At 39.2% G+C, this 83,659-nt stretch carries 84 protein-coding genes (1 of these 84 cut by a window edge); 45 read left to right on the top strand and 39 right to left on the bottom strand.

The features are described from left to right. The 12 genes from infA to B4Z90_RS06560 form a co-directional block, all read left to right on the top strand. Positions 1 to 148, top strand: partial view of a translation initiation factor IF-1 gene (infA, locus tag B4Z90_RS06505; protein WP_002997456.1) — the 3' portion only. 71 nt of this gene lie to the left of the window's left edge; 148 of the gene's 219 nt are visible here — the last part of the coding sequence; its start codon lies beyond the left edge, outside the window; the stop codon is at positions 146 to 148. A gap of 45 nt (positions 149 to 193) precedes the next feature. Further along, the gene (gene ykgO / locus B4Z90_RS06510) at positions 194 to 310 is read left to right on the top strand and encodes a type B 50S ribosomal protein L36 (protein ID WP_013665024.1); all 117 of its coding nucleotides are present in this window, start codon (positions 194 to 196) and stop codon (positions 308 to 310) included. A 30-nt stretch (positions 311 to 340) separates the two neighbouring features. Further along, on the top strand, positions 341 to 718 hold the full coding sequence (gene rpsM, locus B4Z90_RS06515; RefSeq protein WP_112373918.1) for a 30S ribosomal protein S13: 378 nt from the start codon (positions 341 to 343) through the stop codon (positions 716 to 718). A 10-nt stretch (positions 719 to 728) separates the two neighbouring features. Then, the gene (rpsK, locus tag B4Z90_RS06520) at positions 729 to 1,118 is read left to right on the top strand and encodes a 30S ribosomal protein S11 (RefSeq protein WP_046674885.1); all 390 of its coding nucleotides are present in this window, start codon (positions 729 to 731) and stop codon (positions 1,116 to 1,118) included. Between the two features lie 60 nt (positions 1,119 to 1,178). After that, the gene (rpsD, locus tag B4Z90_RS06525) at positions 1,179 to 1,787 is read left to right on the top strand and encodes a 30S ribosomal protein S4 (protein ID WP_046674886.1); all 609 of its coding nucleotides are present in this window, start codon (positions 1,179 to 1,181) and stop codon (positions 1,785 to 1,787) included. Positions 1,788 to 1,883: 96 nt separating this feature from the next. Next, on the top strand, positions 1,884 to 2,876 hold the full coding sequence (locus B4Z90_RS06530; RefSeq protein ID WP_046674887.1) for a DNA-directed RNA polymerase subunit alpha: 993 nt from the start codon (positions 1,884 to 1,886) through the stop codon (positions 2,874 to 2,876). 108 nt (positions 2,877 to 2,984) lie between these two features. Then, a complete protein-coding gene (gene rplQ, locus B4Z90_RS06535; RefSeq protein WP_070570394.1) occupies positions 2,985 to 3,488 on the top strand; it encodes a 50S ribosomal protein L17 in 504 nt (167 codons plus the stop codon). A 157-nt stretch (positions 3,489 to 3,645) separates the two neighbouring features. Further along, the gene (locus tag B4Z90_RS06540; protein WP_115047043.1) at positions 3,646 to 4,791 is read left to right on the top strand and encodes an aspartate aminotransferase family protein; all 1,146 of its coding nucleotides are present in this window, start codon (positions 3,646 to 3,648) and stop codon (positions 4,789 to 4,791) included. A 138-nt stretch (positions 4,792 to 4,929) separates the two neighbouring features. Further along, positions 4,930 to 5,892 carry an acetylornithine carbamoyltransferase gene (locus B4Z90_RS06545; RefSeq protein WP_286770646.1) on the top strand — a complete coding sequence of 321 codons (963 nt, stop codon included), beginning with the start codon at positions 4,930 to 4,932 and terminating at the stop codon, positions 5,890 to 5,892. 51 nt (positions 5,893 to 5,943) lie between these two features. Continuing rightward, complete coding sequence (argB, locus tag B4Z90_RS06550) at positions 5,944 to 6,741, top strand: acetylglutamate kinase (RefSeq protein ID WP_115047047.1); 798 nt, start codon at positions 5,944 to 5,946, stop codon at positions 6,739 to 6,741. A 27-nt stretch (positions 6,742 to 6,768) separates the two neighbouring features. Continuing rightward, complete coding sequence (gene proC, locus B4Z90_RS06555; protein WP_286754814.1) at positions 6,769 to 7,575, top strand: pyrroline-5-carboxylate reductase; 807 nt, start codon at positions 6,769 to 6,771, stop codon at positions 7,573 to 7,575. Continuing rightward, positions 7,565 to 8,629: a M20 family metallo-hydrolase gene (locus tag B4Z90_RS06560; RefSeq protein ID WP_286767382.1), complete on the top strand. Its 1,065-nt coding sequence runs from the start codon at positions 7,565 to 7,567 to the stop codon at positions 8,627 to 8,629. Before proC ends, B4Z90_RS06560 begins: the two co-directional genes overlap by 11 nt. Positions 8,630 to 8,664: 35 nt before the next feature. Here the strand turns inward: B4Z90_RS06560 and B4Z90_RS06565 are convergent, their stop codons facing one another. Beyond that, positions 8,665 to 9,138, bottom strand: a complete 474-nt coding sequence (locus tag B4Z90_RS06565; protein WP_046674894.1) for an Lrp/AsnC ligand binding domain-containing protein — start codon at positions 9,136 to 9,138, stop codon at positions 8,665 to 8,667. 388 nt (positions 9,139 to 9,526) lie between these two features. On the opposite strand from B4Z90_RS06565, the gene B4Z90_RS06570 reads away from it, so the two are divergent. Beyond that, positions 9,527 to 10,573 (top strand): hypothetical protein, encoded by a 1,047-nt coding sequence (locus B4Z90_RS06570; RefSeq protein ID WP_046674895.1) that lies wholly within the window; start codon positions 9,527 to 9,529, stop codon positions 10,571 to 10,573. Here the strand turns inward: B4Z90_RS06570 and ruvC are convergent, their stop codons facing one another. After that, complete coding sequence (gene ruvC / locus B4Z90_RS06575; protein WP_046674896.1) at positions 10,574 to 11,140, bottom strand: crossover junction endodeoxyribonuclease RuvC; 567 nt, start codon at positions 11,138 to 11,140, stop codon at positions 10,574 to 10,576. A 100-nt stretch (positions 11,141 to 11,240) separates the two neighbouring features. Here ruvC and B4Z90_RS06580 point away from each other — a divergent pair, with 100 nt between their 5' ends. Together B4Z90_RS06580 and B4Z90_RS06585 are read left to right on the top strand one after the other, a co-directional pair. Next, positions 11,241 to 12,215, top strand: a complete 975-nt coding sequence (locus B4Z90_RS06580) for a lysylphosphatidylglycerol synthase domain-containing protein (RefSeq protein ID WP_070570381.1) — start codon at positions 11,241 to 11,243, stop codon at positions 12,213 to 12,215. After that, a complete protein-coding gene (locus B4Z90_RS06585; protein WP_070570379.1) occupies positions 12,199 to 13,329 on the top strand; it encodes a glycosyltransferase family 2 protein in 1,131 nt (376 codons plus the stop codon). Before B4Z90_RS06580 ends, B4Z90_RS06585 begins: the two co-directional genes overlap by 17 nt. 1 nt (position 13,330) lies before the next feature. On the opposite strand, the gene B4Z90_RS06590 is transcribed toward B4Z90_RS06585, so the two are convergent. Then, the gene (locus tag B4Z90_RS06590; protein WP_286801606.1) at positions 13,331 to 14,071 is read right to left on the bottom strand and encodes a lysophospholipid acyltransferase family protein; all 741 of its coding nucleotides are present in this window, start codon (positions 14,069 to 14,071) and stop codon (positions 13,331 to 13,333) included. A gap of 123 nt (positions 14,072 to 14,194) precedes the next feature. On the opposite strand from B4Z90_RS06590, the gene B4Z90_RS06595 reads away from it, so the two are divergent. Genes B4Z90_RS06595 through B4Z90_RS06610 form a run of 4 tightly spaced genes read left to right on the top strand, consistent with a single transcriptional unit; the run spans position 14,195 to position 16,991 of the window. Further along, positions 14,195 to 14,494, top strand: coding sequence for a DUF2089 family protein (locus B4Z90_RS06595; RefSeq protein ID WP_112373913.1), 300 nt, complete (start codon positions 14,195 to 14,197; stop codon positions 14,492 to 14,494). A 42-nt stretch (positions 14,495 to 14,536) separates the two neighbouring features. Then, complete coding sequence (locus tag B4Z90_RS06600; protein WP_139145106.1) at positions 14,537 to 15,031, top strand: hypothetical protein; 495 nt, start codon at positions 14,537 to 14,539, stop codon at positions 15,029 to 15,031. Then, positions 15,021 to 15,605 (top strand): hypothetical protein, encoded by a 585-nt coding sequence (locus B4Z90_RS06605; protein WP_070570371.1) that lies wholly within the window; start codon positions 15,021 to 15,023, stop codon positions 15,603 to 15,605. The genes B4Z90_RS06600 and B4Z90_RS06605 overlap by 11 nt, the downstream gene beginning before the upstream one ends. Positions 15,606 to 15,617: 12 nt before the next feature. Then, complete coding sequence (locus B4Z90_RS06610) at positions 15,618 to 16,991, top strand: alpha/beta hydrolase family protein (protein ID WP_286801607.1); 1,374 nt, start codon at positions 15,618 to 15,620, stop codon at positions 16,989 to 16,991. A gap of 175 nt (positions 16,992 to 17,166) precedes the next feature. Here B4Z90_RS06610 and B4Z90_RS06615 read toward each other — a convergent pair whose 3' ends face one another. The 3 genes from B4Z90_RS06615 to B4Z90_RS06625 form a co-directional block, all read right to left on the bottom strand. Further along, a complete protein-coding gene (locus B4Z90_RS06615) occupies positions 17,167 to 17,874 on the bottom strand; it encodes an SDR family NAD(P)-dependent oxidoreductase (RefSeq protein WP_286801608.1) in 708 nt (235 codons plus the stop codon). Between the two features lie 2 nt (positions 17,875 to 17,876). Next, positions 17,877 to 18,791, bottom strand: coding sequence for a lysylphosphatidylglycerol synthase transmembrane domain-containing protein (locus B4Z90_RS06620; RefSeq protein ID WP_070570365.1), 915 nt, complete (start codon positions 18,789 to 18,791; stop codon positions 17,877 to 17,879). Positions 18,792 to 18,878: 87 nt separating this feature from the next. Next, positions 18,879 to 19,211: a hypothetical protein gene (locus tag B4Z90_RS06625; RefSeq protein WP_046674904.1), complete on the bottom strand. Its 333-nt coding sequence runs from the start codon at positions 19,209 to 19,211 to the stop codon at positions 18,879 to 18,881. Between the two features lie 54 nt (positions 19,212 to 19,265). On the opposite strand from B4Z90_RS06625, the gene B4Z90_RS06630 reads away from it, so the two are divergent. The 3 genes from B4Z90_RS06630 (at position 19,266) to B4Z90_RS06640 (ending at position 22,260) form a co-directional block, all read left to right on the top strand. Further along, positions 19,266 to 19,820, top strand: coding sequence for a lipocalin family protein (locus tag B4Z90_RS06630; protein WP_046674905.1), 555 nt, complete (start codon positions 19,266 to 19,268; stop codon positions 19,818 to 19,820). A gap of 262 nt (positions 19,821 to 20,082) precedes the next feature. Then, positions 20,083 to 21,234, top strand: coding sequence for a GDP-mannose 4,6-dehydratase (gmd, locus tag B4Z90_RS06635; protein ID WP_046674906.1), 1,152 nt, complete (start codon positions 20,083 to 20,085; stop codon positions 21,232 to 21,234). Positions 21,235 to 21,333: 99 nt separating this feature from the next. Beyond that, on the top strand, positions 21,334 to 22,260 hold the full coding sequence (locus B4Z90_RS06640) for a hypothetical protein (protein WP_112373909.1): 927 nt from the start codon (positions 21,334 to 21,336) through the stop codon (positions 22,258 to 22,260). Between the two features lie 297 nt (positions 22,261 to 22,557). On the opposite strand, the gene B4Z90_RS06645 is transcribed toward B4Z90_RS06640, so the two are convergent. The 5 genes from B4Z90_RS06645 to B4Z90_RS06665 all read right to left on the bottom strand — a co-directional run bounded on the left by B4Z90_RS06645 (position 22,558) and on the right by B4Z90_RS06665 (position 30,793). Next, positions 22,558 to 26,304: a HAMP domain-containing sensor histidine kinase gene (locus B4Z90_RS06645; protein ID WP_286801609.1), complete on the bottom strand. Its 3,747-nt coding sequence runs from the start codon at positions 26,302 to 26,304 to the stop codon at positions 22,558 to 22,560. A gap of 170 nt (positions 26,305 to 26,474) precedes the next feature. Then, positions 26,475 to 27,248: a succinate dehydrogenase/fumarate reductase iron-sulfur subunit gene (locus tag B4Z90_RS06650; RefSeq protein ID WP_175441957.1), complete on the bottom strand. Its 774-nt coding sequence runs from the start codon at positions 27,246 to 27,248 to the stop codon at positions 26,475 to 26,477. A 14-nt stretch (positions 27,249 to 27,262) separates the two neighbouring features. Then, positions 27,263 to 29,197, bottom strand: coding sequence for a fumarate reductase/succinate dehydrogenase flavoprotein subunit (locus B4Z90_RS06655; RefSeq protein WP_286801610.1), 1,935 nt, complete (start codon positions 29,195 to 29,197; stop codon positions 27,263 to 27,265). 57 nt (positions 29,198 to 29,254) lie between these two features. Then, on the bottom strand, positions 29,255 to 30,025 hold the full coding sequence (locus B4Z90_RS06660) for a succinate dehydrogenase cytochrome b subunit (protein ID WP_112373907.1): 771 nt from the start codon (positions 30,023 to 30,025) through the stop codon (positions 29,255 to 29,257). 171 nt (positions 30,026 to 30,196) lie between these two features. Beyond that, positions 30,197 to 30,793 carry a porin family protein gene (locus B4Z90_RS06665; protein WP_286801611.1) on the bottom strand — a complete coding sequence of 199 codons (597 nt, stop codon included), beginning with the start codon at positions 30,791 to 30,793 and terminating at the stop codon, positions 30,197 to 30,199. Positions 30,794 to 30,880: 87 nt separating this feature from the next. On the opposite strand from B4Z90_RS06665, the gene B4Z90_RS06670 reads away from it, so the two are divergent. The 6 genes from B4Z90_RS06670 to pruA all read left to right on the top strand — a co-directional run bounded on the left by B4Z90_RS06670 (position 30,881) and on the right by pruA (position 35,219). Further along, entirely contained in the window at positions 30,881 to 31,090 is a 210-nt protein-coding gene (locus B4Z90_RS06670) for a hypothetical protein (RefSeq protein WP_112373906.1), read from the top strand. After that, on the top strand, positions 31,087 to 31,428 hold the full coding sequence (locus B4Z90_RS06675) for a tRNA-binding protein (protein ID WP_112373905.1): 342 nt from the start codon (positions 31,087 to 31,089) through the stop codon (positions 31,426 to 31,428). The genes B4Z90_RS06670 and B4Z90_RS06675 overlap by 4 nt, the downstream gene beginning before the upstream one ends. 9 nt (positions 31,429 to 31,437) lie before the next feature. Further along, positions 31,438 to 31,905 carry a nucleoside deaminase gene (locus B4Z90_RS06680; protein WP_286754821.1) on the top strand — a complete coding sequence of 156 codons (468 nt, stop codon included), beginning with the start codon at positions 31,438 to 31,440 and terminating at the stop codon, positions 31,903 to 31,905. Between the two features lie 101 nt (positions 31,906 to 32,006). After that, a complete protein-coding gene (locus B4Z90_RS06685) occupies positions 32,007 to 32,615 on the top strand; it encodes a superoxide dismutase (RefSeq protein ID WP_070561962.1) in 609 nt (202 codons plus the stop codon). Between the two features lie 150 nt (positions 32,616 to 32,765). Next, a complete protein-coding gene (gene msrA, locus B4Z90_RS06690) occupies positions 32,766 to 33,413 on the top strand; it encodes a peptide-methionine (S)-S-oxide reductase MsrA (RefSeq protein WP_070561964.1) in 648 nt (215 codons plus the stop codon). Between the two features lie 168 nt (positions 33,414 to 33,581). Continuing rightward, positions 33,582 to 35,219, top strand: a complete 1,638-nt coding sequence (gene pruA / locus B4Z90_RS06695; RefSeq protein ID WP_286801613.1) for an L-glutamate gamma-semialdehyde dehydrogenase — start codon at positions 33,582 to 33,584, stop codon at positions 35,217 to 35,219. A 58-nt stretch (positions 35,220 to 35,277) separates the two neighbouring features. On the opposite strand, the gene B4Z90_RS06700 is transcribed toward pruA, so the two are convergent. The 6 genes from B4Z90_RS06700 to B4Z90_RS06725 all read right to left on the bottom strand — a co-directional run bounded on the left by B4Z90_RS06700 (position 35,278) and on the right by B4Z90_RS06725 (position 41,273). After that, positions 35,278 to 36,459: a metallophosphoesterase family protein gene (locus B4Z90_RS06700; RefSeq protein WP_286801614.1), complete on the bottom strand. Its 1,182-nt coding sequence runs from the start codon at positions 36,457 to 36,459 to the stop codon at positions 35,278 to 35,280. Between the two features lie 19 nt (positions 36,460 to 36,478). Beyond that, positions 36,479 to 37,246 carry an endonuclease/exonuclease/phosphatase family protein gene (locus tag B4Z90_RS06705; protein ID WP_286710089.1) on the bottom strand — a complete coding sequence of 256 codons (768 nt, stop codon included), beginning with the start codon at positions 37,244 to 37,246 and terminating at the stop codon, positions 36,479 to 36,481. A 191-nt stretch (positions 37,247 to 37,437) separates the two neighbouring features. After that, positions 37,438 to 38,463 (bottom strand): recombinase RecA, encoded by a 1,026-nt coding sequence (recA, locus tag B4Z90_RS06710; protein ID WP_070561972.1) that lies wholly within the window; start codon positions 38,461 to 38,463, stop codon positions 37,438 to 37,440. Between the two features lie 67 nt (positions 38,464 to 38,530). Next, positions 38,531 to 39,208 carry an endonuclease III gene (gene nth / locus B4Z90_RS06715; RefSeq protein WP_286801625.1) on the bottom strand — a complete coding sequence of 226 codons (678 nt, stop codon included), beginning with the start codon at positions 39,206 to 39,208 and terminating at the stop codon, positions 38,531 to 38,533. Positions 39,209 to 39,375: 167 nt separating this feature from the next. Continuing rightward, complete coding sequence (locus B4Z90_RS06720) at positions 39,376 to 39,567, bottom strand: hypothetical protein (protein ID WP_139144906.1); 192 nt, start codon at positions 39,565 to 39,567, stop codon at positions 39,376 to 39,378. Between the two features lie 80 nt (positions 39,568 to 39,647). Further along, positions 39,648 to 41,273, bottom strand: a complete 1,626-nt coding sequence (locus B4Z90_RS06725) for a S8 family serine peptidase (RefSeq protein WP_286754825.1) — start codon at positions 41,271 to 41,273, stop codon at positions 39,648 to 39,650. Between the two features lie 368 nt (positions 41,274 to 41,641). On the opposite strand from B4Z90_RS06725, the gene B4Z90_RS06730 reads away from it, so the two are divergent. Further along, entirely contained in the window at positions 41,642 to 43,684 is a 2,043-nt protein-coding gene (locus B4Z90_RS06730; protein WP_286777440.1) for a S9 family peptidase, read from the top strand. A gap of 43 nt (positions 43,685 to 43,727) precedes the next feature. Here B4Z90_RS06730 and B4Z90_RS06735 read toward each other — a convergent pair whose 3' ends face one another. Continuing rightward, on the bottom strand, positions 43,728 to 43,991 hold the full coding sequence (locus B4Z90_RS06735) for a hypothetical protein (RefSeq protein ID WP_046674987.1): 264 nt from the start codon (positions 43,989 to 43,991) through the stop codon (positions 43,728 to 43,730). A gap of 575 nt (positions 43,992 to 44,566) precedes the next feature. On the opposite strand from B4Z90_RS06735, the gene B4Z90_RS06740 reads away from it, so the two are divergent. From B4Z90_RS06740 to argC, 3 genes are all read left to right on the top strand, one after another. Beyond that, positions 44,567 to 45,283: a GNAT family N-acetyltransferase gene (locus B4Z90_RS06740; RefSeq protein ID WP_070561978.1), complete on the top strand. Its 717-nt coding sequence runs from the start codon at positions 44,567 to 44,569 to the stop codon at positions 45,281 to 45,283. Between the two features lie 161 nt (positions 45,284 to 45,444). Beyond that, positions 45,445 to 46,629, top strand: coding sequence for an argininosuccinate synthase (gene argG, locus B4Z90_RS06745; protein ID WP_070561980.1), 1,185 nt, complete (start codon positions 45,445 to 45,447; stop codon positions 46,627 to 46,629). A 102-nt stretch (positions 46,630 to 46,731) separates the two neighbouring features. Continuing rightward, positions 46,732 to 47,745 (top strand): N-acetyl-gamma-glutamyl-phosphate reductase, encoded by a 1,014-nt coding sequence (gene argC, locus B4Z90_RS06750; protein ID WP_139144907.1) that lies wholly within the window; start codon positions 46,732 to 46,734, stop codon positions 47,743 to 47,745. Between the two features lie 273 nt (positions 47,746 to 48,018). On the opposite strand, the gene B4Z90_RS06755 is transcribed toward argC, so the two are convergent. From B4Z90_RS06755 to B4Z90_RS06770, 4 genes are all read right to left on the bottom strand, one after another. After that, entirely contained in the window at positions 48,019 to 48,705 is a 687-nt protein-coding gene (locus tag B4Z90_RS06755) for a hypothetical protein (RefSeq protein WP_286777439.1), read from the bottom strand. A 10-nt stretch (positions 48,706 to 48,715) separates the two neighbouring features. Next, complete coding sequence (locus tag B4Z90_RS06760) at positions 48,716 to 49,438, bottom strand: intradiol ring-cleavage dioxygenase (RefSeq protein ID WP_070561986.1); 723 nt, start codon at positions 49,436 to 49,438, stop codon at positions 48,716 to 48,718. A gap of 75 nt (positions 49,439 to 49,513) precedes the next feature. Further along, complete coding sequence (locus tag B4Z90_RS06765; RefSeq protein WP_286770656.1) at positions 49,514 to 50,203, bottom strand: LytR/AlgR family response regulator transcription factor; 690 nt, start codon at positions 50,201 to 50,203, stop codon at positions 49,514 to 49,516. Positions 50,204 to 50,265: 62 nt separating this feature from the next. Beyond that, positions 50,266 to 51,420: a sensor histidine kinase gene (locus B4Z90_RS06770; protein ID WP_286801616.1), complete on the bottom strand. Its 1,155-nt coding sequence runs from the start codon at positions 51,418 to 51,420 to the stop codon at positions 50,266 to 50,268. A gap of 428 nt (positions 51,421 to 51,848) precedes the next feature. Here B4Z90_RS06770 and B4Z90_RS06775 point away from each other — a divergent pair, with 428 nt between their 5' ends. Further along, a complete protein-coding gene (locus tag B4Z90_RS06775; protein ID WP_286770658.1) occupies positions 51,849 to 53,141 on the top strand; it encodes a DUF3472 domain-containing protein in 1,293 nt (430 codons plus the stop codon). 105 nt (positions 53,142 to 53,246) lie between these two features. Here the strand turns inward: B4Z90_RS06775 and B4Z90_RS06780 are convergent, their stop codons facing one another. Then, on the bottom strand, positions 53,247 to 54,083 hold the full coding sequence (locus B4Z90_RS06780; protein WP_286710088.1) for a hypothetical protein: 837 nt from the start codon (positions 54,081 to 54,083) through the stop codon (positions 53,247 to 53,249). 273 nt (positions 54,084 to 54,356) lie between these two features. Between B4Z90_RS06780 and B4Z90_RS06785 the strand changes: the two genes are divergently transcribed. Genes B4Z90_RS06785 through B4Z90_RS06800 form a run of 4 tightly spaced genes read left to right on the top strand, consistent with a single transcriptional unit; the run spans position 54,357 to position 56,683 of the window. Further along, positions 54,357 to 54,872, top strand: a complete 516-nt coding sequence (locus tag B4Z90_RS06785; protein WP_286710087.1) for an RNA polymerase sigma factor — start codon at positions 54,357 to 54,359, stop codon at positions 54,870 to 54,872. Between the two features lie 41 nt (positions 54,873 to 54,913). Beyond that, positions 54,914 to 55,603: a hypothetical protein gene (locus B4Z90_RS06790; protein ID WP_286710086.1), complete on the top strand. Its 690-nt coding sequence runs from the start codon at positions 54,914 to 54,916 to the stop codon at positions 55,601 to 55,603. Between the two features lie 6 nt (positions 55,604 to 55,609). Beyond that, entirely contained in the window at positions 55,610 to 56,131 is a 522-nt protein-coding gene (locus B4Z90_RS06795) for a DUF4252 domain-containing protein (RefSeq protein WP_046674926.1), read from the top strand. Positions 56,132 to 56,137: 6 nt separating this feature from the next. Then, positions 56,138 to 56,683 (top strand): DUF4252 domain-containing protein, encoded by a 546-nt coding sequence (locus tag B4Z90_RS06800; protein WP_083295802.1) that lies wholly within the window; start codon positions 56,138 to 56,140, stop codon positions 56,681 to 56,683. Positions 56,684 to 56,774: 91 nt separating this feature from the next. Here the strand turns inward: B4Z90_RS06800 and hemL are convergent, their stop codons facing one another. From hemL to B4Z90_RS06830, 6 genes are all read right to left on the bottom strand, one after another. Then, positions 56,775 to 58,085, bottom strand: a complete 1,311-nt coding sequence (hemL, locus tag B4Z90_RS06805) for a glutamate-1-semialdehyde 2,1-aminomutase (protein WP_286801618.1) — start codon at positions 58,083 to 58,085, stop codon at positions 56,775 to 56,777. An 87-nt stretch (positions 58,086 to 58,172) separates the two neighbouring features. Further along, positions 58,173 to 58,565, bottom strand: coding sequence for a hypothetical protein (locus tag B4Z90_RS06810; protein ID WP_286770660.1), 393 nt, complete (start codon positions 58,563 to 58,565; stop codon positions 58,173 to 58,175). 141 nt (positions 58,566 to 58,706) lie between these two features. Further along, positions 58,707 to 59,675 (bottom strand): porphobilinogen synthase, encoded by a 969-nt coding sequence (gene hemB / locus B4Z90_RS06815; RefSeq protein WP_286777438.1) that lies wholly within the window; start codon positions 59,673 to 59,675, stop codon positions 58,707 to 58,709. A 90-nt stretch (positions 59,676 to 59,765) separates the two neighbouring features. Then, on the bottom strand, positions 59,766 to 61,352 hold the full coding sequence (gene hemC / locus B4Z90_RS06820) for a hydroxymethylbilane synthase (RefSeq protein WP_286777437.1): 1,587 nt from the start codon (positions 61,350 to 61,352) through the stop codon (positions 59,766 to 59,768). A 352-nt stretch (positions 61,353 to 61,704) separates the two neighbouring features. After that, entirely contained in the window at positions 61,705 to 62,946 is a 1,242-nt protein-coding gene (gene hemA / locus B4Z90_RS06825; protein WP_070562003.1) for a glutamyl-tRNA reductase, read from the bottom strand. 219 nt (positions 62,947 to 63,165) lie between these two features. Next, positions 63,166 to 64,005, bottom strand: coding sequence for a hypothetical protein (locus B4Z90_RS06830; RefSeq protein WP_286767314.1), 840 nt, complete (start codon positions 64,003 to 64,005; stop codon positions 63,166 to 63,168). A gap of 221 nt (positions 64,006 to 64,226) precedes the next feature. Here B4Z90_RS06830 and B4Z90_RS06835 point away from each other — a divergent pair, with 221 nt between their 5' ends. Next, a complete protein-coding gene (locus B4Z90_RS06835; RefSeq protein ID WP_070562007.1) occupies positions 64,227 to 64,625 on the top strand; it encodes a hypothetical protein in 399 nt (132 codons plus the stop codon). Positions 64,626 to 64,675: 50 nt separating this feature from the next. Here B4Z90_RS06835 and B4Z90_RS06840 read toward each other — a convergent pair whose 3' ends face one another. Genes B4Z90_RS06840 through rbfA form a run of 4 tightly spaced genes read right to left on the bottom strand, consistent with a single transcriptional unit; the run spans position 64,676 to position 67,458 of the window. Continuing rightward, positions 64,676 to 65,326 carry a hypothetical protein gene (locus tag B4Z90_RS06840; RefSeq protein ID WP_070562009.1) on the bottom strand — a complete coding sequence of 217 codons (651 nt, stop codon included), beginning with the start codon at positions 65,324 to 65,326 and terminating at the stop codon, positions 64,676 to 64,678. Between the two features lie 2 nt (positions 65,327 to 65,328). Continuing rightward, complete coding sequence (locus B4Z90_RS06845) at positions 65,329 to 66,417, bottom strand: aminotransferase class V-fold PLP-dependent enzyme (RefSeq protein ID WP_286777436.1); 1,089 nt, start codon at positions 66,415 to 66,417, stop codon at positions 65,329 to 65,331. Further along, a complete protein-coding gene (gene aat / locus B4Z90_RS06850; protein WP_286727370.1) occupies positions 66,410 to 67,057 on the bottom strand; it encodes a leucyl/phenylalanyl-tRNA--protein transferase in 648 nt (215 codons plus the stop codon). The genes B4Z90_RS06845 and aat overlap by 8 nt, the downstream gene beginning before the upstream one ends. 29 nt (positions 67,058 to 67,086) lie before the next feature. Continuing rightward, complete coding sequence (rbfA, locus tag B4Z90_RS06855) at positions 67,087 to 67,458, bottom strand: 30S ribosome-binding factor RbfA (RefSeq protein WP_070562015.1); 372 nt, start codon at positions 67,456 to 67,458, stop codon at positions 67,087 to 67,089. A 583-nt stretch (positions 67,459 to 68,041) separates the two neighbouring features. Here rbfA and argH point away from each other — a divergent pair. Further along, positions 68,042 to 69,373 carry an argininosuccinate lyase gene (argH, locus tag B4Z90_RS06860; RefSeq protein ID WP_070562017.1) on the top strand — a complete coding sequence of 444 codons (1,332 nt, stop codon included), beginning with the start codon at positions 68,042 to 68,044 and terminating at the stop codon, positions 69,371 to 69,373. An 84-nt stretch (positions 69,374 to 69,457) separates the two neighbouring features. Here argH and B4Z90_RS06865 read toward each other — a convergent pair whose 3' ends face one another. After that, positions 69,458 to 70,516 (bottom strand): aldose epimerase family protein, encoded by a 1,059-nt coding sequence (locus tag B4Z90_RS06865; protein WP_070562019.1) that lies wholly within the window; start codon positions 70,514 to 70,516, stop codon positions 69,458 to 69,460. Positions 70,517 to 70,766: 250 nt separating this feature from the next. Between B4Z90_RS06865 and B4Z90_RS06870 the strand changes: the two genes are divergently transcribed. Both B4Z90_RS06870 and B4Z90_RS06875 read left to right on the top strand, forming a co-directional pair. Continuing rightward, complete coding sequence (locus B4Z90_RS06870; protein ID WP_286727371.1) at positions 70,767 to 72,125, top strand: deoxyguanosinetriphosphate triphosphohydrolase; 1,359 nt, start codon at positions 70,767 to 70,769, stop codon at positions 72,123 to 72,125. A 111-nt stretch (positions 72,126 to 72,236) separates the two neighbouring features. Next, positions 72,237 to 74,348 carry a type IA DNA topoisomerase gene (locus B4Z90_RS06875; RefSeq protein WP_070562023.1) on the top strand — a complete coding sequence of 704 codons (2,112 nt, stop codon included), beginning with the start codon at positions 72,237 to 72,239 and terminating at the stop codon, positions 74,346 to 74,348. A gap of 32 nt (positions 74,349 to 74,380) precedes the next feature. On the opposite strand, the gene B4Z90_RS06880 is transcribed toward B4Z90_RS06875, so the two are convergent. Next, complete coding sequence (locus B4Z90_RS06880) at positions 74,381 to 75,298, bottom strand: TIGR01777 family oxidoreductase (RefSeq protein WP_236560105.1); 918 nt, start codon at positions 75,296 to 75,298, stop codon at positions 74,381 to 74,383. 4 nt (positions 75,299 to 75,302) lie between these two features. Beyond that, complete coding sequence (locus tag B4Z90_RS06885) at positions 75,303 to 75,809, bottom strand: GbsR/MarR family transcriptional regulator (RefSeq protein WP_201303460.1); 507 nt, start codon at positions 75,807 to 75,809, stop codon at positions 75,303 to 75,305. Positions 75,810 to 76,032: 223 nt separating this feature from the next. Here B4Z90_RS06885 and B4Z90_RS06890 point away from each other — a divergent pair, with 223 nt between their 5' ends. From B4Z90_RS06890 to B4Z90_RS06900, 3 genes are all read left to right on the top strand, one after another. Next, positions 76,033 to 77,016 carry a hypothetical protein gene (locus B4Z90_RS06890; RefSeq protein WP_115047073.1) on the top strand — a complete coding sequence of 328 codons (984 nt, stop codon included), beginning with the start codon at positions 76,033 to 76,035 and terminating at the stop codon, positions 77,014 to 77,016. A gap of 114 nt (positions 77,017 to 77,130) precedes the next feature. After that, on the top strand, positions 77,131 to 77,535 hold the full coding sequence (locus B4Z90_RS06895; protein WP_070562031.1) for an energy transducer TonB: 405 nt from the start codon (positions 77,131 to 77,133) through the stop codon (positions 77,533 to 77,535). Between the two features lie 77 nt (positions 77,536 to 77,612). Then, positions 77,613 to 78,380: a suppressor of fused domain protein gene (locus B4Z90_RS06900; protein WP_070562050.1), complete on the top strand. Its 768-nt coding sequence runs from the start codon at positions 77,613 to 77,615 to the stop codon at positions 78,378 to 78,380. A 59-nt stretch (positions 78,381 to 78,439) separates the two neighbouring features. Here the strand turns inward: B4Z90_RS06900 and lat are convergent, their stop codons facing one another. Continuing rightward, entirely contained in the window at positions 78,440 to 79,729 is a 1,290-nt protein-coding gene (lat, locus tag B4Z90_RS06905; RefSeq protein ID WP_070562033.1) for an L-lysine 6-transaminase, read from the bottom strand. A 19-nt stretch (positions 79,730 to 79,748) separates the two neighbouring features. Further along, positions 79,749 to 81,278, bottom strand: a complete 1,530-nt coding sequence (locus B4Z90_RS06910; protein WP_286801620.1) for an aldehyde dehydrogenase family protein — start codon at positions 81,276 to 81,278, stop codon at positions 79,749 to 79,751. A gap of 125 nt (positions 81,279 to 81,403) precedes the next feature. On the opposite strand from B4Z90_RS06910, the gene B4Z90_RS06915 reads away from it, so the two are divergent. Then, positions 81,404 to 82,576 carry an acyl-CoA dehydrogenase family protein gene (locus B4Z90_RS06915; protein WP_286754845.1) on the top strand — a complete coding sequence of 391 codons (1,173 nt, stop codon included), beginning with the start codon at positions 81,404 to 81,406 and terminating at the stop codon, positions 82,574 to 82,576. A gap of 882 nt (positions 82,577 to 83,458) precedes the next feature. On the opposite strand, the gene B4Z90_RS06920 is transcribed toward B4Z90_RS06915, so the two are convergent. Next, on the bottom strand, positions 83,459 to 83,659 hold a 201-nt coding region (locus B4Z90_RS06920; protein WP_286801623.1), incomplete at its 5' end, for a hypothetical protein.

Raw genomic sequence — 83,659 nt, forward strand, 5'->3', positions numbered from 1 at the left:
AGAGTTGGAAAATGGACATGAAATCATTGCCCATATTTCTGGTAAAATGCGCATGCACTATATCAAAATTTTACCTGGTGATAAAGTTAAATTGGAAATGTCTCCGTATGATTTGACTAAAGGAAGGATTACTTATCGCTATAAATAGTCGTAAGCCCTTGTATTAGTGCAAGCTTTTGAAAAAATAAATATCATGAAAGTAAGAGCATCAATAAAAAAACGTAGCGCGGACTGTAAGATCATCCGTCGTAAAGGTAAAGTTTTTGTAATCAACAAAAAGAACCCAAAGTTTAAACAACGTCAGGGTTAATTCATTAAAAAAATAATAGCTTAATATTATATGGCAAGGATAGCAGGTATTGATTTACCTAAAAACAAAAGAGGTGTGATCGGCCTTACCTATATTTTTGGTATCGGTCGTACAAGAGCTGAATATATCTTGGAAAAAGCTGGTATCAGCGAAGATGTGAAGGTACAAGAGTGGAATGATGATCAATTGGCAGCAATTCGTACCATCATTAACGACGAATTGAAAGTTGAAGGTGCATTGCGTTCTGAAATTCAATTAAACATCAAACGTTTAATGGATATCGGTTGTTACCGTGGATTGCGTCACCGTAAACACTTACCAGTTCGTGGTCAACGTACTAAAAACAACTCACGTACTCGTAAAGGTAAACGTAAGACAGTTGCAAACAAGAAAAAAGCTACTAAATAATAAATAAGAAATGGCTAAAACTAAAAAAGCTGCAAAAAAGCGTATCGTTGTTATCGAACCTGTAGGTCAGGCTCACATTAACGCAACGTTTAACAATATCATTGTAACTTTGACGAATAATCAAGGTCAAACTATTTCTTGGTCTAGTGCTGGTAAAATGGGTTTCCGTGGTTCTAAAAAGAACACGCCATATGCTGCTGGTCAGGCTGCACAAGACTGTGGAAAAGTTGCTCACGATTTGGGTTTACGTAAAGTTGAAGTGTTTGTTAAAGGACCTGGTGCTGGTCGTGAATCGGCAATCAGAACATTGCAAACAGTAGGAATCGATGTGACTACTATCAAAGATATCACTCCACTTCCTCACAACGGTTGTCGTCCTCCAAAACGCAGAAGAGTTTAATTAATTTAAAGATAAGATTCATCGGCTATAGGCTGATAGATACTTTAATTGTAAAAGAAAATGGCTAGATATACAGGACCTAAGTCCAAAATTGCCCGTAAATTTAGAGAGCCGATCTTCGGCCCAGATAAAGCGTTAGAAAAGAAAAATTACCCTCCTGGACAACATGGAGCTTCTAAACGCAGAGGTAAACAATCTGAATATGCTATTCAGTTGTTAGAAAAACAAAAAGCAAAATACACTTACGGTGTATTGGAGCGTCAGTTCTCAAACTTATTTGTTAAAGCTGCCTCTAAACAAGGTATTACAGGTGAGATCTTCTTGAAATTGTTAGAAGCTCGCTTGGATAACGTAGTTTACCGCTTAGGTATCGCTACTTCTCGTGCCGCTGCTCGTCAGTTGGTATCCCACAAACACGTTACTGTTAACGGCGAAGTTGTTAACATTCCATCATATAGCTTGCGTCCAGGTGACGTTGTAGCAGTTCGTGAACGTTCTCAAACACTTGAAGCCATCACAAATTCAGTTGCAGGTCGTACTGTAAATAAATTTTCTTGGTTAGAGTGGAATGCGAAAGAATTAACAGGTACTTTCTTAAGCTATCCAGAAAGAGCTGACATTCCTGAAAACATTAAAGAGAACTTAATCGTTGAGTTATACTCTAAATAATAAATAAAATAGAAGAATGCATAGTCCAATTTTTGGGGTATGCATCTTCTATTGTATTACAATTATTATTACAAATAAAACATTAAAAGAAAATAAATGGCAATTTTAGCATTTCAAAGACCGGATAAAGTTATCATGCAAAAATCTACGGATTTTGATGGTACGTTTGAATTTCGTCCATTGGAGCCTGGTTTTGGTGTAACCATTGGTAATGCTTTGCGCCGTATTCTATTGTCCTCTTTAGAAGGATATGCAATTACGTCGATAAGGTTTTCTGGCGTTTCGCACGAATTTTCAACGATCAAAGGTGTTGTTGAAGACGTAACTGAAATTATCTTGAACTTGAAACAAATTCGTTTCAAAAAAACAGGTGAGATTGGCGACAACGAAAAGGTATTTGTAGTAATCAATGGTCAAGAACAATTCTTAGCTGGTGATATCACAAAATTCTCTAATAACTTTACGGTCTTGAACCCAGACATGGTAATCTGTAACATGGATAATTCAGTGACAATTGAATTGGAATTGAGTATTGCCAAAGGTCGTGGATACGTAAATGCTGATGAGAATAAAGTTGTGGATGCTCCAGTAGGTGTTATCGCAATCGATTCGATCTTTACTCCGATCAAGAATGTTAAATATACCATTGAGAATTACCGTGTAGAGCAAAAAACTGACTACGAGAAATTGTTGTTGGATATCTCTACTGATGGCTCAATTCACCCCGAAGAAGCTTTGAAAGAAGCTGCTAAGATCTTAATTCAACACTTTATTCTATTCTCTGATGAGAATATGCTTCTTGAGTCTCAAACGAAAGAAGAAACTAAAGTTGTTGATGAAGAAATCTTACATATGCGTAAGATTCTGAAAACAGAATTAGTAGATCTTGATCTTTCAGTTCGTGCATTGAACTGTTTGAAGGCAGCAGATATTCGCACATTGGCTGAGTTAGTAACTTATGACGTGGCTGATATGTTGAAATTCAGAAACTTCGGTAAAAAATCGTTAAGTGAAATCCAAGAATTGGTTAAATCAAAAGGTTTATCATTCGGAATGAACTTGGCGAAATACAAATTAGACGAAGAATAATAATTTATTAAGCGACCACTAGTCGTAATTCCTTTTGGCTGTCTGAATAGGTGATTTTCACCTATTTGAACTATACAAAAACGGTACGGTTAGTATAATAAAATCAAAATGAGACACGGAAAAAAAGTAAATCACTTAGGCCGTACGGATAGCCATAGAAAAGCAATGTTGGCTAACATGGCGACATCATTAATCCTACACAAACGTATTACAACTACTTTGGCTAAAGCTAAAGCGTTACGTACGTATGTTGAGCCTTTGATTACTAAATCTAAAAACGACACAACACACTCTCGTCGTACAGTATTCGCTTATTTGAAAGATAAAGACGCAGTTTCTATCTTATTCCGCGAAATTTCTGAAAAAGTAGCTAACCGTCCAGGTGGTTACACGCGTATCATCAAAATGGAAAACCGTTTAGGTGATAACGCAGAAATGGCTTTCATCGAGCTAGTTGATTACAACGAAATCTACGGTAAAAAAGCTGCTGCTGCTGAGAAAAAAGCGACTCGTCGTCGTGGTGGTGCTAAAAAAGCTGCTACTGCCGAAACTGAAGCTCCTGCAGAAGTTAAAGCCGAAGTAGAAGGTGAAGAAAAAGTAGACGGAGAATAGTATTCTGCTGATCTAACATAAAAAAGTCCTCTTTTTAAGAGGACTTTTTTTATTTTATGACCATTCCTACCGTTATAACTAATATATTTGTATTGCTAAAATCTGATAGCTTTTTCTATTACAAGCTATTTCGTTTATCAATCTATAATTCATTAAGATGAAACCATTTGATGTTTATCCCATTAATCCCATTAACATAGTAAAAGCTAATGGATCAACGGTGTGGGATGCCGAAGGAAATGCTTACTTGGACTTGTATGGTGGCCACGCTGTGATATCGATCGGACACACGCACCCACATTATGTACAACGTATAACAGAGCAATTGAACCGCATTGCGTTCTATTCTAATTCTGTTGAAATTCCAATTCAGCGTGAACTTGCCCGATTGTTGGGGGAAGTGTCGGGAAAGGTTGATTATGATTTATTTCTTTGTAATTCGGGCGCAGAAGCGAATGAAAATGCATTGAAATTAGCTTCCTTTTATAACAAAAGAAAGAAGGTTATTGCATTTTCAAAAGCATTTCATGGACGCACATCATTAGCTGTTGCTGCAACAGACAATCCGAGTATCGTGGCTCCTGTAAACGAGACGGACAATATTGTTTTTCTTCCTTTTAATGATGAAGAGGCTTTAACCAGCGCTTTCGCATCTTATGGTGAGGAAATTTCATCCGTTATTGTAGAGAGTATTCAGGGAGTTGGCGGTATTCGGGAGGCTTCAGTTTCTTTTCTTCGTTTGATTCGGTCTCTTTGTGATCAATATAATGCAGTTTTCATTGCAGACGAAGTACAATGTGGCTACGGCAGGACGGGCTTATTCTACGCCCAGGATTATTCCGGCGTCGAAGCTGATATTTATACCATGGCAAAAGGTATGGGCAATGGGTTTCCAATCGGAGCAATAAGTATATCGCCTAAATTTAAAGCTACTTACGGCAGTTTGGGTACTACCTTCGGGGGGAATCATCTTGCATGCGCGGCAGCTTTGGCTGTTTTGGAGGTCATCCAACAAGATCAGCTTATGGAAAATGCTGCACAAGTCGGCACCTATCTTATCAATGAATTGAAGCAAATAGAGGAAATTATTGAAGTTAGAGGTAGGGGATTAATGATCGGTATCGAACTTCCAGCATCGTTGGGTCATGTGAAGAAGGATCTCTTGTTAAAGAACCGTATCTTTACGGGAGAGGCTAAGCCATTTGTGATTCGCTTATTACCTGCCCTGAATATGACTAAAGAGCATGCGGATCAGTTTTTATCTGCATTAAAGGAGCATGTAAAGGCCGTAACGGTTGCGTAAACCCCTAAATGCTGTCAAATTGGCCAATGGCTGTTTCAGCTTGTGGAAATTTGATTGCACTGTATTAGTTAAAATATATACTGAGTGTGACGCGCTTATTTATTGCCGTTGAAGATGCACTCGAATAAATAGATATAGATGAAAAAGTTTTTCTCTGTTAAGGATGTTTCCAGTGTAGCGGACGTTGTTCAAGAAGCGTTAAATTTGAAAGCTGCACCATATGACAATCAGGATCTTGGTCAACACAAAACGCTGGGACTTGTATTTTTGAATCCCAGTTTACGTACACGTTTGAGCACACAAAAAGCGGCGATGAATTTGGGCATGAATGTGATGGTTATGAATATGGATAAAGATGGTTGGGCTCTTGAAACACAGGATGGTGTTGTGATGAACGGGACAACTGTTGAACATATTCGTGAAGCCGCTGCTGTTATGGGCGAGTATTGTGATATTTTGGGACTTCGTTCCTTTCCAAAATTGAAAGATCGCGAAGAGGATTATAGTGAAGACTTATTCAACAAATTCATTAAATACTGTGGTGTTCCTGTTGTTTCCTTAGAAAGTGCAACGCGGCATCCGCTACAGAGTTTGACGGATATGATTACCATCACTGAGTATAAAAAGACCGAGAAACCAAAAGTGGTTTTGGCTTGGGCTCCGCATGTTAAGGCATTACCTCAAGCGGTACCTAATTCTTTTGCAGAATGGATGTGTAAAGCGCAAGAAGAGGGATTGGTTGATTTTACGATAGCTCAACCTATGGGCTATGAGTTAAGTGAAGAATTTACAGCCGGTGCAACCATATCTAATGATCTTGAAGAAAGTTTAAAGAATGCTGATTTTGTCTATGTGAAAAACTGGTCTTCTTATCAGGAATATGGCGAGGTATATGGTGTTGATGAAGATTGGATGATGGATAATAAGAAGCTGAAGCTGACAAATGATGCCAAAGTTATGCATTGCTTGCCAGTACGAAGAGATCTCGAATTATCTTCAGAAATTTTGGATGGGCCAAACTCACTCGTGATTAAAGAGGCCAGCAACCGTGTTTGGGCTGCTCAGGTTGTTTTGAAACGTATGTTAGAGGATTTGGTATAGTACAATCCTATTGATTTTTGAAAAACTATTTTTATTGGGAAAAGTTGCGTAATGGCTAATAGTGTATTAAATATTATTAAAATTGGCGGGAATATTATTGATGATGAACGCCAATTGGATTCTTTTTTAGAAAAGTTCTCCGCATTATCAGGGAAAAAGATTCTTGTACATGGTGGAGGTAAAATTGCAACTCGTTTGGCTAGTGAACTGGGCATCGAAGCCCAAATGGTAGAAGGGCGGCGTGTGACAAATGAGGAAATGTTACGCGTTGTAACAATGGTATACGCCGGATTGACAAACAAGACAATCGTTGCGAAGTTGCAAAATTTGAAATGTGATGCTGTCGGATTAACCGGAGCTGATGGGGATGTCATTAAAGCGATAAAGCGTCCTGTAAAAGATATCGATTATGGTTTTGTAGGTGATTTGTTACATGACTCTGTAAATACCTTGGCCATCAAAAAGTTTTTGGAAGCGGGTTTTGTTCCTGTGTTTTCAGCTATTACACATAATGGCCTTGGACAATTGCTCAATACCAACGCGGATACAATAGCTTCTTCATTGGCGGTGTCTTTGGCTTCATTATATGAAACTTCTTTGGTTTATTGTTTCGAGAAGAACGGCGTTTTACGGGATGTAACAGATGAGAATTCGGTAATCCCAACGATTAAGTCAGAAGAGTTTGAACATCTTAAGGAATCCGGCGTAGTGAACGACGGGATGATCCCTAAGTTGCAAAATGCATTCAATGCTATAAATAAAGGTGTTCAAGAGGTCTATATTGGAAATGCTAATAATTTGCATTTGTTTCAACAAGGACAATTTGGCACTTGCTTGACATTAAAATAAAAATCTAACCTAAACCCAACGATCGCTATGAAAAAGGTCACCATTATCGGAAGCGGTAATATCGGTCTTTCTTTGGCAAAAGGACTTGTAAAAAGTGAATTTGCCCATGCTGCCGATATTACCTTGACGAGGAGAAATTTGAATGCACTGGCCGAAGAAGCGCGCCAAGGCTTCTCAATAAGTAATGATAATAAACTCGCTGTAAAGGGGGCTGATATTGTTGTTTTCGCAATCCTACCTCAACAACTAAAAAAGGTATTGGTGGAAGTGGCTCCTGTAATTGAAAAGACCAATCAGATTTTTGTCTCTATTGTGTCGGGAGTTTCTTGTGCCGATTTAAAAGCAGAGTTGGGGGCAGATGCCACAGTGATACGAGCAATGCCTAATACGGCAATTGCAATAGCGCAATCAATGACGTGTATCGCCAGCGACAATGCTTCAGACGACAGTTTGAAGGAGGTTGAGAAAATGTTTGAAACTGTTGGTTCAGTCGTTGTTATTAATGAGGACCTAATGACATCGGCGACGGCATTGTGTGCTTGCGGTATTGCATTTTTCCTACGTGCGATCCGTGCTGCTTCACAAGGTGGAGTTGAAATCGGATTTCATGCGCATGATGCATTAAAGATGGCGGTTCAAACTGCAAAAGGCGCTGCTGATTTGTTATTGCACACCAATGCTCATCCAGAAGGAGAGATTGATAAGGTAACATCACCGAAGGGCTGTACAATAGCGGGATTGAACGAAATGGAACATAATGGTTTTAGTTCTGCTTTTATAAAAGGAATTAAACTATCTGCGGATAAAGCAGGAGGACTATACCATGAAGGATAAGCAGGGCTTATTTGAAGATGCTCTGGCCCTTTTAAAACAATTAATTGGACTATCGTCTTTAAGTAAAGAGGAAGAGTTCACAGCGGATTTAATTGTTCGCTTCTTTCAGGAGCGTGATATCAAAACACATCGAAAAGGCAATAATGTCTGGGTATATAACGCTCATTATGATAGCACCAGACCTACGATATTACTCAACTCCCATCACGATACAGTAAAACCAAATACAGGTTATACAAGAGATCCTTTGGCGGCGACTGTAGAGGAAGGTAAATTGTACGGATTGGGGAGCAACGATGCCGGAGGCTGTTTGGTATCATTGATAGCTACATTTTTGTATTTTTACCAGCAGACGGACTTGAAGTATAACTTCTGTCTTGTCGCTAGTGCCGAAGAAGAGATCTCAGGTAAGAACGGTGTAGAATCTGTTTTGGATGATATCGGTTCAATTGATTTTGCAATTGTGGGTGAACCTACCTTATTGGATTTGGCAATTGCAGAAAAGGGACTGATGGTGTTGGATTGTACAGCATTAGGGACAGCTGGACATGCCGCACGTAATGAGGGCGATAATGCAATCTACAAAGCGATTAGGGATATTGAATGGTTTCAAAATTATACGTTTGAAAGGACTTCGTCAACCTTAGGCCCGATTAAGATGTCGGTGACAGTAATTCAGGCGGGATCACAACATAATGTGGTACCGGCTACTTGTAACTTTGTTGTCGATGTCAGAACCACAGATGCTTATTCGAATGAAGAGACGTTGGATATTATCAAGTTTCATGTCAAATCAGAGGTCACAGCGAGATCAACGCGTCTGAAGTCTTCTTCCATTCCTGAAACGCATCCAATTGTCAAAGCAGGTGTTACACTGGGGCGTGCCGTCTATGGATCGCCGACGATGAGCGATCAGGCTCTTATTCCTGTCCCTTCTCTGAAGTTGGGACCTGGTGATAGCGCAAGGTCGCATATGGCGGATGAGTTTATCTATATCGATGAAATTAGAGCAGGGATCGATCTCTATATCGAAATGTTAGAACAGATAGTATAAAAAAAGCTTCCATTTTTATGGAAGCTTTTTTTATACTAGACTAAGCTGATTTGACGTTTGATACTCTCTTCGAGAGAGATGATCGTCTCGGTACGTTGAATCCCAGGTACGGATTGAATATCTTCATTCAATACTTTTCTGAGGTGAACTGTATCTCTACAGATGATTTTTGCAAAAATACTGTATTGGCCAGTACAATAATGTAATTCGACCACTTCTTTGATTTCTTTCAATTTATCTACCGCATCTGCATATTGTGAACCTTTTTCAAGATAGATACCCAAAAAGGCCGTGATATCAAATCCGACTTTTTGAGGATTGATAATTAGATTTGACCCTCTAATGATACCTAGTTCTTCCATCTTCTTCATTCTAACGTGAATTGTACCACCTGATACAATTAGCTTTTTTGCTATTTCTGTATAAGGAATAGAGGCATCGTTCATTAGAATAGACAAGATTTGGATATCCAAATTGTCTAGATCATAGTTTGCATATTGATTTTCCATTAACAATGGTTTTTGTGTTCATTAATTGGCCGTTGCATCAAAATCGGACCAATAGCTAAAATAATTAAATTTATTTCAAAATTACTAAGAATTTTCGGTTTATAGATGTAAATTTAATAAAAAATACTTATTCATATTGATAATGTTATATGTTTTTGATTGAAAGTGATTATAATTGTTTCATGGTGATCTTATTATAGGTTAAGTGATTGTTTTCATGTTTGATATCAGGATTATGATAAATTAATTTAGTATTGCCTTTTTAAGAAGTAGGAAATGCAGTTGGCCTATTAACAATCTAATCAGTTCGTATTTAGCGGTTGTTAGGTTAAAAATGTAGCCAACCGTGTGATGTTTGAATAAACGAAAAATCAAATACGGAATAGCGATGGAAGAAGTTCAAGATGTAAAGATTTCGAAAAAGAAGCCGATTTTTGAAGTAGGGGAAGGACTTCATAAATACCTTAAGCTGTATCAGCGAGATGAAAAATTGCCTATAGGATATAAGGATCTACTGAATTTTACGGAGACAGTACCTGTTATGGATAAATTTGGCAACGATACTTTTTGGGAGACTCCACTGTATCCACAATATCTCATTGACCAATTATATGACGGGTTGAAGGTGATTTATGCTAAATTGAAAGCATCAGGTAATACGCGAATCGTCCAGCATAAATATATTGATCGTGTCGAGTACTGCGGCTTTGGCAATACGAAACCCTTTCGTATTCGTATCGTGAACCGTTTAAATGATGTGTATGATTATTTTTACATCAAGCAGGCCGATGCATCAAGAATATATGGACTGGAGTTGGAAGAAATATTGTCGCCCAATCAGGTGAATTATATGGTAGACCATGATACCTTGGTTGAGGAACATATTGTTGGAATTCCGGGAGACACTTTTTCGAAAACACGTATGTTCTCGCCTGATTATAATCTGACCCGGATTTCCAAAGAATTTGTCAAGTTTAATGAGCGATGTATTATTACGTTGTTGGGGGATATGCGGGCATACAATTTCGTGATGCAGATTACACCAGATTTTGATGATTTCCAGTTTCGAATTCGGGCAATAGATTTTGACCAGCAGTTTTATGAAGGAAATCCGAAGGTATATATGCCGCAATTTTTTAAGGAGAATCTTCCCTATGTCAAACTGGCGATGGAACATCTCAATGAAAAAACAGTACTGCAATACCAACAAGAGGAGCGTTCCTCTATTGTGCATAGAGTTCGAAGCGAAAGACATCGGATCGCTGATCTGAGGGATGCCTCGCAAACGCAGGTGCTCTCGACCCAGGAGAATATCAAACAGTTACGTGAGGGCTATGCTGAATTTTATCAGAACAACTCCTACCTCAAGTGTAAAACGATGACGGATATTGTGGAATTGAATGTGAAGAATGTGATTCGTCAGGTGCAAATGTGATTACTTGATTCGATCCTTGTTATCTTTGATAAAGGCGGACCATCCCGTGTACGACTTACTGTTGCCTGATACTGCATTTTTCTGAAACGAGTGGCAGACAGCAATTGCCAATCCGTCGGTGGCATCTAAAAATTGTGGTGTTTCCTCAAATTTTAATAGATTTTTTAGCATAGCGGAAACCTGCTCCTTTGTCGCATTTCCATTTCCTGTAACGGATTGTTTTATCTTTCTTGGAGAATATTCAAAGATCGGAATATCTTGCGCCAGCGCCGCCGCCATAGCAACACCTTGAGCTCGCCCTAGTTTGAGCATGACCTGTATGTTTTTGCCATAAAATGGTGATTCAAGGGCTACGCAGTCGGGATTATATTCCTGCATTAAAGCCGAAGTTTTTTTGAAAATACGTTGTAGTTTTAGAGCATGATCGTCTAAATGTCCCATTTTGATGACCCCCATTGAGATCAAGGATATGTTATTGCCAACTTCTTTGATGATGCCATATCCCAGTACAACGGTACCGGGGTCGATCCCTAAAATTATTCTTTCTTTCGCCTTTTCCTTCTGCATATACAATATTACAAATTTTGCGTTTTATTCGCGGATTGCATTCGACAAAACTTAATCATTTGGCTAAAATTTAGTAACATTGCTCTCTAATTATCGAAAGTTGACTGGAAGACAAAAAAAATACATCAGTCTTTTATTGAAGATGCTGGTTTTCGCCCTGGCGACCTGGTATATTGCCGTGAAAGTATCTGATAAAAGTAATATTGCGAAGTTTAAAACCCTAGTAGCAGGTTTAGAACAACATTCTGTTGTTTGGACCCTGGTTTTGATCGTGGTGTTAATGCTTGTAAATTGGTTGCTTGAAGTCGTTAAATGGCAGTATCTTGCCTCTAAACTGGAACGTATTTCATTTTGGCAGGCCTTCCAATCCGTTTTTTGCGGACTTACCTGGGCTATTTTTACTCCCAATAGGATTGGAGAGTATGGTGGACGCGTTCTTTTTTTACAGCCTCAACATCGGGCAAAAGGAGCCGTGGCGATGGGCGTTGGATTATTTGCACAATTGGTGCTCACAAGCGTTGCGGGATCATTAAGTATCGCTTGGTTTATCTGTAAATTTCTCTCAACTCCTTTAACCGTACAATTTGGTGTATGGCTACTTGCAATTATTTATGCCGGAGGATTTGTCATCTTATATTTCAATGTAAAATGGATCGATTTATTGGTCGGCAAAATTAAGTTTTTGAAACGGATTAAGCCTTTCTTTGAAGTATTGGAACACTATTCAATGCGCGAGCTCCGTATTGTTCTTTTAAATTCTTTGGCGCGATTTGTCATTTTTACTTCTCAGTATATCATCTTGATGAAGCTAACGCTACCTGAGTTACCGCTTTTATCCATGGTTCTGATGATTTTTATCCTATTTTTTGTGCAGGCAGCGCTACCTACATTGGATATTTTTGATTTCAGTGTTAGGAGTTTCGTTGCAAGCAATCTATATAGTTATATTACCACACAGGAAATTGCTGTAATGGCTATTGTTTCCTGTATTTGGTTCGTCAATTTGATTCTTCCAGCTATATTTGGTTCTATTTTTGTTTTTAAGATAAATTTTTTCGGTGATACAAATTCTTAACTATTTATTGATCATTTTTGCCTGCGTATACGTAATTCTAGTTTTATGGATGCGCAGAGGCTGGTTCTTGCTTTCGGAGCCTAACAATACTGTTAGGCCAACAATGACTGTATCTGTCATTATCGCAGCGCGGAATGAGGAGTTAAATATTAGGCGCACCATTGAATCGATACTAGGGCAAAATTATCCTAGAGAGCTCCTGGAGTTAATTATTATCGATGACCATTCGGACGATAGTACGTCTTTGATTGTGAAAGAATATGAAGAAAAAGGTGTCAAGCTGATTCAATTGAACGAAAATGGCCGTTTGAATTCCTACAAGAAATTAGCAATTTCAAGAGCGATAGATTGCTGTCATGGCGAAATTATTATCACTACAGATGCTGACTGCCGCATGGGGTCGAACTGGCTAAAGACAGTTATCAGTTCATTTGAGAAAGAAGGTGCCTATCTACAATCTTCTCCAGTAGTGTATTCAGAAGAAAAGAGTTTTTTTGAACGACTGCAGACCCTGGAATTTTTGTATTTGATAGGTTTGGGCGCTGCAGGTATTGGTAATAAAAAACCAACGACCTGTAATGGAGCGAATTTGGCCTATCGAAAGGATATTTTTAAACAAATGGGCGGATTTAAAGGGATTGATGAGCTTGCATCCGGAGATGATGAACTTTTTTTACATAAGGTAGCAGAACAATATCCCGATCGTATAATCTTTTGTAAATCACAAGATGCCGTTGTTTATACAGATGCAAAACCAGATTTGAAATCATTCATTAGTCAGCGTAGACGCTGGGCTTCAAAAAGTACCAAATATAAAAATAAAGGTGTCATCGCATTGGGGATTTCCATTTGGTTTTTCAACTTATTGATATTGGTTGCTGCAGTTCTTGCGCTCTGTGGTGTGAAATTTGTTGCTTGGGTAGTACTGTTCGCGTTGTTATTGAAGATGACTGTCGAATTTCTTTTTATTCAACCTTTAACCAGGTTCGCAAGCAGAAATGAACTCTTATGGTATCTTCCTTTATTAAGCCTGGCTCATATCCTTTATCTAGCTTATATCGGCATATTGGGTAATGTTGGGAAGTATGACTGGAAAGGAAGGCAGGTCAAGTAGCTTACTGCAATTTTTCTACCTTTAGTTTTATAGCTTCCTCAGCTAATTTAACGATCTCTTCAATATTCTTGCCCTCCGTATCCAAAGGATTTAGAACCTCCCAGGTCATATGAAGAAATGGGGTTAATGGATACATCCCATATTGTACCATTTCATATGATCCTGTGATGGCGATAGGAACAACGAGTGCGCTCGGATTCTTCTTTAGTAATGTGGCAATTCCGCCAACATGAAAGGCCTTCATTTTTCCGGTTTTCGATCTTGTTCCCTCTGGAAAAATAAACGCGGACCAGTTTTTGGTTTTCATATTATTGGCAAGCTTCAATATCTCAGCAATAGACTGTTTGGGGTCATTGCGATCTATATTTGCGGCACCACCATGTTTTAAGTTAAAGGAGATGCTAGGTATACCGCTGGCAAGTTCAATTTTAGAAATAAATTTTCCATGAAACCTGCGTAAAAAATAGATCATTGGCGGAATATCAAAGGTGCTTTGGTGATTGGCTACAAAGACTATGGGTTGCCCTGTTGGAATATTTTTATTGTCGATAAACGTCACCCGATTGAATAGGGTGTAATAGCAGGCAACGAGACAGGCATTTAATATATCCACACTCTTTTTGTGTGCATTATATCCACCCAGCTTTAAACATAACCACTGTATAGGGTGGAAGATAATCAAGGATAAACCAAAACAAAACCAAAATATTATAGATAGGAAATAGCCTAAAAACTTCTTCATAAATGTTATTTAATGATACAAATATATCATTAAGCAGTGGTTTTTAAAAAATATTGATTTTATAGTGTTTTGTTTTAATATTATTAATGTTATATTTAATAATATTAATATAGTTATTATTTAATGAAAAAAATACCGGTTGATTGCCCTTGTTGTGAAGCGAAGTTAAAAGTCGCTAAATTGGTGTGTGACTCCTGTGAAACCGAAGTTGTTGGAAAGTTTTCATTACCCGTGTTAATGCAACTTACTGTTGAGGAGCAAGAATTTGTTCTGAATTTTTTGATACACTCAGGAAGTTTAAAGGAAATGGCAAACCAAATGGGAAAATCCTATCCGACAGTTCGTAATATCCTGGATGATCTGATTCAAAAAGTGAAAGCTCTTATGAATAAAAATAGTGTTGGCAGAAATAGAAATATTTAGTGGCGAGGGAAATCGAATGATTGATGAACAAAGAATGATGTCATGATGAAAAATAATACGCTTTTTACCGAAAGCCAATCTTTTTTTAGCTGGTTATTATGTTTGATCCTTTTAACGGTCAGTGTAGCCAGTTTTTCTGTGCACTGGCATGATATCTTGCAGTTGGATTTTGTTCCATTATTTCAATTACCAGGATTTTGGATCAATTTGGTATTGTGGGGGTTATTTGGCATACTACGATTAAAAACTATTATTCGTGAAGATGGAATTGAAGTCTATTTTTTCCCATTTAATTTCTATCGTAAAAGGACGCTTTGGGCAGATATCCGTGCTATTCAGGTACGAAACTATAACCCGATCGGTGAGTTTGGTGGATGGGGATTGAGGAGGGGGGTGAGAGGTCTGGCTTTTTCAGCTCGTGGTAATATGGGGTTGCAACTTACATTGGAAACTGGTAAGATATTACTTATTGGAACCCAAAATCCGGCTGCGATTGAACAGCTGAACTTATCTCAATTCTTAAAAAATGAAAGTTAAACAGATTTTTCAGAATCCATTTGCGGAATTCCCAGAGTGGAAGTTATTCTTTGCTGGTGTTATCGGATTTTTGTTATCAAGCTATGTTATTTATTTATCGGGCCAGCAGTTCAATGGTTTTATGCATTTCTATCAACCGGATAGGGTGATTTCGATATGGGCTGTATTGGGCGTTCATGCCTGTATGGTTTTGGCTCCTTTTACACTTCTTTACGGTACTGGGATGTTATTGAACAGAAAGACCAGAATCATCGATGTCATAAATGTCGTTCTGATTATACCATTTCCGCTCTATCTTGCCTTATTTTTAGGGAAATTGTTAAACCAGGACAAATTTACGGATGAAGTCTTAAAGGCAGTGCAAAGCGACGATCATACATTGGTTGGAGTTGATAAAACGGAGATGCTCTTGTTTGGCATGTTTGGAATCATCAGTTTGTTATTGCTATGCTATCAGTTCTATTTATTGGTTAAGGGTATGAATGTAGCCGTTAATAATAAGAAGATTGGAATCAGTATGGTATTTGTGGCATTATATTTTATATTGGATTTATGCATACAGTTTAATTTCTAGTAAAAAACGACAATGAGAAAAATTTTATACCTATTTATCATTTGTTTTCATTTTTCATGTACCCATGCGCAGACATTTGATGGCTCATGGAAGGGCGAGGTTGAGGTTTCAGGGCAGAAGCTGCTACTGGTATTCAATATTCAAAAAGATAGTGCAGGGAAGTGGAATGGTACCTTTGAGAGTCCGATGCAAACAGCGCAGAAATTTCCAATCAATCAAATACGTATTCAACACGATTCCATTTGGATGGATGTTAAGAATATAGGTCTTCTGTATGCGGGCTTTTTGGATCGGGATAAAGATGTTATGAAAGGGGTGATGAAACAAGGCCCCTTTGAATCTGCTATGATTTTAGTACGAAGCGAGAATGAACAGAGTGGGCTTTCTCGTAAGCAGGATGTTTTTCCTCCTTATAGCTATACGGAAGAGGAAGTTTCGTTTAAAAATAGTGCCGGCAATGCAGTTCTTACGGGCTCTCTGACTTATCCTAAAAATGGTGGACCATTCCCCGCATTGGTGTTGGTCAACGGTAGCGGTCAGCAGAATAGGGATTCTGAAGTGTTTGGTCACAGGCCATTTAAGGTGCTTGCAGATCATCTTACCAAAAACGGTTTTGCTGTATTACGTTACGATGATCGAGGGGTAGGCGGCTCTAAAGGAGAAGTGAATTTAGCGACAACAATTGATTTTGCCTCTGATGCCAATGCTGCAGTTGATTTTCTCAGCAAAAAAGCTATAGTAGATGTGGATAAAATCGGAATGATCGGGCATAGTGAGGGAGCCCTAATTGCCGAAATAGTGGCATCCGAGAACAGTAAGGTAAAGTATATTGCACTTTTGTCTGGCCCAGTGATCAAAGGAGATTCTTTACTGATCTTACAGAGTTATGCTTTAGGAAAAGCGGGCGGATTATCTGAAGCAGCATTACAGATCAATAAAGCAAATAATCGAAGATTGTATACTATTCTATTGGAAGATGCGCCACCAAAGGCATTGGCCGAATCGTTGGAAAAAGAACTTATTCAGCAAAATAACGGTAATCCCCTGACTGCTGATATGAAAATTAAACTCAGTCCAATGATGAGCCCCTGGTTTAGAACGTTTCTTCGTATCGATCCGGCTTATTATCTGAAGCAGCTAAAAATACCGGTTTTTGCTTCATTTGGCGGAAAGGACGTCCAAGTTCCTGCAAATGAAAACATTTATTGTCTCCAACACCTGCACTTAAAGACTACTGACCTCACCATTAAGGATTATCCCAATTTGAATCACCTTTTTCAGCATGCGCAAACTGGAAAAATCGAAGAATATTTTGAAAACTCAGAGAGTTTTAATGAACAATTGATGGATGACCTTACAAAATGGCTTAAATTGAAGACAAATTGATTTAATAAACTGAAGGCCGCGAGTTTTAGTATTTCTTTCCGGATCAAATAGGGGTAAAAGATCAGGGCCATTTAATGTTCTATTAAATGGCCCTGACTATATTACACCAACCTGACTATATTACACCAACCTGACTATATTAGATCAAGGGATATTTTTTTGAAGGGCTTTCCAATTAAGGTGTTGTATTGGCTACAGGAAGTATTTTCCCATTGAAATAGTGATGTCCATTTTGAGCGAACTCTGCAATATAGCGTCCCATTTCAAAGGCTAAAGTACCCGCTTCAACACCCGGAAAAGCAGCCTCGAACATTTCGGTCTGAGCAGATCCTAAGGCTAGACAGTTCACTTTGATTCCTTTTTCCTTAAACTCCTCCGCTAAGCATTCTGTAAGCACTGCTAATGCGGCTTTGCTGGTTGAATATGCCGAAAGTCCGGGAAACTTCAATGATCCCTGAAATCCCCCCATACTGCCAATATTGACAATATGTGAGCCTGATGGCATCATGGGAACAACGTTTTGTATCATATTTACATGTCCCAATACATTGGTTTGTAGCATTTCAGCAAAATCCTTTCCATCAGTTTCCATAAATGGCTTATTGATGAGTGCTCCAGCATTGTTTATCAAGATATCAACCTTATCAAATTTTGATTGGATGAAGGGAACAAGTGTAGTATAGTCATCGTAGACAATATCAAATTGAGCCGGGTATAAGGTGCCGCCATCATAGTTGAGCTGACCTGCAATTTCATGAAGTTTTCTCAGTTTGTCTGCTGATCTAGCCAAAGCAATGACTTTGTTGTCCTTTTTAGAGGTCAAATCCAACACCGCTTCAAATCCAACACCACTGCTTGCACCTGTAATAATAATATTTGCCATGTTTATTCTTCTAGTTTTTGACTTTGTTCAACTTCTTCTGCGGAAGGTAATTTGTCCTCTCCAATTGCTTGCGGATGAAAGATAAAATAAATTCCTGAAAGCGCGACGAGAGCGGAAATAATATAAAATAACAAGGTGATTAAAACCGCATTGTGTGAGTCGACGTGGAATATGCCCGCTCCCCACATGATCACAAGCTCACGCATCCCTAAACCACCCACTGAAAACGGAATGATCGAAACAAGAGAAGATGCAAGGAATAAAAATAGGTAAGGAGAAAATTTGCCGCTAAATCCTAGTGCATAAAGGATAAGAATTGCTGCAATAACTTGCATGGATTGCACACCGATTGCTTTTAAATGGGCTATTAAAAATGTAGCCTTGTATTCTTTAAAGAACTTGGTTACGATAAAGTAATAGAGAACGCTCCCTATTATAAATAGAATAACGGTCAGATAGTTTGGAATTCCGAGTTGTGGCATATAAGTAACTAGCGCTGCAATGATGAGGCACAGTGCCCATAATCCACTTAATCTATCTAAAAATAAGGCCGTAAATAATTTTCGTCCTTTAATATTGAATCGTTTCCTGAGGAAGAATATTTTATAACCATCTCCGCCAACACCGCCTGGTAAAATGAGGTTGTAAAATAGGCCAAGTTGATACAGTTTTAAATTATATTTTTCCGTAACATCTAAACCGATTGCCTTTAAAAAAGTCAATAAGCGCGAAGAAGAAATAAAAATTGAGATACTATAAGCAACTAAAGCAAAGAATAGATAGAGAGGATTGGAGTTGATGACGGCTTCTTTCAGATCCTTTAGCGATACCTTGCTAAATACCCAGTATAAGGCTCCTACAGTAACGACAATCTTTGCTATATTTTTGGCTATTTTGAGCCCCTTTTTTTTATCCATATAAATTATACATCCAATCTTGTTCGGCTGTAATTAGCGTTTTGGAGAATCCAAAGTTAGAAACTTTGGCGAATTGTGCAATTGGGCTTAAGCAATCGTTGGGTAAATTCTTGAATACAATAATATCAAATATAAAATACCAAAGATAGTAGCAAGAGAAAATAGCCAATTTAGGTCAATTCTGTTATATTTGTGCTTGAGCACAGCGATCATTAATCCAATGATGAAGCAAAATAACAAGATAGGAGCTATGAGTGCTATCTTGTTCGTAAAAGCAAGGCTGATTTGATTCAATTTGCTTTTTGCTTCCTGTCCTAAAAAAAGCGGATAAGAAGCAAAGGCCAATAAAATGATAAATAACCTTAACAGCGTTTTTGCGATTATTTTGCTTATGGTATGATTTTTGGCTGTAATCTTCATGATTTGTGGATTAATTTACCCCAAAAATACAATTTGAAATTAAAATTTATACATATGAATCGATTCGTTTTATCATTAGCAACTGTTTTTGCTACGGTGACCTTATTTTCTTGTGGAGCACAAAAGCAAGGTACATCAACTGGAAATCCTTCTTCCAATACGAGTGCAGCTTCTGGTCCTAGCGCTTCGGATTGGAAATCCGCGGTAAAAGGAACGTGGACATTGAATACAATCGATAGAGAGAATTTACCTTCTTCATTCACGATCAAAAGTGTATTTGAAGAGGCTCCGGCAGAATGTTTCGTAGGTAGTACATGGAATTTTATTGGAAATGGGAAAGGATCAATTACATTTAATGCGCAAGGAACTTTATGTGCTCCAGGAGCATCACGTGAGATTTTTTGGTCTATCTATAACCCTGGAAAAGGCTTAGGAGAGCCTCAGTTTCAATTTAAAAAGATTTATGCGGGCGATAAGGCGAAAAATGTCACAACAGGTTACCGCTTAGATTTATCTTATTCTGATGGGAATAAATTAGTTATGCGTATGCCATTGACTGTTGCGAATGGAGAAGCCTATCTAGTTTTTAACTTTACGCGCTCAAACTAAACGTAAACGATAAAAAAAGAATAACAGAAAGCTATAGGAATTCCTATGGCTTTTTTTGTTTAAAATTTAATACTTTTACACTCCCAATTCATTATGATTTATTTGAGCTGTAGACGGATGAGTTTACGAATACGGTGACCGGCAAGTATTGAATGATAATCTTGTGCGTAGCTAAATTAATCGCGGATAAACTAATTGTATGTATGGATATGGGATAAATATCTAACGATTTCGTCAGGTATTGCTTAATCTAGAGAGAAACATGGCTGAACAAAACACGAAAACTGCTTTAATAACAGGTATAACAGGACAAGATGGTGCCTATCTAGCAGAATTCCTATTGAAGAAAGGATACAAAGTACACGGTTTAAAACGCCGCAGCTCTTTATTCAATACTGATCGTATTGACCATCTTTATCAAGATCCTCATCTCGACAATCGAAATTTCACATTGCATTTTGGTGATTTGACGGATTCAACCAATTTGATTCGTATTATACAAGAAACACAGCCTGACGAGATTTACAATCTTGCGGCACAATCTCACGTAAAGGTTAGTTTTGATACGCCAGAATATACTGCTAATGCAGATGGTATCGGTACATTGCGGATTCTTGAGGCGGTCAGATTATTGGGAATGATCGAAAAAACCCGTATTTATCAGGCTTCCACTTCCGAATTGTATGGATTGGTGCAAGCGGTTCCACAAAGTGAAACAACACCCTTTTATCCACGAAGTCCGTATGCTGTAGCAAAAATGTACGGTTATTGGATTACTGTAAATTACCGTGAAGCTTATAAGATGTATGCCTGTAATGGTATTTTATTTAATCACGAGAGCCCTGTAAGAGGAGAAACTTTTGTGACACGTAAAATTACCAGGGCTGTGGCAAAAATCGCGCTAGGGCTGCAAGATAAATTATATCTTGGTAATCTGTCCGCACAACGTGACTGGGGGCATGCCAAAGATTATGTAGAAGCAATGTGGTTGATTCTACAACAAGAAACCGCAGAAGATTTTGTGATTGCTACAGGTGTGACAACAACTGTTAGGGATTTTGTTCGCATGGCTTTTGCAGAATTGGGAATTGAAATTGAGTTCAGTGGCAAGGGAGAGCAGGAGAAGGGGGTAATTATCGATATTGACGAGGAACGCTTAGCTCAGTTAAATATTGATAAGTCGCTGATTAAATTCGGTCAGACTGTTGTCAAAGTTGATCCGGCATATTATAGGCCAACTGAAGTCGATTTACTTATTGGTGATCCGACAAAAGCAAATACAAAACTTGGATGGACGCCAAAATATGATCTTCAGATGTTGGTAACAGACATGGTACAATCCGATCTTCATCTGATGAGAAAGGAAGAATACTTAAAACAAGGCGGATTTGAAACCTTGAATTATTTTGAATAATTCATAATTGGTAAAAAAAAATAAAACTGGAATAATTTTTGTTTAAACATTCAATAGTATAAATTTATAGATTTATACCTATGAAAATGACAGTATATTATGATAAATTCAGAAGTTGTTTCGAGTAAGAAAGAAGAAGAAAAGAAGAAAGATTCTTCGAAGATTTACTTCTTTATCATTGCGATAGCAGCATTACTTGCAACAAACATATATTTTTATGTCAAGTTTAAGACCAATGGTGAAAAGGTCTATACACTTACAGTAGAAAAAGAAAATCTGCAGGTACAAATCGATCGTATTGAAGCTGAATTGGATAAAATTGATGTAGAAAATGTCCAATTGACGCCAGAGATGACTGTGCAGAAGGATGATTCTAGGGCGGAGATCGCAGTACTTCGTAAAAAGCTTGAAAATAAAAGTATTACTCCAAAAGATATTGATGATGCACAGCACAAGATCAATCAGCTTAAGAAGCAGGTGGATACTTATCGTGTAAATGTGCAACGGCTGATTCAGGAAAATCAAATTTTATCGAAGCAAAACTCCAATTTGAGCGAATCTGTAGTTGAAAAAGAAAAACAAATTACTTCTTTAGTTACATCAAATTCGGACCTGAAAGAGAAAGTTGCAACTGCTTCAGCATTGAAGGTTTCAAGTATCAGTATAAATGGACTTGAAGTCAAAAAGAATGGAAAGGAAGTCGTAGAAGAACGTGCTAAAAAAATCGATAAGTTAAAAATCAACTTTACCGTTGCTGATAATCCGTTAGCTAAAAGTGGAGAACGTGATATATATGTCAGAATTATCGATCCACAGGGAAATCTGGTCGTGCAAGGTGATAATATTTTCTATGTACATGGAGAGAAATTGCAATATACCTTTAAACACAATATTTTATTTACCAACAAAGGTGAAGATTATATCGTCTATTGGGCAGCAGAAGAGGGGTTCTCAAAAGGGGCCTATACGGTTTTGCTATATGAAGATAATGCAATCATGGGACGATCTACGGTTGTGTTACGTTAAAAATAAATGAACTATTAAACAAAAAAGCTCTTNNAAGAGCTTTTTTGTTTAATAGTACGCTGTTTGTGTTAGGCTGATCCTTGGAACGTCGTAAGAATAGGACTATTCCCATTTATCGTTCAGTTTTATGTAATCAATGTTTGAGATATAAGGAGCCTAACTGAACGCCCTAGTTTTATTTACATTACTTGAATGTGGTAGCCTCTTATTTATGTACTTGGAACGGCTCATCTTATTATTTAGATGCTTTGGGTGCAGTATCCTATCCGCTTTCTTGGATGTCTGATTACAGTTGATTTAAGATTCTATCTGTTGCAAAGGAAGCAGTATATGAAACGTTGTACCTTCGCCTTCTACAGTCTCAAAATAGATTTGCCCGTTACAGGCTTCAATTGTCTTTTTGACAAGAACTAGTCCTAAACCGTTTCCGGAACTCTTTGTCGTGAAATTAATCTGGAAAATTTTATCCTGCATCTCTTTGGGAATCCCATAACCGTTGTCTTTGATATCTATCTTGACAAATTTGTCTGAGTAGCGTTCAATGGAAATCTCGATCTTCATGTTTTTTCGTCCATAACCGCCCTCAATCGCATTTTTTATCAAATTATTGAAGGTTCTTAATAGCTCATTACCATCTGCTTTAACGATAAGGGTTCTGTGATCCGCATTGTTAATGAGACGAATACTTACATTTGGTGTATTGTTGTACAAGGAAATGGACTTTGTTACTTTCTCTACAATATTGATGTTTTCCATTACCGTATTTGGGAATTTTGCAAAATGTGAAAATTCTGAGGCAATATGCGTCAATGCATCGATTTGTTCGATGAATGAAGTGGAGAATTTATTGAAGCGATCCGGAAATTTAGGGTCCTCGTCTTTGTAAGATCTACGGAGTTGCTGAATGCCTAATTTCATTGGTGTCAACGGATTTTTGATTTCATGGGCAATCTGTTGAGCCATCTCACGCCAAGTTGATTCTCGCTCGGTATCTTTGATCTTATTAGCATAGTCCTCCAGCTTTATGATCATAAGATTATATTCTTTGATCAATGTACCTATTTCATCATTTCGTTGCCAAAACAGAGGCTCGTTGGGCTGCCCCAGGCGTAGTTGTGAAATCTTCTTACTGATGATGCTCAATGGATTGGTGACACTGTTGGCCACAAACGTCGCATAAAATCCAAAGCCTATAATAATCAGCGAATAAATGTTCACTATGGTATTTAAAAGAAGATTCTTATTGATATTTTCTTCCTTCTGAAGTGAGAAGTTTGGTATACCTATATAAGCCAGTGTATTATAGTTTTTATCCCTGATGGTGGCGTAGCTGGTCTCAAATTGGAAAGTGCCAATACGCTCATCTTCAATTGTCTCCGATTTTTTTAAGATGGAAAGATTTTTCAGTGCAGCCGGATTAATGAAAGTAGAGAAAAGCTCCAGATCGTAGATTCTACGCTGCGAACTGTAAAGTAACCTGCCTGATTTGGAATAAAGATTGAAGTCTTTGGAAATTGTTTCGGATAATGTCTTGAGAATACTAATCAGCTGCGTTTCGGTGGATGTTTCATCTGTGTAGGTCAACATATTTTCCATCCGTTTACCCAGCTCGATAATAAAGCGCTCTTTACTTGCTTTATTGTTATTATAAAGCTGCTTGTTGATACTTATATATGAAATTACCGCTGAAATAAGAATAGCCAGAATTACCGATGAGATGATGGAAGTCTGAATACGTGTAGAGTACTGTATTTTATTTACTATTTTGTAGAACTGATACTTTAAATTACGGAAAGTTAGCTTGGTATTTTTAAGAAAGATATAGAGTGATTTTATGAAATGGAAAAGCATGAAAATCATAAAAAATACCAAGAACAGAAATGAAGTCGTCGCTAGATAATCCCAAAAAGAAGGTTTTTGTTTACTGATAACGTATGTAGAGAATTTATTGGCAACATAAGCCATATGTAGGTATGCATCTCGGTCGAGTACTTGAATATATTCCCCTGGAACACCTTTCAGCCCCCTCAAATTGTTCTCGTAAGTATATTTCCCAAACTGTGTTATTAAGGAGCCGCCTTTATAGAGGGCTATCGAATAATCTCCTTTATTATAATATTGCGAATTGTTAATCCGCATATCGGTAAGGATTTCGGGATAGGGAACCGTATAGCTAAAATCTTTATTGGAAAGATTGACGATAACATTGACAATTCTATTTTGGTCAATGGTGACAGGGATGATGGAGAAGTATTCATGCGTACCTAATTCCGCACTGGAACGGTAAAAGTTCTGCGTGACTTTTATCGACTTGTTGATTACTTTTTCTCGATATTCATTGATCTTATTCTGACTGGCTGGATTGAGCGGAATATTATTCTGATCATAATAATATGCTTTGAACTCATATTTGGAAAGATAGCCACTAAAGTACTTTTTCTTGATGAAATCGTTGATCCCCTCAGTATTGGTATAGGGGAGACTGATATTAAATAGGTGTTTTAATTCTTGATCGTTTGCTAGGCTACTTTCAATATCGGAGAACAATGAAACAGCATTGACATCATCTTCTGATTGTAGGTTACTCAATAAGATCTTCATGTCAATTAAGTTCCGTTCCTGATAGAAACGAGCGTGCGTGATTGCACTTATGATTGCCCAAAGTATCAGTACGGCGATATAATTTGTTAATATATGTCGGTCGAAATACTTCTCGCCAAATGATTTAATCAGGATGATCAGTGCAAGTAACAAATTGACCAGGCTATTTTTCTCAATATAAAAGGAAATGATCAGGATGACAAAAATGACACATGCCAGTTGAATGTTGAGTAGCTGCGTCGGTTTTAACTCTAATTTTTTAAGAAAAAATAGGACAAGATCAATGTAGATGCTCAAGGCCAAAATACCCATGCCAACAATGCCTAAATCTACCCAACTTAGGAAATGTAAATCGACAAGTTTTGTGAAATCAAAATAGATGTTGTTAGAGTGCGTAATCAGGGTACCAGCGATGTCATACAATAGACCGAACGACAGGTATATACTTAGAATAAATCCGATTGCGATAGGAATTCTGAAGAACCGGATGTTCTTTATCTTGTCGAAATTGAGCTCTTTGCGAATTGAATAGATAAATAGAATCAACCATAACACCAATATGGTGGTGGACATCACGGACCATATATTGGGGAAGAAGCGATTGTAAGCGTAATTGCGCGAATCGAAAATTGAAAATGTCGCGTTTTCGGACAGCAGATTCCATTTAAGATCGGCAAATTTGACGAGGCTAAATACCGATAATAGCAGTAATGCAGACCACCAGGCCCTTCCTGTCTTGGCCATATGTAGGCAGAGACTATTGAAGAAGATCAGTAATGCGATCCAGGCAAGTAGCCAACAGAAGAATTGCAAAATCGTATAGGCATTTTCATGCTCTCCGTCTTTTAGCTTAACAGAGAATAGATAAGACCCTTCATTGCTATAGATATTTTTAATGGTGACCGTGTCTGTATAGGAGGCAATGTCGATATTTCGAGAGTCGAAGAAGTTCCTCCGCAATGAGCTATTTAAATAGGGGTTGTTGTTATTTGTATAGCCTTTTACAATAATATAGGCGAGTATACTGATATTGCCAATTGTTTTTTTTCGAACAACGTAAGAACGGTTATCATCCTGAATAAAATTGGATTTTTCCGGAAATCCCTGATCTGTAATTGGCACAAATAAATGCGTGCTCCACATCTTCGGTTCATGGTCCTTAAAGAGAAATAAATAAACCTTCTCATTGGTTTTGAACTTTTCAAATGCCTGATAAACTGCTATTGGGTACTGATCGTAGTTTTTAAATGTTTTGAGCAGGAGTGAATCATTAAAAATTCGGTCGACTTTTTTCTCTTGTTGAGCGATATAATCATTGAGTGATTTTGTATCAATGTCCAGTATTTCCTTATTGGTAACAGATTCTTTAATGGTGATAGCTGTTCCTATAAAGCATAAAGTCAAGATAAGTAGGAGTAATCGAATTTTTATACCAGAATTCACGTTCGTCAATTTACATTATTGTAAATATAAAAAAAAGTCCTTGCTTTCTTAGGGCAAGGACTTTTATATTATTTTCTGAATAGCCTATTTTAATTGGCTAGAAAGAATCTTCAATCGGTTTCTTAAGCTTTGTTAACGCTATCGAAAACACGAAGGATTTTAATTGCTTATTAAGCGTGCGGTTCTTCTTGTCTGAAGATTTTAGCAGTCAAGTACTCACGGTTTAAGCGAGCAATGTTTGTTAATTTGATTCCTACAGGACATTCTGCTTCGCAAGCACCTGTATTGGTACAGTTACCGAAACCTTCAGCATCCATTTGATCTACCATTGCCTGTGCACGTTCGTAACGCTCAGTTTGGCCTTGAGGTAATAAGGCAAATTGAGATACTTTTGCAGACACAAATAACATTGCAGAAGCATTTTTGCATGCTGCAACACAAGCACCACAACCGATACATGTAGCCGATTCAAATGCTTCGTCAGCGATACGTTTAGGAATCGGAATAACATTGGCATCAGGAACACCACCTGTATTAACATTTACATATCCACCAGCTTGTTGAATGCGGTCAAAAGCCGTACGGTCTGTTGCAAGGTCTTTCAATACAGGGAATGCAGCAGCTCTCCAAGGTTCAATCACGATAGTCTGTCCATCGTGGAAGCTACGCATGTGCAATTGACATGTTGTTGTACCTTCTTTAGGACCGTGAGGGCGACCGTTGATGACTAATGAACACATCCCGCAGATACCTTCACGACAGTCGTGATCGAAATATATAGGATCTTCTCCTTTACGAGTCAATTCTTCATTGACAATATCAAGCATCTCTAAGAAAGACATATCATCAGCGATATCGTTTGCCTGATAAGTTACAAATTGACCTTTATCTTTATCATTTTTTTGACGCCAAACTTTCAGCGTTAAATTCATATGTTGTGCCATGATAATTTTCCTTCTTATTTATAACTTCTTTGTGTTAACTGAACGTTCTCGAATACCAAGTCTTCCTTGTGTAATTCCTCAGGTACATTGTCTCCTTTGTATTCCCAAGCAGATACATAGGCGAATTCATCATCGTTACGTTTTGCTTCACCTTCTTCAGTTTGGCTTTCTAAACGGAAGTGACCACCACAAGACTCCGCGCGTTGCAATGCATCGACTACCATTAACTCACCTAATTCTAAGAAGTCAGCTACGCGACCAGCTTTTTCTAAAGAAAGATTTAATTCTTCATTCTCTCCAAGGACTCTAACGTTTGTCCAGAATTCTTTTTTCAACTCTTGGATCAAACCTTGTGCTTTCTTTAAGCCTTCAGCAGTACGAGCCATACCACAGTATTCCCACATGATGAGACCTAGTTTTTTGTGGATATCATCAACCGTTTCAGTACCGTTTAAAGACAACAATTTGTTGATTTTGTCTTCAACTTCCTTACGTGTAGATTCGAATGCCGGATGGTTGTGATCTACTGGTGCGAATGAACCTAATTTAGCTAAGTAATCACCCACAGTGTAAGGAATTACGAAATAACCATCGGCAAGACCTTGCATCAATGCCGAAGCACCTAAGCGGTTTGCGCCGTGGTCAGAGAAGTTACACTCACCCAATGCATACAAACCTGGGATTGTAGTCATCAAGTTGTAATCAACCCATACGCCACCCATTGTATAGTGAACAGCTGGATAGATACGCATTGGTTGTTTGTAAGGGTTCTCGTCCGTGATTTGGTAGTACATGTCAAATAAGTTACCATATTTAGCACGTACAGCATCTTCGCCTAGACGACCGATAGCTTCTTTAAAATCCAAGAATACCGCAAAACCAGTTTTACCAACACCACGACCATCATCAACAGCTTCTTTTGCATTACGAGATGCCACGTCACGTGGTACCAAGTTACCGAATGAAGGATATTTACGCTCCAAGAAATAATCTCTGTCGTCTTCTTTGATGTCATTGGCTTTGATCTCACCTTTACGCAATCTTTCAGCCATTTCTTGAGTTTTAGGAACCCATACACGGCCGTCATTACGTAGAGACTCTGACATCAATGTCAATTTAGATTGGTGATCACCTGTTACCGGGATACAAGTTGGGTGAATTTGCGTATAACAAGGGTTTGCAAAGTAAGCACCACGTTTGTGCGCTCTCCAAGCTGCTGTAACGTTACATCCCATTGCATTTGTCGACAAGAAGAATACGTTACCGTAACCACCAGTACACATCAATACTGCATGTGCAGCATGCGTTTCGATTTTACCTGAAACCAAGTCACGAGTGACGATACCTTTAGCATGACCATCGATCATAACTAAGTCTAACATCTCATGACGCGTATACGATTTTACTTTCCCTTTTTTGATTTGACGGTTTAACGCTGAATAAGCGCCCAACAACAATTGTTGTCCCGTTTGACCACGTGCATAGAACGTACGGCTAACTTGCGCACCACCGAAAGAACGGTTGTCTAATAGACCTCCGTATTCACGCGCAAAAGGAACACCTTGAGCAACACATTGGTCAATGATGTTGACAGATACCTCAGCCAAACGGTAAACGTTTGCCTCACGTGAGCGGTAGTCACCACCTTTGATTGTATCGTAGAATAAACGGAAAACAGAGTCACCGTCATTTTGGTAGCTCTTTGCTGCATTGATACCACCTTGTGCTGCAATAGAGTGCGCACGACGAGGTGAATCTTGATAACAGAATGTAATTACATTATATCCTAATTCAGCTAAAGACGCTGCTGCAGATGCACCAGCAAGACCTGTACCAACAACAATAACGGTAAATTTACGTTTGTTAGCAGGGTTAACCAACTTAAGATTAAATTTATGATTTGACCACTTTTGGGCTAATGGGCCCGCTGGTACTTTTGAATCTAACATATCTCTTAATTTTATATTAATGAATAGAGCTGCTGCTCTATCTTAAAAGATTCTGAATTATTTAAAGAAGAAAAACAATGGCATTAATACAAAGCCAATTGGGATTAAAACTCCAAATACCCAAACACCTATTACTCTGATGATTCCAATATATCTTCTGTGGTTAAAACCTAAAGTTTGGAATGCAGATTGGAAACCATGAATTAAGTGGAATGCCAATGCTGCCATCGCAATAACATACAATGCGACCAATGCAATATTTTGGAATGCAAAGTCAACTTGCTTGTACAAATCTCTCGCTTTTAAGATTTGAACATTGTTTTCTACCGTTTCTTGGTAGTCGTGGAATTCAGAAGCTTGAAGTTCTCTCGCTGTGGTTTGTCCAGTTGCCAAATCAGTACGGTATTCGATGTACGGCACTTCATCATTGTGAAACTTCCACCAAAAATTAGACATGTGCGTAGCTAAGAATACTAAAATGACAGTACCTAAGATACCCATGTTGCGTGAATTCCACTTGCTGTTTGCTTGACCATCATATTTGGCATAACCAATAGGACGAGCGGCCTTGTTTTTCATCGACAATGTAATAGCGTAGATGACGTGAACAATGACCGAAGCATACAATAAGTAAGAAACAACTTTGATTGGTGTAAAGTGAGTCATAAAATAGGCGTACTTGTTGAACGCTAGACCCGCATCATCTTTAAATAATTGCAAGTTACCAACCAAGTGAACAACTAGGAATAAACATAGGAAGATTCCTGTTAAGCTCATGATTAGCTTCTTCCCAATCGAAGAACTGAAAACTGGCTTTGATTTACTCATTATCCTTGTAATTTAATTTGAATTAGGCAAATCTACTATTTGCTATTAAATATGATACCATTTTGACAAGAAAAAGCAATAATTTAGAACGGTTCTAAAGTCTATACAATTAAAAAGTCCGTTTTGAATAAAAACGGACTTTTCAATTGCATATAAACAAGGTTGGACGAACTATAGAATACTGAATAATCTATAGCCTAACCCGATACTCCACATATTGATTTTTGGATTTGCCTGACTCTCGTTATTTACTTTGTTTAAGCCCATTTCGTATCTAACATCGACACGTAAACTTGAAATGTCAGCTCCTACGCCAAATGCCCAAGCTGTACCACTTTTTTTGTAGTTATTGGGATTCAATTGGTCGATGACTTTATCTTGCTTATCATCTACTTTAAACGAAAATATTGGGCCAGTTTGAATTCTCGCGCCAATCGGACCTAAGCCAAAACGTTTGCCCAATAATACTGGAACATCAACTGTTGTAAATTTAACATCTGTAGATTCCCCATTTTCAGCTTTCACTGTTGTGTTTTTACCTGTTAAGTACACCTCAGGTTGAATATGGAATCCCAAAACACCAACACGTCCATAAAGACCAGCTTGGTAGCCTGCTTTCGTGTCGGAATTGAAATATTTGCCATCGCTTTTAAGTTTGGAGAAGTTCAAACCTCCTTTTACACCCACCTCAAAACCCGGCAAAAGCTGCGCCTGTGCCGTTGCTATGCTACCACAAATCAAAAGTAATGCTGGTAAAATCTTTTTCATAATCTTTTATTTATGTATATATTGTATCTTTAAACAAACTTTTACAGTTCAGTAAAGATATACAAATTTTATACCTAAATCTGAGTTATGCTGAAAATTAACGAAGAACAGTGGCAAGTAGCCAAAGAAAAACTCCGTCGCAAGTACAACCACTTAAGTGATGAAGATTTAGCTTTTAAAGCTGGAGAGGAGGATAAACTGATTGATCGATTGTCTTCTCGTTTGGGCCGTAAACCTTCCTATGTTTTATTTACGATAGGTAAAGAGATCCAGGATATTAGTAGCAACCGATTATGAGTGATGCCATTAGTTGGACCGATTTTGAGAAAGTGGATTTACGGGTAGGAACTATTTTAGAAGTAAAGGACTTTCCGAAAGCTAAAAAGCCAGCCTATCAATTGAAACTTGATTTTGGAGATGAAATTGGTATTTTACAAAGTAGTGCCCAGATTACAGTACACTATAACAAAGAAGAGTTGATTGGAAAGCAAGTGGTCGCAGTTGTGAACTTTCCCAAAAAGCAGATCGCTAATTTCTTTTCGGAGTGTCTCGTGACCGGATTTGCCGACGAAAATGGCGATATTATTTTGACATCCGTCGACAAAAAATTACCAAATGGATCTAAACTTAGTTAAGTTTGTACCATGACATTTATAGATTTTGAAGGAACACAACTCATCGATAGTGACGAGTCGTTCATGCGTATGGCATTGAACGAAGCTAAGGTTGCATACGAAGAGGGGGAGGTACCTATTGGAGCAGTTATTGTTCATCGAGGACGTGTTATAGGGAAAGGTCATAATTTGACGCAGCGATTGAATGATGTGACAGCTCATGCTGAGATGCAGGCTTTTACAGCAGCTGCTAATTACCTTGGAGGCAAATACCTGGATGAATGTACATTATACGTTACCATAGAACCTTGTATTATGTGTGCCGGAGCGGCCTATTGGACACATATTGGTAAAATAGTCTATGGCGCCAAAGATGAAAAGCGTGGCTATTCTCATTTTCACGATAAAATATTACATCCCAAAACAGTCATTACACATGGTATTTTGCAGGAAGAATGTGCTGATTTGGTAAAATCATTTTTTCGTCAAAAACGGTAAGGAAATAATGGATTTAGTGTAACACATAAAAACATAACCGTGTATATTGTGTTATATTTGTATGTATAAACGAAGTAATAAACATTTAAATTAAAATAGATATGGCATTTGAATTAGAAGCGTTACCATACGCAGCCGACGCATTGGAACCACATATTGACAAAACTACAATGGAAATCCACCATGACAGACACCATCAGGCATATGTGGATAACTTAAATAAAGCAATCGCAGGTACAGACGCTGAGAACTTATCGTTATTGGATATCATTAAAAATGTAAGTAAATATTCTGCAGCAGTACGTAACAACGGTGGTGGTCATTACAATCACTCTTTGTTTTGGAAAGTTTTAGGCCCAAATGCTGGTGGAGCTCCAACAGGTGAATTAGCCGAAGCAATCAATGCAACATTTGGTTCATTTGATGAGTTGAAAAAGCAACTTCAAGCAGCTGGTGCAACTCGTTTTGGTTCAGGATGGGCGTGGTTAATCGTTGGTGCTGATGGTAAATTAGCCGTAACTTCTACACCAAACCAAGACAATCCTTTGATGGATGTTGCTGAAGTAAAAGGAAATCCTATTTTAGGTATCGATGTTTGGGAGCACGCTTATTACTTGAAATTCCAAAATAAGCGTCCGGCGTATTTAGAAGAAATTTTTAATGTTATCAATTGGGATGCCGTAGCACAAAACTATGCTGCAGCAAAATAATTGAACATTTGATAGAACCATAGAAAAGCGACAATACTAATTTATTGTCGCTTTTCTATTTTATAAACAAAACCTCAGTTGTATTTGTTTATAAGACCATAGTAGAACACTACAGTATAATAGTTAACTCCACGATCATACCCGCTACTGATGAAAAATATTTTAATGCTATTAGCAGCACTTTTTATTTTAGGCTCCTGCCAGGGACAGCAGGCAAAAAAAACTGATTTCTCGAAGTTACCGGCAAAAAATACGGCAAGTTTGGATACAGCGACATTTGCGGCAGGTTGTTTTTGGTGTACTGAGGCACAATTCAAAGAGTTAAAGGGGGTTGTACATGTTGTTTCAGGATATACTGGCGGATGGGTAGCAAATCCAAGTTATACGCAGGTTTGTACAGGGAGCACAGGGCATGCGGAAGCAACCAATATTATTTTTGATCCAAAAGTGATCAGCTACGACAAACTATTGGAGGCCTTCTTTGTCGCACATGATCCAACAGAGCTCAATCGCCAGGGGAATGATATCGGCACCCAATATCGCTCGGCTATTTTTGTGCACGATAAAGAGCAGCTTGACAAGACGCAGTATTATCTTTCGGCGTTAGAAAAAGAGCATGTTTTCAATAAACCTATTGTAACCGAAGTAGTTCCGGCAACAGTCTTTTATCCTGCAGAAGACTATCATCAAGATTATTACAGATTAAATGGGAAAGAACCATACTGCCAATTGGTGATTAAACCGAAATTGGAAAAATTTAAACGTATCTTTTCCAAGGTGCTCAAAGAGGGACAGTAACTTTGGGTATTCATAAAATTTGAGGTAATTTTACTTCTATTAACGCTATTTAGTATCATGCTAACAAGTTGAAACCATGGTTTCTCATGCAAATAATGGAACGAACAAACTTGATAGCTTCATGATTCATTGATAGCATTTTTTGGATGAATAATTAATAATTGTAATATGTCTAAAGGATTTTTTACAGTTCCTGTTCCTACCAATGAACCGGTGTATACTTACGCTGTCGGAACGAAAGAACGTAAATTGTTGAAAGCAGCAATTGATGAGGCACGTTCGAAACAAATCGATATCCCAATGTATATTGGTGGTAAAGAAATCACTACTTCTAAAAAAGTAAACCTAGCTCCTCCACATGACCACCAACATATTTTAGGTCAATACAATCAAGGCGATAAATCTCACGTAACAGATGCAATCAATGCTGCTTTGGCGGCAAAAAAGGATTGGGAAAATCTTACTTGGGAGGATCGTGCTGCAATCTTTTTAAAAGCTGCTGAATTAATTTCGGGAAAATACCGTTATGAGTTGAATGCTGCTACAATGTTGGGGCAATCGAAGAACCCCTATCAGGCAGAAATTGATTCGGCATGTGAGATTGTGGATTTCTTGCGTTTCAATGTACAGTACATGAGCGAAATCTATAAGCAACAACCTCCTATATCAGGTAAAGGTGTTTGGAACCGTGTAGAACAACGTCCTCTTGAAGGTTTTGTATTTGCATTGACTCCATTTAATTTTACAGCTATTGCGGGTAATTTACCGTCGTGTGTTGCAATGATGGGTAATGTTGTTGTATGGAAACCATCCAATACCCAAATCTATTCAGCAAATGTATTGATGAAAATTTTCCGTGAAGCTGGTCTTCCGGATGGTGTAATCAACTTGGTGTATGTTTCAGGTCCTGATGCAGGTGATGTGATTTTCCAACACCCAGATTTCGCAGGTATCCATTTCACTGGCTCAACAGGAGTATTCCAAGACATTTGGAAAACGATCGGTAACAATATCTACCGTTATAAAACATATCCACGTATTGTTGGTGAGACTGGTGGTAAGGATTTTATCGTTGTACACCCTTCGGCTGATTTGAAGGTTGCGAATACAGCTTTAGTTCGTGGTGCTTTTGAATACCAAGGCCAGAAATGTTCTGCTGCCTCACGTGCATATATTCCTAAATCATTGTGGCCAGCATTGAAAGAATCTATGACGAATGACGTAAAATCTTTTACAATCGGCGGAACAGAGGATTTCACGAACTTTTTCAATGCTGTCATTGATGAGAAGTCGTTTGATAAATTAGCGAAGTATATCGACAGAGCTAAAGAATCTAATGAAGCAGAAATTGTAGTTGGTGGTACATACGATAAATCTAAAGGATATTTCATCCATCCAACAATCATTGAGGCTTCAAAACCAGATTACGAGACCATGGTTGAGGAATTGTTCGGACCTGTGCTGACGGTATATGTTTACGAGGATGCTAAGTTTGAAGAAACGTTAGCTATTGTTGATACAACATCTATTTATGCCTTGACAGGATCAATCATTGCGCAAGATCGTTATGCCATTAATTTAGCAACAGATAAATTGAGACATGCTGCGGGTAACTTCTATGTGAATGATAAGTGTACAGGTGCTGTCGTAGGTCAACAACCGTTTGGTGGTGCTAGAGGTTCGGGTACAAACGACAAAGCAGGATCAATGATCAATTTGCTTCGTTGGGTATCTCCTCGTACAATTAAAGAGACGTTTAATCCAGATACAGATTATAGATATCCTTTCTTGGAAAAGGGAGAATAAAGAAGCTAGCATAACAGCTTTGTTAAAATAGAAAAAGGCGCTTATAAAGCGCCTTTTTCTATTTTTTAAATAATCCCAATTCTGTTCCGTCGTCTCTAGTCATCCGAATATTCAATGACTTGTTGTTCCCGGCCACATCGATGATGGTTCTTTTCCCCGCTTTTGGACCACCACCTATAAAGACAGGGTAATTGTGGTCTTTATCTGCTGAATAGTATCCATATTGATGGGTGTGGCCCGAGATCATGGCATCAATTTTATATTTCTGAAACAAGGGATGGAAACATGCTCTGTTATCCAGGGTGCCATGCCAGTCGTCCGAATGAAAAATTGGAATATGGCTAATGACAACAGTATGTTGAGCACGCTTTCTTTCTTTGGATTGGAGGACCTGTTTCAGCCATTGAGCCTGTTCTTTTCTGTAGTTATCGTAATCGACTGTTCCGGCGTATACCTCATGATTGTCAGGCTTGTCTTCGCCACTGTCTAGCATGATCCAAAAAATAGGCCCTCTTTTAAAGGCTTGGTAATACTTGTTGTCCGGATAACCAAAATATCGTTTGAAATTACGTGCGAAAGATCCCCTTGTCTCATGGTTTCCTCGATTCATGATGAATGGTTTGCTTGTCGCAAAAAATTCAATTGGCTTTAGCAATTTCTCTGTGATATCTTGCTGATTGGTGACATAATGAAATGAGTCTCCATTTATCACAAAGAAATCGTAAGGCGCGATATCCTGATTTGGGATAAGGTCATGATAACTGCTCTTTTCCTCATGTACATCGTTATATACAAGACAGCGAATCTGCTCTTGATCGCTCTTGGCTAATTTAGCCTCAAAAATAGGTGTTTCTATTTCTTGGCCATATACAATTTTATAAGGATCGAATTTTTGGACTTCCTTCGCCTTGATGCGATAGCGAAATGAGCGCGGCGCGTCCTCAATTGTAAAATGAAAAAAGTCAGTATTGGCGTTGATCATCCCATCTTCGGATTGGTAGATTTTTTTATGGACATTTCCTGCGTTATCGAGAATCTCGAGCCAAGCAAAAGCCTCTTTGCTCAAAATTGTAAAAATACTGACGCCTGTTTCCGTTTGATTCTGTAGATAGGCAGGTACGAGAAAACTGAACTCGCCTTCTGCCTCATTTGCTTCTTTTTCTTGCGCGACGCTTATATTCGGTAATGTAATCCCAGCCAGCGCCAGGACTTCTAAAAATCTTCTTCTGTTAAAATTCATATTTAAAGGTCACAAGTGGTTATTTAATATTTATCTCGACATATAATGGACGATGATCACTAGCGTATTTCTCGTCCAAAATTCGATGGTTAGAAAACCTTGCGGCAACTGTTTTATTGATCATGATATAATCAATTTCAGTAGTGGGTTTATCTTGAGGAAACGTAAATCCATTGGCAATACTGCTTTTTGTGAATATTTTGCTAAGTTCAATAATCGCTGGATCATTGGGCTCGGAGTTCAAATCACCGACAAGGATGGTGGGTAACTTTTCGTTTTTGAAGCGATTGGTGATAAATTTTGCCTGTTCGATTTTGTTTTTGTCTTTCAGGTCAAGGTGTGTATTCGCAAATAAGAGTTTCTTTTTGTGAATAGTGACTTCGATTACAGATAAACTACGTGTTTCGCTTTCCACAGGTGAGGGTAGAAGGTGTTTTTCTACACGTTCAATCGGATTTTTTGACAATATGGCGGTGCCATATTCACCTTTATCCAAGTCTATTCCTTTGGAAAATATATAGTGCATGCCTGTTAATTCGGCTAATTTCTTGGCTTGATTTTCAAAATATGATCTACCGAGATTAACATCGATTTCCTGAAGACCTACAATGTCAGCTTTGGAATTTTTAATAATCTTGGCAACCGTGTCAAGATTGATAATAGATTCTTTTTCAGTGGGTGGGTTTCCATGATGGATATTGAACGAGAGTACGCGTATTGTTTGTGCATGTAGATGGAATACTGAGCTTAGCAGTATTAGAAGGAATAGAATTAGTTTACGATTCATTGTTTATATTAAGTTTAGCATTTGGATGTCAGGCGTTTTTAATTCGCCTTTCTAAAATTAATAAAATCTATGAGTACAAATTGAAAACTTTGGACATGTAACAAAATAATCATCTAAGCACTTGAACTTTCGCAAAAAAATAGCCATCCTAAACAGGATGGCTACCTACATTATACTAATTTTTACAGGAACTAGTCTTCGTTTTCCTCGGTGTTAAGCATTGGATCTTCTCCTGTCACTTCAGCGCGGATTTTAGCTTCAAGTTCGTCCATTAAATCTGGATTGTCGAATAATAAGGCTTTAACAGCGTCTCGACCTTGTCCTAATTTGGTCTCACCATAGCTAAACCAGGAGCCTGCTTTTTTAATAATACCATATTCAACACCTAGATCAATGATTTCACCTACTTTAGAGATACCTTCACCAAAGATGATATCAAATTCCGCTATGCGGAACGGAGGGGCTACTTTATTTTTTACAATCTTCACTTTTACGCGGTTACCCGATACTTCATCAGAATCTTTGATTTGTGATGTACGACGGATATCTAAACGTACAGAAGCGTAAAATTTTAAGGCATTACCACCAGTTGTTGTTTCTGGGTTACCAAACATGACACCAATTTTTTCACGCAATTGGTTGATGAAAATACAACAACAGTTTGTTTTTGAAATTGTACCTGTTAACTTACGTAAAGCCTGAGACATCAAACGAGCTTGAAGCCCCATTTTAGAATCGCCCATTTCGCCTTCGATCTCGCCTTTTGGTACCAAAGCCGCAACGGAGTCAATGACAATAACGTCGATTGCACCAGAACGGATTAGGTTATCAGCAATTTCTAAACCTTGCTCACCATTATCCGGTTGAGAAATCAATAAATTTTCTACATCTACGCCTAATTTTTGAGCGTAATATTTATCAAAAGCATGTTCAGCATCAATGATTGCTGCAATACCGCCTTTTTTTTGTGCCTCTGCAACAATGTGAGTTGCTAAGGTAGTTTTACCCGAAGATTCAGGTCCGTATATTTCAATGATACGGCCTTTTGGTACACCGCCAATGCCTAAGGCGATATCCAAGCCTAGAGATCCTGTAGAAATAGCTTCGATCGGCTCAACAGCAGTATCCCCTAACTTCATAATTGAACCTTTTCCAAAGTTCTTCTCCAATTTATCTAACGTCAGCTGTAAAGCCTTTAGTTTATCTGTGTTGCTCATATTTTTAGTATATATTTCTCAAAATTAAAAATTAAAAATCATAAACCAAATATTTTCACTAAAAAAATTAGCTTTTTGTTTCTGATATAGCTGAAACACTTTTTATATGGTGATTTTTTTCAAAGTATTTGCACATATAAGTAATAGGGCATTTCTCACACATTGGTCTTCGGGCCAGACATATGTAACGTCCGTGTAAGATCAGCCAATGATGAGCAATGGCAATTGTATCTTTGGGTAGATTTTTTACCAACTGTTTTTCTACAGCCAATGGCGTTGTCGCACGATAGGTTAGCCCAAGACGATTTGCAACACGAAAAACATGGGTATCTACGGCCATCGCCGGATTATGATAAACAACAGATGAAATGACATTAGCAGTTTTTCGACCTACACCCGGAAGTTTCACAAGATCCTCAATTTTTTCGGGTACAATGTTGTTGAACTTTTCAATCAGTAGTTGAGCCATTCCAACAAGGTGTTTGGCCTTGTTATTTGGATAGCTTACGGATCGTATATAGCTAAACACCTCGTCTACACTAGAAGCTGCCAAACTGTGTGCATCAGGGTAGCGTTCAAACAATTTGGGCGTGACTTGGTTGATCCTTTTATCTGTACATTGTGCAGATAAAATAACAGCCACCAGTAATTCAAACGGATTACTATAGTTGAGTTCTGTCTGTGCGTCAGGACTATTTTTGGAGAAATAATCTACGAAAGCCTTGTATCGTTCTTGTTTTAACATCGGTTCAAAACTAGCCAAAATTTCCATCAAAAAAGAAATTTTGAAACCTACTACATGGTGAATACTCTGATTTTAATGTGCAAAACGGAAGGGAAGTCTCAACTGTTTTGGATCATAGATAAATCAAGACGATATTAAGGTTAAAAAATAAGGCCTAATCTCCCAGATTAGGCCTTTCTTTTTTCCAGTTGTTTCGAATATGCCAGGATATTCTCTACACTTCTTTTGCTTGGATGAAGCAACATTTTTGGTAATTGAAGTTTCAATTCATTTTCTATGTCCTCGTCTGTCATTACCTTCTCGTTTTGGGTTAGCAAATTTTGAACTTCGTTTTCTGATTGGGTAAAGTTTTCTACCATAAGCATCTGTTGTTTTGTCTCTGTAAGTTAAATAATTAAACGGACAAAAGATAGTTTTGGTATAAAAAACGAGAAAATATTTATTTTTTCTTTTTGTTGGTATATTCTTCTGCTTTTATAATGGCGTTATAAGCATTGACGATTCCTCCGGTGACCGAGATGTCCGCTAATCGAACCGTTTTGGTGGCATCTTCACCAACCTTTATCTGTACCAGTTGGTTCGGCTTTTCCACCGATTCCATAATAATCTGTTTGGTTTCCACCGCGCTCAAATTGGGATAATAAGATCGAATCATTGCCGCCAGACCAGCGACAACGGGCGCAGCCATACTCGTGCCCTGTTCTTCTTTATACTTGGAATCTGGTACCGTTGAGTTGATGTGGACGCCAGGAGCAAAAACGTCGACCGTTTTTTTGCCATAATTGGAAAAATCGGCTAATAGTTCATTGTCCAAATGAAGACCGGTTGCGCCTACGGTGATCCATGCATTGGCAACTCCGGTGGTATCACCTTTTCCATCCGTATAATACTTCATTGGAAAATTAGGTTCTATATCGTTATCTTCACTGTCATTTCCTGCGGCATGAACCATCAATACATCTTTGGATTCAGCATATCTGATGGCATCGTCTACGGCCTGCTTATTATGGGCATAACTTTTCCCAAAGCTCATGTTCAGTACTTTGGCTCCGTTGTCTGCAGCGTAGCGAATAGCATTTGCGACGTCTTTGTCACGCTCATCACCATCAGGGACGAGTCTAACCGTGAGTATTTTAACGTTATCCGCTACTCCATTGATACCGATATTATTATTGCGTTTTGCACCGATAATTCCTGCGACATGGCTGCCATGTAATGCATCTGGTCCCTTTACGTCCGCGTTGCCATAATGGCGCTCTGAAGCATCTTCATAATTATCGCCAACAATAGGTCGAGAATCGTATGCTTTGTTTAAATGATAATCAACTTGATTGTTGAAATATTTTGCACCTTCGGTGATATCATCAAAAAATTTGGCAAAGCCGCCGTTGTGGATTTCATCCTTTGCATAGCCCAGTGCGATGCGTTGCGTATTTGTGGTCGCTTTGAAATTGTCTATGTCCTCCTGTGTGATATCCTCGGGCTTTTTACCTATTTCACGTACCACAGCGTCTATGTTGCGTTTGAGCGCATCGTACGAAAATTGACCCATTTTAGCTTCTTCTAGCTTGTTTTTATATTTGGCAAGCATTTTTTGATAACTAGCGAAAGCTTTTCGACCAGCTTCATTGAGTTCTGTTGCCGCTGTGATGTTTGCAAACTTTTCGTCCAGTATCCTAAGCTGTCTTGTCAGTTCAAGGTTGTCAAACTGAACATCTTCTCCATTGGCGTTTCCAATAAAGTTCCAGCCATATTTATCATTGATATAGCCATTGCCATCATTATCTATACCATTTGCAAGACTATCCTTCACATTGATCCACACGACATCTTTGAGGTCCTCGTGATAAACATCCACACCTCCATCCAATACGCCAACGATGACTGGAGTGGATTTTCTCCCTTTCAATAAAGTTTTATACGTTTTTTCGGTACTGATTCCCATCACCCCATCCGTTTTATAGTCCAAATTAAACCAATTTGCTGGAATGGTATCCGATTGTCCGAAAGAGATAAGTGGCAATGAGCCTAAAGCAATTAGATATAGTGATTTTTTTAAATTCATATGTAAATAATTCTTAATGAAGTGTCTGCTTTCAATGATTGCCATGAACGCATTCCACCTGGTTATTCTCTCCTGTGTGTTTTAATTTTTTTTCAAGAGCGTGCCTGCTCATTTATTCCTAACTATAGCAGAATAGCAAAGATAATGCTAATGCTTCTTCTGAACTGTTAATTTTTATTAAAAGTATTTATAATCCATATCTCTTATTAAACTGTTGACGAAATATCTTAAATTCAAATCTTTCTAGGAGGCTCCTGTTTTATGGGATGGTCCGGACAGCAGAATGAGAAAGCGTTTATATTAAATAGCGAATAAGAAAGCGAATGCAACAAAATAAAAAAATAGTTTGGCCTAATGTAATGGCCCCAATGGCAGCAGTTTACCCTCATGTAAGAAACATACATGATGATGCTGTGCGAGATGATTATTATTGGATGATTGATTACTTTAAAAAAGGAGAAAAAGCTCAAGAAGTTATTGACTATCTGGAAAAGGAAAACGATTACACCAGTTTGATGCTTCAGGATACAGTAGACCTACAGGAGGATCTTTTTCACGAATTGAAGTCCCGTATTAAGGAAAAAGACGAGTCGGTACCTTATTTCAAAAATGGCTACTACTATTATAGCCGTACGGAAGAGGGGAAACAGTATTTTAAATTCTGTCGGAAAAAGGGTACGCTTGAGGGCGAAGAAGAAGTGCTATTGGATGTAGATCAGCTTGCCCAAGGGCATGCATATTATACGGCAAAGGGATTTTCGGTTAGTCCGGATAATCGTTTGCTTGCCTTTAGTGTGGATACCGTATCCCGGAGGGAATATACCATATTTATCAAAAATATTGAGACCGGAGAAATTTATCACGACCAGATAAAGAATACAGAGGGGGCAGCGATATGGGGAAATGATAACCTGACGTTGTTTTATACGGCTAAAAATCCTATAACTTTACTTAGCGAGAGGATTATGCGACATACATTGGGCAGCGATACAAAAGCGGATGTGGCCGTGTATGAAGAGAAAGATAATACAAATTATATTGCTGTCGGGAAATCCAAAAATGGAAAATATATCATCATCAATTCTGAAGGGACATTGTCTTCAGAAATTTGGATATTGAATGCTGATTTACCGCAGTCGGAATTTCGCGTTTTTCAGCCAAGGATACACAATGTTCTCTATTCGGTCATTGCATTGGACGATCGCTTTTTAATTCTGACCAATGATGAGGCCATCAATTTTCAAATCATGCAATGTCCCTTAGATCGTACAGAGCGCGGTAACTGGCAGACATTCATCGATCATCGACCGGATGTATTGGTCAGCGATATTAAAGAGTTTAAGGGTTTTCTAGCTATTGCTGAACGAAAAAACGGATTGACTCAATTGGCAATTTATAATTTAAATAGTCAGCAACAGCACTATTTGGATTTTGGAGAAGTTACCTACACGGTATATCCGGCTATTAATGTTGAATACAACAGCGATAAGTTGCGATATGGCTATACTTCTTTAGTGACACCAAGCTCAGTCTATGAATATGACATGGCTAAGCAGGAGAAAGTATTGTTAAAGCAACAGGAGATTTTGGGTGGATATGACCAAGCTGCATATATCAGCGAGCGTGTTTTTGCAACGGTAAGAGATGGTATTCAGGTGCCGATCTCTATTGTTTATAAAAAAGGAACCAAACTTGATGGTTCAGCTCCATTGTTGCAATATGCCTATGGATCTTACGGGGCATCGATGGACCCCACTTTTTCGAGCAATCGACTGAGTTTGTTGGATCGTGGATTTATCTACGCTTTGGCACATATCAGAGGTGGAGAGGAAATGGGGCGGCAGTGGTATGAAGATGGGAAAATGATGCATAAGATGAATACCTTTTATGATTTTGTGGATTGTGGTAAATACCTGATTGATCGACATTATTGTACACCCGAACATCTTTATGCACAGGGGGGAAGTGCAGGAGGTTTGCTGATGGGCGTAGTCGCTAATATTGCGCCCGAGCTATATCATGGCATAATAGCTCAGGTACCGTTTGTGGATGTAGTGAATACCATGTTGGACGATACTATACCGTTGACTACAAATGAATATGATGAATGGGGCAATCCCAATGAAAAGGAAGCTTATAGTTATATGAAGGCCTATTCTCCATATGAAAACATTGAAGCAAAAGAATACCCCAATTTATTGGTCACAACTGGGCTTCACGACAGTCAGGTGCAGTATTTTGAACCAGCAAAATGGGTGGCTAAACTTAGGGCAACTAAAACCGGAGGTACGGTTTTACTTTTAAAGACAGATATGGATTATGGCCACGGTGGGGCATCTGGTCGATTTGACTACTTAAAGGAAATTGCATTGGAATATGCTTTTCTCTTTAAATTAGAAGGTCTTATTTGAAATTATACAAACGAACAATAAAAAAGCGGCATTCGCCGCTTTTTTATTGTTGAGCATGATTAATGCTATCCTGTTGTTTTTGTAAACGCTCTTCCCGCTCGATCTCTCTCGAGTCGATCTGATGCTGTTGATAATTGTCCATGGCCACTTTACTGGCTTTCTGCGATACGTAAATCGCTAATAGGGCAACAATAGTAATGATTGCTATTCCCCAGGCATATTTATGTTTGTCCTGTTTGACGAGCCAATACATAAAGATAATGTAAGGGACAGCAAAAATAAGATAGAAAATTAAACTCGGTGACATACTATTCTCCATTAAATGATCCCTACAAAAGTATTGTTTTTGACTAAAAATAACGAACCGATAGGAAAAACAACAATTTCAATTGATAAAGCCTTAAACCTTTATACGTTTTGTTGTCAAATTAATATCGCTAATGTGCGCGGTCTATTGCCGGCTTATTGCGGATTAATTGCTTGAAAATGAAGCTTACAACGCGGTTTTGATGGTAGATTGTAAATTTTTGATTTTTGCAAAAAATCAATTAGAATATTGTGGAAAAGAAAAAAATATTTTTATACATTTGCATCGTCAGAAACAATTGACAGCGCATTAAAAAATGAAACAGAACAAAAAGAACGATTATTCTTATACTCAAGCTTTTGAGAAGTTTATGAGGAAGGTCTTCTGTGCTTTCATTTTTGTAGAAATACCTGTTTTACGCCTCCGACGACCTATACTACCTCGGGCTTGATTTGAGGTAGTGAATCTTTCCAAGCAAGACCATGATTGTCCGATGGTTTTGAATCCATTATTTTAATTTATTTAGTAACAAAACACGACAGTAGTTGTTGTTTTATTATTAGGGTCGTAAGTCAATGACTATATCAGATTTTTTAATTATCCCGGCTAAACCTGAGCATGCACATTATGCAGAGGTTATTTGCGACGAAATGTTCGAGTCTGCAAAGGCTCGTGGTACTGGTATTGCGCGTCGTAAACCAGAATACGTTGCCAACAAGATGAATGAAGGTAAAGCAGTGATTGCTTTACATAGAGATGGCCGATGGGCAGGTTTTTGTTATATAGAAACTTGGGGGCATGGTGATTATGTTGCGAACTCAGGTTTGATTGTCAATCCCGAATTCAGAAAAGTCGGTTTGGCAAAAGCGATCAAAAAAAGAGTCTTCGAACTTTCCCGTGAGAAATACCCTAAAGCGAAGATCTTTGGTTTGACAACCGGGTTTGCCGTGATGAAAATCAACTCAGAACTAGGCTATGAACCGGTTCCATATTCCGAATTGACCTCCGATGATGAATTTTGGAAGGGTTGTCAAAGTTGCGTGAATTATGAAATTCTGATGAGCAAAGACCGTAAAAACTGTATGTGTACAGCCATGCTTTGGGACCCCGAAGAGAAAGAACGTGAATTGCGAGAGAAGATCCAGCGCAAGCATGAAGCGAAAGAACGCTTGGAAAGAATTACACAAAAACAGTCTCTGCTAAAGCGTATACAGGCGAAGTTTTGGAAATCGGCCAATAAATTTATTGCCGTCAATTTTCCGAAGCATAACAAAGTCGCAAAAGGATATTAAGCTAAAGCTGATCGATTATATTGAAAATAGATGTAACAGGTAACTGAAGACGTTCATAATAACAAGATCAGTTCAAGGTTCTCTCAACATAATAATAAAAAACCGAGTGAAACGAGCTTAAGTCAGCCGTTGAAAACAAACACTCATAAAATAACATTCTAATGAAAAAAGTAGTTTTAGCATTTAGTGGCGGATTAGATACTTCATTCTGTTGTATTTATCTTACACAAGATTTAGGTTTAGAAGTTCATTCCGTAGTTGTAAATACAGGTGGTTTTTCGGATGAAGAATTAAAAAATATTGAAGAACGTGCTTATGCTTTAGGTGTGAAATCACATACAGCTATAGACGAAACGGCAGACTATTACCGCGAAACTATTAAATTTTTGATTTTTGGCAATGTGTTAAAAAATGCGACTTATCCATTGTCAGTATCTGCTGAGCGTGTATGCCAAGCAACCGCAATTGCAAACTACGCAAAGAAAATTGGTGCTGAATGTGTTGCTCATGGATCTACCGGTGCAGGAAACGACCAAGTACGTTTCGATATGATTTTCCAGACCCTGATTCCAGGAGTGGAAATTATCACCCCAATCCGTGATCTGCAATTGTCGCGTGAAGCCGAAATTGAGTATTTGAATAAGCATGGTGTAGAGTATTCTGCTGAAAAAGCAAAATACTCCATCAATAAAGGACTTTGGGGTACTTCTGTTGGTGGAGCAGAAACATTGACATCCAACCAATATTTGCCTGAATCGGCATGGCCTACTCCAGTGACTTCTTCAGAGCCACAACAAATTACAATCGATTTTGAAAAAGGAGAGCCTGTGGCCTTAAATGGTGAGAAAATGGCTTCTGTTAAAGTGATTCAAGAATTACAGGCAATCGCTCAACCATACGGTATTGGCCGTGATATCCACGTGGGTGATACCATCATTGGTATCAAAGGTCGTGTGGGTTTTGAAGCTGCTGCTTCTGTCATTTTAATTAAGGCACACCATGCCTTAGAAAAACATACCTTGACCAAATGGCAATTGTCTTGGAAAGACCAAATCGCTGCTTTCTATGGAAATTATATGCACGAAGGCCAAATGCACGATCCCGTTATGCGTGATATTGAAGCATTCTTGCAATCTTCACAAGAAACAGTGACTGGCCGAGTGATTGTTGAACTTCACCCATACCGTTTTGTCGTCATTGGTGTCGAGTCTGAACACGATTTGATGTCCAATAAATTCGGTAGCTATGGTGAGATGAATAAGGGCTATACAGGTGACGATGTGAAAGGTTTCTCCAAAATTTTTGGAAATCAAACCATCATTTGGCACAAAGTGAATAAAAAATAAACCGTGTTTTGTGCCCTGTATTTTTTCTTAACGTAAAATTGATAAGAAAAAATACAGGGCATAATGGGGGACAACACATCCCTAAATTCTAAATTCAAAAAAATGATAAGAGTAGGAATAATTGGTTCGGCAGGATATACTGGTGGTGAATTATTACGTGTATTGATTTATCATCCTGAGGTGGAAATCGTATTTGCTAATAGTGCTTCCAATGCAGGAAATAAGTTATATGAAGTTCACAATGATTTATTTGGCGATACTGAATTGACCTTCTCTTCCGACTATCACTCCGCGATTGATGTCTTGTTTTTATGTGTGGGCCATGGAGATGCACGCAAATTTTTAGATGCAAATCCGATCGATGCATCCGTGAAGATTATTGATCTTTCACAAGATTATCGTCTTCGTGCGAATACAGCTTTCCAAGGGCACCAATTTGTGTATGGGCTTCCAGAACTAAACAAAGAAGCAATCAAAACAGCGCAGTATATTGCAAACCCAGGATGCTTTGCTACAAACATACAATTGGCTTTATTGCCATTAGCGAGTAAAGGCTTATTACCGGATCAAATCCATGTTAATGCAACGACTGGATCAACAGGAGCGGGGCAAAAACCGGGTGCAACCACGCATTTTTCCTGGCGTAACAATAATCTTTCTGCTTACAAATCTTTTGAACACCAGCATTTACAGGAAATTTCAGAATCTTTGGATCAGCTGCAAGCGGGATTTTTACCGGTGTCAGCAGGATCGTTGTTGGAACGTGCTGCAGCAAAAATTAATTTTGTTCCACAACGTGGAGATTTTGCCCGGGGAATTTTCTCGGCTATTTATGTAGACACCGATTTGTCTGAAGAGCAGGCCTACGCATTGTATGAGAGCTATTATGCCGCTCACCCTTTTACGCATATCAGCAAAAAAAATATCGACCTTAAGCAGGTTGTCAATACAAATAAAAGTATTATCCACCTCGAAAAGCACGGAAATAAGCTCCTTATTTTAAATGCGACTGATAATTTGCTTAAAGGAGCATCCGGTCAAGCTGTACAAAATATGAACTTAATGTTCGGTTTAGACGAGCGTACAGGATTAAACTTGAAAAGCGTTGGTTTTTAACCCTTTTTAGGATATTAAACAGCAATATTAACAAGTTGTGAATAACTTGGGAGTTCGTCCTGAAAGCGAAATAAGGTTTTCAACATTTTATTAATATCGTGTGGAAAAGTGAAGGGTAGCCCCTTCACTTTTTTTATGAATCGGTCTTTCGAAACGTACATTATCCAGTTATGAACAATGATATGTCGTTTTTCAAAAAAACGGACTCTTATGTCGACAGCCTATTGAATCAGAGTGAATTGATAGGTTGGACTTTGATGATGGATATTATTTTTAGAAACTCAAAACTACCAAAAGGCCAGTTGCTGATAAACATTCGATGTCCAAATTGTTTGAATATGGTAGATAAAGACCATCAAATGGATAAAGGATGCGTTCTTCAATTTCAAAATTACCATCTAACGTAAATGCAAATACGTTTTTGTGGTCTGGGCCAGTTTGTAATTCAAAATCATGTTTTCCAGCAAATGCACCGAAGTAGAACTGAAAATCAGTAGCTAAATCGGTGCCTACAGGATACATCTTGTTTTTCTCAAATGAAGATGTAAATGGAAGATCCACGATATGAGGTAGTGTAGGAGTGTGTATTGTCGAATTAAGTCCAAATTCTTGAAAGGTCACTGGGCCTTCAGTTTCGGACGATGCCCTTATATGAATTGCCGTACTATTTCCAGGATTGCATATTAAGATTGTCCCAACGGGTACCGTGTAGGTTTGGCCATTCATTGTTACAAGTAGATCCCCAATCAAAGGAATCAAAAGCGAGACCGTACCTTTATTGGTCGGGAGATCCAAAGAGCCTTGAGGCGCAACTTCCCAGTTATTGACCTGTTGAAGTCGACCAATAGCTTCCCGGTGAGGAGCAGCAAAGGAGCCATAATTGAGGGTGCTCCTGACTAAATGTGTTCCGGTAGATGTTTCCCCTCGCTGTTCCGCGATATAGATTCTAATATTCTGCATGATCAGGCTGTTAAGCATTAACATGAATCGTCATTTTCATTTGGAAACCTTCAGATAAGGATCCTGTGACCGTAGACATTTCTTTGGTAACACCATCGCTGAATACGTTGTCATTGGCATTATAGGTATATCCTGAAACACCTTTTTTGTAACCATAAGATGAACCTGTATTATTGACTTCAAGACACAGGCTATCTTGAAAAGCGATTTGTGTCACTAATAGCGATTTACCGGTAGCATCATATACATGGACGTGAATATGTGTTGCTCGGCCTTGATACCAGCCCGGAAAGATGGTTTGGAAAGAAACAAGTCCATTGGCATTGGTAACTTGTCTACCACGATACCAATTGACAGACTGATAGTTGCTGGATTGCATTTGTGTTCCACCATATTGCGAGTAATTACCTTCCACATCACAATGCCATATATCCACTAAGGCACCTTCTAGTGCCGCACAGTTATTATTTGTATTGACAATAGTAATTAAACCGAGCATATTAGCCCCAATACCATCACCTTTGCGTATATCTGAGCGGACATAACTTGAAGGTGTTTTTGTCGGAAAGGGGCCTTCGGTTTCAGATGGTGTCACACTACAGCTTGAATCGACATTGACGTCAGTGCCCTCGTCCGTGGTTGATGCGGTATCGTCTTTCTTGCAGGCTGCCCAGACCATTGGACCTGTAAATGCCAGCAATGATAAGGTTTTTATAAAATTTTTGCGTTCCATATCTCTTCTTTTTTATGAATGGAAGCAAGGTAGTGGACGGAGATGTAAAATAATGTTAAGTGTCGATAAAGAGGCTTATTGCATCGACGAATCACGTAAACATTTGATCACTTCATTATAGTACCCATCGCCGACTTTCAATGTGAAGTTGGGTAATTGTATTTTACGTTGTGAAAACGTAATGATGTGTTTGACCGCGATAACAAAACTGCGATGAATGCGGATAAACTGATTTGGCGGTAAACGATCCAACATGGCTTTCATCGTCGACAAAGTCAATATTGTTTTTCCTTGTATGAGATGAATTTTGATATAATCTTGCATGCTTTCCAAACACTCAATTTCATCAAGGTAGATTTTGATGCGTTGATATTCCACATTAACGATTAAGAAAGGGCGATGGCTCTGTGAAGCTGAACGTGTCATTGCCTTATCGATAGCCCGTTCAAAACGAGTGAAGTCAAATGGTTTGAGAAGATAGTCTACTGAATCAAGTTCAAATCCATCTATCGCATATTCTTTATGTGCCGTAGTGAAAATCAATAAGGGTCTTGGATTTAAGTTTTTTGCAAAATCAATACCGTTGATTTCGAGCATATCAATATCCAAAAAAATCAAATCAACACTGTTATTGGCGAGATACAACTTCGCTTCATGGGGGTTATTGAAGGTTCCAGCAAGCTGTATAGCGGGATGCTTTCCTGTGAACGTAGAAATAACACGAAGAGCCAATGGTTCATCGTCAAGAGCTATGCAAGTTAACATCGATTAAATTAAGATAGACTGCTTTATGTATACATAATCGTATAGCCTAATATAAAAACAATTTATGGAGAAATATAGAGGATAAGCTGAACAAAAAAAGAATGATCCTCCTGTTGGATCGTCAGGCGGTGCCTGTCGGCATAAAAATGTTCCAATAGACGTTGAACATTTTTAAGGCCTGTTCCTGTGCGGTGTTGTTCGGTTGACTGTGTAGCAATGCTATTCTTTACATTTAATGTGCAGGATGTTGGCGTTAGAATGACCTCAAAACTTAATTGGCAGGGCTCTATGGTGCTTAATCCATATTTGAACGCATTTTCAACAAAAGGAAGCAGCACAAATGCGTGTATCGTTTTAGGGTGTTCGAGCCCCGTATAGTGTTCACTGATCGAACAATTCGGGCCAATGCGTAGCTTTTGGAGATTGATAAAATCTTGTATAGCCTGGATTTCGATCTTGATGTCAATCGTATCACTGTGCCGTTCATCCATGTAATAACGCATTAATTGCGAAAGACGATGAATACTACTTGCGACGGCATCATCATTGGTCAGTGCCAATGCGTAAATATTATTTAAGGTATTAAACAAGAAGTGGGGGTGGACTTGCGCTTTTAAAAAGGAAAGTTCGGCCTTCATACGGTCTTGTTCGACCAATTGCATTTTTTGCTGCGTTTCCATCCAATAGGTTACGATTCTATAGAGCGCGGCAAGGCTAATAGTTAACAGGAAAATATACACAGAAGCGATATCGATAGGTTGTGGCCGTTGTCCCGGGGATTGCCCTGGACCTCGGTATGGGAAATGCCTAGCAGATGGTGGCGGTGGAAAATCAGGATGATGCCTAGGTGAAAATTCTCTGTCCCCAGGGGTCGGTAATTGTTGACGTACAATACGCATCAGCCGGTCAAAGGGCTGAAGATAGCAAGCTAGTAACAAACCTGTCAAAATAATGGAGATTCCGTAACTGATAAATTTTCGATGCTTTATGCTGTATGGAATCAGTACATAGGCATTGACATAAAATAGGATTAAAAAACAGCCTGTGAAAATCCAAAATGCCGGTGCAAAAAGTATTTCCTTAATTTCCAATTGACCGTTGTTAAAAAATAGTACTGGAAAGGATAAGAAAATAAGCCAGGCGAGTCCATGGATCAATATGGAGATTTGTTTTTGTCCTAAGATACGTTTTGATGTGCTATAAGCAGATTTGTCCATGGAGCTTGCTATTTTAGCTTTTATAAAAGGGGACTCTGATCCTAAAAATACACAAAAAGATTAGATCGTATTTTTAAAATGTTAAAATATACATCTCATTTTATAATAGATCATTTAATGGGAAAGGAGTGATGGTCAATTATTGCCGTTTTTTTACACAATCGATTGATATACATTTCCTTTCTTTTTCTGTAAATCTAAGCCTTATCTTCATCAAATAATCCAGTTTCACAAACCGATACCATCTTTATTCAATAGTAAAGTGCAGCATAAAGGTAGCTGATAAATTGAATTTCGGAACTAATAAAGTAGTCGGTTTCGCGAAGTATTAGAATGTAATAGCATCTCGAGTTTATGACGAATATGAATAACCGCAGGTAGTATAACTAGCTTAAGGTTGATATATAAATTGATAAAAAAAATAAAGTATGAAAAGAAAACACTTTATCCAGTATCTCTTTCTGGGAGCTTTATCCTGTCTTTCGATAAGCGGTATCGCACAGACAGCAGGGAAGACGTATGCCGTTCCTCTAGCCGGGAACGCTTTCATCACCGCAGGGCAAGCCGGTGATGCGGAAATTTCCGGTCGTAATGGCCTCGTAAAATGGTCAAGCAATCAGGAAGTGGCATCGGTTTATTTTCGGGCTCAGAAAGCAGGGAAATTGACATTAAAGCTGAAAGCGAAAAATGATGCTGGGAAATCTAAAATAGAAATTGACGCACTAGGGAAAAAAGCCGTTGTAGATGTTGAAGGAAATGAACTTGCCGAAACAGCTCCGCTGTCCATTGAAATAAAGGCTCCCGGTTATGTTCGGGTCGACCTAAAAGGAGTCAGTAAATCGGGCAGTAATTTTGCTAATGTGACAGAACTACTTGTTAGCGGTGAAGCCGCGTCAGAAGGACTTATCTATTCTGATAACCCCGACTATTACTACTGGTCCCGAAGAGGACCTTCCTGTCATCTTAATTATACCGTTCCTACGGAGGGCAACGTGAGTTACTATTATAATGAAGTTACCGTCCCTCAAGGCGAAGATAAAGTTGGTTCCTATTTTATGGCGAATGGTTTTGGCGAAGGCTACTTTGGTATACAGGTTAATTCAGAAACCGAGCGACGTATCTTATTTTCCGTATGGAGTCCATTCCATACAGATGATCCGAAAAGTATTCCAGATGAGCAAAAAATCCATCTACTAAAAAAAGGAAAGGATGTGCATTCGGGCGAGTTTGGAAATGAAGGGTCAGGCGGGCAGAGTTACCGCAAGTACTTTTGGAAAGCAGGTATAACCTATAAGTTTCTCTTGAAAGGTGTGCCCGATGGAAGAGGAAATACCGACTATACCGCCTGGTTTTTTGTACCTGAAGAGAATGCATGGAATGTGATCGCAAGCTTCAAACGTCCGCAGACAAACACCTACCTGAAACGATTCCATAGTTTCTTGGAGAACTTTAGTCCTAATCAAGGCTACCTGGGTAGAAAGGTTGAGTTTGGCAATCAATGGGTCTATGATGGGCAATGGAAAGCTGTACAAGCGGCTTCTTTCAGTGTGGATAATACCTATCGTGCAAATCAGCGCATTGATGCAATCGGCGGCATCAACAAAAACGGATACTTTCTTAGAAATGGTGGTTTCTTTAGTGACGTTGTTAAGCCAGGAAGTAAGTTTGAATTCCGGAATAAAAATAATGCACCAGAAATTGATTTTGACAAACTACCTTAATCAAAAAGGAATAAAGACGATGCCTTATTGTTGCTCAAAGTTTATCCTAAACAAAAAAGAGTCGCATTTCAATGCGACTCTTTTTTGTTTTGTACAGCTCTGGATTTATTTTTCAGACAGTTTGATATCACGTTCTACCGAAACATTATCTCCGGTAACAGCATTACCATCCTTATCTACTAGAGTCAATTTTACTTTATTGTTGCCCATTGGCAGGCCTTTTATCTCATATGGGCCCCATTTGTCCAATGTAAATGTCTGGCCATTGATATCTGCAATTACCTTGTTGCCATCTGGAGCAAGTTTGGTATTGATTACGTAAAAATCTAACAGGAGATTTTTTGTTTCATCTCCTTTATACTCACCTTTAGGTCGAGAATAGAAAAGTGATGATTCCTTTGGTGTTGCATCCGTCGTCAATTTACCCGTTGCATCAATCTTAAATTTTACCAATTTAGAAGCTTCAGTGGTTTTTATGGATTCATGATAGGATCTTGATAAAAATGAGAGCAGGTAATGTTCCGAATTTAACGGTACTGTTACAGAGTTCTCGGGCTTGTAGAGAGCCGTGTAAGGTTTATTGTCTAAAATAAAATGAATATGTTGCCCATCATGCGAATTTGCCATATGGGCAGCATGGGCATCATCGGTCATCTCCGTTAATTTGAAATTCTTAATCGCATATTTTACAGTTACTTTTGCGGAGTCTGTTCCTACCTTTTCTGCAGTGATCGAGGCGATCTGCAGATCAGCTCCAGGAAATTCTTTCGAGTCTGCAATAGGACTAACGGTGATTGAGTCCATTTTCTGTGCAGTATTTGTGTCCATACTGCTGCTTGAGTCAGCTCCACCTGTACTTTTCGTAGATGAGTTGTTACACCCGATAGCGCCTACCATGAGCGCTACTGCAGCAGTAATACCGATAATTCTGTAATACTTCATAATTTTTTTGTTTAATTTTTTAATCATTCAGCATCTTAAGTAACAGTCTATGTTCCTATTTTGTTTGTAATAAGGTTAAAAATAGGCCGTTTGGGCTACTCATTGAAGTTTAATACACAGTGAATTAAATATTTTTAAAAAAATAGTCATATTAGATGTAATAAATCGATAAGCTGAAATGTCTTGATAATATAAAAGGCACAGGTGATACGGAGATGGGGCAAAAGCCGATTAGAAGATTAAAATAGCGTAAGTCTCAATATTGACGATAACATGAACCAAGAGCAATTTAAAAATACCGTTTTCATCCATAAGGATAAGCTATTTCGCTTTGCGAAACGGATCTTGGTTGATGATGATGAGGCTTTTGATGCGGTACAAAATGTGATGATGCGGTTGTGGCAATTAAAAGATCAGCTGCTTCAATATAAAAATATGGAAGCCTTCTGCATGCAGAGTGTTAAAAATGAAGCGCTCAATCGTCTAAAAAAAGATAAGGTTAGGGCAGACTTTGTTGAGCAGCATCAGGTTGTTACCATGACGGAACATACTGTTGGGAATACGAAAGAAATTATCCTTGAAATGATCAATTCCCTTCCCGAAAAACAACGGCTTGTTATGCATCTGCGCGATGTTGAGGATTATGACATCGATGAAATCGGTGAAGTATTGGAGATGGGCGAGTCTGCGGTAAGAGTTAATCTGATGCGTGCTAGACAGAAGGTAAAAGAACAATTGACAAAATTATTCGATTATGAAACCATGAGGATTTATTCTGATAAGAAATAAACCCGATTGTTTCATCGTCTTTGAAAATAAGATGAACAGTGATGAAAGATAAGAAATTAAAAGAATTGGAAGAGAAGTACTTTAATGGCCAGTCGTCATTAGAGGAAGAAAGAGCATTGAAAAGCTCGGATGATGCTTTTTTTCAATCATTGAATCAGGAAAAGAATAGGACAATGGATTGGTCCTTTGAGGACTTCCAAAGTGAGATCAATGATGATAAGAAACGTATTATCTGGTGGAATAATAGCTGGATAAAATATGCAGCAGCAGCCATGTTGTTAATGGCTATTGGAATTGCACTATTCCTAAATCAGGAACCAACAACGCGAGTACCTGTACTTGCCGAAAAGGAAATGAAAGAGCTAAAATCCGCGGACAAGAAGCTGATCGAACAACAAAATGAAGAAACGGTAGTTTCCAATGCTAATGATGGGACCCCTTCGGTGGAAAGCGGTAAGACGTTACAGATCGCAGAAACGCTCAAACATTCTAAAGTTAAAAAACGAGCGAAGGCATGGACTGAAAAGAAGAAAATAGTTGCTGAAAGTCTGCAATCAGTCGAAAGTGAACCCTATCAGGCAGATTATGTGGTTTTGAATGGGAAACCTGTCGCGAACGAACAGGAAGCTGTTGAACTGACCCTAAAATCTTTAGGCTTACTGGCAAATAATCTGGAAAATGGTGTAGATAAAGCAATGAATATAAAACAAATGTCAATAACGATTAACTAAAATAAAATGAAAGGTTTTTTAATAGCTTGCCTTCTACTTGTAGCAAGTATGGCAAATGCACAAATTTCAAAATTGGATAAACTTTTTGAACAATATCAAGGAAAGAAAGGTGTGACAACACTCAAAATCGGGGCGCCGATGTTCAAGCTATTGGGTAATTTGAAAATAGACGATGAGGATATGCAGACAATTACACCACTACTTAAGAATGTTAAATCGTTGCGGATGCTGATTGTTGAAGATGGGGAGGATAAAGCCTTAACAGGTATTATTCAAGGGGCAGTTTCAAATTTAAAGTATGAAGAACTCATGTCGCTCAATAATGAAGGTCAGGATATCCGGTTCATGGTCGAAAATATGTCTGCAAATGCCGACATCTTAAACAATCTGTTACTAACGATCAACGGAGATGGGCAAAATCTATTTATGATCCTTGACGGGGCTATACCGTTGAAAGACGTGACTAGCTTGGTCAACGAAGGGAACAATAAAGTGAGTAAGAATAAAGGTGATAACAACAAAAAGTAGAAGATTATGAAAAGATTACTAACCTTGTTGTGCCTAGTTGGCGTTCTTTTCTCCATGCAGTCATGCATGATAAAAAAAGCCTCCAATATGGATTTCGTCAGCCGGTCTAATGTATCGGACGACGCTGAGATTGTTGCCATTAATTTACCGATGTGGTTAACAAAACCCTTTATGAAAAAAGCCTTAAAGGACGATAATGATGAAGAGTCTCGTGCAATGGCTGAAATTGTAAAGAAATTAAAGAAGTTCAGAATGCTGACACTTTCAAATAATGACAAAACGAAGAATGCACGGATTTTGGACGATTACCATAAGTTTTTGAAGAAGAACAAATTTGAGGAATTACTGGTTATTAACACGGATGGACAGGAGATTTCGCTGAATGCGCGTATTGATAAGAATAATGTTATTCAGCGGGTTTCTCTACTCGTTCATGATAACGAAGATGAAAGTGTTTTTATGGATATCAAAGGTAAGTTTTCATTGGATGAACTTATTGCCGGACTAAATAAGATGAAATCTAAAGATAAGAAGCTGGCAAACAAACTCTAATAAGCACGTTGATTCGAGCCTATACTTCCACTAACCTATAAAAAAAGCCCTCTAGTAATATACTGGAGGGCTTTTTTATAGTAGTTTGATTTTATGCACTAAAGACAATGTCTAAAGCATCGAAAATATGTTTTTTTGCCTGGTCAAGATCCGCTGCTGTATGTGCATCAGAAACAAAGCCTACTTCATGGCCTGAAGGACCAAAATATACGCCACGATTTAACAATTCGCGGTGCATAATTTTATAAGATTCCATCGATTTAGGATCGATTTCACTCGCTTTTTTAATTTCGTGCTGTTCTGTGAAGGCAAACCAAAAAATAGAAGCCACATGGAAAAGTTGAACTTTATATCCTTTCTCCGCAATATAAGTACGCATATCATTGACGAAAGCTTCTGTTTTGGCATTTAAATTTGTGTAGAAATCCTTTTGTGCCAAGATACCTAATGCGGCAATGCCGGCAGCCATAGCAACTGGATTTCCGGATAAAGTTCCGGCTTGGTAAACTGCACCATCAGGAGATATACAGGCCATCAATTCTTTTGAGGCTCCATAGGCACCAACAGGCATTCCGCCACCAATAATTTTGCCGTAGGTAATAATATCTGGTTGTACGTCATAGTAAGCCGAAGCACCTTCAAAACCAATACGGAATCCCGTGATCACTTCATCCATAATCAACATTGCACCATGTTCTTTGGTGATATTACGTAAGAAGTGAACATATTCCTTAGATTGCAACAATAAGCCATTGTTTGCAGGTATACCCTCAATGATAACTGCGGCAATCTGATCTTTAAATTCTGCAAAAGCAGCTTCTAAAGCTTGCTTATCGTTTAATTCGATAACAATGGTTTCGTCTGCAAATGCTTTAGGTACACCAGCCGATGATGTCTCACCAAAAGTGACCAAACCAGAACCCGCTTTAACCAAAAGAGAATCGGAGTGGCCATGATAACAGCCATCAAATTTGATGATCTTATCACGTTTCGTGTAGCCTCTAGCCAAACGGATTGCAGACATTACGGCCTCAGTTCCGGAACTGACAAAGCGAATTTTCTCAATAAACCTATTGTTTTCGATAATCAACTCAGCCAGTTGGTTCTCCAACGCAGTGGGAGCGCCAAAACTTAAGCCTTTCCCGAGTTGTGCCGCTACAGCTTCACGAACTTGATCATTATTGTGCCCTAAAATTAAGGGGCCCCATGAACAACAAAAATCGATGAATTCATTTCCGTCAGCATCCCACAGGTGTGCTTTATCGCCACGCTCAATAAATAATGGGGTACCATATACGGATTTGAAAGCCCTAACAGGAGAGTTTACGCCTCCAGGGAAATATTGTTTTGCTTTTTCAAATAGCTCAGCAGATTTTGCTCTTGAAATATCAGGTGCTTGCATAGTCTATGTATTTGAATGCGAAGTTATCTTTTTTTAAGAAGATAAGTCTCATAGAAACGTAAGGAATCCATAATAGCCTGATATTAGCTATTTAAATTGAGTAACAGCTTCTTTTTTTAGCAATTTTATTTCCTGTTTATTGACAAACAGGATAATCTCATTTGCTGACTTAATTTCAATCTCAAAAGCCGTCTTGTTATCACTATATTTTCCAAAAAGATTTGGACTAAAAAAGTAGCCACTAAATTTTCTGCGATTTAATATAGCAATGCTATCTACTTTCTGATGAATTGAGGTCTGGGGACCCTGAGGGTTTGAATTTGAAAAGGTAAATAAGGCGTCACCATTCTTATTAAATGTGATTGATTTCAGCTTAGCGTTGTCCGCAATCCAATTGCCTTCCAAAAAGAAGTAAAAGGTAGTTTCATGTATGGAGGGAGCCGATAAAAGGAAACTGCTGATTATGATACTTTTTAACATAATAAGGCGCATTATAATTTTCTGTTTGACCGCAATGTCGTAAAAAGGTTTAAATAATATTTTAAAAAAACAGAAGCTCGAAAATGAATTCCCGAGCTTTTGTTAGTTAAATTCCGATTATCGAAGATAATCTGGAAGTTGTTAAATAAAACCTTTCTCCAATACTTCTTTGGAGTGGTAGGATAAGATTGCTGTAGCGCCAGCACGTCTGAAGCTCAATAACGTTTCTAGGATGACACGTTCGTCTAACCAGCCGTTTTGAATTGCCGCCTTTAACATCGCATATTCTCCACTGACATTATATACTGCAATTGGTAGATCGAAGTTGTCTGCAAGAAGTTTAACGATATCTAAGTAGGGAAGTCCTGGTTTCACCATCAGAAAATCCGCTCCTTCCTGTGCGTCGAGCTGTGCTTCAATAAGCGCCTCTTTTGCATTGGCAGGATTCATCTGGTAGGTCTTTTTATCGCCATGCTTGGGTGCCGAGCCTAAGGCATCTCTAAAAGGACCATAATAGGCCGAAGCATATTTTGCCGTATACGACATCAAAGAAACGTTAGTAAAACCATTATTGTCCAATAGCTCACGGATGTAACCGATGCGGCCATCCATCATATCTGATGGTGCAATGATATCTGCACCTGATTGTGCATGTGCCAAGGCCATTTTGCCCAATACCTCTAATGTCTCATCGTTTAGGATCTCACCGTTTTCGACAATTCCATCGTGCCCGTCACTGCTGTAAGGGTCCATGGCAACATCCGTTACGATACAAGCCTCCGGAAAATTTTTCTTTACCGCAGCAATTGCACGTAAGTATAAACTTCCATCACGGTAGCTTTCTGTAGCATATTTGTCTTTTAATGACTCTTCAATGTTAGGGAAAAGATCAAATGAACGTAAGCCCAACTTCAGGCAACTTTCCACTTCCTTCAATAGATTGTCTATTGAATAGCGATAGATGCCTGGCATCGATTTAACCTCAGTTTTTTGATTTTGCCCATCGACGATAAAAAGTGGGAAAATCAAATTTGACGCGTCTAAACGTGTCTCTTGAATCATGTCGCGAATCACGGCAGATTTACGATTTCTTCTCGGACGTTGTAACATTATATTAAGATTATTTATGATCTATGTTGTTTATTTCAAAGTCAGTGGAATCGTTTACCGACGTTGAAATACAAACTACTTTATACGATTCTAATACTCCAATCCAAAAACGGCTTCAGAAAGACCTATTTCATCTGGAGAATAAGGAAGTGCATAAGGGACATTCATCTCATCAAACTTTGCACCGGTAGAGCGGCCAATACAGATTACTTTTTGGCCTGGTTCCAGTAGGTTGTCTGCAAAATATGCTTCCACATTGCTCGGACTGGTAAAGACCAATACCTCCGCATTGGATGGATCTACATTTTCTTCTAAGACCGTTTCATATACCGGTATATTGATAATTTTTGTCTCCGGGCTTAATGCTTTTTGGATCGTCTCCAAAGATTCCTTCGCACGTGGTATAAGCACGGTACCATCATTGGCCAATTCAGCAAATTTCTTCGCAATTTCCTCCATATTGATGCCCTCACTGTCGCCAGAGAAATCAGCAACGCGGTCATATTTGCGCAAAATCTCTTCCGAGCCACGGCCAATGACACCAATCTTGGTCTTTTTGCTCAAACGTGGCTCTAAATTGAAAAAGTGCTCAATACCATTCTTGCTTGAAAATATAATCCAATCCACGTGTTTTAGGATAAAAGGATCCAATTTGTTGATGATGGGGAATATTTTGATCAAAGAGCGGCCCTCAATAGTAATATTGTGCTTGGCCATTGCTCTTGCGAAATAGGAATTTTCGTCTACCTCCCGGGAAATAAATACAGATTGTGGCAATTTTCTATCCTTTGCATATTTGCTGAAAATACGCTCCGCTAACCGCGTCGCATCGGTATCTCTAAGGTAAACACGGTCAGGAAAATCTTCGCTTGTGTCAGCAATAGAGGCCCAAGCTTCGTATTCATCACCGCTTTTACGGCAATAACAGCCTAATGGCGCATGACATCCCGCGTCAAATTTATTTAATACCAAACGTTCTACGGAGATTGTTTTTGCTACTTCTTCATTGTTTAAGGGCTGTAAAGCGTCAAAAAGTTCCTTGTCAACTTCACGGATCTGAATAGCAAGTACTCCTTGCGCCGGTGCCGGGATAATTTCAACAGGAGGAATCTCTTCCACATGAAAATCTGTAATATCCATTTCAATACGGCTAATACCTGCCTTTGCAAGTACGATAGCATCGTATTGCTCATCACGTAGCTTCTGGATTCTTGTCTGTAAATTACCACGGAGATCGTCAAATTCTAGATCCGGACGTAGCGCCGAGATCTGCGCTTTTCTACGGTTGGATGATGTCCCAACAGTCGCATTGTGTTTTAATGAAAGACGTTTTTTGATATCCACACAATCTTTGTGGATAATCAATAATTCAGCGGGATCTTCACGCTCAGAAACCGCTGCAATGATCAATCCCGGAGGGTTGACCGTAGGTAAATCTTTGTGTGAGTGTACAGCTAAATCAATGGTCCCGCTTAAAAGCTCCTCTTCAAGCTCTTTGGTGAAAAATCCTTTGCCTTCTAATTTATCCAAACGAAGGTGTTGAATGATATCCCCTTGTGTTTTAATGACTTTTAATTCTGCTTCAATTCCGATTTCTGCCAATCGATCTTTTACAAAATTTGCCTGCCACATGGCAAGAACACTTCCCCGGGTACCAATAATTAGTTTTCTATTCACGTTAATTTTACTTTACCTATTAAAACAATCACAAAATGTTCCCCCAGTAGCGACGTATTCAACTAGCACAGCATGTGTTTTAATTAAATTGAGCCCCGGAAATAAACAATTTCGGAAAAATGTGTTTAATACCATTAATCAGAGCAAAAATAAATAAATAGAAGGAATATGTTGACACGTTACTGTCATTATATGTCAGGAAATAATTGACAAACCGAAATTTAAAGAAACAGTCAAAGGATAGCTCCGGGTGACGGGCACAGATTCATTCCGCTAATAGGCATTGGTACAAAACCTAGGGAAGCAACAAAAAGTAATAGAATATAACGCTGTTCGAAGAGGAAGCTTAGTATTAGTTTTTTTCCGTTTCTGGAGTTTTAACCAAAATTTCTTTCGCCATAACCATTGGAACCTTGATGTATTTCTTTTCCATGTAGTTGATGACTTTTTCCAATACTTCTCTCGCTTCAGGGGTTAGGGCTTGAACCTCTTGAGCAAAAACCTCATTTAGCGCAAATGATTTAATTTCTTTAATCTTTTCAGGAACCTCACGCATAGCAACCTCTACACGTCGCTGTTTGATTAAAGGTAAAAATTCTTGGATATTGTCCTGTATAATCTTTTCGGCACTCTCCAATTCGTTATAACGCTCTTGGATGTTTTTCTCCGCAATAGCTTGTAAGCTGCTTACTTCGATATAATGAATCGGATTGTTTTGGAGAACTTCAGCATCAATATCATTCGGAACGGCTAAGTCAATGATTATTTTCTTATCCGTTTCTCCGTTTAATAAGGATTGATAAAGTGTGTTGTCAATAATGGAGGTCGGAGCACCTGTGCAAGTAATTAAAATATCAAAGCCTTCTTTGTACTGATCAATATCAGCTAGGGGATAAGCTTCAGCATTTAATTCTTCGGCTAAGGCCTTTGCGTTCTCTATTGTGCGGTTGAAAATAACGAACTTAGCTTTTTGGTTCTTTTGGAAATATTTCGCTAAGTTCTGATTGGTTTCTCCAGAACCGATAATGACGATTCTAGGGTTTTCAACCAGTTTTAGTTCGCGCAATTTGCGATAGGCAAGCGAGACAACGGAAATTGGGTTTCTGGAAATTTTAGTATAGGTGTATACTTCTTTAGCCGTTTTTACGAGACGATCCATCATCAGACGTAGAAAATCTCCAGTAAAACCAGCTTCTCTACAACGATCATAGGCCCGACGTACCTGTGCCAAAATTTCTTTTTCACCAACAACAAGACTTTCAAGTGAACATGACATCCGAAGCAGGTGGTTTAAAGCATCCATACCCTCGTATTTGTTGACCTGTCCTAAATAACATTGTAGTCTCTCCTGAGGAACACAGAAGTTCAATTTTCCCATAAAATCAGCAATGAATTCATGGGTCAATTCGTGAGCACCATAAAATACAAACTCTACTCGGTTACAAGTACCAATATAAAAGATCTCTGGAATGTCTAGGCTATGCTTTAGATTGATGAGGCGACTTTCTAAATCCTCATTGCAGATCACTAGATTACCTAGATCTTTTAGTTCGACATGTTTATGAGTAAACGCTAATACTTTAAGATTTTTCAAAGCTCTAATCCCTCGCTTATATTTAACGGTACAAATGTAGCTTAAAAGCTTTGTGCTTGTGTCAAAAATCTGTCAAAGGGATTAATTTAGAAAGATTTTAAATAGCTGATTTTGATGGTTATATGTCTGTAATTCAGGTGTTTGTTTTGCGTATCAATATCGAATGATTTTCGTCACGATCTGTCGTGACGAAAATTTTAAGCGATAAAATACGATAAACTACTCTTTAATACCTGTATTTGTAGTTGCAGAGTCGATGGTGACATCTTGCAATTCTTCCACATAAGGCTCCTCTTCAGAAGTGGTAGCTTCCTGAATTTCACTATCACTGTATTGGTAATAGCTGTCGAAGGTCTTGCTGCTTTTATTGTAAATTAATGCGTACTTGGAATTTTTATTCTTGACAATAATTCCATCAGCAGGAGCAGGTACTAACTTCATCTCATCCATAAAAATTTTTTGTCCCTTTTTGAAGCTGTTGATGAGTGGCAGTTCGCTTGAATATTCCTTCCAGAATAAAATATCGCCTTTTGCTGAAATGATCCAGATGGCACTGCTCTGGTAGTCGTTCTTTTCTACCAAAAAAGCCATTTCTTTATTCCAACTGTCTGAATCGTTGCGATCGGTAAAGTTACCATAACAGAAAACAGATTTAGCACGATCTTTTATGCGTGTAAACTTGTATATAGGTTTATCATCTACAGGTTCAAGGTAGTTATTACCCATGAATATCTTTGTAATACCCCTTCTATAGCGTAACGGGATATTATCGTATTCGGGAATCGTGAAGATTGCATTGTTCCAGTGTTGATAGTCTTCCAGTGAACTCCAACCATCAGCATCTTCCAGATCTTTGGGATCTGCATTGTCAAACCCTACAACAGCTGTCGCGGTACTATCCACCTGCAGGCCGTCGATAGCTTGTCGATGGCTATAGTTGTAATATCCGCCACCCGCTAGGACAACCAATAGCACGACGCCAATAATGATATAGATCTTTTTCTTTTTATTAGGCTGTGCAGGTTGTTCTGCTGCGATTTCTTCAACTTCTCTTTTCATGTTTATTATTCGGCTTAAATGCTAAAAATTATATTCATCTCTTTTAAACAAGTGAAAACCAGATTTAAATGATTGATGATCTTTGGATTAGTCTTGTTTTTTATTTGTTCTAAGCGTTAATTGCGCTTAAAAATAGAATAATTTTTCAAAAAGTGAAATACAAGTTATATATGTGTCAATATTCAACTTATATTCGTAGCAGTTTTAAAGGAATTTGAACCATGATTATTATCAAAAAATACTTTGCCATTGTTGGACTAGTCATTTCTTTTTTGTCCAGCATGACACCATTCTTAAAAGTGCCTATTAAGGGAAATTGGAACTTATATCAGGTAGATGCCTACTTGTTCTTTATTACATTACTTATACTCGGGGTGACTGCCCTCTTGTTTTTTGTCCGTGCGGTTCGAGCTTATCAGTGGATGACCCGAGTGGCCGCCTGTTGGTATCTGTTGAGTATAACAGCGGTCTGGTTTAAGATCAATAATTATTTCGGCTGGGGATTTGCCGATAAATTGCTTTCTAAATCCCTGCACATGCGCTGGGGCTGGATTGTCTATTTGGTTGGCATCGTACTATTATTGTTGAGCACCAAGAAGGTTTCTGCGACAGCTGAATAAAATAAAGCCGTTTGGTATATAAAAAATAAGCTAGATGAAATTCATCTAGCTTATTTTTTATTTGGACGATGTGGTATGAAATGATTTTTCAACTTGTCCAGTCCTAAATCCTCTTCAATCTTATCCAGTTCGTAGGACCATATTTTTTCATCCAAAATTTCGTTCAGGACTTTTGGATTAGTTAGATCTACAGGACGTACACGCTGTTCTCTGTTGATTGGTGATGTCAGTTCCTGCAAACTAGCACTATGCCGTATGATCTGAAAACGGAAGGTAGGCCATTTCCCAACATTTGCAAAGTTGCCTGTATAAAACTGCATCGAATCGTGTGGCGGTATTTTATTGCTGAAAATACCTTTTACTTTATTCGCTGTAGCTTCAGCTACGGACACTAGGAGCTCAAAACTCGTTTCATTGATGATATGTAATTTGGCAAGTCCATCTTTGTGGTCTCCCGAAATTGCCAAAAGTATTCCTTTTTCGATAAATCGATGTGGTGTCAGTGGTGTCGCATGCTGGTCAAGTTCATCATCTGCTCGACGCATATTACCGAAGACAAGAGTGATTTTATCCATTGGCACCGGAATCTCAAAACCAGTGTCATCTGTAACGCCTACAATATCGTTGGGCTGCATGGATGTGATATGCCCCTCAATGGGCTCATCGACAAACCGTACTAAGTCGCCTATTCTAAATTTCATGTTTACTTTACTTTTGTGTCGATAATATATAATAGCTTCTCAAGATCCGAGTGATCATTGTATAAATGAAATCCAACACGGATCCCCGATCCTCGGGGAAAGCATTTTATGCCCTCATCCAGGAGAGTCTGATAATTTTCGGGGTTGATCTGAATATTGAAAATATTGCTCTGTGGACGTCTATTGATGATGCTGTCCAATAACAGTTTCCGGTCGGCAAGTTCAGCGCGGGCATCTGCAATTAACTTTTGGGTATAGGCCACTGTTTCGGAAAATCCCCATTCCTCCAATTGAAGAAGGGACTGCTGTAGCGTTCCGTGCGACAGGGTGTCCAGATGCCCTGGTTCAAAACAAAGTTGTACCACAGATTTATTCATCCATTGGTTGTTGAGGAAGCTGTAATTTTTTTGGATATCCGCATAAAGTATCGCTTTGAGTCTGTCACTTAAGAGAACAAAACCATTGCCGAAGCCAGCCATAAGCCATTTGTATCCACTGGATAATACGGCGTCAAAGCCCGAAAGCGTAAAATCAAAAAGATCTGTTCCCAAAAACTGGGTGCCGTCGCCTACAATCAACAAGTCGGGATGCTGATGCTTCAATTCCTGTATGAAAGATAGGTCTATTTTTAATCCCGAAATATATTGAACAATGGAAAGAATAAGGACATCTGGTTTAAATGTTGCTATTGTGTCCAATAAATTCGTTTCCAGCTGTTCGTCCATCCTGACAAATTGATGTTCAAAACCGCTTATAATTGTAGGAAAATTAACCGAAGGATAATCATTGTCCAATAGCAGCACTTTCGATTGTTTCGGTAAACCTGCCAATAGCGCATTGAAGGCAAAGGAAAAACAACTTGATAAGAACACATTTTGGGAAGGGCAATTAAAGAATTTACCGAGCGTATCCCGACAGGCATCTAAAGTTGCACCTTGCTGTTCGCGTAAGGCACTGTTCGCGTCAAAGAAATCTTGGTCTCTTTTGGAGCGCCAAGCCTTTGTTTCACCTGAAAGTAAGCCGGATCCTGGTGTCGTGAGGTAAGTTACGGCTGAAGCGATGTCAAAATGTTTACGATAGGGACTACTCATGTCTTTGGTCTTTTGTTAGTATTGCTAAATAATCTGTCAAGGAAAGGTATTCACCGCCCATGCTTTCCAAATGATCCGTGTGAAATTGGCAATCAATTAAACGTAGTTCAATTTCTTGGGCGAGATAAATCAGGGCCGCTTTCGAAGCGTTGGGGACTTTTGAAAACATGCTTTCTCCACAAAAGACACCATTGATTAACACGCCATAAAGCCCGCCAACGAGTATACCACCTTGCCATACTTCCACCGAATGTGCATAACCTAGCTCCGCAAGTTTACTATATGCTTGGATCATGCCCTGGGTTATCCAGGTTCCAGCCTGATCTTTTCTATTGATAGTCGCGCAAAGCTGAATGACTTCTTTAAAGCTGCGGTCTATCGATAAGGAAAATGTTTTTTTCCGGAGTACACTCGCCATGCTTTTGCTGATCTTGACCTTGGAGGGATCGATCACAAATCTGGGGTCTGGGGCATACCAAAGTATAGGGCTGTCATCACTGAACCAGGGGAAAATTCCGTTACTATAGGCCAGTAGCAAACGATCTGGCGAAAGATCTCCACCTACGGCGAGTAAACCATCTTCTTCTGCATAACTTGGGTGTGGAAACTCCAGTCTGTTCGTATCCAGTTCAAATACCATGGTTGTTTAACAGGCTGCGATAGATAGCATTATTCTGGCTGACGCGGTTCTTTGCCGATCTCGTCAAATAGTTTGTCCATGTGTTCAACATATTCGTTGGTATCATCGAGGAAGAACTCCAATTGAGGAACAATCTTTACCTGGTTCTTAATTTTTGCTCCCAGTTTGTAGCGTATTTCAGATGTTTTGGAACGAATGGACTTCATATTTTCCTGTGCCGTTTTTGTGTTCAAAAAGCTTATGTAAACACGGGCAATTGCCAAATCAGGTGTAACACGAACCCGTGTAACCGTGATAAACGCTCCAGGAGCCCATGAATTACCTTCGCGTTGAAATAATGCTGCTAAATCCTGTTGAATCACCCCAGCAAAACGTTGCTGTCTCTTGCTTTCTGTTCCCATCGTATACGTTTTATGTTGAATATTCTCAATTATGTTAAACAAAAATAGCCAAAATTTCAATTAAAAGAGAAACTTGACTCGACATAAGAAAAAAGGCACATCTTGGTTTGACGTGCCTTTAAATTTCGATTCACAATTGGTTAGGTAATTTCTTTCAAGTTTTAAGACTTTGGGGTCTATCATATTTGGTTTGAAATTTCGGTGTATTTAAAGCGGTAAGTATTTACTAACCTTACCATCTTCTATTTTTTCATCTCCCTTACACTACAAACATAGGAATACTTAAAAAACTGACAAAATAACTTTTAAAAATAAAGTGAGTGGTTACTTATAATGTGTGTTTATCGCGATTTAACAAACTTTTAACATTTTATTTTTTTTGTAACAGTCTTTTTTTTCCACCTGATTTTTTGTTTTTCATCCAATTTTCTGAGCAAAATGTATGCAATCTTTGCATTGATATAACCATTTGCAATTGGTATTTTTGTAAAAATTGTATGTGATAGAATTATCAGAAGCTTCAATCAACACTAAACCGACCAAAGGCTTTTGAAAATAACAGGATCAAAAAGAAATTATACGAATGAAAATCTGGCAAAAAAATATAGATGTCGATTCTTTTGTAGAATCGTTTACAGTGGGCAATGACCGCGTAATGGACCTGCAACTTGCTGCTGCGGATGTTTTGGGTTCATTGGCCCATACACGCATGTTGAATAGCATAAACCTGATGACCGATGAGGATCTAGCGCTTGTACAAAAAGAACTGAAAAATATCTATAAAGAAATTTTAGCCGGTGACTTTCGTATTGAAGACTCGGTAGAAGATGTGCATTCGCAGGTTGAAATGTTGCTTACACAGCGTATTGGAGAGGCTGGTAAAAAAATTCACTCCGGCAGATCCCGTAACGACCAGGTTTTGGTCGATCTAAAATTATACTTCCGCTCAGAGATTCAGCATATCATCCAGAATACGGAGGCTCTTTTTAATGAATTGATCCAACTCAGCGAGCGGTATAAGCATATTCTGATCCCTGGATACACGCACTTGCAGATTGCCATGCCTTCATCGTTTGGATTATGGTTTGGTGCTTACGCCGAAAGTCTTGTGGATGATCTGGAGATGATGCGTGCAGCATGGAAGGTTTGTAATAAGAATCCTTTAGGATCTGCTGCAGGGTATGGATCATCCTTTCCATTGAATAGAACGATGACGACGCAATTGTTAGGATTTGAAGACCTCAATTACAATGTGGTTTATGCTCAGATGGGTAGAGGTAAAACCGAACGTATCTTGGCACAGGGCATGAGTTCCATCGCGGCGACGTTGGCCAAGTTTGCAATGGATGTATGTCTATATATCAACCAAAATTTTGGCTTTATCTCTTTTCCGGCACATTTGACTACGGGATCGAGCATCATGCCACACAAGAAAAATCCCGATGTCTTTGAGTTGATCCGTTCACGTTGTAATAAGATACAGGCCTTGCCAAATGAAATTGCGCTGATGACGACCAACCTGCCATCGGGTTACCATAGAGATCTTCAGTTGTTAAAGGAAAATTTATTCCCGGCGTTTAAATCGCTCAATGAATGTCTTGAAATCGCAACTTTCATGTTGGAAAACATTTCTGTTAAAGACAATATCCTGGACGATCCAAAATACGATTATTTGTTCTCTGTTGAAGTCGTGAACAATGAAGTTCTGAAAGGAGTTCCTTTCCGCGAGGCTTACAGGACTATCGGGATTGATATTGATGAAGGGCGCTTCAAGCCATCAAAAGAGGTAAATCATACCCATGAAGGAAGTATTGGAAATCTCTGCAATGATCAGATTCAACGGATGTTCGGTGAGGTCAAAGCAACTTTTGGTTTTGAAAAAGTCGAATCAGCATTGGATGACCTTTTAAAATAAAAAATATGCTGTAGCCCTACAGAGGAAATAGCACATCAACATAAAACGGCCGGTAAGCATGTGCTTATCGGCCGTTTTATGCTCTTATTTTTTTATGGAGAACTTAAAATGTGTCTCGGAGTCGAATGATTCGCCTGCTTTTAACAAAGTTGAAGGAAATTCCGCTTGATTGGGTGTATCCGGAAAATGCTGAGTTTCCAGACAGAATCCGGCATAAGGAAGATACTTGTAACCTCTTTTGCCAAAATCATTTCCGGTCATCCAGTTTGCTGTATAGAGTTGTACGCCCGGCTCCGTTGTAAAGACATCCAGCTGAATGCCCGTGTTTTTAGAATAGACTGTTGCACAAGGCTGCGAAATAGGCTGGTTGTTGACATAACAATGATCATATCCTTTGGCAGCGATCAATTGTTCGTTATTTGCGGTAATATCTTGCACAATAGGTTTTGGTATGCGGAAGTCGAAGGCGGTGCCCTCCACAGGTACTATTGCATTGGGTATCTGGTTGTCGTCTACAAATAAGACCTCATCTGAATTGATTTGAAGGATCTGCTGCAATACGTCGCCACTGCCTTCCCCATCCAGATTGAAGTACGTATGATTGGTCAGGTTGACGTGCGTATCGGCATCCGATTGCGCATGATATTTGATAATAATCTCGTTATTTCTGGTTAGGGTATAAGAAACCATAACTTTTAGATTCCCTGGAAATCCTTCTTCACCATCTTGGGAAACATAATAAAATTCGACGTGCGATTGATAAGTGACCCTTCTGTCCCAAACCTTATCATGAAAGCCCGAAATACCACCATGAAGACAATTATTGCCATTGTTTTGCGGAAGCGTATAGTGTTTTCCGTTTATTTCAAATTTGCCTTCAGCAATGCGATTGGCGAAACGCCCCGCTGTGCAGCCATGGTATTTCTCATCAGAATCCAGGTAGGCCTGAATGGAATCGAAGCCCAGTGCAACATCCACCAAATTTCCCTTGTTATCAGGTACCAAAATGCTGACAATACGCGCACCGTAGTCCGTTAAGAGTACTTGCATGCCCCCTTCGTTTTTTAATAAGAGCAAATGCGTGTTTTTGCCGTCAATTGTACCTTCAAAATGTTTTGGAATAAGTGTTTGATATTTCGTCATGATGAATCCCTATTGGTATTTAGGTTAAAGATACAGAATATAACCAGTATAAAAATGACTTTGACAACAGCTGTTTGTAAAATTTGTCATTTTGAAATGCAATCCAGGATACTGTTGCAAAAATGACTCCTGGACAGGTAAATAACAGCAGTAAAATATAGGGATATGTGCACAGTCATTCGGGGAATTTCTGAGCCGGTCTCCTATGATTATAATTGTATTTAAAGGCAAATTTATCTAAGTTTGCGCTATGTCTGAAAAAATGAATTGGAAAGATTTGCTCTCTGCAAAGCGCTGGGGTTACGAAGATCGGAGCGTAGATAGTTACCTGGTGGCCCGGTCGGAATTTCAACGGGATTATGATCGTTTGATCTTTTCATCCCCATTTCGGAGATTACAGAATAAAACGCAGGTTTTTCCACTTCCTGGCGCTGTATTCGTGCACAATAGGTTGACACATAGTTTAGAAGTTGCCAGTGTAGGACGCTCTTTGGGACGTATGTTTTATGCACAGTTGAAAGAGGAAAATCCAAACCTGGATAATGATTACCCTTTTTTGCAAGAAGTAGGAAATATTATCTCTGCGGCATGTTTGTCACATGACCTGGGCAACCCGGCCTTTGGTCACTCTGGTGAATCCGCTATTTCCACATATTTCACAGATGGCGATGGACGTAAATACCAAGAGCAGGTAACAGCCGAAGAATGGGCCGATCTGACCCACTTTGAAGGAAATGCCAATGCGCTACGGATTCTGACACATGCCTTTCAAGGAAAGGATCCCAAAGGTTTTGCATTGACCTATACTTCCCTGGCTTCCATTGTAAAATACCCCTGTCTGGCAATTGATGGCCACCTCAAGAAAAGCCATCATCGCAAGAAATATGGCTTTTTTACGGAAGAACAAAAAGCATTTGAGAAGGTTGCTAATGAATTGGGATTATTAAAAGATCCTTCCAATTCAAAGGGCTACCTAAGACATCCTTTGGTTTATCTCGTGGAGGCTGCGGATGATATTTGTTACAATATTATTGACTTGGAAGATGCACATCATCTTAAGATATTGTCCTATCAAGAAGTGGAAGAATTACTATTGCCGCTCTGTGGCAAAGAAAATCTTCGCGACAGGCTCGATGGATTGCTGGATACCCCAAGCCGTGTAGCATTGTTGCGTGCTAAAGCGATCAATACCTTGATTAAAGGATGTGTTGATGTCTTTGTACGTGAGCAGGACAAATTTCTGTCAGGAACTTTCGGATCAGCGTTAATGGATGCTTTAGATGAGGACATTGTTACACAAATGAAAAAAATCTCGAAGATTTCCATTGCAAAAATCTATAATGCGCCCACGGTTGTGCAAATTGAGATTGCTGGTTACCGGGTGATGGATGCCCTATTAAAAGAATTTGTTCCGGCATACCTAAAGAAGAACAAGAACAATTACGATAAAAAGCTGGTCGCATTAATTCCTGAACAATTTTATACGGACAAACAAGATTCGTATTCCAAAATCCGTTGTGTATTGGATTTTGTTTCAGGTATGACTGACGTTTATGCCATAGAGCTGTACCGTAAAATCAAGGGAATAACAATACCATCCATAGAATAGAGACGTTTCAGGTAAAAGGTTAAAACATCAATATTAAATTGAGACAAGCTGTAATATCCGCGTGTATTATCCTAAAGTCTCGGATCGAAAATCTAACATCTCATATCTAAAATGAAGGTTGTAATTGCTGAAAAGCCCTCCGTGGCGCGTGATCTGGCTCGAGTGATGGGGGCGAAGGAAGTCAAAGACGGTTATATCGCCGGCAATGGCTATGCTTTTACGTATGCTTTTGGCCATTTGGTTCAACTCTGTACGCCACAGGCTTACGGATACAATTCGTGGACAATTTCAAATTTGCCGATCATTCCATCCACATTTAAGCTAGAATCGAAGAAAGTGAAGCGTGATGGCAAGCAGATGGATGATACCGGAGCAGTTAAGCAACTCAACACCATAAAATCCCTGTTGGAACAAGCCGAAGAAATCATTGTGGCTACCGATGCGGGACGGGAGGGTGAATTGATCTTTCGTAATATATACTATTTTTTAGGTTCTAAAGTACCTTTTAAACGCCTTTGGATATCGAGCCAAACGGATAAAGCCATTAAAGAAGGTTTTGCCAATTTGAAAGCAGGTACGGAATACGATAGCCTGTACATGTCTGCCCGTTCACGTTCGGAATCGGACTGGCTAATCGGTATCAATGCGACGCAGGCCATCACCTTGGCAGCCGGGAATAAAGGATTACTTTCTTTGGGCCGCGTTCAGACGCCAACCTTGGCCATGATCTGTTCGCGCTATCTGGAAAATAAAGACTTTAAACCCCAGGCATTCTATAAAATTCAGGCCGGTTTTGAAAAAGATAATATCAGTTTTAAGGCAACCTCCAATAAGATCGATAAAAAGGATGTCGCCGAGCAAACCATTGCGCGATTGACCGTTGGTTCCAATGCCCGCGTGGCAAAGGTGGAAGCCAAAGAAACAAAAGAGCAACCGCCCTTGCTATTTGATTTGACATCGCTGCAACAGGATGCAAATAAGAAGTATGGTTATTCGGCCGATCAGACACTGAGTATTGCGCAAACACTTTACGAAAAGAAGGTCATCACTTATCCGCGTACGGGTTCCCGTTACATCGGTGAGGATGTTTTTGAAGAAATTGGCGCACTTTTTCAACATTTGTCGGATACCGCAGATGAATCCATCTCGTCGATCGCAAAAAATCTGATCGGTGCAAAATTGAACAAACGTTCTGTCGATGACAAAAAGGTAACCGATCACCACGCCCTATTGGTGACGGATGAAAAGCCGGGTCCCATGCTCAAAGAGCAACAGAATGTTTACAATATGATCGCCAAGCGCATGGTGGAAAGTTTCTCGGAAGTATGTATAAAAGATATTACCACCGTGACAATTGATGCGCAGGGGGTTGAACTTATCGCCAAAGGTACTGTAATCAAGCAATACGGCTGGCGTCTTTCCGCGGAGCAGATCGAAGCGCCCGATGAAGATAAAAACAATGACGATCAGGATAATGAAAATGCGCAGTTACCGAAGCTGTTAGCTGAGGAATTATTGCAGATTCTGACCCTCGAACTTGCCGAACGTTTTACCAAAGCAAGACCCATACATACCGAAGCCTCCTTATTGAAGGCCATGGAAACTTCGGGAAAGGAAATTGAAGACGATGAAATGCGGCAGGCTATGAAGGACTGTGGACTTGGTACACCTGCCACACGAGCCGCAACTATCGAAACACTTTTCCAGCGGGATTATATTAAGCGCGACAAGAAAAAACTGATCCCAACGGAAAAAGGACTTGCGGTATACAATCTTGTAAAAGATCGTTCCATTGCCAAGGTAACCTTGACCGGTAAATGGGAGCAGAAGCTGGAGGAAATGCGAGCCAATAAAGTGTCCTATGATGTTTTTATGAAACATATTAAGGATTATACGGCCAAAATTACAAAAGAACTGTTGACGCTGCGGATTTCTCTCGCGCAAGAGGAAGTTAAACCTCAACAAAAAGGAAAGATAAAATGTCCGAAATGTGAGCAGGGATTGATTTTGCTCTACGATAAAGTAGCCCAATGCGACCATTATGCCCGGGGATGTGATTTTAAGATCTGGCGGACATTGAATGGTATCTTTCTCGACGAAAAAGAGATGAAGAACCTGTTGGAGAAAGGAAAAACCTCCGAGTTTAAAGGGGTAAAAAATAATGAGGGTGCTATTGTCACTGCGGCGCTTGTATTTGAAAATTTTAAGGTTAACGTGGGATAAATTGGTTTACCCCACGTTTATCTTTTCAATTTTTACCCCCGCTGTAGAATATCCTGTAAAGCACTTGATATCGTTGGAAACCTAAATGTAAATCCACTATTCTCCAACTTTTCAGGTAATACCCAACGGCTTTTTAAAAGCAGCTCTGTCTCCGTACCAATTAAAGCAGCGCCTATTTCCAGTAGCCATTTGGGAGATGGTAGACCAATGTTACGGTTCATTACTTGTCGAAAAGTCGCCATAAAAGTCTTATTCATTATCGGGTGGGGAGCCGCACAATTGACGACACCATCCATATCTCCATGATCTTTTAAGAATAAAATAATTTGAAAAAGATCTTCAATATGGATCCAGCTAAAATATTGCTGACCATTTCCTTGTATACCTCCTAGTCCAGCGCGAACCAAATTTTTGAAAGGAAGGATAACACCTCCATCCGCACCCAAAACAATCGCCATCCGAAGTGCCACCTGTCTTGTCTTTTCCAATTTGAAGTCGAAAAAAGTCTTTTCCCATAATTTGGCAACATCAACAGAAAAACCTGTTCCGATCTCCCCCGAACTTTCGGTCATCGGACGATCTTCGGCGTGCCGATAAATGGTTGCTGTACTGGAGTTGAGCCACAATTTTGGTGGATTGGTACAGCCTACGATCAGCTCACCAAGAATCGTTGTCGTCTTTGTTCTTGAAGAAAATATTTCGGCCTTATTTTTTTCGTTATATCGACAGTTGACAGACTTTCCGGCTAGATTGATTAGCATCTCCGCATTTTCCAGTGCATCGGAAATGCCGGATCGATCGGTCCAAAGGATATTGCCCGGCCGACGGCCAATGATGATAACCTGGTAGCCCAATGTCTGAAATCTCTCGGAAAGATATTGTCCAACAAAACCTGTTCCTCCAGCGATGACTATTTTATGCATGGCAAGTGTGTTTACAGTCCAGTTCATGATGCTACATCATTAATTTGATCAATTTAATTAATAAATCTCCCCCGCTTGTATTGAAAATCTTGTTGGCAATAGTTTCGAGTTGATCCGTCAGATTTTGGATGTCCTTGACCGTTTTATGGAATTCTTTACCTTCTGCCGTCTGATCCTTCTCGGTATTTCGGCTGATATCTTTTAAAATATCCATAACGGGGTCAAGTTCTTTTTGCTTACGCATTACCGCAATTTTCATGGCCCATTTTAAGACTTCTTTCTCGGCAACAAAATATTCTTTTCTGTCGCCAGCAATATGCTTTTTGTAGACGATGCCATAATCGATCAATTGTCGGATACTCATATTGGCATTGCCGCGCGAGATCACCAACTTGTCCATAATCTCGTCTGTAGACATGGGATTGCTTGCCGAGAGGAGTAAGGCATGAACTTGCGCAACGGACTTGTTGATTCCCCATTCAGAACCTAATGCCCCCCAGGTGTCTATAAATTGCTGTTTTGCTTCTTGTAATTCCATCGTGCTTTTATTTTGCCAATACCTCAATTTGTTTTTATCGGACTATTGAACCGATCGGCTTTCTCGTTCTTTTTATGAATTGCTTATATTAAAGTTATTCAAAGTTTTTGAACTTTCAAAAATTTCTGAAAATAAAATAAGTTTAAATAGACAAGTCACCATATCGTAATAAGAATTTGCTTTTCTTGCGGACTTTTCGATTTGTTTTAACTTTGCCTGCATTATGGCGGCAACTTTGTATAATCCATTCAAACAATTTCAGTTTGATTCAGATATTTGTTTTTTAACAGGAAATAAACTCCAATCGGAAGAAGAATCCATTCAGGTGTTTCCTGCATGGATGATGAAATCTTTTCAATTGGAAGATAAACCTTTTAAAATGCTGGATGAGAATCTGGTGACTTATAAATCGTTGAAGCTCCCCTGTTCCATAACTGCAGCTGAAGCGATCGAACAAATGGAACGTGTGGTAGAACAGTCGTTTGAACAAGGTTATGAAGCCGTCAAACAGTTGGATCCCTTATTATTGTTTCAATGGATGACAAAAATCATCTATGGGGTGGTCTTTAATGAAATTCTTGCGGGAATTCGGCAGCAAAAAGCTTCTGGCGAAGATATGAACTTTTCTCAGGCCCTTGCACAGCGTTTTACAAATCTCCATGCGATGTTGCAGTCGCTGGTTGTACCGATGGAGTTTGAAAATACCTTCCCATTTTCATTGGTTGTTGTACCGGTTGAGAATGCACCCGATACATTTATGTATCGTGATGAAATCAATACCTTGATCTTTTCTATCCGCATGAAGGACTTTGCTGTAATCGCCTGTCTTCAAGATAATGCCACAAACAATATTTATCACGAAGATATCCTCAAGGTTATTGCGGGCAAAACATTGCATCCCATTCAGTTTGAAGAATTGTGTGCACGCTATTTTTATTCAGCCTACTTATTTAATCGTTTACCAGATTATACCTATTTAAATACCCCGCAAAAAGTCTATGTTGAACCGATGCCATTAGCAGATATGTCGATGAAACCTATCTTTGATCATTGGCAAAACAAGACCTATGGCCAAGTTTTGGAAAATTTTTGGAAACCTTGGGGTTTGACCTTGTTCGAGATTATTAAAAATCCAGAGCATCCGATTAGTTTTCTTGTTGACGAAGCAGGAGAGTTTGTTACTGATATTGCTAGGCCGCTCAATTAGTCCAAAAGAATTAAAGTAATAAATTATCTTAATAAGCGTTAAATGGTACGGTTATGGATAGGATAGGGTATGTATTTAACAGGATTCAAGACTCTTTTTTCAGTTTTACTTTTTATGGTATGGTGTACTTCCGCAAGTGCACAAGTGATTGCTAAGCGGGATATCCCTGCAGACAGTATCGCACAGCATGTTGATGATTTTCCCTATTTCAAGGGCGGGGTGGTGGCCTGGTCCAAATTTATACAAAATAATCTGGATCTGTCCGGAACAGTCCGGGCAATGGACAGTGTGGCCTATGCAAAATACGGATCTCGGCAAACGGCAATTCTGAAATTTATTGTTTGCGAGGATGGGGCGATCTGCAATATTGAAATCGAGAATCCCGATAAGATAAGCCCCGAGTTTGCAAAGGCTGTGTTGTCTGCTATGCGCCGGTCGCCACAATGGATGCCTGGTCAGGTCAAGGGAAAACCGGTTAAAACAAGATTCAGGCAACCTGTCGTTGCTGTGATCGAATAAATTGATAAGAAAAGAATAGCTTAAATTTTCACCATTTATAAGATAATATGTCATTTTGGGATAAAGTCAAAAAGATTATGAGTAGCGGAGCGGAGGAATCTTCGCCTGATAAAAAAGATACAGAAATTACTGCCGGAGGTTCTACGGTCTACCGTTATGAAGATCAATCTGATGATAAGGATCCAAAAAACTTATTTCCGGAGGTACAATGTGTTTATCTGGATGAGATTGAGGAGCATTTGACCAAATATATTGCCGAACCCGATATGGTGTTCCATGAGATAATCTCTGAGCTTGTTCATATCGATGTTCATTGGATTAAACCAAGTGCAAATTATCCATACCATATCTTGGTTACTTCGGGCATGAGTGACCTGGCTATGCATGTTCCAGATGAAGTGGAAAACAAAGAGTCTTATGAGCGCGCAGAGCTAATGGTTGTGCTGCCCGCTGATTGGAAGATCGGAGAAGAGGAATTTCAGGATGACAATAATTATTGGCCGGTCTACTTTTTGAAAAGATTAGCGCGGTTTCCACATGAGTACAAAACCTGGCTGGGCTATGGGCATACCATTCCCAATGGCATGGAAGCCGAAGATATTGCAAATACAGGTTTCGGTTGTATGTTGCTGCTTCCGCCTATGTTAAGTTTTGATGAGGAATTTTTGGAGTTAAAGACCAAAGATGGTAATCTGATCAATTTTTATGCAATGATTCCCGTGTATAAAGAAGAGATGGATTACAAACTGGAAGAGGGCACAGATGCACTCTTAGACTTGTTTGATGAATATGGAATTTCCGAGCTGGTCGATATCGACCGTCCCAATGTCTGTAAAGATAGATAGTTTATAAAAAATATGCAATGCGATGGGCTATTTTAGAGCTTTTAGCATTGCATATCTTTTTAGGAAATACTTTTTTCTATAATTGCTATCGTTTTATCGATATCCGCATAGCTCACATTGAGGTGCGGTCTAAAACGGATACTTTTCTCTCCACAGCCTAACATAATCAGTTTATTGGCGTAGGCTTTCTTGATAAATTCATTCCGTGCAGCTTCCGATTCGAAATCCACTGCAACGAATAAACCCTCACCCCGTAAATTGGACAGCTGCGGTTTTTTCGCTAGCAGTTCCTGGAGCTTATCTTGTAGATAGCGCCCTTTTTCTGCCGCATTTTGAATCAGGTTTTCTTGCTCTATGACTTCAAGAATTAATTTAAAGCGGAGCATATCCATAAAATCGCCACCAAATGTCGAATTGATACGACTGGATTCTTGAAAGACATGATGTTCCACCTGATCAAATTTTTCCTTGCTCGCCAGTATACCGCAGACTTGTGCTTTTTTGCCGAAGGCAATGATATCGGGAATGACGTTATAATGTTGGTAAGCCCACATTTTTCCCGTAATACCCAATCCCGTCTGTACCTCGTCAAAAATTAAGAGGATCTGATTTTCATCACATATTTGACGAAGCTGTACGAAAAATTCCTTTCGAAAATGGTTGTCGCCACCTTCACCCTGTATCGGTTCAATAATAATGCAGGCAATATCGTTGGGGTTAGCCGTGATCGCCTGACGTATTTCTGAGACAGCTTTTTCCTCCAAAGCAATCGTCTGGCCGATATGTTCGTTTGTTAAAGGATAGCTCAATTTAGGATTGGTAATGCGTGGCCAGTTGAACTTTGGAAAATAAAGGTATTTTCTGGGGTCTTGTGTATTCGTTAATGACAAGGTATAGCCCGATCTACCATGAAAAGCCTGTCTAAAGTGAATGACCTGGCTGGCTTCCTTTTGTATTCCCTGTGAAAAATTAAGCCTTGTCTTCCAGTCGAAGGCAGCTTTTAATGCATTTTCCACGGCGAGTGTTCCCCCCGAGATGAAAAAGGCATAGGGGAGTTCTTTCGGTATGGCTACGCGATCAAAAGTGTCGACAAAATCAGCAAACTCTTTGGGGTAAATATCTGACATGGCTGGCTTATTGACGGCCATTTTACCCAGGAAGTCACGTTGTTTGACCAAATGTGGATGATTGTAACCCACGGCCATGGAGGCAAACATACTGAACATATCGAGGTATTCATCCCCATTTTCATCCACGACATAAGAACCATGGGATTTCTCCATATCCATAACCAAAGGGAATCCATCGGCTAATATATGTTTGCTTAATCTTTCATGTACGCTGCTCATAGTTTTGTGTGTAAATGGTTTATAAATCAAATTTGATACCTTGTGCCAAGGGAAGGTCAGTTGTATAATTGATGGTATTTGTCTGGCGGCGCATATAAGCTTTCCAGGCATCTGATCCAGACTCCCGGCCTCCGCCAGTCTCCTTTTCGCCCCCAAAAGCACCTCCGATTTCGGCGCCCGATGTGCCGATATTGACGTTGGCAATACCACAATCAGAGCCAGCAGGACTGAGAAATAGCTCGGCTTCCCGTAGGTTGTTGGTCATAACGGCAGAAGACAATCCCTGGGCGACGCTGTTTTGAAGTGCTATGGCCGCACTCATATCCCCTTTGTATTTGATTAAGTAAAGAATAGGGGCAAAGGTCTCATGCTGTACGATTTCATAATGATTTTCAACTTCGGCAATGACAGGCTGCACATAACAGCCACTTTCATACCCTTTGCCTTCAAGGACCTTTCCCTTGATCAGCATTTTTCCCCCTTGTGTTTTAATTTTGTCCAGTGCGTTTAAGTATGATTTTACGGCGGCTTTGTCGATCAATGGTCCCACATGATTTTTCGTGTCCAAAGGGTCACCAATTTTTAATTGACCATAAGCTTTTGTCAGTTGTTTTTTGACGTTGTCATAAATGTCCTCATGGATAATAAGTCTTCGGGTACTTGTACAGCGTTGTCCGGCTGTACCTACGGCACCAAATACAGCACCGATAATGGTCATTTTTAAGTCGGCGTCTGGAGTAACGATGATCGCATTGTTTCCACCGAGCTCCAAAAGTGTTTTACCAAGGCGTTGTGCTACGGTAACGGCGACTTCTTTTCCCATTCGGGTAGATCCTGTTGCAGAAATCAAGGCGATGCGGTTGTCTGCCGAAAGCCACTCGCCAACTTCCCTGTCGCCCATAATGAGGTTGGATATTCCCTCGGGCAGCCCGTTGTTGTGTAAGATTTCTGCAAGTAATTTTTGGCAGGCTATGGCACATAACGGTGTTTTTTCGCTGGGTTTCCAGACGACAGTGTTGCCGCAGACCAAGGCGAGGGCGGTGTTCCATGCCCATACCGCCACTGGAAAGTTAAATGCTGTAATAATACCGACGACACCCAAAGGATGATATTGATCGTACATGCGGTGCCCAGGACGTTCCGAATGGATGGTATTACCATACAATTGACGGGATAGGCCCAAGGCGAAGTCACAGATATCGATCATCTCTTGGACTTCACCCATGCCTTCTTGGTAAGATTTTCCCATTTCATAGGAAACTAATTTTCCGAGAGTAGGTTTAAGCTCACGTAGCTTGTCTCCCAACTGGCGAACGATGTCTCCTCTTTTTGGAGCAGGCAGTAGGCGCCAGTGTAAAAATGCATCTCCGGCCTGCTTAATGACTGCTTCATAGTCTTTACGATTGCTACTTTTTATGTTTGCGATGAGTTTTCCATCGACAGGTGAAAAGGATTCGAATTCTTTACCTTCGGAAAACCATTGCTGTCCAGTTGATGATCCTAAATTCTGGGAAGATATTCCAAGTGTTTTAAGCGCTGATTTTATCATAATGGTTTATTTTATTCGTGGAATAGTTTAAATATATGAAATAAATTTTTTTTTGACAATTTTTTTCTGAATATTGTTCAGTGAAAAATAATCGTTATCTTAGATAAGCTAATGTAGACTATATCATGATCAAACAGATTAATACCGATTATTACCAGGTGGACGATTTATTGTCCGAAGAACATAAACTGATACGGCAGTCTGTCCGTGATTTTGTGAAAACAGAGATAAAGCCTTTCATTGAAGATGCGGCGCAGGAGCACCGTGCTATTGCGGGTTTGATGCCTAAATTGGGGGCAATTGGAGCCTTGGGACCTTATATTCCTGTCGAATATGGTGGGGCAGGGTTGGATCAGATTTCCTATGGCTTAATTATGCAGGAATTGGAAGCAGGCGACTCGGCAATTCGTTCGGCAGCATCGGTGCAATCCTCTTTAGTGATGTTTCCGATTTATACCTTTGGTAGTGAGGAGCAACGTCGTAAATATTTACCGCGGTTGGCATCGGGGGAGTTGGTCGGTTCTTTTGGGCTTACTGAGCCTAATCATGGTTCTGATCCGGGTGGAATGGAAACGAAATTGACGGCAAAAGGAGCTGGTTTTTTATTAAATGGAGCAAAGATGTGGATTACAAATTCGCCTATCTGTGATATTGCCGTCGTTTGGGCGCGAGATGAGGCCGGGAAAGTACGGGGAGTTATTGTTGAGCGCGGAATGGCTGGTTTTGAAACTCCGGAGACCATGCATAAGTGGTCGTTGCGCGCTTCCAAAACAGGTGAATTGGTTTTTCATGATGTTTATATCCCTGCCGAAAATATACTTCCTGCTGTAAATTCAATGCGTGGCCCACTTTCCTGTTTGAATTCGGCCCGCTATGGAATTTCATGGGGCGTGATCGGAGCAGCAATAGACTGTTATGAAACTGCGGTTCAATATGCGTTGGAGCGACATCAGTTTGAAAAGCCAATTGCCGGTTTTCAATTGCAGCAAAAGAAGCTGGCGGAATTTCTGACAGAAATTACCAAGGCGCAGTTGCTGTCGTGGCGTTTAGGAGTACTCAAGAATGAGGGGCGTGCTACTCCTCAGCAAATCTCCATGGCAAAGCGGAACAATGTGAATATGGCGCTGCAGATAGCGCGTGAATCTAGGCAGATTCTTGGCGGAATGGGGATTGTCGGTGACTTCCCAATAATGCGACATATGATGAACCTAGAGTCTGTAGTTACCTATGAAGGGACGCATGATATTCATTTATTGATCACAGGACAAGATATTACGGGGCTGAACGCTTTTTCTTAATCTTTTTCTTCGTACGAACACGCTTTATACAGTAATAAACGATGCTATGATTTATTGAATTTTTAGTCAATAAGAGGTGGCATCGTTTGTGTATATTTTGCTGCATTAGTGTGGATTCGTGGATGCTTCTACATCATGTTAATGCCTATGTAATTTTATTACTTATATAATTTTGTTAGCGCTAATACTTATATAATTATGTGGTGTTAATACTTATTATGTAATAAGGATTCAATAGACCTCATTTGTCCCTGTAGGTATATTCTATCGTTCTCTTTTGGTCATTCCATGTGAGCGCTATGATCAGTCGCCGTTCAAGCCGATAACAGGCTAACTTCTTCATAAGCATTGTATTTAATTCCGATGCTTGAAATCAGTACGGCAAATCAGTACCGCGAAATGGTTTTTTCCTTCGTTATAGCGTGTTTTTCCGAGTTGTTTTCGTGTTGCAGCGTCGCTGCGGAGTTTTTCGGCTGCGGTTCGGATTGGCGTTGGTCTTTTTAGGGGCATCCGGGGGATATGGTCGCGTTCGGAGCGTCATTTGCCCGTGTTGGCAGCGGGGTGAGTGCGGGCTTAGACTCGGACTCAACACGGACTCAACACGGTTGCAGGGCAAATCTGCCCCGAGCATGGTACGAAGCAGGTGGAGATGGGAGCCGAAGGTTCCCGCAAGCCCTGCGCAGCAGCCGGAGCCCTGTCCACGAGGCGGAACCCTAGTTTGCCCTAAATGAGCCATGCTTCCCCAATAAATAAAGAAAAGTTGAGGGCTTCTTATTCCTTAGGTTAGCTTTTGTTTATATTTAGCTTAGCAATAAGTTAGGTTTTGTTTAGCTCTAACCTATACTATACCTAAACAAAACCTAACTAAAACCTAAACTAAACCTAAGTAAACAGGTAGGAAAGTATAGCTGCAAAAGAAGGTATTCCGGAGCGCTGAGTTCTGCGATCTTTTACGCTTGTTCCCGTCCATCTGCTGCGCCTGTGCGCACCGTCTTCAATTGGGCATTGAGGCGAGCGGGCTACCATAGTGATCCCGAGCTTAAGCAGATCGATCAATACACTGTCCATCCATGTTTCCGCTGC

Origin of the sequence: Sphingobacterium sp. UBA5639 (assembly GCF_002421245.1) — a bacterium.
In the GTDB taxonomy this organism is placed as follows: domain Bacteria; phylum Bacteroidota; class Bacteroidia; order Sphingobacteriales; family Sphingobacteriaceae; genus Sphingobacterium; species Sphingobacterium multivorum.

Excerpts from the sequence above, each read along its gene's own strand:
- argH (WP_070562017.1), top strand. The coding sequence starts at position 68,042 with ATGAAAATCTGGCAAAAAAATATAGATGTCGATTCTTTTGTAGAATCG.
- B4Z90_RS06835 (WP_070562007.1), top strand. The coding sequence starts at position 64,227 with ATGATTATTATCAAAAAATACTTTGCCATTGTTGGACTAGTCATTTCT.
- B4Z90_RS06660 (WP_112373907.1), bottom strand. The coding sequence starts at position 30,025 with ATGAGTAAATCAAAGCCAGTTTTCAGTTCTTCGATTGGGAAGAAGCTA.
- B4Z90_RS06775 (WP_286770658.1), top strand. The coding sequence starts at position 51,849 with ATGAAAAGAAAACACTTTATCCAGTATCTCTTTCTGGGAGCTTTATCC.
- B4Z90_RS06870 (WP_286727371.1), top strand. The coding sequence starts at position 70,767 with ATGTCTGAAAAAATGAATTGGAAAGATTTGCTCTCTGCAAAGCGCTGG.
- B4Z90_RS06790 (WP_286710086.1), top strand. The coding sequence starts at position 54,914 with ATGAAAGATAAGAAATTAAAAGAATTGGAAGAGAAGTACTTTAATGGC.
- B4Z90_RS06735 (WP_046674987.1), bottom strand. The coding sequence starts at position 43,991 with ATGTCACCGAGTTTAATTTTCTATCTTATTTTTGCTGTCCCTTACATT.
- B4Z90_RS06620 (WP_070570365.1), bottom strand. The coding sequence starts at position 18,791 with ATGGATAAAAAAAAGGGGCTCAAAATAGCCAAAAATATAGCAAAGATT.
- B4Z90_RS06600 (WP_139145106.1), top strand. The coding sequence starts at position 14,537 with ATGATGAAAAATAATACGCTTTTTACCGAAAGCCAATCTTTTTTTAGC.
- nth (WP_286801625.1), bottom strand. The coding sequence starts at position 39,208 with ATGTTAAAACAAGAACGATACAAGGCTTTCGTAGATTATTTCTCCAAA.
- hemB (WP_286777438.1), bottom strand. The coding sequence starts at position 59,675 with ATGTTACAACGTCCGAGAAGAAATCGTAAATCTGCCGTGATTCGCGAC.
- B4Z90_RS06760 (WP_070561986.1), bottom strand. The coding sequence starts at position 49,438 with ATGGAACGCAAAAATTTTATAAAAACCTTATCATTGCTGGCATTTACA.
- B4Z90_RS06740 (WP_070561978.1), top strand. The coding sequence starts at position 44,567 with ATGACTATATCAGATTTTTTAATTATCCCGGCTAAACCTGAGCATGCA.
- B4Z90_RS06655 (WP_286801610.1), bottom strand. The coding sequence starts at position 29,197 with ATGTTAGATTCAAAAGTACCAGCGGGCCCATTAGCCCAAAAGTGGTCA.
- B4Z90_RS06665 (WP_286801611.1), bottom strand. The coding sequence starts at position 30,793 with ATGAAAAAGATTTTACCAGCATTACTTTTGATTTGTGGTAGCATAGCA.
- B4Z90_RS06910 (WP_286801620.1), bottom strand. The coding sequence starts at position 81,278 with ATGATAAAATCAGCGCTTAAAACACTTGGAATATCTTCCCAGAATTTA.
- argG (WP_070561980.1), top strand. The coding sequence starts at position 45,445 with ATGAAAAAAGTAGTTTTAGCATTTAGTGGCGGATTAGATACTTCATTC.
- rpsK (WP_046674885.1), top strand. The coding sequence starts at position 729 with ATGGCTAAAACTAAAAAAGCTGCAAAAAAGCGTATCGTTGTTATCGAA.
- B4Z90_RS06625 (WP_046674904.1), bottom strand. The coding sequence starts at position 19,211 with ATGAAGATTACAGCCAAAAATCATACCATAAGCAAAATAATCGCAAAA.
- B4Z90_RS06795 (WP_046674926.1), top strand. The coding sequence starts at position 55,610 with ATGAAAGGTTTTTTAATAGCTTGCCTTCTACTTGTAGCAAGTATGGCA.
- B4Z90_RS06845 (WP_286777436.1), bottom strand. The coding sequence starts at position 66,417 with ATGAGTAGTCCCTATCGTAAACATTTTGACATCGCTTCAGCCGTAACT.
- B4Z90_RS06800 (WP_083295802.1), top strand. The coding sequence starts at position 56,138 with ATGAAAAGATTACTAACCTTGTTGTGCCTAGTTGGCGTTCTTTTCTCC.
- gmd (WP_046674906.1), top strand. The coding sequence starts at position 20,083 with ATGGCTGAACAAAACACGAAAACTGCTTTAATAACAGGTATAACAGGA.
- B4Z90_RS06545 (WP_286770646.1), top strand. The coding sequence starts at position 4,930 with ATGAAAAAGTTTTTCTCTGTTAAGGATGTTTCCAGTGTAGCGGACGTT.
- B4Z90_RS06630 (WP_046674905.1), top strand. The coding sequence starts at position 19,266 with ATGAATCGATTCGTTTTATCATTAGCAACTGTTTTTGCTACGGTGACC.
- B4Z90_RS06675 (WP_112373905.1), top strand. The coding sequence starts at position 31,087 with ATGAGTGATGCCATTAGTTGGACCGATTTTGAGAAAGTGGATTTACGG.
- argC (WP_139144907.1), top strand. The coding sequence starts at position 46,732 with ATGATAAGAGTAGGAATAATTGGTTCGGCAGGATATACTGGTGGTGAA.
- B4Z90_RS06700 (WP_286801614.1), bottom strand. The coding sequence starts at position 36,459 with ATGAATTTTAACAGAAGAAGATTTTTAGAAGTCCTGGCGCTGGCTGGG.
- B4Z90_RS06900 (WP_070562050.1), top strand. The coding sequence starts at position 77,613 with ATGAGTAGCGGAGCGGAGGAATCTTCGCCTGATAAAAAAGATACAGAA.
- B4Z90_RS06890 (WP_115047073.1), top strand. The coding sequence starts at position 76,033 with ATGGCGGCAACTTTGTATAATCCATTCAAACAATTTCAGTTTGATTCA.
- msrA (WP_070561964.1), top strand. The coding sequence starts at position 32,766 with ATGAAAAATATTTTAATGCTATTAGCAGCACTTTTTATTTTAGGCTCC.
- rpsM (WP_112373918.1), top strand. The coding sequence starts at position 341 with ATGGCAAGGATAGCAGGTATTGATTTACCTAAAAACAAAAGAGGTGTG.
- B4Z90_RS06605 (WP_070570371.1), top strand. The coding sequence starts at position 15,021 with ATGAAAGTTAAACAGATTTTTCAGAATCCATTTGCGGAATTCCCAGAG.
- B4Z90_RS06880 (WP_236560105.1), bottom strand. The coding sequence starts at position 75,298 with ATGAACTGGACTGTAAACACACTTGCCATGCATAAAATAGTCATCGCT.
- ruvC (WP_046674896.1), bottom strand. The coding sequence starts at position 11,140 with ATGCAGAAGGAAAAGGCGAAAGAAAGAATAATTTTAGGGATCGACCCC.
- B4Z90_RS06895 (WP_070562031.1), top strand. The coding sequence starts at position 77,131 with ATGGTATGGTGTACTTCCGCAAGTGCACAAGTGATTGCTAAGCGGGAT.
- rbfA (WP_070562015.1), bottom strand. The coding sequence starts at position 67,458 with ATGGGAACAGAAAGCAAGAGACAGCAACGTTTTGCTGGGGTGATTCAA.
- hemL (WP_286801618.1), bottom strand. The coding sequence starts at position 58,085 with ATGCAAGCACCTGATATTTCAAGAGCAAAATCTGCTGAGCTATTTGAA.
- B4Z90_RS06810 (WP_286770660.1), bottom strand. The coding sequence starts at position 58,565 with ATGTTAAAAAGTATCATAATCAGCAGTTTCCTTTTATCGGCTCCCTCC.
- B4Z90_RS06685 (WP_070561962.1), top strand. The coding sequence starts at position 32,007 with ATGGCATTTGAATTAGAAGCGTTACCATACGCAGCCGACGCATTGGAA.
- B4Z90_RS06720 (WP_139144906.1), bottom strand. The coding sequence starts at position 39,567 with ATGGTAGAAAACTTTACCCAATCAGAAAACGAAGTTCAAAATTTGCTA.
- rplQ (WP_070570394.1), top strand. The coding sequence starts at position 2,985 with ATGAGACACGGAAAAAAAGTAAATCACTTAGGCCGTACGGATAGCCAT.
- proC (WP_286754814.1), top strand. The coding sequence starts at position 6,769 with ATGAAAAAGGTCACCATTATCGGAAGCGGTAATATCGGTCTTTCTTTG.
- B4Z90_RS06615 (WP_286801608.1), bottom strand. The coding sequence starts at position 17,874 with ATGGCAAATATTATTATTACAGGTGCAAGCAGTGGTGTTGGATTTGAA.
- B4Z90_RS06590 (WP_286801606.1), bottom strand. The coding sequence starts at position 14,071 with ATGAAGAAGTTTTTAGGCTATTTCCTATCTATAATATTTTGGTTTTGT.
- B4Z90_RS06730 (WP_286777440.1), top strand. The coding sequence starts at position 41,642 with ATGGCAGCAGTTTACCCTCATGTAAGAAACATACATGATGATGCTGTG.
- B4Z90_RS06650 (WP_175441957.1), bottom strand. The coding sequence starts at position 27,248 with ATGGCACAACATATGAATTTAACGCTGAAAGTTTGGCGTCAAAAAAAT.
- lat (WP_070562033.1), bottom strand. The coding sequence starts at position 79,729 with ATGAGCAGCGTACATGAAAGATTAAGCAAACATATATTAGCCGATGGA.
- pruA (WP_286801613.1), top strand. The coding sequence starts at position 33,582 with ATGTCTAAAGGATTTTTTACAGTTCCTGTTCCTACCAATGAACCGGTG.
- B4Z90_RS06565 (WP_046674894.1), bottom strand. The coding sequence starts at position 9,138 with ATGGAAAATCAATATGCAAACTATGATCTAGACAATTTGGATATCCAA.
- B4Z90_RS06915 (WP_286754845.1), top strand. The coding sequence starts at position 81,404 with ATGATCAAACAGATTAATACCGATTATTACCAGGTGGACGATTTATTG.
- B4Z90_RS06875 (WP_070562023.1), top strand. The coding sequence starts at position 72,237 with ATGAAGGTTGTAATTGCTGAAAAGCCCTCCGTGGCGCGTGATCTGGCT.
- B4Z90_RS06530 (WP_046674887.1), top strand. The coding sequence starts at position 1,884 with ATGGCAATTTTAGCATTTCAAAGACCGGATAAAGTTATCATGCAAAAA.
- B4Z90_RS06570 (WP_046674895.1), top strand. The coding sequence starts at position 9,527 with ATGGAAGAAGTTCAAGATGTAAAGATTTCGAAAAAGAAGCCGATTTTT.
- B4Z90_RS06765 (WP_286770656.1), bottom strand. The coding sequence starts at position 50,203 with ATGTTAACTTGCATAGCTCTTGACGATGAACCATTGGCTCTTCGTGTT.
- B4Z90_RS06785 (WP_286710087.1), top strand. The coding sequence starts at position 54,357 with ATGAACCAAGAGCAATTTAAAAATACCGTTTTCATCCATAAGGATAAG.
- B4Z90_RS06640 (WP_112373909.1), top strand. The coding sequence starts at position 21,334 with ATGATAAATTCAGAAGTTGTTTCGAGTAAGAAAGAAGAAGAAAAGAAG.
- B4Z90_RS06610 (WP_286801607.1), top strand. The coding sequence starts at position 15,618 with ATGAGAAAAATTTTATACCTATTTATCATTTGTTTTCATTTTTCATGT.
- rpsD (WP_046674886.1), top strand. The coding sequence starts at position 1,179 with ATGGCTAGATATACAGGACCTAAGTCCAAAATTGCCCGTAAATTTAGA.
- argB (WP_115047047.1), top strand. The coding sequence starts at position 5,944 with ATGGCTAATAGTGTATTAAATATTATTAAAATTGGCGGGAATATTATT.
- B4Z90_RS06755 (WP_286777439.1), bottom strand. The coding sequence starts at position 48,705 with ATGCAGAATATTAGAATCTATATCGCGGAACAGCGAGGGGAAACATCT.
- B4Z90_RS06840 (WP_070562009.1), bottom strand. The coding sequence starts at position 65,326 with ATGAAATTTAGAATAGGCGACTTAGTACGGTTTGTCGATGAGCCCATT.
- B4Z90_RS06560 (WP_286767382.1), top strand. The coding sequence starts at position 7,565 with ATGAAGGATAAGCAGGGCTTATTTGAAGATGCTCTGGCCCTTTTAAAA.
- aat (WP_286727370.1), bottom strand. The coding sequence starts at position 67,057 with ATGGTATTTGAACTGGATACGAACAGACTGGAGTTTCCACACCCAAGT.
- B4Z90_RS06705 (WP_286710089.1), bottom strand. The coding sequence starts at position 37,246 with ATGAATCGTAAACTAATTCTATTCCTTCTAATACTGCTAAGCTCAGTA.
- B4Z90_RS06725 (WP_286754825.1), bottom strand. The coding sequence starts at position 41,273 with ATGAATTTAAAAAAATCACTATATCTAATTGCTTTAGGCTCATTGCCA.
- recA (WP_070561972.1), bottom strand. The coding sequence starts at position 38,463 with ATGAGCAACACAGATAAACTAAAGGCTTTACAGCTGACGTTAGATAAA.
- B4Z90_RS06780 (WP_286710088.1), bottom strand. The coding sequence starts at position 54,083 with ATGAAGTATTACAGAATTATCGGTATTACTGCTGCAGTAGCGCTCATG.
- B4Z90_RS06830 (WP_286767314.1), bottom strand. The coding sequence starts at position 64,005 with ATGAAAAGAGAAGTTGAAGAAATCGCAGCAGAACAACCTGCACAGCCT.
- B4Z90_RS06670 (WP_112373906.1), top strand. The coding sequence starts at position 30,881 with ATGCTGAAAATTAACGAAGAACAGTGGCAAGTAGCCAAAGAAAAACTC.
- B4Z90_RS06680 (WP_286754821.1), top strand. The coding sequence starts at position 31,438 with ATGACATTTATAGATTTTGAAGGAACACAACTCATCGATAGTGACGAG.
- B4Z90_RS06770 (WP_286801616.1), bottom strand. The coding sequence starts at position 51,420 with ATGGACAAATCTGCTTATAGCACATCAAAACGTATCTTAGGACAAAAA.
- B4Z90_RS06595 (WP_112373913.1), top strand. The coding sequence starts at position 14,195 with ATGAAAAAAATACCGGTTGATTGCCCTTGTTGTGAAGCGAAGTTAAAA.
- B4Z90_RS06865 (WP_070562019.1), bottom strand. The coding sequence starts at position 70,516 with ATGACGAAATATCAAACACTTATTCCAAAACATTTTGAAGGTACAATT.
- B4Z90_RS06885 (WP_201303460.1), bottom strand. The coding sequence starts at position 75,809 with ATGGAATTACAAGAAGCAAAACAGCAATTTATAGACACCTGGGGGGCA.
- ykgO (WP_013665024.1), top strand. The coding sequence starts at position 194 with ATGAAAGTAAGAGCATCAATAAAAAAACGTAGCGCGGACTGTAAGATC.
- B4Z90_RS06540 (WP_115047043.1), top strand. The coding sequence starts at position 3,646 with ATGAAACCATTTGATGTTTATCCCATTAATCCCATTAACATAGTAAAA.